This is a genomic window from Alkalicoccobacillus plakortidis (genome assembly GCF_023703085.1).
Lineage (GTDB): Bacteria > Bacillota > Bacilli > Bacillales > Bacillaceae_D > Alkalicoccobacillus > Alkalicoccobacillus plakortidis.
Genome location: NZ_JAMQJY010000001.1, coordinates 461,372 through 576,714 on the forward strand (window position 1 = coordinate 461,372; position 115,343 = coordinate 576,714).

The 115,343-nt window shown below is 38.2% G+C and carries 102 protein-coding genes, 1 tRNA gene, 21 pseudogenes and 3 riboswitches (2 of these 127 running past the window's edge); of the genes and pseudogenes, 38 read left to right on the forward strand and 86 right to left on the reverse strand.

Going from position 1 to position 115,343, the window contains the following annotated elements; genetic code table 11:
* Window positions 1-1,612, reverse strand: the 5' portion of a protein-coding gene (gene htpG, locus NDM98_RS02590) for a molecular chaperone HtpG (RefSeq protein ID WP_251604376.1). Its footprint begins 269 nt before the window's first position; only the first 1,612 of its 1,881 coding nucleotides appear in the window; its start codon is at window positions 1,610-1,612; its stop codon lies beyond the left edge, outside the window.
* 176 nt (window positions 1,613-1,788) lie between these two features.
* On the opposite strand from htpG, the gene NDM98_RS02595 reads away from it, so the two are divergent.
* From NDM98_RS02595 to yxiS, 4 genes and pseudogenes are all read left to right on the forward strand, one after another.
* Complete coding sequence (locus NDM98_RS02595; protein WP_251604378.1) at window positions 1,789-3,219, forward strand: spore germination protein; 1,431 nt, start codon at window positions 1,789-1,791, stop codon at window positions 3,217-3,219.
* Between the two features lie 13 nt (window positions 3,220-3,232).
* Window positions 3,233-4,324 (forward strand): GerAB/ArcD/ProY family transporter, encoded by a 1,092-nt coding sequence (locus tag NDM98_RS02600; RefSeq protein ID WP_251604379.1) that lies wholly within the window; start codon window positions 3,233-3,235, stop codon window positions 4,322-4,324.
* Window positions 4,325-4,341: 17 nt separating this feature from the next.
* Window positions 4,342-5,449 (forward strand): annotated as a pseudogene (locus tag NDM98_RS02610) (Ger(x)C family spore germination protein).
* Window positions 5,450-5,495: 46 nt separating this feature from the next.
* On the forward strand, window positions 5,496-5,798 hold the full coding sequence (gene yxiS / locus NDM98_RS02615) for a protein YxiS (protein ID WP_251604382.1): 303 nt from the start codon (window positions 5,496-5,498) through the stop codon (window positions 5,796-5,798).
* Here yxiS and NDM98_RS02620 read toward each other — a convergent pair.
* From NDM98_RS02620 to NDM98_RS02640, 5 genes and pseudogenes are all read right to left on the reverse strand, one after another.
* Window positions 5,795-6,793: an LLM class flavin-dependent oxidoreductase gene (locus NDM98_RS02620; RefSeq protein ID WP_251604383.1), complete on the reverse strand. Its 999-nt coding sequence runs from the start codon at window positions 6,791-6,793 to the stop codon at window positions 5,795-5,797. The genes yxiS and NDM98_RS02620 overlap by 4 nt on opposite strands.
* 66 nt (window positions 6,794-6,859) lie before the next feature.
* Window positions 6,860-7,891, reverse strand: coding sequence for an LLM class flavin-dependent oxidoreductase (locus tag NDM98_RS02625; protein ID WP_251604384.1), 1,032 nt, complete (start codon window positions 7,889-7,891; stop codon window positions 6,860-6,862).
* A 56-nt stretch (window positions 7,892-7,947) separates the two neighbouring features.
* On the reverse strand, window positions 7,948-8,538 hold the full coding sequence (locus NDM98_RS02630; protein WP_251604386.1) for a hypothetical protein: 591 nt from the start codon (window positions 8,536-8,538) through the stop codon (window positions 7,948-7,950).
* A gap of 1,075 nt (window positions 8,539-9,613) precedes the next feature.
* Window positions 9,614-9,686: transfer RNA gene (locus tag NDM98_RS02635), tRNA-Arg, on the reverse strand.
* 426 nt (window positions 9,687-10,112) lie between these two features.
* Window positions 10,113-10,869: pseudogene (locus tag NDM98_RS02640) on the reverse strand (exodeoxyribonuclease III).
* Between the two features lie 308 nt (window positions 10,870-11,177).
* Between NDM98_RS02640 and NDM98_RS02645 the strand changes: the two are divergent.
* Window positions 11,178-13,289: an ATP-dependent Clp protease ATP-binding subunit gene (locus tag NDM98_RS02645; protein WP_251604388.1), complete on the forward strand. Its 2,112-nt coding sequence runs from the start codon at window positions 11,178-11,180 to the stop codon at window positions 13,287-13,289.
* 62 nt (window positions 13,290-13,351) lie between these two features.
* Here the strand turns inward: NDM98_RS02645 and NDM98_RS02650 are convergent.
* Both NDM98_RS02650 and NDM98_RS02655 read right to left on the reverse strand, forming a co-directional pair.
* Window positions 13,352-14,133 (reverse strand): annotated as a pseudogene (locus NDM98_RS02650) (SDR family oxidoreductase).
* 22 nt (window positions 14,134-14,155) lie between these two features.
* Entirely contained in the window at window positions 14,156-15,562 is a 1,407-nt protein-coding gene (locus NDM98_RS02655; protein WP_251604390.1) for a methyl-accepting chemotaxis protein, read from the reverse strand.
* A gap of 369 nt (window positions 15,563-15,931) precedes the next feature.
* Between NDM98_RS02655 and NDM98_RS24820 the strand changes: the two are divergent.
* Window positions 15,932-16,216: pseudogene (locus tag NDM98_RS24820) on the forward strand (peptidoglycan-binding domain-containing protein); the annotation flags it as partial.
* A gap of 282 nt (window positions 16,217-16,498) precedes the next feature.
* Window positions 16,499-16,767: pseudogene (locus NDM98_RS24825) on the forward strand (C40 family peptidase).
* A gap of 61 nt (window positions 16,768-16,828) precedes the next feature.
* Here the strand turns inward: NDM98_RS24825 and NDM98_RS02665 are convergent.
* Window positions 16,829-17,812 (reverse strand): annotated as a pseudogene (locus tag NDM98_RS02665) (acrylyl-CoA reductase family protein).
* 278 nt (window positions 17,813-18,090) lie between these two features.
* Here NDM98_RS02665 and NDM98_RS02670 point away from each other — a divergent pair.
* A complete protein-coding gene (locus NDM98_RS02670) occupies window positions 18,091-18,903 on the forward strand; it encodes a diacylglycerol/lipid kinase family protein (RefSeq protein ID WP_251604392.1) in 813 nt (270 codons plus the stop codon).
* 47 nt (window positions 18,904-18,950) lie between these two features.
* Here the strand turns inward: NDM98_RS02670 and NDM98_RS02675 are convergent, their stop codons facing one another.
* The 21 genes and pseudogenes from NDM98_RS02675 to NDM98_RS02765 form a co-directional block, all read right to left on the reverse strand.
* Complete coding sequence (locus NDM98_RS02675; protein WP_251604393.1) at window positions 18,951-19,541, reverse strand: DNA-3-methyladenine glycosylase; 591 nt, start codon at window positions 19,539-19,541, stop codon at window positions 18,951-18,953.
* Window positions 19,541-20,147: pseudogene (locus tag NDM98_RS02680) on the reverse strand (ABC transporter permease). Before NDM98_RS02680 ends, NDM98_RS02675 begins: the two are co-directional and overlap by 1 nt.
* 45 nt (window positions 20,148-20,192) lie before the next feature.
* Window positions 20,193-21,093, reverse strand: a pseudogene (locus NDM98_RS24525) (glycine betaine ABC transporter substrate-binding protein).
* A 14-nt stretch (window positions 21,094-21,107) separates the two neighbouring features.
* Window positions 21,108-21,236, reverse strand: a complete 129-nt coding sequence (locus NDM98_RS23785) for a hypothetical protein (protein WP_307728615.1) — start codon at window positions 21,234-21,236, stop codon at window positions 21,108-21,110.
* Between the two features lie 38 nt (window positions 21,237-21,274).
* Window positions 21,275-21,754, reverse strand: a complete 480-nt coding sequence (locus NDM98_RS02695; protein WP_307728616.1) for an ABC transporter permease — start codon at window positions 21,752-21,754, stop codon at window positions 21,275-21,277.
* Window positions 21,755-22,927, reverse strand: coding sequence for an ABC transporter ATP-binding protein (locus NDM98_RS02700; protein WP_251604395.1), 1,173 nt, complete (start codon window positions 22,925-22,927; stop codon window positions 21,755-21,757).
* Between the two features lie 123 nt (window positions 22,928-23,050).
* Complete coding sequence (locus tag NDM98_RS02705) at window positions 23,051-23,554, reverse strand: hypothetical protein (RefSeq protein ID WP_251604396.1); 504 nt, start codon at window positions 23,552-23,554, stop codon at window positions 23,051-23,053.
* 121 nt (window positions 23,555-23,675) lie between these two features.
* Entirely contained in the window at window positions 23,676-24,746 is a 1,071-nt protein-coding gene (locus NDM98_RS24830) for a sulfate/molybdate ABC transporter ATP-binding protein (RefSeq protein ID WP_251604397.1), read from the reverse strand.
* 12 nt (window positions 24,747-24,758) lie between these two features.
* A complete protein-coding gene (gene cysW, locus NDM98_RS02715; RefSeq protein ID WP_251604400.1) occupies window positions 24,759-25,613 on the reverse strand; it encodes a sulfate ABC transporter permease subunit CysW in 855 nt (284 codons plus the stop codon).
* An 18-nt stretch (window positions 25,614-25,631) separates the two neighbouring features.
* Window positions 25,632-26,465, reverse strand: a complete 834-nt coding sequence (cysT, locus tag NDM98_RS02720) for a sulfate ABC transporter permease subunit CysT (RefSeq protein WP_251604403.1) — start codon at window positions 26,463-26,465, stop codon at window positions 25,632-25,634.
* Between the two features lie 19 nt (window positions 26,466-26,484).
* Window positions 26,485-27,496: pseudogene (locus tag NDM98_RS02725) on the reverse strand (sulfate ABC transporter substrate-binding protein).
* An 84-nt stretch (window positions 27,497-27,580) separates the two neighbouring features.
* The gene (locus NDM98_RS02730) at window positions 27,581-27,724 is read right to left on the reverse strand and encodes a YezD family protein (RefSeq protein WP_373370351.1); all 144 of its coding nucleotides are present in this window, start codon (window positions 27,722-27,724) and stop codon (window positions 27,581-27,583) included.
* Window positions 27,725-27,868: 144 nt separating this feature from the next.
* Complete coding sequence (tenA, locus tag NDM98_RS02735; protein WP_251604406.1) at window positions 27,869-28,576, reverse strand: thiaminase II; 708 nt, start codon at window positions 28,574-28,576, stop codon at window positions 27,869-27,871.
* Window positions 28,577-28,597: 21 nt separating this feature from the next.
* Window positions 28,598-29,404, reverse strand: coding sequence for an energy-coupling factor transporter transmembrane component T family protein (locus NDM98_RS02740; protein WP_251604409.1), 807 nt, complete (start codon window positions 29,402-29,404; stop codon window positions 28,598-28,600).
* A complete protein-coding gene (locus NDM98_RS23790) occupies window positions 29,404-29,985 on the reverse strand; it encodes an ABC transporter ATP-binding protein (RefSeq protein WP_307728617.1) in 582 nt (193 codons plus the stop codon). The genes NDM98_RS02740 and NDM98_RS23790 overlap by 1 nt, the downstream gene beginning before the upstream one ends.
* Window positions 29,934-30,425, reverse strand: coding sequence for a hypothetical protein (locus NDM98_RS23795; RefSeq protein ID WP_307728619.1), 492 nt, complete (start codon window positions 30,423-30,425; stop codon window positions 29,934-29,936). Before NDM98_RS23795 ends, NDM98_RS23790 begins: the two co-directional genes overlap by 52 nt.
* Window positions 30,382-30,858: an ABC transporter ATP-binding protein gene (locus NDM98_RS23800; protein WP_307728620.1), complete on the reverse strand. Its 477-nt coding sequence runs from the start codon at window positions 30,856-30,858 to the stop codon at window positions 30,382-30,384. The genes NDM98_RS23795 and NDM98_RS23800 overlap by 44 nt, the downstream gene beginning before the upstream one ends.
* Window positions 30,859-30,873: 15 nt before the next feature.
* Window positions 30,874-31,452 carry an ECF transporter S component gene (locus tag NDM98_RS02750; protein ID WP_251604411.1) on the reverse strand — a complete coding sequence of 193 codons (579 nt, stop codon included), beginning with the start codon at window positions 31,450-31,452 and terminating at the stop codon, window positions 30,874-30,876.
* 115 nt (window positions 31,453-31,567) lie between these two features.
* Window positions 31,568-31,664, reverse strand: a riboswitch (TPP riboswitch).
* Window positions 31,665-31,724: 60 nt separating this feature from the next.
* On the reverse strand, window positions 31,725-32,513 hold the full coding sequence (locus tag NDM98_RS02755; protein WP_251604413.1) for an HAD family hydrolase: 789 nt from the start codon (window positions 32,511-32,513) through the stop codon (window positions 31,725-31,727).
* A gap of 50 nt (window positions 32,514-32,563) precedes the next feature.
* A pseudogene (locus NDM98_RS02760) lies at window positions 32,564-33,638 on the reverse strand (branched-chain amino acid aminotransferase).
* Between the two features lie 82 nt (window positions 33,639-33,720).
* Entirely contained in the window at window positions 33,721-34,533 is an 813-nt protein-coding gene (locus tag NDM98_RS02765) for a uroporphyrinogen-III synthase (RefSeq protein ID WP_251604415.1), read from the reverse strand.
* Between the two features lie 271 nt (window positions 34,534-34,804).
* Here NDM98_RS02765 and NDM98_RS02770 point away from each other — a divergent pair, with 271 nt between their 5' ends.
* The gene (locus NDM98_RS02770; protein ID WP_251604418.1) at window positions 34,805-35,683 is read left to right on the forward strand and encodes a cation diffusion facilitator family transporter; all 879 of its coding nucleotides are present in this window, start codon (window positions 34,805-34,807) and stop codon (window positions 35,681-35,683) included.
* A gap of 971 nt (window positions 35,684-36,654) precedes the next feature.
* Here NDM98_RS02770 and NDM98_RS02775 read toward each other — a convergent pair.
* The 3 genes from NDM98_RS02775 to NDM98_RS02785 form a co-directional block, all read right to left on the reverse strand.
* On the reverse strand, window positions 36,655-36,903 hold the full coding sequence (locus NDM98_RS02775; RefSeq protein WP_251604421.1) for a 3D domain-containing protein: 249 nt from the start codon (window positions 36,901-36,903) through the stop codon (window positions 36,655-36,657).
* Entirely contained in the window at window positions 36,866-37,699 is an 834-nt protein-coding gene (locus NDM98_RS02780; RefSeq protein WP_251604424.1) for a peptidoglycan-binding domain-containing protein, read from the reverse strand. Before NDM98_RS02780 ends, NDM98_RS02775 begins: the two co-directional genes overlap by 38 nt.
* 356 nt (window positions 37,700-38,055) lie before the next feature.
* Entirely contained in the window at window positions 38,056-38,427 is a 372-nt protein-coding gene (locus NDM98_RS02785) for a gamma-glutamylcyclotransferase family protein (protein WP_251608894.1), read from the reverse strand.
* 92 nt (window positions 38,428-38,519) lie between these two features.
* Between NDM98_RS02785 and NDM98_RS02790 the strand changes: the two genes are divergently transcribed.
* Window positions 38,520-39,242, forward strand: a complete 723-nt coding sequence (locus NDM98_RS02790; protein WP_251604426.1) for a class I SAM-dependent methyltransferase — start codon at window positions 38,520-38,522, stop codon at window positions 39,240-39,242.
* 142 nt (window positions 39,243-39,384) lie between these two features.
* A pseudogene (gene gnd, locus NDM98_RS02795) lies at window positions 39,385-40,798 on the forward strand (NADP-dependent phosphogluconate dehydrogenase).
* A 142-nt stretch (window positions 40,799-40,940) separates the two neighbouring features.
* On the opposite strand, the pseudogene zwf reads toward gnd, so the two are convergent.
* From zwf to NDM98_RS02815, 4 genes and pseudogenes are all read right to left on the reverse strand, one after another.
* A pseudogene (zwf, locus tag NDM98_RS02800) lies at window positions 40,941-42,427 on the reverse strand (glucose-6-phosphate dehydrogenase).
* Between the two features lie 234 nt (window positions 42,428-42,661).
* The gene (locus NDM98_RS02805; protein WP_251604429.1) at window positions 42,662-43,573 is read right to left on the reverse strand and encodes an ABC transporter permease; all 912 of its coding nucleotides are present in this window, start codon (window positions 43,571-43,573) and stop codon (window positions 42,662-42,664) included.
* Entirely contained in the window at window positions 43,570-44,502 is a 933-nt protein-coding gene (locus NDM98_RS02810) for an ABC transporter ATP-binding protein (RefSeq protein WP_251604432.1), read from the reverse strand. Before NDM98_RS02810 ends, NDM98_RS02805 begins: the two co-directional genes overlap by 4 nt.
* On the reverse strand, window positions 44,495-46,864 hold the full coding sequence (locus NDM98_RS02815) for a DUF8725 domain-containing protein (RefSeq protein ID WP_251604435.1): 2,370 nt from the start codon (window positions 46,862-46,864) through the stop codon (window positions 44,495-44,497). The genes NDM98_RS02810 and NDM98_RS02815 overlap by 8 nt, the downstream gene beginning before the upstream one ends.
* Before the next feature lie 228 nt (window positions 46,865-47,092).
* Between NDM98_RS02815 and NDM98_RS02820 the strand changes: the two genes are divergently transcribed.
* Entirely contained in the window at window positions 47,093-47,371 is a 279-nt protein-coding gene (locus tag NDM98_RS02820) for a hypothetical protein (protein ID WP_251604438.1), read from the forward strand.
* 54 nt (window positions 47,372-47,425) lie between these two features.
* On the opposite strand, the gene NDM98_RS02825 is transcribed toward NDM98_RS02820, so the two are convergent.
* The 6 genes and pseudogenes from NDM98_RS02825 to NDM98_RS02850 all read right to left on the reverse strand — a co-directional run bounded on the left by NDM98_RS02825 (window position 47,426) and on the right by NDM98_RS02850 (window position 52,485).
* Window positions 47,426-48,250 carry a methyl-accepting chemotaxis protein gene (locus NDM98_RS02825; RefSeq protein WP_251604442.1) on the reverse strand — a complete coding sequence of 275 codons (825 nt, stop codon included), beginning with the start codon at window positions 48,248-48,250 and terminating at the stop codon, window positions 47,426-47,428.
* Window positions 48,251-48,374: 124 nt separating this feature from the next.
* Window positions 48,375-49,199: a methyl-accepting chemotaxis protein gene (locus NDM98_RS23395; RefSeq protein ID WP_285803872.1), complete on the reverse strand. Its 825-nt coding sequence runs from the start codon at window positions 49,197-49,199 to the stop codon at window positions 48,375-48,377.
* A gap of 141 nt (window positions 49,200-49,340) precedes the next feature.
* Window positions 49,341-50,331, reverse strand: a pseudogene (gene mgrA, locus NDM98_RS02835) (L-glyceraldehyde 3-phosphate reductase).
* A 97-nt stretch (window positions 50,332-50,428) separates the two neighbouring features.
* A complete protein-coding gene (locus tag NDM98_RS02840) occupies window positions 50,429-50,776 on the reverse strand; it encodes a hypothetical protein (RefSeq protein ID WP_251604443.1) in 348 nt (115 codons plus the stop codon).
* Window positions 50,777-50,849: 73 nt separating this feature from the next.
* Window positions 50,850-50,951, reverse strand: a riboswitch (SAM riboswitch).
* A 45-nt stretch (window positions 50,952-50,996) separates the two neighbouring features.
* Window positions 50,997-51,638, reverse strand: a complete 642-nt coding sequence (locus NDM98_RS02845; protein ID WP_251604444.1) for a hypothetical protein — start codon at window positions 51,636-51,638, stop codon at window positions 50,997-50,999.
* Window positions 51,639-51,837: 199 nt separating this feature from the next.
* On the reverse strand, window positions 51,838-52,485 hold the full coding sequence (locus NDM98_RS02850; RefSeq protein ID WP_251604445.1) for an MOSC domain-containing protein: 648 nt from the start codon (window positions 52,483-52,485) through the stop codon (window positions 51,838-51,840).
* A 192-nt stretch (window positions 52,486-52,677) separates the two neighbouring features.
* Here NDM98_RS02850 and NDM98_RS02855 point away from each other — a divergent pair.
* A pseudogene (locus NDM98_RS02855) lies at window positions 52,678-53,360 on the forward strand (restriction endonuclease).
* 74 nt (window positions 53,361-53,434) lie between these two features.
* Here NDM98_RS02855 and NDM98_RS02860 read toward each other — a convergent pair.
* The 3 genes from NDM98_RS02860 to NDM98_RS02870 all read right to left on the reverse strand — a co-directional run bounded on the left by NDM98_RS02860 (window position 53,435) and on the right by NDM98_RS02870 (window position 55,641).
* Complete coding sequence (locus tag NDM98_RS02860; protein WP_251608897.1) at window positions 53,435-54,157, reverse strand: amino acid ABC transporter ATP-binding protein; 723 nt, start codon at window positions 54,155-54,157, stop codon at window positions 53,435-53,437.
* A 5-nt stretch (window positions 54,158-54,162) separates the two neighbouring features.
* On the reverse strand, window positions 54,163-54,786 hold the full coding sequence (locus tag NDM98_RS02865) for an amino acid ABC transporter permease (protein ID WP_251608900.1): 624 nt from the start codon (window positions 54,784-54,786) through the stop codon (window positions 54,163-54,165).
* A 96-nt stretch (window positions 54,787-54,882) separates the two neighbouring features.
* A complete protein-coding gene (locus NDM98_RS02870; RefSeq protein WP_251604447.1) occupies window positions 54,883-55,641 on the reverse strand; it encodes a transporter substrate-binding domain-containing protein in 759 nt (252 codons plus the stop codon).
* 352 nt (window positions 55,642-55,993) lie between these two features.
* Here NDM98_RS02870 and NDM98_RS02875 point away from each other — a divergent pair, with 352 nt between their 5' ends.
* From NDM98_RS02875 to NDM98_RS02890, 4 genes and pseudogenes are all read left to right on the forward strand, one after another.
* Complete coding sequence (locus NDM98_RS02875) at window positions 55,994-57,205, forward strand: glycosyltransferase family 4 protein (protein ID WP_251604448.1); 1,212 nt, start codon at window positions 55,994-55,996, stop codon at window positions 57,203-57,205.
* Window positions 57,202-58,232, forward strand: a pseudogene (locus NDM98_RS02880) (glycosyltransferase family 4 protein). The gene NDM98_RS02875 and the pseudogene NDM98_RS02880 overlap by 4 nt, the downstream one beginning before the upstream one ends.
* Entirely contained in the window at window positions 58,229-59,236 is a 1,008-nt protein-coding gene (locus tag NDM98_RS02885; RefSeq protein ID WP_251604449.1) for a lysylphosphatidylglycerol synthase transmembrane domain-containing protein, read from the forward strand. Before NDM98_RS02880 ends, NDM98_RS02885 begins: the two are co-directional and overlap by 4 nt.
* Window positions 59,237-59,343: 107 nt before the next feature.
* A complete protein-coding gene (locus NDM98_RS02890; protein ID WP_251604452.1) occupies window positions 59,344-60,072 on the forward strand; it encodes a protein-glutamine gamma-glutamyltransferase in 729 nt (242 codons plus the stop codon).
* Window positions 60,073-60,132: 60 nt separating this feature from the next.
* On the opposite strand, the gene NDM98_RS02895 is transcribed toward NDM98_RS02890, so the two are convergent.
* On the reverse strand, window positions 60,133-60,615 hold the full coding sequence (locus NDM98_RS02895; RefSeq protein ID WP_251604454.1) for a hypothetical protein: 483 nt from the start codon (window positions 60,613-60,615) through the stop codon (window positions 60,133-60,135).
* Between the two features lie 145 nt (window positions 60,616-60,760).
* Here NDM98_RS02895 and NDM98_RS02900 point away from each other — a divergent pair, with 145 nt between their 5' ends.
* Complete coding sequence (locus NDM98_RS02900; RefSeq protein ID WP_251604456.1) at window positions 60,761-61,594, forward strand: DUF2785 domain-containing protein; 834 nt, start codon at window positions 60,761-60,763, stop codon at window positions 61,592-61,594.
* Between the two features lie 58 nt (window positions 61,595-61,652).
* Window positions 61,653-61,937 (forward strand): transposase, encoded by a 285-nt coding sequence (locus NDM98_RS02905; RefSeq protein WP_251604457.1) that lies wholly within the window; start codon window positions 61,653-61,655, stop codon window positions 61,935-61,937.
* A gap of 160 nt (window positions 61,938-62,097) precedes the next feature.
* Here the strand turns inward: NDM98_RS02905 and NDM98_RS02910 are convergent, their stop codons facing one another.
* Window positions 62,098-62,466, reverse strand: coding sequence for a hypothetical protein (locus tag NDM98_RS02910; RefSeq protein ID WP_251604459.1), 369 nt, complete (start codon window positions 62,464-62,466; stop codon window positions 62,098-62,100).
* Between the two features lie 106 nt (window positions 62,467-62,572).
* Between NDM98_RS02910 and NDM98_RS02915 the strand changes: the two genes are divergently transcribed.
* Window positions 62,573-63,757 carry an MFS transporter gene (locus NDM98_RS02915; protein WP_251604461.1) on the forward strand — a complete coding sequence of 395 codons (1,185 nt, stop codon included), beginning with the start codon at window positions 62,573-62,575 and terminating at the stop codon, window positions 63,755-63,757.
* Between the two features lie 163 nt (window positions 63,758-63,920).
* Complete coding sequence (locus tag NDM98_RS02920; RefSeq protein ID WP_251604463.1) at window positions 63,921-64,259, forward strand: hypothetical protein; 339 nt, start codon at window positions 63,921-63,923, stop codon at window positions 64,257-64,259.
* A 4-nt stretch (window positions 64,260-64,263) separates the two neighbouring features.
* Here NDM98_RS02920 and NDM98_RS02925 read toward each other — a convergent pair whose 3' ends face one another.
* The gene (locus tag NDM98_RS02925) at window positions 64,264-64,572 is read right to left on the reverse strand and encodes a hypothetical protein (RefSeq protein ID WP_251604466.1); all 309 of its coding nucleotides are present in this window, start codon (window positions 64,570-64,572) and stop codon (window positions 64,264-64,266) included.
* Window positions 64,573-64,840: 268 nt separating this feature from the next.
* On the opposite strand from NDM98_RS02925, the gene NDM98_RS02930 reads away from it, so the two are divergent.
* The gene (locus NDM98_RS02930) at window positions 64,841-65,512 is read left to right on the forward strand and encodes a hypothetical protein (RefSeq protein ID WP_251604469.1); all 672 of its coding nucleotides are present in this window, start codon (window positions 64,841-64,843) and stop codon (window positions 65,510-65,512) included.
* Between the two features lie 34 nt (window positions 65,513-65,546).
* Here the strand turns inward: NDM98_RS02930 and NDM98_RS02935 are convergent, their stop codons facing one another.
* The 4 genes from NDM98_RS02935 to NDM98_RS02950 all read right to left on the reverse strand — a co-directional run bounded on the left by NDM98_RS02935 (window position 65,547) and on the right by NDM98_RS02950 (window position 69,492).
* On the reverse strand, window positions 65,547-67,298 hold the full coding sequence (locus tag NDM98_RS02935) for a gluzincin family metallopeptidase (RefSeq protein ID WP_251604472.1): 1,752 nt from the start codon (window positions 67,296-67,298) through the stop codon (window positions 65,547-65,549).
* A gap of 104 nt (window positions 67,299-67,402) precedes the next feature.
* Entirely contained in the window at window positions 67,403-67,570 is a 168-nt protein-coding gene (locus tag NDM98_RS02940) for a DUF4177 domain-containing protein (RefSeq protein WP_251604474.1), read from the reverse strand.
* A 684-nt stretch (window positions 67,571-68,254) separates the two neighbouring features.
* Window positions 68,255-68,902: an MFS transporter gene (locus tag NDM98_RS02945; RefSeq protein WP_251604476.1), complete on the reverse strand. Its 648-nt coding sequence runs from the start codon at window positions 68,900-68,902 to the stop codon at window positions 68,255-68,257.
* Between the two features lie 17 nt (window positions 68,903-68,919).
* The gene (locus NDM98_RS02950) at window positions 68,920-69,492 is read right to left on the reverse strand and encodes an MFS transporter (protein ID WP_251604478.1); all 573 of its coding nucleotides are present in this window, start codon (window positions 69,490-69,492) and stop codon (window positions 68,920-68,922) included.
* Between the two features lie 522 nt (window positions 69,493-70,014).
* Between NDM98_RS02950 and NDM98_RS02955 the strand changes: the two genes are divergently transcribed.
* A complete protein-coding gene (locus tag NDM98_RS02955; protein WP_307728622.1) occupies window positions 70,015-71,178 on the forward strand; it encodes a hypothetical protein in 1,164 nt (387 codons plus the stop codon).
* On the forward strand, window positions 71,150-71,443 hold the full coding sequence (locus NDM98_RS23805) for a hypothetical protein (RefSeq protein ID WP_307728623.1): 294 nt from the start codon (window positions 71,150-71,152) through the stop codon (window positions 71,441-71,443). The genes NDM98_RS02955 and NDM98_RS23805 overlap by 29 nt, the downstream gene beginning before the upstream one ends.
* Here the strand turns inward: NDM98_RS23805 and NDM98_RS02960 are convergent.
* The 5 genes from NDM98_RS02960 to ytvA form a co-directional block, all read right to left on the reverse strand.
* Window positions 71,418-72,296, reverse strand: coding sequence for a metallophosphoesterase (locus NDM98_RS02960; RefSeq protein ID WP_251604481.1), 879 nt, complete (start codon window positions 72,294-72,296; stop codon window positions 71,418-71,420). The genes NDM98_RS23805 and NDM98_RS02960 overlap by 26 nt on opposite strands.
* Window positions 72,297-72,404: 108 nt before the next feature.
* Window positions 72,405-72,533: a hypothetical protein gene (locus tag NDM98_RS23400; protein WP_285803874.1), complete on the reverse strand. Its 129-nt coding sequence runs from the start codon at window positions 72,531-72,533 to the stop codon at window positions 72,405-72,407.
* Window positions 72,534-72,588: 55 nt separating this feature from the next.
* Window positions 72,589-73,374, reverse strand: coding sequence for a S1C family serine protease (locus NDM98_RS02965; protein ID WP_251604483.1), 786 nt, complete (start codon window positions 73,372-73,374; stop codon window positions 72,589-72,591).
* Window positions 73,375-73,411: 37 nt separating this feature from the next.
* Complete coding sequence (locus tag NDM98_RS02970) at window positions 73,412-73,567, reverse strand: YycC family protein (protein WP_251604485.1); 156 nt, start codon at window positions 73,565-73,567, stop codon at window positions 73,412-73,414.
* On the reverse strand, window positions 73,564-74,364 hold the full coding sequence (gene ytvA, locus NDM98_RS02975) for a YtvA family blue-light photoreceptor (RefSeq protein WP_251604487.1): 801 nt from the start codon (window positions 74,362-74,364) through the stop codon (window positions 73,564-73,566). The genes NDM98_RS02970 and ytvA overlap by 4 nt, the downstream gene beginning before the upstream one ends.
* Window positions 74,365-74,535: 171 nt before the next feature.
* Here ytvA and NDM98_RS02980 point away from each other — a divergent pair, with 171 nt between their 5' ends.
* From NDM98_RS02980 to NDM98_RS02990, 3 genes are read left to right on the forward strand one after another with little or no spacing between them, the layout of a single operon-like run.
* A complete protein-coding gene (locus NDM98_RS02980) occupies window positions 74,536-74,883 on the forward strand; it encodes a YojF family protein (RefSeq protein WP_251604490.1) in 348 nt (115 codons plus the stop codon).
* A 19-nt stretch (window positions 74,884-74,902) separates the two neighbouring features.
* The gene (bshB2, locus tag NDM98_RS02985; protein ID WP_251604492.1) at window positions 74,903-75,571 is read left to right on the forward strand and encodes a bacillithiol biosynthesis deacetylase BshB2; all 669 of its coding nucleotides are present in this window, start codon (window positions 74,903-74,905) and stop codon (window positions 75,569-75,571) included.
* Between the two features lie 18 nt (window positions 75,572-75,589).
* Window positions 75,590-76,489, forward strand: coding sequence for a 5'-3' exonuclease (locus NDM98_RS02990; protein ID WP_285803875.1), 900 nt, complete (start codon window positions 75,590-75,592; stop codon window positions 76,487-76,489).
* 12 nt (window positions 76,490-76,501) lie between these two features.
* Here NDM98_RS02990 and NDM98_RS02995 read toward each other — a convergent pair whose 3' ends face one another.
* Entirely contained in the window at window positions 76,502-76,792 is a 291-nt protein-coding gene (locus NDM98_RS02995; protein WP_251604496.1) for a hypothetical protein, read from the reverse strand.
* A 116-nt stretch (window positions 76,793-76,908) separates the two neighbouring features.
* On the opposite strand from NDM98_RS02995, the gene NDM98_RS03000 reads away from it, so the two are divergent.
* Window positions 76,909-77,418 carry a hypothetical protein gene (locus NDM98_RS03000; protein WP_251604499.1) on the forward strand — a complete coding sequence of 170 codons (510 nt, stop codon included), beginning with the start codon at window positions 76,909-76,911 and terminating at the stop codon, window positions 77,416-77,418.
* 359 nt (window positions 77,419-77,777) lie between these two features.
* Window positions 77,778-79,070: an IS110 family RNA-guided transposase gene (locus NDM98_RS03005; RefSeq protein ID WP_251604502.1), complete on the forward strand. Its 1,293-nt coding sequence runs from the start codon at window positions 77,778-77,780 to the stop codon at window positions 79,068-79,070.
* A gap of 582 nt (window positions 79,071-79,652) precedes the next feature.
* Here NDM98_RS03005 and NDM98_RS03010 read toward each other — a convergent pair.
* From NDM98_RS03010 to NDM98_RS03040, 7 genes and pseudogenes are all read right to left on the reverse strand, one after another.
* A complete protein-coding gene (locus NDM98_RS03010; protein WP_251604505.1) occupies window positions 79,653-81,125 on the reverse strand; it encodes an SNIPE associated domain-containing protein in 1,473 nt (490 codons plus the stop codon).
* A 283-nt stretch (window positions 81,126-81,408) separates the two neighbouring features.
* A pseudogene (locus NDM98_RS03015) lies at window positions 81,409-83,450 on the reverse strand (catalase).
* A gap of 425 nt (window positions 83,451-83,875) precedes the next feature.
* The gene (gene ytxJ / locus NDM98_RS03020; RefSeq protein WP_251604507.1) at window positions 83,876-84,223 is read right to left on the reverse strand and encodes a bacillithiol system redox-active protein YtxJ; all 348 of its coding nucleotides are present in this window, start codon (window positions 84,221-84,223) and stop codon (window positions 83,876-83,878) included.
* A 68-nt stretch (window positions 84,224-84,291) separates the two neighbouring features.
* Complete coding sequence (gene fakB / locus NDM98_RS03025; protein ID WP_251608902.1) at window positions 84,292-85,140, reverse strand: fatty acid kinase binding subunit FakB; 849 nt, start codon at window positions 85,138-85,140, stop codon at window positions 84,292-84,294.
* A 136-nt stretch (window positions 85,141-85,276) separates the two neighbouring features.
* The gene (recQ, locus tag NDM98_RS03030; RefSeq protein ID WP_251604508.1) at window positions 85,277-87,394 is read right to left on the reverse strand and encodes a DNA helicase RecQ; all 2,118 of its coding nucleotides are present in this window, start codon (window positions 87,392-87,394) and stop codon (window positions 85,277-85,279) included.
* A 60-nt stretch (window positions 87,395-87,454) separates the two neighbouring features.
* Window positions 87,455-88,105, reverse strand: coding sequence for a PQQ-dependent sugar dehydrogenase (locus tag NDM98_RS03035; protein WP_251604509.1), 651 nt, complete (start codon window positions 88,103-88,105; stop codon window positions 87,455-87,457).
* Window positions 88,056-88,481 (reverse strand): PQQ-dependent sugar dehydrogenase, encoded by a 426-nt coding sequence (locus tag NDM98_RS03040; RefSeq protein WP_251604510.1) that lies wholly within the window; start codon window positions 88,479-88,481, stop codon window positions 88,056-88,058. The genes NDM98_RS03035 and NDM98_RS03040 overlap by 50 nt, the downstream gene beginning before the upstream one ends.
* Before the next feature lie 244 nt (window positions 88,482-88,725).
* Between NDM98_RS03040 and NDM98_RS03045 the strand changes: the two are divergent.
* Window positions 88,726-90,316: pseudogene (locus NDM98_RS03045) on the forward strand (ABC-F family ATP-binding cassette domain-containing protein).
* 50 nt (window positions 90,317-90,366) lie between these two features.
* Here the strand turns inward: NDM98_RS03045 and NDM98_RS03050 are convergent.
* From NDM98_RS03050 to NDM98_RS03060, 3 genes and pseudogenes are all read right to left on the reverse strand, one after another.
* Window positions 90,367-91,198, reverse strand: a pseudogene (locus NDM98_RS03050) (carbohydrate ABC transporter permease).
* Window positions 91,199-91,225: 27 nt separating this feature from the next.
* Window positions 91,226-92,113, reverse strand: coding sequence for a carbohydrate ABC transporter permease (locus NDM98_RS03055; RefSeq protein WP_373370388.1), 888 nt, complete (start codon window positions 92,111-92,113; stop codon window positions 91,226-91,228).
* Between the two features lie 58 nt (window positions 92,114-92,171).
* Window positions 92,172-93,419: an ABC transporter substrate-binding protein gene (locus tag NDM98_RS03060; RefSeq protein ID WP_251604515.1), complete on the reverse strand. Its 1,248-nt coding sequence runs from the start codon at window positions 93,417-93,419 to the stop codon at window positions 92,172-92,174.
* 122 nt (window positions 93,420-93,541) lie between these two features.
* Between NDM98_RS03060 and NDM98_RS03065 the strand changes: the two genes are divergently transcribed.
* Window positions 93,542-94,471, forward strand: coding sequence for an aldo/keto reductase (locus NDM98_RS03065; protein WP_251604516.1), 930 nt, complete (start codon window positions 93,542-93,544; stop codon window positions 94,469-94,471).
* Between the two features lie 49 nt (window positions 94,472-94,520).
* On the opposite strand, the gene NDM98_RS03070 is transcribed toward NDM98_RS03065, so the two are convergent.
* From NDM98_RS03070 to NDM98_RS03090, 5 genes are all read right to left on the reverse strand, one after another.
* A complete protein-coding gene (locus NDM98_RS03070) occupies window positions 94,521-95,129 on the reverse strand; it encodes a DedA family protein (RefSeq protein WP_251604517.1) in 609 nt (202 codons plus the stop codon).
* Window positions 95,130-95,223: 94 nt separating this feature from the next.
* Window positions 95,224-95,424 (reverse strand): DUF6501 family protein, encoded by a 201-nt coding sequence (locus NDM98_RS03075; protein WP_251604518.1) that lies wholly within the window; start codon window positions 95,422-95,424, stop codon window positions 95,224-95,226.
* A 67-nt stretch (window positions 95,425-95,491) separates the two neighbouring features.
* Window positions 95,492-96,748, reverse strand: a complete 1,257-nt coding sequence (gene sucB / locus NDM98_RS03080) for a dihydrolipoyllysine-residue succinyltransferase (RefSeq protein ID WP_251604519.1) — start codon at window positions 96,746-96,748, stop codon at window positions 95,492-95,494.
* Window positions 96,749-96,763: 15 nt separating this feature from the next.
* Window positions 96,764-99,604 carry a 2-oxoglutarate dehydrogenase E1 component gene (locus NDM98_RS03085; RefSeq protein WP_251604520.1) on the reverse strand — a complete coding sequence of 947 codons (2,841 nt, stop codon included), beginning with the start codon at window positions 99,602-99,604 and terminating at the stop codon, window positions 96,764-96,766.
* 267 nt (window positions 99,605-99,871) lie between these two features.
* A complete protein-coding gene (locus NDM98_RS03090) occupies window positions 99,872-100,165 on the reverse strand; it encodes a hypothetical protein (protein ID WP_251604521.1) in 294 nt (97 codons plus the stop codon).
* Between the two features lie 198 nt (window positions 100,166-100,363).
* Here NDM98_RS03090 and NDM98_RS03095 point away from each other — a divergent pair, with 198 nt between their 5' ends.
* Window positions 100,364-100,594: a hypothetical protein gene (locus tag NDM98_RS03095; RefSeq protein WP_251604522.1), complete on the forward strand. Its 231-nt coding sequence runs from the start codon at window positions 100,364-100,366 to the stop codon at window positions 100,592-100,594.
* Here NDM98_RS03095 and NDM98_RS03100 read toward each other — a convergent pair.
* A complete protein-coding gene (locus NDM98_RS03100; protein WP_251604524.1) occupies window positions 100,581-101,594 on the reverse strand; it encodes a class I SAM-dependent methyltransferase in 1,014 nt (337 codons plus the stop codon). The genes NDM98_RS03095 and NDM98_RS03100 overlap by 14 nt on opposite strands.
* A 128-nt stretch (window positions 101,595-101,722) precedes the next feature.
* On the opposite strand from NDM98_RS03100, the gene NDM98_RS03105 reads away from it, so the two are divergent.
* Both NDM98_RS03105 and NDM98_RS03110 read left to right on the forward strand, forming a co-directional pair.
* Window positions 101,723-102,052 carry a lysozyme family protein gene (locus NDM98_RS03105; protein ID WP_251604526.1) on the forward strand — a complete coding sequence of 110 codons (330 nt, stop codon included), beginning with the start codon at window positions 101,723-101,725 and terminating at the stop codon, window positions 102,050-102,052.
* Window positions 102,018-102,338 (forward strand): lysozyme family protein, encoded by a 321-nt coding sequence (locus NDM98_RS03110; protein ID WP_251604527.1) that lies wholly within the window; start codon window positions 102,018-102,020, stop codon window positions 102,336-102,338. The genes NDM98_RS03105 and NDM98_RS03110 overlap by 35 nt, the downstream gene beginning before the upstream one ends.
* 270 nt (window positions 102,339-102,608) lie before the next feature.
* On the opposite strand, the gene NDM98_RS03115 is transcribed toward NDM98_RS03110, so the two are convergent.
* The 3 genes from NDM98_RS03115 to NDM98_RS03125 are packed head-to-tail and all read right to left on the reverse strand — an operon-like array spanning window position 102,609 to window position 104,313.
* Window positions 102,609-102,785 carry a putative periplasmic lipoprotein gene (locus NDM98_RS03115; protein WP_251604529.1) on the reverse strand — a complete coding sequence of 59 codons (177 nt, stop codon included), beginning with the start codon at window positions 102,783-102,785 and terminating at the stop codon, window positions 102,609-102,611.
* Between the two features lie 18 nt (window positions 102,786-102,803).
* Entirely contained in the window at window positions 102,804-104,138 is a 1,335-nt protein-coding gene (locus NDM98_RS03120) for a sensor domain-containing diguanylate cyclase (protein ID WP_251604531.1), read from the reverse strand.
* A complete protein-coding gene (locus tag NDM98_RS03125) occupies window positions 104,125-104,313 on the reverse strand; it encodes a hypothetical protein (RefSeq protein ID WP_251604534.1) in 189 nt (62 codons plus the stop codon). The genes NDM98_RS03120 and NDM98_RS03125 overlap by 14 nt, the downstream gene beginning before the upstream one ends.
* Window positions 104,314-104,471: 158 nt before the next feature.
* On the opposite strand from NDM98_RS03125, the gene NDM98_RS03130 reads away from it, so the two are divergent.
* A complete protein-coding gene (locus NDM98_RS03130) occupies window positions 104,472-105,296 on the forward strand; it encodes an aldo/keto reductase (protein ID WP_251604536.1) in 825 nt (274 codons plus the stop codon).
* A 129-nt stretch (window positions 105,297-105,425) separates the two neighbouring features.
* Window positions 105,426-106,391: an ABC transporter substrate-binding protein gene (locus NDM98_RS03135; RefSeq protein ID WP_251604538.1), complete on the forward strand. Its 966-nt coding sequence runs from the start codon at window positions 105,426-105,428 to the stop codon at window positions 106,389-106,391.
* A 37-nt stretch (window positions 106,392-106,428) separates the two neighbouring features.
* Here NDM98_RS03135 and NDM98_RS03140 read toward each other — a convergent pair whose 3' ends face one another.
* From NDM98_RS03140 to NDM98_RS03155, 4 genes are all read right to left on the reverse strand, one after another.
* The gene (locus tag NDM98_RS03140; protein WP_251604540.1) at window positions 106,429-106,731 is read right to left on the reverse strand and encodes an RNA polymerase sigma factor; all 303 of its coding nucleotides are present in this window, start codon (window positions 106,729-106,731) and stop codon (window positions 106,429-106,431) included.
* 116 nt (window positions 106,732-106,847) lie between these two features.
* On the reverse strand, window positions 106,848-107,021 hold the full coding sequence (locus tag NDM98_RS03145; protein WP_251604542.1) for a hypothetical protein: 174 nt from the start codon (window positions 107,019-107,021) through the stop codon (window positions 106,848-106,850).
* Between the two features lie 116 nt (window positions 107,022-107,137).
* Complete coding sequence (gene thyA, locus NDM98_RS03150; protein WP_251604544.1) at window positions 107,138-108,031, reverse strand: thymidylate synthase; 894 nt, start codon at window positions 108,029-108,031, stop codon at window positions 107,138-107,140.
* 79 nt (window positions 108,032-108,110) lie between these two features.
* Window positions 108,111-109,334 carry an RtcB family protein gene (locus tag NDM98_RS03155; protein ID WP_251604547.1) on the reverse strand — a complete coding sequence of 408 codons (1,224 nt, stop codon included), beginning with the start codon at window positions 109,332-109,334 and terminating at the stop codon, window positions 108,111-108,113.
* 465 nt (window positions 109,335-109,799) lie between these two features.
* Here NDM98_RS03155 and NDM98_RS03160 point away from each other — a divergent pair.
* Window positions 109,800-111,250, forward strand: a pseudogene (locus NDM98_RS03160) (IS1182 family transposase).
* A 649-nt stretch (window positions 111,251-111,899) separates the two neighbouring features.
* Here the strand turns inward: NDM98_RS03160 and queF are convergent.
* From queF to queC, 4 genes and pseudogenes are all read right to left on the reverse strand, one after another.
* On the reverse strand, window positions 111,900-112,397 hold the full coding sequence (queF, locus tag NDM98_RS03165) for a preQ(1) synthase (RefSeq protein WP_251604549.1): 498 nt from the start codon (window positions 112,395-112,397) through the stop codon (window positions 111,900-111,902).
* A gap of 12 nt (window positions 112,398-112,409) precedes the next feature.
* Window positions 112,410-113,120 carry a 7-carboxy-7-deazaguanine synthase QueE gene (gene queE, locus NDM98_RS03170; RefSeq protein WP_251604550.1) on the reverse strand — a complete coding sequence of 237 codons (711 nt, stop codon included), beginning with the start codon at window positions 113,118-113,120 and terminating at the stop codon, window positions 112,410-112,412.
* Window positions 113,117-113,543, reverse strand: a pseudogene (gene queD, locus NDM98_RS03175) (6-carboxytetrahydropterin synthase QueD). The gene queE and the pseudogene queD overlap by 4 nt, the downstream one beginning before the upstream one ends.
* On the reverse strand, window positions 113,543-114,208 hold the full coding sequence (gene queC / locus NDM98_RS03180; RefSeq protein WP_251604551.1) for a 7-cyano-7-deazaguanine synthase QueC: 666 nt from the start codon (window positions 114,206-114,208) through the stop codon (window positions 113,543-113,545). The pseudogene queD and the gene queC overlap by 1 nt, the downstream one beginning before the upstream one ends.
* 90 nt (window positions 114,209-114,298) lie before the next feature.
* Window positions 114,299-114,342, reverse strand: a riboswitch (PreQ1 riboswitch).
* 146 nt (window positions 114,343-114,488) lie between these two features.
* On the opposite strand from queC, the pseudogene NDM98_RS03185 reads away from it, so the two are divergent.
* Window positions 114,489-115,343, forward strand: a pseudogene (locus NDM98_RS03185) (aminopeptidase); it runs 376 nt beyond the window's last position.

A 115,343-nucleotide genomic window follows, 5' to 3' on the forward strand; every position in this document is an offset into this window, starting at 1 on the left:
CAGGGTGTGTCTTCAGACGCTTAGATAAACGAACATCTTTTACTTTTCCAGAGAGTACAGACTTCATTTCATCAAAAAGAGCTTTATTTGCATCCTTCTCTTCTTTTGTCTCTTCTGTCTCGTCCTCATCAATTTTCAGATCCGCACTAGAAACTGATTGGAATTCTTTTTCTTGATAGCTTTGAAGCATTTTAATAGCAAACTCATCCACGTCCTCCGTGAAATAAAGGATTTCATAGCCTTTATCAGCAACTAATTCAGTTTGTGGCAATTTCTCGATTCGTTCTACGGATTCACCCGTTGCATAATAAATATAGCTTTGATCTTCCTTCATACGCGATACATATTCAGAAAGTGAGACTAATCCTTTTTCAGTAGATGAATGGAACAATAATAAATCCTCAAGTACTTTTTTGTTTGCACCATAGTCGTTATATACGCCAAACTTCAGCTGACGACCAAACGATTTGTAGAATGTCTCATACGCTTCACGTTGATTTTTCAACAAGGTTTGTAGCTGAGATTTGATTTTAGACTGAATGTTTTTTGCGATTAACTTCAATTGACGGTCATGCTGAAGCATCTCTCTTGAAATGTTAAGTGAAAGGTCTTCAGAATCAACCATACCTTTGACAAAACTAAAGAAGTCAGGTAAAAGATCCGCGCATTTCTCCATAATAAGTACGCCATTGGCATATAGCTCTAGACCTTTTTCATAATCTTTTGAGTAAAAATCAAATGGTGTATTTTCTGGAATGAACAGGATCGAGTTATAACGAACAGCCCCATCCACGCTTAAATGGATATGCTCAAGTGGTTTATCAAAGCCGTAACGCTTATCTTGATAGAACTGTTCATAATCTTCTTTTGTCAGTTCGCTTTTGTTTTTGCGCCAGATTGGCACCATACTATTAACCGTTTGAACTTCCTGGACTTCTTCTGTTTCACCCTCTTCGCCACCTTCTTTTGGCTTATATGTGGTGACATCCATCTTAATTGGGTAACGGATAAAATCAGAGTACTTCTTAACAATTGCTTTCAGGCGATACTCTTCAAGAAACTCATCAAAGGATTCATCTTCTGTATTCTCTTTAATATGTAATGTGATTTCCGTTCCTGGTGTGTCCTTAACAGTCTCTTCAATTGTGTAGCCATCACTTCCATCTGACTTCCATTTGTAAGCCGTATCAGCGTCCACTGATTTACTGATAACCGTCACTGTATCAGCTACCATAAAAGCAGAATAAAATCCTACTCCAAACTGACCAATAATATCGTGCCCATCTTTAATTTCATTGGTTTTCTTAAAAGCTAACGAACCACTCTTAGCAATTGTTCCTAGATTATTCTCTAGCTCTTCTTTTGTCATGCCAATACCAGTATCCGTTAAGCTTAATGTACGAGCTTCTTTATCTGCAGTAATTTGAATGGCATAGCGGTCTTGTTCAAAACTAATTGATTCATCGGTTAGTGCACGGTAATACATTTTATCAATCGCATCACTTGAGTTAGAGATAAGCTCTCTTAAAAATATCTCTTTTTGAGTATAAATGGAATTAATCATCATTTCCAGAAGACGTTTGGATTCAGCTTGAAATTGCTTTTTTTCCATATGTGAACACCATCCCTTAATTAAACATTTTGATATTAGCACTCTCATATGCAGAGTGCTAATCTACTTATATTTTACACACTTGTGCAGTCACGTCAACACATTCGATAGCAAATGTATGATTTGTTTCTTCAGAGAACACACTATCCATAATTAGGGATGCAAGGGTGAGTGAGATGACAGAATCAATCCAGTTTACAACGAATACAGAATACAACAAACAGCTATTTACAACGTTTTTTGCTAATCAGTCTGATTTTAGTCATCGTGATGTACACATAACGGAATTAAATATGAATTGTACGCTTTTTTTTCTAAAGTCACGTACCGACTTCAACATACTTATGCAATTCATGCAGAAGCTTGAACGTCTTACTCCTTCTTTGTTTAAGGACAAATCAGAAAAAGAAGTGGCTTTAAAGACAATTGAAACCTTGTCGTATCAGTCTTCTTTTCTACTAGCCGATACTGTTTCTTTTATCTATGAAGGAAAATCTATTCTTCTTTTAGAGGATCACTCTGAATTATTTATTTTAGATACAGCAGCAAACATTAAACGAGGTATTGAAGATTCATCTAGTGAGAAAGTTATAAGAGGTCCTAAATTAGCTTTTATTGAAAGCATTAATGACAATATCGGTATCATAAGGCAACTCACAAGAGATCAAAACATCATAGCAAAAGAGCATCATATCAATGTACAAAACAACGAGAAATTGATCCAATATCTATACAATCAAAAGCAGGTAAATCAAGAGCTTATTAAGGAAATTGATAAACGACTATCGTCTATTAATACAAGCAATCTAGAAGATTCCGGAATGCTAGAAGAATTAATTGAAGATAATCCAATGTCTCCCTTCCCTCAAATTCAAAACACAGAGCGACCTGATCGAGTAATCGCTGCAATTAATGAAGGTCGGGTGGCTATGTTCATTGACGGGTCACCTTTTGCCCTTATCATGCCAACCACATTTGATATGTTACTTCAATCACCAGATGACTATTACGAAAGATGGCTTGCGGGTAGTTTTTTGCGTGTTTTACGATATTTGTCGATTATGATTACATTATTTCTTTCAGCCTTTTATATCTCCTTGGTTTCTTTTAGCCAAGGTCTTTTACCAACTGAGCTTGCGATCACGATAGCAAGTACACGTCAAAATGTACCTTTTCCTCCTTTTATAGAAGCAATTATTATGGAGATTACGATTGAATTACTTAGAGAAGCAGGCATTCGCTTACCAACACCACTTGGACAAACGATTGGACTAGTTGGAGGGGTTATCATTGGACAAGCAGCTGTTGAAGCTAATTTAGTTAGTTCATTAATGGTTATTATCATTGCCTTAACAACCATTACTTCATTTACCGTTCCTCAATATAGCTTTGGGCTATCCTTTCGAATGCTTCGATTTGGGGCAATGATATCTGCTGCGATATTTGGTTTATTTGGTACAGTCTGTTTCTTTATCTGGTTAAGCATTCATTTAGCCAACTTAAAAAGTTTTGGAACCAGTTATTTCTCACTTCAATTTTCATTCTCAAGAAAGAAATTCCTTGATCTATTTATTCGTTTACCAAAAAGAGTTAAGTCCGCTCAATAAGGAGGAACAACAGGTGAAACAAGAATTTGACTCTATTTCAACGTATCAGCTAACAATCTTGATCATTAATTGCATGCTTGGTGTTGGATTTCTTGTTTTACCGAGGCGTATTACGGTAACGCTTGACTCGCCTGATGGATGGATCTCTCTGTTAATATCAGGATTGATCATTCTGTTTGCTGTGCTCCTCCTCTTTTATTTTTTCTCAAAACATAAAGTCAAGGACATTGTTGAATATACCGAATTAGCTTTTGGAAAGTGGATGTCTAAGTTTATCTGCATTTTATTAGTTCTTTATTTTATCTCACTAACAGGTTATGAAGCCGTTGCGATGAGTGAGATGGTTCGATTTTTCCTTCTTGAGACGACACCGCAAATGCTTGTAGTCAGCATTATATTAGTGTTGGCCGCTTATCTCGGAAGTAGTCCAATTAATACCCTTGTAAGAGTGTGCATGTTTTTTCTTCCCTTTTGTTTAGTAGTGGTGTTCTTTATATTTTTATCTGGATTAAAAGAAGTAAATATTAATAATCTGCGGCCTGTTCTTGAGTCTGGATTCAATCCTTTTGTTAAAGGTTTTTTTAGTACAAGTCTTTCCTACTTAGGACTGGAATCTTTATTAATCTTCACTGCTTTTACTTCTGCGAAAACGAAAAAAGTGAAAGCAGCTGTCATAGGGATTGGAAGCACCTCTGTACTTTATGCTCTAACGTATATCATCGTTGTTGGAGCATTAAGTTACCAAGAAGTTAAAACGTTAACCTGGCCAACCATTTCATTTATTCAAACGTTCAGTATTCATGGCATTTTTTTAGAGCGTCTCGATTCATTTTTATTATCTACATGGATTTTGCAATTCTTTACAATCTGTGCGATCAATACATTTAATATTTGCTACATATTGGAGAAAACTTTCTCCCTTAAACCTCTCACAAGCTGTTTTATAATCGTACCTCTCGCATTTCTTGTTGCTTATATACCCAGCGATTCTACAGAGATTTTCCTGTTGGCTAATTTTGTCGATCGAGGTGGATTGATTTGTTTAATCGTTTTGCCATTAATTTGTTTTATCACAGTTAGTATAAAAAAGAAGGTGATTTCATGAAAAAAACAATTAAATTGATGATCTTATTCAGTACACTTATCCTTTCTGCTTGCTGGGACAGTAGAAGTATTGAGGATATTTCGCTGGTTATTGGAGTTGGAGTAGATGTAAGCGAAAGTGGTGAGTATATTTCACTTGGTCATCAAATTATTGTGCCTCCTAGTAATAGCGGAGATAGTTCACAGAGTGCGCCTTTTAAAAACATTTATACAACAGGGAAAACAGTCCATGGAGCGATTCGAAATGTAGCGCTTCGCGACAATTCAGTCATTAGTGATCATCAGCGAATATTAGTTATCCGCAAAGAGGTATTACGAAAATGGACATTGGATGAAGTCATTAACCAAATGCAAAGATGACAGAACACGTCGTAGTTTATATGTATTTATTACTGATGAACCAATTAAACAAATCCTAGGTCTGTCTGATTCCGATGAAATCCCTTCTAATCAGTTATACGATTTACTTGATAATCGATGGCGGTCCACCAAAATCCTTCCTGAGGTTTCATTAGGTAAGCTCTCGTCAAATTTACAAAAAAACGTTAGCTTTGTCCTTCAAGACGTACAAATTATTGGTGGACGATTAGCTTTATCAGGCGGTGGCGTTATTAAAAATGGAAAGATCCTTGATGCAGAGCTATCAATTGATGATATAGGCACATTAAATTACTTAACAGGTGAGATTCAAGGTGGTGTCCTTTCAACTCAATTAGATTCTATGCCTCTTGCATTTGAAATCCTTGAAGATATGTCGATTAAAGTTAAAACAAATGTAGTTAATAATCATGTTTCAATTGATATAGATGCTGAAACATCAGGACGTATTTCTGAGGATTGGAACGAACAGGAAGATTCGTTTACGGATAAGTACAATGACCAAAGGCTAAAAGCAATTGAAGCTGAAATTCAAAAACGTGTGAATCACCTTATAAAAAAACTCCAAACCGATGTACAAGCAGATGCAGCTGGATTTGCAGAATATATGCGTGTTCAACAGCCAGACTTTTGGGATCAGTACGGCGGTCAGTGGGATCAGTATTTTACTGAAGCAGACATTACCTATTCCATTACTGTAATTGTTGAAGACTTTGGCACCAAGGGTTCCACCAAAAAAATGCAATAAATGTATGGTATGATAAAGGTTACATTGCACGAGGAGTTGAAACACAATGGACCAAACTGAACGCGAAGCCTTTATCATCCAAAAGTATAAACAGGAAGAAGAACTAATGATTCTTTTGTTTGCACAATGGTGTATAAATCATGATCTCGAACCTGAAGGCATCTATCAAAAAGCATTTCCTAGCCAATCTAAAAATGCTCAGCTTACACACGCAGTAGAACAAACAATCCCAAAATCAGAAGCAGATGAGATCCCACTCGTCTCCCTTTTAGAAGTGTTATCTTGGTTTGAACAGGATGAATTAGCTTTTATTGTGTCAGAAGAAGCCAGTCGTTTAGATAAAAGTTAATCAAGGATGACGTCAGCAAGTAATTTGTAGGACTTGAGACGATCTTCAAATGAATGAACATTTGTCAGTACCATACATTCGTCTGAGCCATATTCCTTTGATAGCTTTAACAGCTGTTCTTTCACATTTTCGGGTTCTCCAAAGACTTGCCGCTGCTGAAGTTCCTTTCTTTTTTCTGCTTCATCTGGTGTGAGTGAATAGTGATTTGCAAAGTCTTGATTCGGAATCCCATCAAGACCTTCTGCTTTCGCCCGCTCAATCGACCAGATATGAGCACTTCCCGCAATCTCTTCTGCCAATTGATTCGTTTCTGCACAAACAACTGAAACGGCTAGAATTAATGTCGGCTCTTGGTTATACTTCGTTGGTTTAAAGTGTTTTTTATACGCTTCAGCTGCTTTTTTGCTCGATTCGTCGTTCATAAAATGACCGACGGCATAAGGTAGTCCATGTTTTGCCGCAAGTTTTGCACTTTTTATACTTGTACCAAGAATCCAAGGTACAGGAGGATCATTAGGTACGGGGGCTGCTTTTAGTGAACGATAGGAATGACCTTCTGGAAAATCATTTCGGATAAAGTGTAAAAGTTCTTCAACTTTTTCAGGCATGCTATAAATGGCCTGAAGCATGTTTGTATTAAGTGCTAAAGACGCCTCTGCTGATCCACCTGGAGATCGACCTAAACCAAGATCTATTCGTCCAGGATACATTGTTGCAAGTAAATGATATCGCTCCGCTACTAAGTACGGTTGGTAATTAGGTAAAAGTACCGCGCCAGCACCAATCCGAATCGTTGTTGTTTGTGACCCAATTATCCCCAACAATACATCCGGAGCAGGACAGGCTAACCCTGGAAGATCATGGTGCTCAGCGATCCAATAACGTGAATAGCCCAACTCGTCAGCATATATCGCAAGTTGCTCGGTCTCATTGATCGCATCGGCGACAGAACGGCCACGAGAGACAACCACCTGATCTAAGATACTTAATTTCATTTGAATATTCCTTTCACTAAAAAAGCCATGACTACTCAGCCATGGCTTTTATTTTTTAATTGACGTTTATGATAACAACTCTGCTACGATCTCATGTGAACGAACACGTGCATCATGATCAAACGCATCAGATGAAATGATCACTTCATCTGCTTTTGTTTCATCAATAAAGTCAGCCAACTTTTGTTTAATTGTGTCTTGAGATCCTGTCATATAAGAGCTTGCACCTCGATTACGTTCTAGAGCTGCAATCTCACCTGGCGCATAATGATCAGATAGGTTCTTAACAGGTGGCTTAAATTGACCTGGTTTGCCTCGCATTAAATCAAGCATTTGTTGCTTACGTGATGTTGACAAATATTCTGCTTCCTCATCTGTATCTGCAGCTACTAAACTAACGCCAAGCATAATATGTGGTTTCGATAGCGTTTCAGACGGCTCAAAGCGACTGCGATACAAATCAATCGCTTGATGCATATAATCAGGAGCAAAATGCGATGCAAACGAGAATGGAAGACCCCTTTGAGCCGCAAGTCTAGCACTAAAGCCACTTGAACCTAGCAACCAAATCGGTACATCCTGCCCTACACCAGGATACGCTTTGACCCCAGTAGCCGCATCCTCACTCATGTAAGCCTCAAGCTCTTCAACTAAATCAGGGAAGTCATCGCCATTACTAAACAACGTCCGACGCAGTGCACGAGCAGTCAGTTGATCACTACCTGGTGCACGACCAAGGCCTAGATCAATTCGACCTGGATGAAGCGCATCAAGTGTGCCAAACTGTTCTGCAATCATAAGTGGTGCATGGTTTGGAAGCATAATCCCACCTGATCCAACACGAATATGTTTTGTCCCTTGAGCAATATGATTAATAATAATTGACGTGGCCGATGATCCGATACCTGGCATATTATGGTGCTCAGCTAACCAATAGCGATTAAATCCCCACTCGTCTGCTTTTTGAGCAAGATCTAAGCTTCGTTTAAAGGTCTCTGACGCATTTGACCCTTGTGTGATAGGAGCCAAATCCAGAACAGATAGCGGTGTATCCTTAAAACGTTTTGTTTGTTTATGTGTTAATTCCATATTTGTCATCTACCTTTCTCATTCCAATACATGCACCTATTGTAAAGAGTAAGGAAGCACGGTGTCTATTTTTCTGCCTGAGGACTGAAACCATTCCTGCTAGACAAATATTGATGAATATCCTTATCTGTATAAGATAACTCAGCAATACCCTTTGCAATCGTTTGAGCATATGGCTCTGCTGGTGCTGTAAAAGAATCTGTTCCCATGTCTAAAGGATTTGTAAATGTCAGCTTAGGATACCCATTTTCCATACCAAGATATACAACCCGACCATACCAACCATCATCTAATGTAACGTAGCCATTCTCCATCAAGTCTTCAAATTGCAAACCCGACGCATCCGCTTGATTTTCCTGCTCTACCACATCAACAAACTGCTCAAACGTAATCAAATATTGACGTGCAATCGTTTGCTCACGCGCGTCCTCTTTGTGACCAATAAAAGCCACGCCGCCTTTCCCCCACTTACTCTCATCCTTTGCAAAATACAAAGGGTATGGCAGAACACAGCCACGATTATCACGAGGAAGTGTCGCATCACGACAGCCTCTCTCCGCTTCACTTGATCCCGTTGGCACTCCACCTCTTATATAACAATGGAAACGATCCTCCATAAGATTTGATCCGTAACTAACATACCAGACTAAATTCATTTTACCGCCTCTTTCTTTTTGATACACATTCATGATCTACGTTGATTAGTATACTATTGGTTGTTGAGAGGTGTAAAACGTACCATCTTGAAGAGCCAGATCATACACGATAATATTGTAGGTAAAATGGTTAGGAGGTTAAATATTATGAAAGAAGCGCGTTACTTATTGTATATCATTTTATTAGGAATTTTGACGGCATTTGTTGTGACTTTTGTTTTTTAGGAGGAAGTAAATGACGAAGAAACAACTGATGAAATTAGCGAGGGTGACTTTGTTAAAGATATAAATGATGTTGTGGCTGATAACGTAATTTTAAAGCTACCTTAGTAAGTATCGAAAAGGTGTATGATAAAACACTACATGGAAATATGAACCACAATAACATCTAATATCAGTTTTGTTAAACCAAAAGTCTAAATTCAATGTAGTCATACTTGATTTAAGGATTTTCGCTTGGAAGGCCTTTTTCTGAGTTTCTATACAAGATTTTAGAAAAACGTTAGATTTTATTTATTTGATTAAGTATTTAGCTATAATAAAAAGTAGACTTCATAAAAAAATAAATAAAAGGCGGCATTTTGTGAATAAAAAAACCTATAGAATAATCTCTTTATGTTGTGTTTTATTGTCAATAATAGTTTGGATACCTAATATCATTTTAAATATCGCAAGTTCTCTCTGGCTTCTTACTTTTGTGTTCGGAACAGTAGGCTTAGTTTTTGGTATGTTAGGCAGAAGTATTTGGTTATCCTTTGTAAATTCATTAATGACAATTAGCTTTTTTATTTTAATGTACATAGGGTATACTTGGATTTCTCTTGATTGGTAAAGTAACAAATTAGCCTTGAGCGCTCAGCCTGTTTTTTATAGTTAACTTCAAAGAGTTTCATTTCCTATAATTTTTTGTAGGTTCATTTTTACTCTCAGGTCCATCTCAAGTAATATATCTTTTGTATTCAAATCACTATTAAATATTACAGTAACGCGATATGGACTATTTCCACCCGTATTTGCAGCATACTTTACATATATATCAGCAATATCATCTTTTAGATAAATTTTAAACTAGTTATGCCCTAGGAGAGACTCGAACTCCCGACCTATGGTTTAGGAAACCAGTGCACTATCCGCTGTGCTACTAGGGCTGAATTTTATTGCAAGTTCTATCTTATTGAAAGATTGTGGATTTAGCAAGATTTGTGTCTTTTTTGATGTTAGCAAGATAAAGCATCCATTTACTAAGACGGTTAAGGAGTTGGCAAGAGCATGGAGCACTTACAAAGAGAGATGAACTAGTTAATAAGATAGGTCAGCTTATAATCAAGAAGTAGACCTCTTCACCAAGAACTACCTGAACTTAATCAAGAAGTAGACCTCTTCACCAAGAACTACCTGAACTTAATCAAGAAGTAGACCTCTTCATCAAGAACTTCCTCAACTTAACCAAGAAGTAGACCTCTTCACCAAGAACTATCTATACTTAATCAAGAAAGAGTTCCCTTCATCAAGAGCATTCGACACATAGCAAGAGGAATGACCATTTACCAAGCCCCTCCTCCCCACTCCCAGTGTTAAACCTCAAGATCTAGCTTCACCGGACAATGATCACTGCCGTAGATATGTGAGTCAATACCTGCATCCTTTATCTTATCTTCCAATTGCTTAGAGACAATAAAGTAGTCAATACGCCAACCGATATTTCGCTCACGAACCTTGGACATATACGACCACCATGTAAAGGCATCATCACGCTCAGGATAAAAAAGTCGGAAGGAATCTAAGTAACCAGCTTCTAATAAACGGTTAAACTTGCCTCTTTCTTGATCTGTAAATCCAGCGTTACCGATATTAGCACGGTCATTTTTTACATCGTTAGGCTGGTGTGCAACGTTTAGGTCGCCGCATAAGATAACGGGTTTGTTCTCTTCAAGCTGACTGATATAACGGCGAGCTGCCTCTTCCCAGAGCATACGATAGCCTAGGCGCGTGAGATCTCGTTTTGCATTCGGTGTGTACATGGTTATAAGATAAAACTCTTCATATTCTAATGTAATGACACGACCTTCAAGATCTTCTATTTCTTCACCTAGTCCGTAGGTAACTGACAGAGGTTCTTTTTTGGTGAATATCGCTGTGCCGGAGTATCCTTTTTTCTCGGCATAGTTCCAGTATTGCTTGGTAGCCTTTAAGATCTAGCTCGATTTGTCCTGCTTGTAACTTTGTTTCTTGTAAGCAGAAAAAGTCTGCATTCTCCTCATGAAAATAATCTAAAAAGCCTTTTTTGACACAGGCACGGATGCCGTTTACGTTCCAAGATATAAATTTCATACATTCCCCCATAAAGCGTTAAGCTAATTGTTTGACGTTCGACAACTACTCCATCATAATGGACAAAACCTAACCGGTCTACCTTTAGTCTCATCAAAAAAGATCAAGCAAAAATCTTGAAAGGTCAGAAATGGTCAGGTATAATACAACTATAATCAAAAAACACACAAGCAGTTCATTTGACGATGAGTTGCTAACGTTTTAAGATTAAGGTCAGACTTAGTCAAAACCTTTGATCTTTATTTTTTCTCGCAAAGGTCAAAGTTAATCAAAGTCTAATTTCACTCTTACTTAGGAGGAATGTAAACATGAAATGTCAACATTGTCAGCAACGTGATGCTTCAGTCGATGTTAAATTAATGATCAATAACCAAGCAAGGAATATACAGCTCTGCGCGGAATGTTTTCAAATGATGCAACAACCTCTAAATAATCAAGGTGGATCATTTGATGATCTGTTTAAACAATACTTTGCCAATCAAGGCTCAAACTCATCTCAAGGTGTTCGTCAAAAGGTAAAAGAGGATAAAGGTGCTGGTAATGGTTTCCTTGATCAATATGGTCGCAATCTAACTGCTAGCGCAAAAAATGGTCAGATTGATCCTGTTATTGGTCGTGAAGAGGAAGTTGAACGTGTTATTCAAGTGCTTAGTCGTCGCACCAAAAATAATCCGGTTTTAATCGGTGAAGCTGGTGTTGGTAAAACTGCGATTGCAGAAGGTCTAGCTCGCCGTATTGCCGAAGGATCTGTTCCTTTTAAAATGAAAGATAAGCAAATTTATAGCTTAGATCTTACATCTCTTGTTGCAGGAACTAGCTACCGAGGTCAGTTTGAAGAAAATATTCAAAAGTTGATTCAAGAGGTTGAAGAAAGACAAGATGTCATCCTCTTTATGGATGAGATTCATATGATGGTTGGTGCAGGTGCTTCCAATGATGGTAGTATGGACGCTTCAAACATTCTAAAACCGGCTCTAGCTCGTGGGAAATTCCAATTGATTGGAGCAACAACATTAAAAGAGTTCCGTCAAATTGAAAAAGATGCCGCTTTAGAACGTCGTTTTCAGCCGGTAAATGTTAAGGAGCCAACACTTGAGCAAACATATGAAATTCTTCAAGGCTTGCGTCCTATCTATGAATCGTATCACCATGTAGCTTATTCAGATGAAGTTTTACGTGCAAGTGTAGCGTTATCTGATCGCTATATTCAGGATCGCTTCCTACCAGATAAGGCGATTGACTTGTTAGACGAAGTTGGTTCAAGACTCTCTCTATCGGATGAAAATCAGGATAAAGAGCAAATTGAGGAACGCTTAACGAAAATCCGTGCTGAGAAACAACAGGCTTCAGAGGTAGAGGATTATGAAAAAGCAGCGTTGCTTCGTCAGGAAGAGCTTGTTTTACTTGAGCAAAAAGAAAAAACTACTGGTGCTGCCGTAGAAGTGACTGTTGATTTAATTCAAGATGTCATAGAAAAACGTACAGGTATTCCAGTTAAGAAATTGCAAAAAGCGGAACAGCAAAAAATGAAAGATCTTGCTTCCCGTCTTCAAGGTCAGGTGATTGGTCAGGAAGAAGCTGTTGAGAAAGTAGCTAAGGCTGTAAAACGTAGTCGAGCTGGTTTGAAAGCAGCCAACCGCCCAATTAGCTTCATGTTTATTGGCCCAACTGGGGTTGGTAAAACAGAGTTAAGTAAAACACTTGCAGCTGAGGTCTTTGGTAGCCGAGATGCTATGATTCGTCTTGATATGAGTGAGTTTATGGAGAAACACTCTGTCTCTAAACTAATTGGTTCTCCTCCAGGCTATGTTGGTCATGATGAAGGTGGACAGTTAACAGAACAGGTTCGTCGTAAGCCATACAGCATTATTTTGCTTGATGAGATTGAAAAAGCCCATCCTGATGTGCAGCATAGCTTCCTGCAAATTTTAGAGGATGGTCGCCTAACAGACAGCCAAGGTCGAGTGGTTTCCTTCCAAGACACTATCATAATCATGACTTCTAACGCAGGTGCTGGTGTTCAAAAAGCTTCGGTTGGATTTAACAACAGCCAAAGCAAAACGCTTGGTATGCTTGAAGCACTGAATGATTATTTCAAACCTGAGTTTTTAAACCGGTTTGATAGCATCATTGAATTTAACCAGCTTGCGCAAGATCATTTAGTTGCGATTGTTGATGTAATGCTTAACGAGCTTCAAGAACGTCTTGATGCACAAAGCATTAGCATGTCTGTAACGGATGAAGCCAAGAGAAAATTATCAGAGCTTGGCTATCACCCTGCATTTGGGGCACGTCCACTTCGTCGTGTCATTCAAGAAACGATTGAAGATGAGATCACTGAGTTAATCATTGATGAAGAAACACTAGGAGCTGTTCACGTTACAGTTGAAGATGAAAAATTAGTTGTGCAAAAAGTGTAAGATGATAACATGCTTAAAAAGAAGTGAGCCTTTATTGGTTCACTTCTTTTTTGCATTTCTCCCTATAACAAAGACTGCGCCCCGTCTACGTACATTTCTACACCTGATACATGGCTCGCCTTATCAGAGCATAAAAAGCCAACAACTTCAGCTACTTGCTCTGGCTTGCCATGCCCACCAAGTGGTATATTCCCTTGTGGGTATTCAATAGGAATACGAATTTCCTCTACATTATCGCGAATATGCGTGTTTTCTCCGATATTTGTTTCAATGGCTCCAGGACAGATTGCGTTCACACGGATTCTAAATCGGCCAAGTTCAACGGCAGCCATCTTCATAAATGCCACTTGTCCCGCTTTCGATACACTGTACGCACTCATTCCAAGCGCCAAGCGAACGTACGATTGCCATTAACTGAGCTCGTAATGACAATGCTACCTCCTGCTTTTTTCATGTATGGGATTGCATGCTTTGTGGTAATAAAGGTACTTCTTAAATTTGTATGTTGGGTTTGATCCCAATCAGCTACATCCATATGTTCAATGGCTGAAAATACGCCATTTACACCTGCATTTGCAACAACCGCTTTGATTGGCCCTTCCCACTTCTTAGATACTAATTCAAATGCTTGTTGGATATCCTCTTCACTTTGCACATCTACTTGCACAAATAACGCTTCCTGCCCCATTAAACGAATTTCTTCTACTGTTTGTTTGCCTTTATCTTCATCCCTATCAAAAACAGCAACATGGTAGCCTTGTTTGGCTAGTTGCAGAGCTGATTGCTTTCCAATACCAGAGGCGCTTCCTGTTACTATAGCTATTGAGATACCGTGGTTTGTCATCTTTCATTGCCCCCTAATCGAATTAGTTACTATCCTTAGTATCGATGGTAATATCTACCCCTACCACACCAATAATCAAACCATCTCTTTTAATTGGTGCGGAGAACGTAACACATGTTCCTTTTGTAATTGCCGATATATATGGTTCAGAATGATAATATACTCCTTCCATCGCTTCTTTCCACCATTTTCGTTGATTGGCATTTAGTAATCCTGCCTTTGGATAGGAGAAGATAAAGGATCCGTTATCTTGATTAGACCAAATGGCTTCTATATTTTCAACCTGATGATAGTAACGTAGTAATATGGCTTCATGATCCTTCTTTTCACTCGTTTTTAAAACTGATTCTGCAGCTATTTCTTTTACTAATTGAGTCATTTTATGTATGTCGTCAGCTGACATTGTGGTTGTCGTTTGACTGTTCAAATCTAACTTTCCTACAGAAGTTGCTAAGTTCGCAGAAGTGCGAGTTAGATCCTGACCTATAAGATTCAAATGGCTAATTTCTGAATGTTGATTTTCTATAAAAATGACGGTTTGATCAACTGATTGGATCGTTTGTTCAACTCGATTAACAACACGTTCTAATTGTATAGCAGCTTCTTTTGTTTTTTCGCTTTGACGTTCACTATCTTCACGGGTTTGATTGATTAGTCCTGTGGTTTGATTCATTAGTGAATGGATACTGCCTAATTGGTTTGTTATTTCTTTTATTTCATGTATTAATGAGTCTACTGAATCCTTTTCTTCCTTAACAGATTGAACCACTTCGTTTATCGCTTGCTCTAACCCTTCTAAAATAATGGATGAATGCTTGCTTGCCTCTGCATTTTGATCAGCAAGTTTTTTAATCTCTTTAGCAACAACTGCGAAACCATTTCCATGTTCTCCTGCTCTAGCTGCCTCAATCGATGCGTTAAACGATAGTAACGATGTTTGTCTAGAAACAGATTGAATCATCTGATTCATGCGAGTAATTTCCTGTGATTGTGAGATCAATGCCTCAATTCTAGATCTAGCAAATGTATTAAAGGTTACTAGTTGTTTAGCCTCTTCATTTGTTTTCTCCAGAGATTGATTAATCATTGTGATCGAATCACTTGTTGCTTCTGCTTGCTCCTCCATGCTTCTACACGATTGATTCATCTCTGAAGCGGTTTTAGCTGTATCATATAAAATTGAAGAAGTTTGCTGAATTTCAACAAGTGCTTGTTGACCATTTGATTGAAGGTCTACACCAGCTGAAGTTGACTGATCAGCTATTTTAGTTAATTGAAAAACGGATTGATCAACTTCATGCACAGCTGCAATCATTTGGTCTGATGCAACCTGTGACTCGTTTATCACCTCTAGTAAACGTTGATTTTCTAATTTTAACATTAATTCCGTGTCGTTATGTTCACTAGATTTAGTCCAAATTTTCAGCATCGACAACTACTCCTTTTATCCTATATCTTATTTATCATATTATACGAAATTATTTGTTAATTTGGAAATTAAATTTGAGCTACTTTCTATATCCACCTTTTTTCGAAAATAAACGACAAATTTTAAATTGTAATCAAATTGTAATCTCATTAAAATCTCTCTGTTATTTAAGTGCGTTAAATTTGTAGATGTTAAAGAAAACTTTATAAAACACCTACATAATTATTTAAAAACAATCATTCGGAGGTACATAATATGTTTAAAACTAAAAGAAATGTAAAAGGGCTTGTTATTAAAACAAGTTTTGTAGTAGGACTAGCTTCAGCAGCAACATTCGTTGCAGATTCAAGTGCGTATGCCAATGTTGATATGAGTAAAGTCGTAGAAGAAGACAAAGCAGCTGAGGTACAACAAGCTGATCAGTCAGCTAGTGAAAATGCAGTCGCTCAAGAAGAAACTCAAGCAGTATCTAGTTCAACTCTTAAGCAAGGTCAAACTGGACAAGCTGTAAAAGATCTTCAGTCTAAATTAGTTGATCACGGCTACAGCACAAATGGCGTAGATGGAATCTTTGGTGCTGGTACTGAATCAGCTGTTCGTAGTTTCCAAGCTGACAACGGTCTTGCAGTTGATGGACTTGCTGGTCGTCAAACAATCTCAGCACTTGGTGGAGAAGTTACTGCATCAGCTCCAGCAAGCTCAAACACAGCTTCAGCGTCTTCATCAAATGAGAGTGTAACAACTGCAGCTTCTGAGTCTACTACTACTGAAACAGCTTCTGCTTCTGAAGATAATAGTGTACCTGTTGAAACACAAGTAGCAGGAACACAAGTTTCATCTAGCTATGGTTCTGTCATTGCAGCAGCTGAAAGTCAAATTGGTGCTCCTTACCTATGGGGTGGAACAACTCCAGTTGGATTTGATTGCAGTGGATTCATTAACTATGCATTTAAACAAGAAGGGATCAGTCTTCCTCGTACAGCTCAAGGAATTCATGATTCATCTGCTAAAAAATCAAAATCAGACTTACAAGCTGGTGATCTAGTATTCTTTACGAATACATACAGTGGTGCACCAACAGTATCTCACGCTGGTATTTATGTTGGCGGCAATTTGTTCATGCTAGCAGCAGCGGCGTTCAAAAAAGCAACTTGAATAGCGGATACTGGAGCAACCATTATTATGGAGCAGGTTCTGTAAACTAATATAACGATCTATGAAAAAAAGCTAGGAGAGAATGATTCTCTCCTAGCTTTTTTATGTCTTTTAAAGTTTTACAATCGTTCTGCCTCTTACTTTACCCGCCAAGATATCAGTGAAAACCGTATTTAACTCATCTAGTCCAACTTCTAAAACTAATTCTTCTTCAAGACACGTCGGTTTTAAATCTGTGGCTAAGCGTTCCCATACGTGAGCTCTAATATCCATTGGGCAGCGGACAGAGTCAATTCCTAACCAATTTACACCTCTAGATATGAATGGTATTACATCTGTTGACACACCTACGCCACCAGCTAATCCACTTGTAGCAACGGATGCGCCATACGCTAGAGTCGACAAAATATATTGAGTCGTTTGGCCACCAACTGGATCTATTGCGCCAGCCAAACAGATCTTCGTATAGATTTCCCCTTATGATCAACTAATTCATCACGATGAATGATTTCCTTTGCACCTAATTTTTTTAGATAATCATGTTCATTAGTTTTTCCTGTCCAAGCTGCAACATCATAACCAAGGTTTGCTAACATATTAACGGCAAGGCTTCCAACCCCACCACTTGCTCCGGCTACAAGCACCTGACCTTGCCCCGGCTTAAGTCCATTCCTCTCCAACTGTTGAATGGATAAAGCAGCAGTAAAACCAGCTGTACCAAGAATCATAGCTTCACGTAAACTTAATCCATCTGGCTTAGGTACTACCCAGTCAGCTTGGAACCCTTGCAATCTCACTATAGCCACCGTGATGCCCTGTTCCTAATCGGTAGCTTGTTGTAATGACCTCGTCACCTTCTTTAAAACGTTCATCCGATGACTCAATAACCGTACCGGCTAAATCAATACCCGGTACTAAAGGGGTAAACTCTGCTAAATTGCCAACATTCACTACCAATGCGTCTTTGTAATTAACACTTGAGTAGGTAACTTTTATAAGTACGTCTCCTTCATTAAGTTGATCCGTAGACCATTCTTCAATCTCTGATTTAATTGGGTCTGTAGATTTTAGTACAAATGCTTTAAAAGTTGTCATATGTAATCACTCCTATGTTTCTTACTTTACTCTTTCCTTTTTAAAACCATTTTAAACATTACTTTGTTTACATAATAATATTATTGTTTCCTTGAAATATCGTTCACTACATTTTAGCTTGAAAATACGAATTTAGGGTAAAGATACATAGTACCGTATGTAGGAACTAAAGGGGATGTTAGGCGTGTATAATCGAGCTATACTACTATACAACAATAAAGCTGGACAAGACAAAATAAGTGATCAATTAGGTTATATCGCTGAGGAACTTTTATCGCTTGGTTCATGAATTTACGTTTATTCAAACCCTTGAAAAAGGCGAAGCAGAAAAGGTTTGTGCGCAGAAAGGTGCAGAGATTGATCTGCTCCTTATCTTAGGTGGAGATGGCACGGTGCACGAATGTATAAATGGCATTATGAAGGTAAATGAAAAAAATCGTCCTAAGGTCGCTATTCTTCCTGGTGGTACATGTAATGATTTTGCAAGGTCATTACATATTCGCTCTATAAAAGAGGCCATTACAGCGATTCAATCAGATAATAGCCAATTACTTGATATTGGAGCAGCCAATGATCGCTACTTCTCGAATTTTATTGGTATTGGTTTAATTACAGAAGCTTCACAAGCAAAAGAAGGACATCTAAAAGAAAAATGGGGAAAGTTAGGTTACATTATGAGTGCCGTTCAATCTCTCAAAGATCCTTCTTCTTTCTCATATTCCATTAAAACAGATACAGATACCCTTGAAGGGGAAGCCGTCATGATTTTAGCTATGAATGGGCATTATCTTGGTACAGCAGGATTGTTTGTTGAAGATAATGTGATGGACGATGGAATGATCGACCTTTATATTTTAAAGGAAGCAGGGTTTTCCTTACTGAAGAATGTGTATAATAAATCACGCTCGGATACAGCAAAAGAATGGCTTTCAAATGCTGAGGATATTCACATGGTTCGAACTAGTTCCTTTAGTTTAAGTACAGACGAGCCACAACTGGCTGATTCCGATGGTGAATTATATTTAGAGCCTCCATTAGATGTGACCATCCACAAACAGGCGATAGAATGGATCTATTTAAAAGAAGAATAGAAAAGCACTCTAGTAGCTGATTCATTAGCTGCTAGAGTGCTTTTTCTTTATCTCGATCTTGATACATACTTGTTACCTGTGATCCAGAATCGATATGGATAATCTCGTGCTTCTCCACTATTGTCAATGCCAACTCGTTTGCCTATTGAGATATTACTTGGCTCTGGTCCGTCAATGATATACGTTGGACTCTCCGTTGCATAATGGCCGTAGTCATCCAAGGTGATCCCCATTGCTTTTGTAAGCTTACCTGGCCCATTAGTTAAAGTAACTCCTCGTCTTGCGGGTCCTCTTCTTTTTACCATTAACGATTCACCTTCTATTGGCTCAATCGCTCGAATTAAAACAGCTTCTGGAACATCGATTTTGTTTGTTACAATGTTAAACAAACAGTGTGTGTGCATCACATAGGTATAGATCACACCTGGTGGACCAAACATAATTTCTGTGCGTTTTGTTCGTCTACCATTAAAGCTATGTGCCGCTTGGTCCATAACACCAAGATATGCCTCAGTCTCAACAATGCGACCAATCGTATGCCCTTCATTACTTTCATGTACTAACTGCTTGCCTAATAAATTCCTTGCAAGCGAAAGTGTTGACTGTTCATAAAATGAGTAAGAAAGTATATGTCTCATTAGCTGACTTTCATTCTTTTTTCAAGTCGTCCCAATATATAGTCAGCTAGAATAGCAATGAAACACGCAGGAATTGCACCGACATAAATTCGTACATCGTTACGTGAGTTGATACCTGCAAAGATTTCACGACCCAAGCCATCTCCACCTACAAAAGGAGCGAGACTGGCTACACCAATGGCGATAACCGCGGCAATCCGTAATCCTGCCATGATAAAAGGCATAGCAAGTGGTAACTGGACCTTCATAAGCATTTGCCAATAAGTCATTCCAATACCCACTCCAAGCCTCTTGAATAGCTGGGTCGACCTGCTGTAAACCGACGTGAGTATGCCGAATAATTGGTAATAAAGAATATAGAAACAAACCGACTACAACGGTATAGAATCCAAGTCCAAAATAGAGCATCAAAACAGCTAGAAGAGCTAAGCTTGGTATAACCTGCAGAATGTTAGCAACAGCTAATATAACTGGTGCCAAACGTTTGTAGCGATGGGCTACAATACCGAGCAATGTTCCAACAATTAGAGCGGCGGCAATTCCACACACAACCATTAATAAATGCTGACCGGTATATAGTAGAAGTAAATCGATATTATTCACCATATAATTTACGATGTCTTTCAATAATTCCAATGATCTCACCTCCACTTATTCCGATAATAGGTCACGACTTTGTAGAAATTCAATCGCAACATCTCTTTCACTCCGGTTATTAATATCCACCTCATAGTTCAATCTTGTCACAAGCTCTTCATCCATTGAACCGATTAATTCCTTCATAATCTCATCAATTTCTGGGTACTTTTCTAATGTTTCATTACGAACAAGCATAGACGCATCATATGGAGGGAAAAAGCTCTTGTCATCCTCCAACGTCTTCAGATCAAACTCATATAACCGTGGATCCGTCGAATACGCTAATACAACTTCCACTTCTTCTTGTGCAACAGCTTCATACACTAAGTTGATATCCATTGCATATGTATTCTGGAAGGTGAAATCATAGTGTTCAACAAAAGCTTGGATAGCCGTCCTGCTGACGTTCCATCCAAGAGGAGTCTACTCCAAATCTCATTTGATCTTGATGTTCTCCTAAATCACTTATGGTCTCAAGTCCGAGTTCATCTGCATATTCACCTCTTACCGTTAAGGCATAGGCATTTTCCCAGCCTAGTGGATCATACCAGGTGAAATCGTAATATTCCTGAAAACCCTCTTGAGCTTGTTTTAGAACCTCATCACGGTCTGTTGTTTCTTTTACATCAAAAAAGTTATTAAAAATAACTCCTGTATACATCAAAGCCATATCTAAGTCTGCACGATCCATCGATTTAATAATCATTGGATTGGACAATAAATCAGGTGTTACATCAACGTGAATATCTGTACGGTCTTCAATTAGTGCTTTATACACTTCAGCCATAATTTTTGTCTCCGTATAGGTGGCAGCGCCTATCTTTATCGTTTCTCCTGAACTACAGGAGCCAAGTAACACAATTGAAGACAATGCAGGTATCATTGACCACTTCATTAACCGTTTCATACACATCCCCACTTCCTTCACTACTGCGTACTTCCTTGCCTCTGTTTGCTAAATAAACCAAGTATTAAATCAACAGCTAACGCTAAAATAATCGCCGTAATCGCTCCGGTAAAAATCAAGAAGTTATCATTATTAGACATGCCCGCCATGATTAAATCTCCGAGTCCACCTGCCCCAATTAACGCCGCTAAGGTTGTCCACTAATAATATAGACTGTAGTTAACCTTACCCCTGATAGAATATAAGGGAAAGCTAGAGGTAATTCTATTTTCCAAAGTCGCTGCATAGAACTGTATCCCATTCCTTTTGCAGACTCTACTACACCTTCATCCACCTCCATGATGCCCGAGTAGGTATTGCGTAACAAAGGCAATAGTGAATACAGAAACAAAGCAATAACAGCTGGAGTCATACCAATTCCGAGAATGGGGATAAAAATTGCGAGAAGAGCAATGGTTGGAACCGTTTGAAAGATATTAGCGATTGTAAAAACAACACTGTTTATTATGCCTGCTTTCATTCTCGTCAAAACAATGGCTGTACTCATTGCTACCACACAACCAAGTAATACGGCTAAGGCTACTATCGATAGATGCTGCCATAAACTTGCGAGAATATCCGGATATCGATTAGATAAAAACGTCATATAATCTTGAACGAGACCCATCTACCCAACTCCATTCTCTGAATCAGATGGAAATACATCCGCCATTAAACGAACCATACTTCCTCTAGTAATAACACCTAAGAAACGGCCTTCTTTTGAGACAACTGGCACATAAGGAGTATTATGTTCTCCCATATATTCAAGGGCATCTGTAAAAGGTTGATCCGGTTCAACGGTAAATGTCACAGGATTCATGACATCTTTTAATACCTTTGTTTCATCTTGATAGTGCTTTAATACATTTAAAACAGGTGCATAGCCTATTAATTTTCGCTCACGGTCAACAACAAGGAGCGAATCAACCTTTCGCTGTTCCATTAATTTAATCGCTGCAGCTAGTCCTCGCTCTGGATAAGCAGTAGCGGGATTGTCCACCATCACTTCTTGTACGGTTGGGATATCATCCGATTCTATAAAGATCCCACTATCAGAAGACTGATGCTCTTGTAATCGCTTTTTACCTATAAATGTTTTCACAAACTCATTGGCAGGATGACGAATAATATCATCTGGAGAGCCGGTTTGTATAACTTCTCCGTCCTTCATCAATATGATGTTATCTGCAATTTTGATCGCTTCATCCATATCGTGTGTAACAAATACAATCGTTTTTTGCACACTCTCTTGAACCTGGATGAGCTCTGCTTGTAATTGCTCGCGACTAATTGGATCAAGCGCACTGAACGGCTCATCCATTAAGATAATGTCGGGTTCAGCAGCAAGGGCACGAATGACCCCTATTCTCTGTTGCTGCCCTCCGCTCAATTCTTTCGGCTTACGGTTGCGATATGTATCAGGTGCTAAATGAACCATGTTTAATAATTCATCCACTTTAGTTTGCGTCTTCTTTTCTTCCCACTTTAACAGCCTAGGAACAACGGCTACATTATCTGCAATCGTCATATGTGGAAAGAGCCCAATATTCTGAATAACATAGCCGATTTTTCTTCTAAGTGTAACGGCATTTACAGAACTAATGTCATCTCCATTTATGAGAACCTTGCCTTCACTTGGTTCAATGAGACGATTGATTAATTTCATGGTTGTAGACTTACCACAACCACTTGGTCCAATAATGACATGTATCTGCCCATCCTCTAATTGAAGATTAATGTTTTTTAACGCTTTAAAACCATCTGGATACTGTTTGGTAATCCCCTTTAGCTCAATCATCCTTTTCCTCCAACCTTTTAAACAGATTTATATAAAGTATATGATTACCCTTTTTTCACACACTATAACCTTTATAAAGTTTTTACCCAATAAAAAAACAGAGCAAAAATCGCTCTGAGTTTACTAGTTTTCATATTCTACACCGTGTTCATCCATCAAACGGTCTAATTCATCATAGAATTCTTGCTCCATTCGGTCGTATTCATCGAATAGATCATCCGCTTCTTGAAGAAGTTCCGTGTCTTCTTGATAATGACCTTCTACTTCTTTTTCACCGGCTTCCCAAAAAACCTCATTGTTTTCTAGATACATATCGTGTAGATTCTTTACCTCTTCTGTTTCTGGCTGAAGTGATTGGATTTCATCGTAATATCCGTCAAGTTCAGGTTTTAAATCGGATTGATAAGCATCATAAAACTCTTCGTTTGATAAGTCTGCTGTTTCATCATAAAAATCCCACCATGCATCATCCACATCGGTCTGAATGGGTATAATGTGATCGTTATAATACGCTTCCAGGTCATCTCCAACCTCGTTCACATTTCCATTTCCGAACATCCCACAACCACTTAGAACGAATATCGAACTAATGCCTGTAAATACAATCTTCATTTTCCATTTTGTCATGTACAGATCTCCTATTCTATTCATTTATCTACTTCAAAAAGTCTACCATGAGTCTACAAATTTTTGCAAAGATCACCAAAAAAAAGACGCAAGCTTGATTTGCTTACGTCGTGTAACCTACTTATATACTAAATTCTTCTGGTGAAAAGACATGAACATGTTTAGGTTTGCTATAAACCACATCACCGAGTTTTAGACCTAATTCTGTAAATTCATTTTTAGGAAGCTCGATATCAATTGTCTCATCCTCATCTAATTTCTCTGCTTCAATAAAAACAATCGGTCCAACAGGCTGGATATGAGATATTTTTATTGGAAACGAACCTTCTATATTGCTTTGATGTAGTTGCATCTGATGGGGACGGATATAACCAACAACATCTTTATCTTCATGCTTTGTGCTACCAGATGTTCTTAATGTGATTGTACCTGATTTTAGATTTCCTTCTTTTACTCTTCCTTTAAATAAATTCACATTACCTAAGAAGTCGAATACAAACGGACTATTCGGGTTCTCATACACTTCATCAGGCGTACCAATTTGTTCAATACGTCCTTGGTTCATAACCACAATTCGATCGGCGACATCCATAGCCTCTTCTTGATCATGAGTCACAAATATACTTGTCACATCAAATTGATTATGAAGGTTTCGAAGCCATCTTCTTAGTTCCTTCCTTACCTTTGCATCTAATGCGCCAAAAGGTTCATCAAGTAAAAGAACTTCTGGTTGAACAGCCAAAGCTCTGGCCAATGCAACCCGTTGCCTTTGACCTCCTGATAGCTGGGAAGGATAACGCTTTTGAAGACCATCTAACTTTACTAAGCCTAACAACTCATCTACTTTTTGTTTTATTTCATTTTTTGATGGTCTTTTTTTTCGTGGACGAACTCTAAGTCCATACGAGATGTTATCCGCTACTGTCATATGTGAAAATAAGGCATAATGCTGGAATACAAAACCAACTTGTCTTGAAACAGCGTTCACGTTTGTCATGTCATTTCCATTAAAATGAATCGAGCCTTTTGTTGCACTTTCAAGACCCGCAATGATTCGTAGTAATGAGGTTTTTCCCGATCCAGATGGTCCTAATAACGCAACGAGTTCTCCTTTTTTAATCGAAAGTCGAATCTCTTCTAATGCTTTAAAGTCACCAAAGTTTTTTGATACATCCTGAATATCAATTGACACCTAAAACACTCCTTACTGCACTGGACTTTTCTTCTCAACGAAATTTTTGATAACTAAGGTAATAATAGCAAGGATGGACATAAGTGATGCAACCGCAAATGCTGCTGTAAACATATATTCGTTGTACAGAATTTCAACATGGAGTGGCATCGTGTTTGTTAAGCCTCTGATTTTTCCTGAAACAACGGAAACTGCTCCAAATTCACCGATAACTCGTGCATTACACAGAATAACCCCATATAATAGTCCCCATTTAATATTTGGAAGGGTTACATGCCAAAAGGTGCGAAAACCATTTGCCCCAAGAGATAATGATGCTTCTTCCTCTGTTGTTCCTTGCGCCTGCATAAGAGGAATCAACTGTCTGGCTACAAATGGTACGGTCACAAACATCGTTGCTAACACAATACCTGGTACAGCAAATATGATTTGTATATTATTAGCTAATAACCATTCCCCTAATAAGCCGTGTACCCCAAATAAAAGGACAAACACAAGACCTGCTATTACAGGTGATACAGCAAAAGGTAAATCAATTAAGGTAATTATGAAACTTCTACCTTTAAATTGAAATTTAGATAATGCCCATGCTGCCGTGACACCAAATATCGTATTCAGTGGTACAACAATGGCAACAGTTAGTAGCGTCAGTTTGATTGCAGATAAGGCAGCGGGTTCGGTAATTGACTGAAGATATACGCCCCAACCTCCTGCAAACGCCCTTACAAAAATCGCAACAAGCGGTAGAATTAAAACTAACGCAAGAAATATAAAAGATATCGACAGCAAAAACCATTTCAACCATGATTTTTGCTTACGGGTTTGATTGATAGGTATCTGATTTGCTGTTTGAATTTCTGTACTCATTCTGTTGGATTCCTCCTTTTATGTATGACGTTTAGATGCCCACCATTGAATGAGATTCATAACAAACAGTAGGAAAAATGAAAATAACAGCATGACAGAAGCAATGGCTGTTGCTCCTTGATAGTTAAACTGTTCAAGCTGATTCATGATTAATAAAGGTGTAATTTCGGTTTTCATAGGCATATTACCTGAAATAAATACAACGGACCCATACTCACCTAGTGCTCTAGCAAAAGCAAGTGAGATTCCTGAAAGTAACGCCGGAAACAGCACTGGCAAAATGACTTTAGTAAAGGTATGAAAACCGTTGGCTCCTAAACTAGATGAAGCTTCTTCAAGTTCCTTATTTAAGTCTCTCAGTACTGGTTCAACCATTCGAACAACAAATGGAAGCCCAATAAAAATAAGTGCAGTCATTACTCCAAGTGGTGTAAAGGCTACCTTGATGCCTAATACATCCAGGTATTTTCCAACCCATCCATCTGATGTATAAATGGTTGTTAATGCGATACCAGCAACAGCTGTAGGTAATGCAAACGGCAAATCAATTAAACCGTCTATTATTCTCTTACCTGGAAAGGTGTATCTCACTAATACCCACGCTAAGATAAGTCCAAAAACTCCATTAATAAGAGCTGCTGCAAGAGCAGCTCCAATACTTAACTTATATGAGGCGACCACTCGAGGGGAAGTCACCGTCTGCCAATAATCTGAAAAACTCATCGAAGCGGTATTTAGGAAAATCATCGAAATGGGAATAAGTACGATTAAGCCCAAATACATCATAGTCATTCCCAGAGTTAACGAAAAACCCGGGATTATACTTTCTTCTTTTAAGCGTAATGATCTCATACGGTCCTCCAGCACACTTTTACTGCTCATATATTTGGTCGAAAATGCCCCCATCACTAAAGTGTTTCTCTTGCGCTTCTTGCCAACCTCCAAATACCTCATCGATTGTAAATAAATTAATCTCCGGGAAGTATTCGCTGTACTCTTCAAGAATCTCTTCGTTTCTTGGACGATAATAATGCTCAGCAGCAATTCTTTGCCCTTCGTCCGTATAAAGGTATTCAAGGTAAGCTTCTGCTACTTCTCTTGTGCCTTTTTGATCAACATTTTGATCAACTACCGTTACTGGCGGTTCTGTTAAAATACTAATTGACGGTGCAACTATATCAAACTCATCTTCTCCAAGTTCTTCAGTTGAAAGGATCGCTTCGTTCTCCCATGCTAAAAGTACGTCCCCAATGCCACGTTCAACAAATGAAGTTGTTGCCCCTCTAGCTCCTGAATCTAAGACAGATACATTCTGATATAAGTCACCAATGTATTGTTGTGCGGCTTCTTCTGATCCGTATTCTTCTTCTGCCCAAGCCCATCCAGCTAAATAGTTCCAAGCGAGCTCCACCTGATGTTTTTGGATTAGGTGTGACGACTTCAACATCATCACGAATTAAATCATCCCAGTCATTGATATTTTTAGGATTACCTTCTCGAACCAAAAATGTAATCGTTGATGTATATGGCGTTGAATTATCCGGAAGTCTCGATTGCCAATCCTCAGGTATAAGATCACGTGACTCATTTAATACATCAATATCATAAGCTAATGCAAGGGTCACAACATCAGCTTGCAATCCGTCAATGACCGATCTCGCTTGGCTACCTGAGCCACCATGTGATTGATTAAAGGTTACGGTTTGACCGGTCTCCTCTTTCCAATGTTCTGCAAACACCTTATTATAATCATCATATAATTCTCTAGTTGGATCATAGGAAACATTCAAAATTTCTACAGCATCGCCTTCACCCGCAGTTTCATCACCTGAACCGCACGCACTTAGCACTCCTAAAGATGCTGCAATTGATGTTAAACCAATAAGCGTTTTTTTCTTTCTATTATGATTTTTCAATGTTTTCTCTCCCTTTAAACCATATTTAAATAAATAATTGCTGTGTAAAAATTAGCGAGTGAACCTTGTCTTTTCGGTGGCATCAATTTGTGTGATTTGATCGTTATGAATTGTAATTAAAACAGTGCCATATTTGATACTATTAATTTTCTTCTCGATCTCATCGATCTTAATTGGATCCGTTTGTGCCATCATTCAGTTCCTCCTTTTAATATATTATTAAGTATAGTGGTTTAGTAGGCTTTAAGAACAAAAATAAAAGGCCTCCACTAATAACCACGTTACTAGTAAAGGCCTTCGGTTGTCCGATCAGCACATATAATGTTTTATAGTCATATATTATCCATGCTTTTCCGATGTGTCAAGTGTATTTTGTGAATCATTTAAATCATTCCACTTTTCGAGGGTATAGGCCATCTCCCAAAAATTAAGTTCATATTGACTGCTAATTAAAAAATGCTCCTTCATTTGATCCCTTTGAGTTTGAGTTGATTGCTCGGCAATTCGGTCTAATCGATTAATTTGTTCATACGTTAATTCTTTAAAGTCATCTCCCCCATATGTGTGAATCCAATCCTGGTAGATCGGTTCAGCAGGTGAACATCCCTGTAGCAGCTCTCCTATTTCATGATAAAGCCAATAACAAGGAAGTAACGCAGCAATCGCATCTCCTATCTGACCTGTGTAGGCAGCCCTATAAAGATGCGATGTATATGCATAGGCTGTTGGGGATGGTTTAAATGCCCTCTGATCATCAAGAGTAATACCTAATCTTCCTGAAAACTCTTGATGAAGGGCCATTTCTGCCTCGTAAGAGCCCTGAGCATGAATAGCTAGCCTATTTGTCGTTTCAGGGTCATGAGATTTCGCCGCAGCTAGCGATTGAACACGAGCAAAGTGAGATAGATAATAAGAATCCTGCATCACATAATACTTAAAAGCTCTAAGTGGCAACGTTCCATTTGCTATTCCTTTAATAAATGGATGCTCAAAGCTTTTTCTCCAAATGGGGTCTGCCTCATTGCGAATGTGTGCTGTAAATGTCATGTGAAAACGCTCCTTTTCTAATTAAGAATTGGTATAGCGAACATCCGTATTATCAAATAACGGAAACAGATCGGCTAGCATATACGTCGCCAAAGGTGCCGATACTAATACAATTAAAAAGATCAAATCATAGTAGGTAATACGAGTTTGATAATAGTAGGTTCGTTGTTTTACTTGCATAAACCGCTTCGCTTCCATTGCTACGGCAATACGCTGAGCCCTGCGAATACTTTGTGCAAGCAGAGGGACAGAAAAAAATTGAAGCTTTTTATAGACTCCTTTTAGCCCTTTTTCAGGAACCGCTTGTCTAATCACCATTGCATGGCGTAACGTTTGGAACTCTTCAATCATAATTGGAATAATACGAATGGAAGCCAAAAAACTATAAGCGTATTTTGACGGAACCTTCAACTGTTGCATCAACGAATAAAATAAAAGAACTGGCTTGGTTGTTAATGCAAAGATCATTCCTAAGATAGCAAAGGCCAAAGCACGAAACCCTAGGTGAACACCACGATAAAAACTCTCCTCTGTCACATGAAAAATACCCCATTTAAACCACGTTGTATCACCACGACCAAAAAAAATCATGGAGCTGGCAGACGAGAAAAAAACAAGGATAAACGGTGCTGAAAAGAGAAGCAAATAGCGTAATGGATGTCCTGAGAAGACAAACAATAACAAGCAAAATACAGCAGTTAAATAAACCAGATGTGTGGGGTTATGAATAAAGATCATATAAGCAAACAAAAGAATAGACAAAATCAATTTTATACTTGGGTTTACATGAGTGATCCATGTATCCTTTGTTGCATATAAAGCTGTCACTAGCTGTTCACCTTCTTTTGATCCACGATCGCTTCTTCCTCAAACAACACCCCATGCTCTACAGTCCAAACCCTTGTCGCAAAATGTGTTAGAACGTCCATGTCATGCGTCACCATGATAATGGTGATGCCTTGCTCTCTGCACGATTCAATCATCTCTAAAAGAGCAAACGTATTTTTGGCATCTTGTCCAAAAGTCGGTTCATCTAATAATAAGACGGATTGATCCTTCACAATGGCTGTAGCCACACTTAGTCTTCTTTTTTGTCCTACAGAAAGTTGATAGGGGTGTTGTTCCTGCTGCTTACTCAATGAGAATGAGTCTAGACAATTTTGTACAATGTGTTGAATTTGTTCAGCTGGCTTTTGCTCTTGTTTTAATGTAAAGGCAATTTCATCAAAAACTCGATTCGTTACAAATTGATATTCAGGATTTTGAAAAACAAAGCCGACAGTGTCACTAATTAGGTTCTTCTTCTTCACTTGTGTTCCATGTAGAAAATATTTGCCGTCATGGTTTAGGACATTCATCAAACCAAGTAGCAATGTACTTTTCCAGCACCATTTTTGCCTGTCACACAAATCCACTCTCCAGGATAAACCTTAGCATCCTGTACGTTTAACTTCGCTTCTTTTCTGCGCAGAACTTGGAATGTATCTAACTTAATAACAGGTTCATTATGTTGTTGAACTAGTAATTGCTTTGACCAATCCCTTGAAGCAACATACTCCTGCCAAACGCCTGGAAACCAGATACCATAGTCTCTTAATGTTTCTTTATACGTAGAAAAAATGTGCTCAGTTGTACCATCAGCTATAATCTGACCCTCTGTATCTAAAACAATAACTCGGTCCACAAAATCGAGCACATGATCAATTTTATGTTCAACAATAATCACCGTACGATCTGCTGCAACAGATTGTATCGTCTGCCAAATCTGCTCTGTACCTTCTGGGTCAAGCATGGCCGTTGGTTCATCAAAGATTAATGTAGATGGTTGAAGGGCCAGGCACAGATGCAATAGCTAAGCGTTGTTTCATACCTTGGGAAAGCTGAGATATTGGCGTGTGTACATTTGTAAGTTCCAAACCCACTTGCTTAAGATAGGCTACAATCTGACTGTGCATCTCTTCTCGCTTCACACCTAGGTTCTCCAAAACAAAAGCGATTTCCTCATCAACATAAGGCATGCAAAACTGACTATCCGGATCCTGAAAGACATATCCCCAAGAATCCGGTTGGGTTAGCTCATCGTATTTAAGTGGAAGTTGAATAGCTCCTGGTACTAAACCGGTTAAAACTTGAAGAAGCGTAGATTTCCCGCTTCCACTTGGTCCAAGGATTAACACTTTTTCACCTTCTATGATTTGAACACTTAAATCTTTAAATAACAGATTACCGCTTCCAGGAAATGTTAAGCGTAGGTTTTTCACTCCCGAAATCACTGATGTCATCTGACCACTCCATTTCTATTTCTCAAGAGTTTCCAGATCTGCTTTTGAGGATGGTCTGAGCAGATCCGTCACACCAGTTTTCTCTAATGCTTTGACAAGATAATAAGCAAAAACACCGGCAATTAAAATACCACTTAATGTCCTTAGTACTAACACAAGAGTTAAATTCCAACCAACAAGATCAAACATATACCCTCTGTTCCAATCCATAATAAAAGATCCCCCTGCAGATGCCGCTCCAGCTAGTGACGTAGTCATTAATGAGAAACTTTTGTAGAAGAAGAATGCAAATACAAGTTCTGCTCCAAGTCCTTGCATCACTCCATAGATGAGGACTTCTAATCCATACTGTGAACCCACGATAAACTCACCGGAGGCCGCTGCAGTTTCTGCAATTAGAGCCACTCCTGGTTTACGAATAATTAAAAATGCAACGGTTGCCGCGATAAACCACATTCCATACATAAGCTCGTTGATCTGCAATGGAAACAGCTTTAAACTATCATTTACTGGCCCCCATAGTCTGTAAACAACGGCAAAAACGACTGCGATAATAACCGTTACCAAAATGTCTGTTAATGTCAATCTCTTCATCAAGTCATCCCTCTCGTTCATCATTTCCCCAGTGACTCAAAAAAAGAAGCCACTCCAAAATTGGAGTGGCTTCTTCGTTATTGTACACACTTGCCCCAAAAGCAAATCGTAAATAGAAGAGTCGACTCCACTTTCCTACGCTAGTATTATCTAGATCAGGTCAAGGGTTAAGGCAAAAGCCTCTCTCAGCGTACGCGCCCCTAGTGGAAATAACGTTATATTGTTTGTACGGTTTTATTTAAACATAATTTTCAAGCTGCGACAATACTTTTTTAGGATAGTTTGTCTAAAACGGCTTCAACTTCAGTGAGCGATTTAATTTCAAATGTTGGTTCAACATCTTCAGTCGTTTGATTCCGTCGATTCACCCAAATAGATGAGATTCCCGCTCGCTTCGCACCAAGAATATCTGTCATTAGATTATCGCCAACCATAACAACTTCTTCATTATTTAGCTCCATTAATGATAAGGCATGCTCAAATATACCTTTATCCGGCTTGCCTTTACCGTAAGCACCGGAGATTACAATGTGGTCAAAATACGGAACCAATTCAGGCGTAAGCTCTAACTTAATATTTTGTAAGTCAGGAGATCCATTTGTTAATAATAAAAGCTGATAGTTTTCTTTGAGTGCGTCGAGCACCTCAAATGTCTCTTCATAAACAATTGGATTCTTCCGACGTTCCAATGGAAAACGTTCAGAAAGTTCTTTAGCTAGCTCCTTATTGTCTACCCCACATTTTTGCAGTCCTAGATCCCATGACGCATAACGATAGCCAGGAGCTAACTCTTTTAATTTCTGAAACTCTTCTTCTCTATCTTGAAAATTAGCCCAGAGACCTTCAAATGGATTAATACCAATTAATTGAGTAAATGAAAATGTTTCATAAGAAGCGTACAACTTTTTTGCTTCTTCTCTTACTGCATGTTCTAGTTCTTCAACTTCAATACGATTATCGTGTTCATGGGCATATTCACAAGTTGCTGTGAAAGCCTTTTGAACACTTTTTTGATCCCATAAAAGAGTATCATCTAAATCAAAAAAAACAGCTTTAATCATCAAGGATTCCCTTTCTGTATTACATTATATAGTTCTTCTCATTTTTTCTGTTATTTTACTTCGTGTGTCCAATTAAATGGATCCTCAATTCTTCCTTTTTGGATTCCAGTTAACGTTTCATACAATTTTGTAGCAAGTGCACCTGTTTCACGATTATTAATCAGAGTTTGTTGACCTTTCAAGCTAAGCTCTCCAATTGGTGAAATCACTGCTGCAGTACCTGTTCCAAATGCTTCTTCTAAACGATTTTCTTCAATAGCTAAAAGAACTTCATCAATTGAGATTTTCCGCTCTGTAACTTGTACATCCAAGCTTTTTAATAATTCTATGATCGATTTACGTGTTACACCTTCAAGAATACTACCACTTAATGCTTGGAGTGATTACTTCTCCATCAATTTTAAAGAATACATTCATGCTTCCTACTTCTTCAATGTATTTCTTTTCAGCACTATCTAACCACAGTACTTGTGCTTGTCCATGCGCAGTTGCTTTATCTTGGGCTTTATAAGCAGCAGAGTAATTTCCCGCTGTTTTCGCCATACCTGTACCACCTAATGCGGCTCTTGTATATTCATCTTCAACATAAATACCAACTGGTGCAATTCCTTCTTTATAATAAGAGCCTACTGGTGATAGGATAATCATAAATTTATACGTAGCTGATGGAGCCACACTCAAGTTAGGTTCAGTTGCAATAATAAATGGGCGAATGTATAACGAAGTTCCTTCATATGTAGGAATCCATTCTCTATCTAATTTTAATAACTCTGATAAGTAATCAATAACAAGCTCTGGATCAATATCAGGAATACTTAAACGATCGCTTGAACGATTAAGTCTTTTAAAGTTTTGTTCAGGCCTAAATAAAAGAATTCGTTCATCGTCCGTACGGTAAGCCTTAAGCCCTTCAAATACAGTTTGTCCGTAGTGATAAATCATCGCTGCTGGATCTAGTGTTAGGGGTTGATAAGGTATAATTCGTGGACTGTGCCAGCCATTTTCAGTTGAATAATCCATAATAAACATATGATCAGTAAATGTTTTACCAAACTCAAGAGTTTCAGGATCTGGCTTTGTTTTATGGTGCGTTGCGGTCATAATTTCTAATGTTTGATCAGACATATTAAGAAACTCCCCTTTTATCCACAATTATTACATTGTTATGAATCTATTATAACATGTTCGCTCACTTTTTGAATGAGCCTTATCCCTTACTCTCTTTCATATAATTTCCAAGCTCCATAATCATCGCTCCCATTCGCTCGATTTGTGGAGCCACAATTCTTTTTACACCTTGATTGGATAATTCTTCTGACGTTACTTTCCCAACAGACACAGCCACAACATTATTCTCAAATAACTTTAACAGATTCTCTTTTTTATGATGCTTGATTGCTACCTTAAATAACTCCCTAGCTTGAATACCTGTTGTGAAACAAATCGCGTCATAACAACCACTTTCAAGTTCGTCTAATAAAAGTAACACATCTTCTTCTTTTACAGAGACATGCTGATAAGGCAAGATTTCTTTTGATATTGCCCCATTGGTTTCAAGAAATGTACGTAATAATGGCGCATCCATTCCATGAAGTTGGACCATAACTAACTTATCATTCAAATCCAAGTCTCTCATAACTTCAATAAGACCAGCAGTTGTGCCGTCTTCATCTCTGAGATCGGGCACAAACCCGTATTTTTTTAACACGGCATGTGTTTTATACCCTCTTGCAGCAATTGTAGCTCCTTGTAATGCTTCATAAAGCTGCTTATCAAATTTTTCTTTCTCTGCAAGTCTAAACAGAGTTTCCGTGCCAATTCCTGTAGTGAAAACAAACACATCTGGTTTTTTCATGATGGTCGCTTGAAATTCTTCTGCTACATCTAGCTCGGCTAAAAACACAGTTCCTTGTAAAGATCTTACCTCACTTGTTCCGCCTTGTTTTCTAATAATAGTCTGCATCTCATCTGTCTTTCTCGAAGCAGCTAAAGCTGTGTGGCAATTGATTAGACTTTTCATATAAGTACATCCTTCCCCAACCAAAAATACTCGAAATAGATATTTACACAGTTAGAATAAACTGAATATATCATGTTTTTGTTTATTCGTTAAGTTAATTACCTTTTTGTGTTATCAATACGGTACGTGAAATTTTATAAGTTTACCTAGGTCAACATACTTTTCTTATAGCTAGATAACTGACTTAGGCTAATCATCTTGCTGTAGACCCACTCAATCATGCTCTGTTAAGATACTTACGTGAACAGAATGTCGAAAGTGAGGATTACCTATGGAGCGTTATAGCCAACTTAAAAAAGGTGAAAAGGGCGCATGGCTCAGCATCATCACATATATTATTTTAGCCGCAGTAAAGCTGACCATTGGCACACTGTTTTTTTCAGATGCATTACGCGCAGATGGTTTAAATAATGCTACAGACATTGTAGCTTCAATAGCTGTGTTAGTAGGCTTGCGAATTTCACAAAAGCCACCTGATGCCAATCATCCCTATGGTCATTTTCGCGCTGAAAATATTGCCTCACTCATTGCTGCGTTTATTATGGCAGCAGTTGGACTCCAAGTCTTGGTGGAGGCTGGCCGAAAATTATTTACTGAACCAGAAGCACCAGATCTGACAGCCGGTTGGGTAAGTTTTATTTGTGCCTTAATTATGTTTGTTGTTTATCGTTATAATAAAAAACTCGCTAAAGACGTAAACAGCCAGGCATTAGTTGCTGTTGCGGCAGATAATCGTTCAGACGCCTTAGTAAGTATTGGTGTAACGATTGGAATCCTTGCTTCTCAGTGGAATATCGCATGGCTTGACACATTAACAGCCTTCATTATTGGACTGTTAATCTGCTATACAGCATTTGATATCTTTCAAAAAGCAACACATTCACTAACTGACGGTTTTCACGAGCGTGACCTGAATCAATATAAAGCCTCCATCGAGGTTCTTGAGCACGTAGAGGCCTTAAAAGTTGTTAAAGCACGACAGGTTGGCTCATCAATCTATGCAGATGTAGTGATTGAAGTATCTCCTGATTTAAATGTAAGGGATAGCCACAGAATTGCCGATCAAGTAGAAGAAGTGATGCGTGACGAACACCAAATCTCAAACACTCATGTGCATGTTGAACCATCTGAGGAAACGAAGCAAAGTTAAGAGCGACTCATCATGATAAACGATCCTTCGATTAGGATCGTTTTTTTAGTTTTTAGTTGCTTATTTTGAGTGTGAGGTAGAGCGGGATCCTGGTGCGGCGTGCGAGGTCTTACTGTCGAGTGTAGTCTCTTGGTGCGGCGTAAGCACTTCTTGCTAACGTGGGCCTTTCTCTTGCTAAGGTAGAGTAGCTCTTGGTTTTACTGCTGCTTTTCTTGGTGTAGGTGCACTGAGCTTAGTAATTGTTTGGTTTCGCTTGACGTTTCATCAAATTCTCTTGCTATCGTAGTTAGTCTCTTGATGAATCAAAGATTTATCTTAGTTACAATTACATGTTTCTTGGTATTGAGCTTGGTTTACTCTTGCTTTGGGTTTTCCTTCTAATCGGTCTAAACCTGAATAGGTTTACTCCTTTTAGTCATTTTGAGGGTTGAGAAATGGGTTGCTCTTTTTATTTGAAGATGGCTCTTGGTGTGATGCAGGAGATTCTTGCCATAGTTGCTATTTCTCTTGTTAACGTAAAGTAGCTCTTACTCCCACCACTGTTTTTCTTAGAGTAGGTGCACTGAGCTTAGTAATTGTTTGGTTTCTCTTGACGTTTCGTCATTTACTCTGGCTATCCCTACTCGTCTCTTGATGGTTTAACTATCTTGCTTGGTCTCAATCATGTGTTTCTTGGTATTGCTTTTAGTCCTTTTCCTCTCCTGTTTTAAGTTCTTGTTTTTCTAGAAAAATGCTTGGCATCACATGTTGGAAGATCTTGAGTGGTAGTTTTTAACTTTGAAAATAAGACCGCTTTTGCACAAAACCTCCACACTCTCATCCCCGATTTCTCCCTTTCATCCTCGATTCCACCCCTCATCCTCACTCACTTATGTTGAATTTTCTGAAAAATATGGTTTATCTCCATTCAAATCGGGTACATAATAAATAGAAAAAGACGAGACCAATGGCCTCGTCTTCGTTTTCTATTATTAATCTAGGATTGTTACGCTAATTGTTTTACGACCGAATGCTATTGCATCATCGTGAGATTGCATGTATAGATCTACTTTGTTACCGTTAATGGCACCACCAGTATCTCCAGCAATAGCCTCTCCATAACCTTCAACATGTACACGTGAACCTAGTGGAATAACACTTGGATCAACTGCGATCACCTTTTGGTTAGGGTTAGCATTTAAGTCAATTCCAGTCGCTGTTACACCTGAGCAACCAGGCACAGTTCGCTGTATAGGCAGTAGCCTCTACTTGGATAGTTTGACCGCTCTCTTGTTGACTGCTTGATTCTGTTTCTTCAGCTTGAACAGACGCCTCTTCAGTGGCAGGTTCTGTTTCTTCAGCTTGAGCAGACGCCTCTTCAGTGGCTGGTTCTGTTTCTTCAACAGGTTCAGCTGACTCTGCTTGTTCAGATTGTTGCGGCTGTTCCTGCTCAGTAGTGGTTTCCTGAGCTTTAGGTTCAGCTGTTACTTCTTCTGCTTTTGTTTCTGTTTTTTGCTGAATTACTTTCTCGGCTGTTGTGTAATATAGCTCTTTGAAAGTTTTTGGTCCAGCAATTCCATCAACAGAAAGCTTATGATCCGCTTGGAAAGAACTTACTGCTTTCTTCGTAAGTGGGCCGAAGATTCCATCTTGGCCACCATCTAGGAAACCAAGATCGATTAATTGAGATTGTAATTCTTCAACAATGTCACCTTCATCGCCTTCTGACAATACATGAAGAGCGCCTACTGTTTGAGCTCCTGCAATCCCATCTGATTCTAGATCATATTTCTTTTGGAATGATTTTACTGCTTCTGAAGTTTCGATTGTATATGTGCCATTTATCTCATCGTTAAAGAATCCTTTTTCGGATAACAACTCTTGTAGTTGTTCAACATGTTTCCCTTCATCACCCTTATGTAGGGTATCAAAACTGCTTGCCTCTGAGATGCTTGGTGAAGCAAATAAGACAAATCCAGCCGTTGCAACTGGTAACGTTACATAACGAAGTGTTTTAAATGGAATTTTAGCATTCATGGTGCCAACCTCCTTTGATTTCAACCACTGCTCCATACAGTACCAGTGACTGTAGAATCTATCAATCCTTTAGCGGCCTACTTAAACGAATTGAAATCTTAATGTAACAAAAGTCAAAGGAGGGACATCTTCATTCCATATATTAGGTTTTTAAAGTGACTTAGTTTTGAGATTTACACATAATTAGCGTCATTTTTTCCGTGTTTTACTGATTAATGGTTAAACTAACCAAAAGTATCTCCCATTTTGACCTAAAATCCACGAATTCAACAGAATTCGTCTTGATTTACCCCATTTTATTTGTCACACCTGTAACCATGTTGTTATAAACTCACCATTCGACAATTCGTATTTGCTTATCTCTCTCTCCAATTACCTGACTCAATAAGTGATAAATGTGCGGTTTTTATAGAGGGAAAGACATACACCAATGCCTGACTTACCCCGTTCTTTCGATATATGTTTAATAAAAGTCGATTGTAATCATTCTTCAACTCATCCCCGATATAGCCTTCAAGTGCGTCAATTTTATGTAGAACCTCATCAGTTACTTCATATAATTCTCCCCATACTGTATGACTTGTCTCATCTACACACACGGTTGGATAACCTAAGCTTGTATCGTATAGTTCTCCATAAATAAAACAATTTGAGTCAATACATTCAGCTCCTGCTAATAAATGGCTGTTTGATTCATTCTTTAATAGGGTTCCATACACAAAAACCATTGGCACATGTCATCATCCTTCAATTATCTTGTTTTTATTACGGTATCAGATTTTCTGAATATTGCATAGGCTGTATAAAAAAGAGGTGGGTTATGAAGTATAGTTATATGGATCTATTAGCTGAATTTGGAATTGGTAGTGCTCATCCCGGCGGATATACACTTACAAAGGAACTGTTGACGCAGCTATCCATTCAAAAAGAAGATGATATCCTAGATTGCGGCTGCGGCACAGGGCAAACAGCTTCATATATTTACACGACTTTCCAATGTAACGTAACAGCCGTTGACTTCCATCCATTAATGATTGAAAAAGCAAGGAATCGATTTAATATGGAAGATCAAATGATTCATTTAGTAGAAGCAAACATCGAATCTATGCCCTTTTCATCCAAAAGCTTTGATTTTGTGCTTTCAGAATCTGTCGCTGCATTCACACATGTAGATCACACCTTAAAAGAATATGCTCGCGTACTAAAAACCGGTGGTAAGCTTTTTTTGAATGAAATGGTTTTATTAGAGGATCCACAGGAAGAGGAAGCTAAAGAAATAAAAGAGATGTATCAAATAAAACAACTGCTTTCTACAAATCAATGGGTTAATAAATTGAACGAAAATGGATTTCAATCGATTCAACTATGTATCGCAAGTCCAATTTCTGCACTATTAAACCAAGAAGAAGACCGAGAGAATGATTTTTTCCCATCAGAAGTCCTGGATCCTACTTTACACGATTTATGGAACGAACATCAGACACTTAGTAAGCGGTATTCAACTAAGCTTGGATTTCTGTTAATTATTGCCGACAAATCGTAACCAACAGATCGAGACAGTTGCCCTTCTCTTCTGTCTTGATTGATTTTGAATCGAATATAATCAAGATTACTTGAGCGGTTACATGCGTTGTGGTATGTTCTTTAGGACAGACATTTTGGATGTGGGAAGGAAGTCTTGATTCATGGAAAAACAAAACATTGGCATAATTGGTGTTGGTGTAATGGGTAAAAGCTTAGCACTTAATCTTGAGAGTCATGGATATTCTGTTTCCATGTATGACGTTTCAAAAGAACGTGTGAAACGCATTATTAATCTTGAGAAAAAAGAACGCCTAGTAGGCACATACAGTTTAGAGGAATTTGTTTCTTCATTAGAAAGTCCAAAAAAGATTTTATTAATGGTGCAAGCAGGAGCTGTAACAGATTCTGTTATTGATGAGTTAACTCCTCTGTTAAGCCCTAAAGATATCATCATGGATGGTGGGAATACATACTACACAGATACCATCCGTCGAAATGAAGCACTATCACAATCAGGCATCCACTTTATTGGAACGGGTGTTTCTGGTGGTGAAGAAGGTGCATTAAAGGGACCTTCTATAATGCCAGGTGGACAAAAAGAAGCCTATGAGTTGGTCCGTCCAATGTTTGAGAAAATTGCTGCCAAAGTAAATGGAGAGCCTTGCACAACCTATATTGGACCAAATGGTGCTGGACACTATGTAAAAATGGTTCATAACGGTATTGAGTATGGTGATATGCAATTGATCTGTGAGGCCTACTGGTTAATGAAAGAGCATCTTGGCTTATCTGCTGAAGAGCTACATCAGACCTTTAAGGTATGGAACCAAGGTGAACTTGATAGCTACCTCATTGAAATTACAGCTGACATTTTCACTAAAATAGATGAAAAAACCGGGAAACCACTAGTAGATGTGATTCTTGATACAGCTGCTCAAAAAGGAACTGGGAAATGGACAAGCCAAAGTTCCCTTGACCTAGGTGTGCCGCTTCCTATCATTACAGAATCAGTATTTGCTCGTTTTATTTCAGCAATGAAAGATGAACGTACAAAGGCTAGCTCTATATTACCTAAGCCAAGCTGGAAAACCGTCAGAAGCAACTCGAGAGCAATGGCTTGAAGCGATTCGTCAAGCTCTATTCTTCAGTAAAGTGATCTCGTATGCTCAAGGTTTTTCTCAGCTACGTATTGCCTCCAACGAATTTAATTGGGATCTACAGTACGGACAAATTGCGAGTATCTTTAGAGGTGGGTGTATCATCCGTGCCGGCTTCTTACAAAACATTATGGATGCTTATGAAAAAAATCCAGAGCTTGATAACTTATTACTTGATTCTTACTTCATTAACATTGCTGAAAAGTATCAACAATCGTTACGAGATATTGTTTCGTTATCCGCACAAACAGGCTTACCAACTCCAGGTTTTGCTAGCGCGTTATCTTACTATGACAGCTATCGTTCTGCAAAACTACCTGCTAACTTATTACAAGCGCAAAGGGACTACTTCGGTGCACATACGTATAAACGCGTTGATGAAGAAGGCGTATTCCACACAAATTGGCTAGAATCGTAAAAGCAAAAAAGCTTGTTGACGAATGTGTCGACAAGCTTTTTTTGAGGACTTGCAAACTGGATAAGAGCTATCATGTGTTGTTATTCAACAACACAAAATGCCTCTGAGTATTGTATCTCAGAGGCATTTTAATTTATAAGTCTTACATCTTTTCGATCGGCCACCATTGGAAATTGTCTTTTTCTAATAGTTCATCCGACTCTTTTGGTCCCATAGATCCAGATGGGTACGATGGTAAACTCGTTGGGTCATCTCCCCAAGCTTCGCTAATGGCATCAATATAGGCCCATGACAAATTCACTTCATCCCAATGCGCAAAGTTTGTTGCATCACCAATCATGCAATCGTACAATAAGCGCTCATACGCTTCAGGTGTATTAATTCCATCTATTCCGTGCTGTGAATAAATTAAATTAACTGGACTTGTATCACCAGTTGTCCCAATTTTTTTGCCATTTAACATTAAAGTCATTCCCTCGTCGGGTTGAATGTGAATAACAAGTAAATTGGCACCATTATTCTCCATATTCTCTTCATATAAGTTGTGTGGCTGCGGCTTAAACTCAATGACAATTTTTGTTGATTTGGCAGCCATACGTTTACCTGTTCGAATATAAAACGGCACTCCAACCAACGATAGTTATCAATTAATAATTTACCTGCAACAAATGTTTCAGTTTGGGACTCAGGTGAAACATTGTTTTCTTTCAGGTACCCTTTCACTTGCTCACCATCAAATAGCCCTTGACCATATTGAGCACGTACAAATGATTCTTTTACTTTTTGATTCTTAATTGAACGTAAGGCTCGTAAGACTTTAATCTTTTCACTTCTTATTTCTTCTGTGTTCAGTCGTAATGGTGGCTCCATTGCTAACAAGGTTACCATTTGCATTAAATGGTTCTGAACCATGTCACGTAACGCACCAGAATTTTCATAATAACCGCCTCGATCTTCAACACCTAATCGTTCACTGGATGTCACTTGAACGTTTGCAATATGTTGATTATTCCATAAAGGTTCAAATACAGCATTTGCAAAACGAATGACTTGAATATTCTGCACCATTTCCTTACCTAAATAGTGATCAATTCGATAGATTTCATCCTCATTAAACGCTTCTCGAATTTCATCATTCAGTTTTTTTGCTGACGCAAGATCATGACCAAATGGCTTTTCAATAACAAGCCTTGTCCAGCCTTCTGTATCTGTTACACCTTCTGATTTTAAATACTGAGCAATTGTTCCAAAAAATTCTGGTGCCATTGCCATATAAAAGATACGATTGCCACCAATTTGATGACGTTTATCCAAAGAATCTAACATCTCTTTTAGATCTGTATACGATTCTTGACTTGTCACATTAAACGGTTTGTAATAAAACTGATTACAAAACTCATCTAAGCTTGAATGATCCCCTTTAATTTCGGACTGAATAGACTCTCTCACTTGATTACGTAATGTCTCATCCGACCATTCTCTTCTCCCTATACCTACAACAGCAAACTGCTCTTTGGTATTTCCCTTTTGAAATAATCGAAAAAGCGACGGATACAGCTTTCTCTTAGCCAGATCTCCAGTTGCTCCAAATATAACTATGATTGATTTAGGCTGTACATTATTCTGCATGAGGTACCCTCTTTTCTGACTTAATTAATGGGATTATTACCATAACCATGTATGTAGTTAAGTAAAGTTACTACCAAACTTCAATTAGTATACAGCAAAATGGCTTTTATAGATAATTCTCTGCCTACTTATTTTCATAAAAATGAAAAATCAGCCTTATAATGATTAATTCAGGCTGATTTTTTACGTTATGAAGCAATCTACTGTTATAGTTGTAACTCCGTTGAATCATTTTTATTCGTTGGTTCGAGCTAAGTTTGTGATGATGTGTGTGATTATTGGGCTTGGTTCTTCAATGGCTAGTGTTCGTTTCCGTTTGACCCTTGGCCGCAACTTACGAATGGCTATCGTTAAGAGTAACGTAATTAAACTTACATAGAATGCAACAAAGAACCACCAAGGACTTATTGTCCACCCTGCAAATTCCTGCAGTGCTTGCAAAGCAGATGGATCAAACATAAAAAATAGCATAATCGGAATATTAATTGAAGCTAACAGAAGTGGCCATGGGTAATTTGAGCCATCCACAGTATAGGTATCACCAAACATCGTCAGCATCAACGTAATGATTGCAAAACCTCCTGTTATAAAAAACGCAATACCATAGGTAGTTACAATAGAGACATTCGTTTTTCGGAAGATTGTAGAAGCCCAAACTCCAATACTTGCAATAACGATCATGGTAAAAACAAACAGACAAAAAGCCATAAAAACTAATGAAGGTGAAATTCCTCCATATAAGAAGACAATGGCATACAACGGTAGAGACAAAATAACAAATAGGAGTAAAAATGCAAGCGACGCAATCATTTTGCTAATAATAATCGTTGCCGAAGATTGATCCGTTGTTAATAAAATGGGCAGAGTTTGTCTCTCCCTCTCAGAACTTATGACACCGGCAGTAAGACCTGGTGTCACAAATATTAACAAGGCTAGTTGGAATAGACATAGCATCATAAAGATGTCCCTGCTTTGAGTTGGCTGAAATGCATGGTTCACTTCGAAGCTCATGTACGCAGCCATATAACCTAAAACCAGCAACCCTAATACGGTTAAATAGGCACTCATACCGATATAACTCTTCACAGAGCGAAACCGTAGTTTGATTTCTTTTGTTAGAACCGGGTTGTTTAACCATCTTTTCATTTGTTCTCCACCTCTTTTGTGATATCCATAAAGATATCCTCTAAATCAGTCTCGACTTGATTAAATCCAAGTAAAGGTAGATCAGCTTGAATGGCTCGTTTTAATAGATCTTGTTGCTGATAATCAGATCCCTTATATTCAAATTCAATTCCGCCATCTTCGTGTAATTGAATATCGAGTACATCGTGTTCATTCTTAAAAAAGGCAAACACATCTTCATGTCGATTAAAGGTACGAACCTGAATTACCTTTTGTTGTTGGAGTTTATCATGAATTTCAATAACACTTCCGTTTGCAACCAATTTTCCGTGGTCCACTACACCAATCTGATCACACATTTCTGCTAGCTCCGGCAATATGTGTGAAGAAATGATAATCGTTTTATTCATGGACTTTAAGTTTTTTAGCGTTTCCCTCATTTCTATTCTAGCTCTCGGATCAAGCCCAGAAGCTGGCTCATCTAATATTAAAACCTGGGGGTCGTGTATTAGACATCTCGCTAAACATAGTCGTTGTTTCATTCCTCTTGAGAGAACGTCCACATATTCATTTCTCTTATTTGATAAGTTCACAAGCTCAAGCAGCTTGGGAATAACCTTTTTACGTTCCATAAGTGTTAGACCATAGCTTGCACCATAAAAATCGAGATATTCTGTTACGCGAAACTGATCATATACTCCAAAGAAGTCAGGCATATAACCAATTCGTCTTCGCACTTCTGCAGGGTTTTCAACTACATCTATTCCATCAACAATAGCTGTGCCTGACGTTGGAGTCATAAGAGTTGAAAGTATTTGAAAGGTTGTCGACTTTCCTGCTCCATTTTGACCAACCAATCCATAAACTGTCCCTTTTTTCACCTCTATATTTAATTGATTAAGTGCAGTGAAGGATCCATAACTTTTAGTTAAATTTATTGTTTCAATCATGTTTAAACTCACCCTCCACCTTAATTTGAGGCATATCCAACATCTCTTTTGTATCGTTTTTTTGCACTTTTAGCTGGATATTCCCCCACTCATCAATGTATATATCTGGATCTTCAGTCTCTATTCGTCCATCTAACACTTCGTATGCCTCGGATTCATTATTATATATTTCATACACAGTTTCTTCTTCATTAAACGCTGAAATTGTGATGTTCGTAAATTGAAATGAACCGTCCAACAAATCATTTGGAACAGAAAAAGCAAGCTCATACGATCCATTTCCAACAAAGACTTTTTGTTCCCCTTGAGAAACTTCTTCTTCAAAGTACGTATCTCCATCATAGCTATATCCTGTAGGTGATAAGTCTCTATTTTCTAAGGTTAACGAACCCTGCTGTTCAGAACTTACACTTGCTGTTTGTAGGACTAAATTTTGCACATGTTGAATTCCTGATTGACCATTTAATGTGGCATGTAAGATCGAATCTTTTGTTATACCAGCAAATGCGGGATGTCCTTTTTCATAATATTCTTCTGAGAACGAAGCTTGAAACAATCCGCTCTCGATCATTTCTTCTAAAGTATCCTCGGTTGAATACTCGTTCCCATTTGATGGAGAAAATAAGGTTTTTCCTGCTAATGCAAACGATATGTCTCTTTTCTCTCCTTTTTCAAATGAGCCCAGATCAACCTTCTCATTTCCTGCTAAAAAATAGAGATTCTCAAAAGAAAAATTTGTATTGTTTATGACCGTACCTCTTACCTCATTATTGGCATACGTAAGGTCTGTATCAATTAGCCCTGTGTCAATGTTGTGAATTGGACCAACGGCATTGCTAATCGACCAAAATTCTCGATTTTTATACGTAACGATTTGTTGTTCGTAATCGTGCATAACACTTGCATCGATATTTCCTCGAGATTGTCCGATAGATGTATCCTCTATTATTGGAAACGGATTAAATTGATTTCCGGTAAATTCAAGTTTATAGGCCCCGCTTTTACTATTTAAAAAGGAAGCGCTCCCTACTCCGTAACCTTTTCCTGTATCATCAATACGTACCACTGCATTTTCATTTATTTGGTTATCCTTGATTCGATCCTTACCTCCGATTAAGAAAATAAGTACACAAAGCAAAATTGATATGCTAGGTAGAAGCCACCATGCATGCTCTCGCTTATCTGATTTTTTAAGAACCAAATACAAGATTGGGCAAAGAATAAAGATGTACCCCGCAAAAACGGCAACTAGCCAACTTAGAGGTATTAAAGAAGATGGAAACAGGTTTGAAATATATGAAAAGGAATATTGATACGTTTCATAATCGGACATCCCATAATTCATACTAAGGTTTGTCATTAAAGGATTAATGACAAGCTCCCATGTTTTTGTGGCATCTTCCCACTCAGTAAATGAAGATGTGGAAGCAGAAGTTAATAATTGTGCGAGCTCACCATTTCCTATTTTTCTACTTGCCAAAACAGGTCTATCATCTGACGTTTTCACATGAATGATCGAATTCTCGGTTTGATCTCCTTCAAAAAGAGTAAACGTATCCCCTGGAAATTGACGCCCTGTTAGGTCATTTAAAAAACGTGAATCTACATTATTTAATTCTTCAACGTCCTGAATTGGCATGTTTGGATAAAAAATAGAATCTTTGTCTACTTCATTAACTTGGCCTGTAACGAGCATTGTACCACCATCATGGACCCATGAATCAATGACTCGTTGTTGGTGTTCGGTTAAGGAAGTTAAATCAAAATCAGAGACGATCAGGATAGACAACATATTGAGACCGGTTCCAATTTCAGGTATTTGATTAGGTTGAACCTCGACAACATCGTATCTAACATCGGCGGCGAGCTGCATGCTTTTTATTGGAGATAGGGCTTCTGGGTCATTTGATAACAGCCCGATGATTGTATCCTCTTCATTTACGCCTCTAGCTGTCAAAAGAGTTTTCCCCTCAAACTCTAGCTCTTTCCCCTCTTCCCAACCACCTTCAAAAAAGCGAATCGATTTTGATTTAATATTAGACATAGATGAATAATCATAGCCCGGAATACTAATTGTGAAGCTTATCTCAGAATCAGCTGGAATCTCAATTGATTTTAATATATCTGCGGCACCGATAGAATAAGATGGACTAACTGTAAAAGCTACATCTCCTGAGATACTTCGTTGGCTATTGTTTTGAACGGTTACAATGACAGGAAAACCATGATAAGGGTTTGCTTTATTTTCGAATCCAATTTCCGTCAAGATGGTCAGCTCTTTTTCTTCTGCATTAACTGTCATTGGAAAGATAAAAAGGGCTATTAAACCAATAATGATACAGATCAGACTTTTTTTACTCATCTATTCTCCTGCTTTCTAGTTAACTTGTATGAACATAACGATTTCTTTTAAGATAGCACATTTTTCTGTTGATCTTTCTCAAGTTTTTCTAAATTTTTTGATGCACTTGTAGGAATATGTCGAATGAAACGCGAGATTACAAGAGAAGTGTCGCAAGAAATATAAAGGGAATGAAAGCAATTTATAGAATAACTGTTAACGAGGACATTATATATGGAGGAAGTATTTATGAGTTATATAGGAGAGAAAAAAGACTGGTTAAAGAAATACATACATACAAACAGTTTAGAAGGACAAATGACTGCTCTAAACGAGCTACGGGTAAAGAATTCATTTGAACGAAACGAGTTATATGAATTGTTAGATGAATTAGTAGAAGATGAAGTGGTTCAATGGACGAATGAAGAACAGCTTATCTCATTACCCTTACCCAATTGGTATAAAAATCATCTAGAAAACATTAAGATTTGTCGTCAATCGATTTTAACAAGGCGATTTAGTCTTTGAATACAAAAACTATCCAATTAGAGAAAATCTAATGGATAGTTTTTTGTTTAACGATTAATAGTCATTTAATGATTCTACGAAATTTTCAAATCGTTTGTTCTGTTCATTTAATAATTCAATATTTTCCATAAATGTTGCAACTAGCTGAGCCTGATCGGTAGAAGCGCCAGAGATATCGCTTATTTCCTCTTGCATTCTTTTAACAGATTTTTGCACACTAGATAAATTTTCATCAATTTGATTGGCGGCTTTTTTGGTTTCATCAGATAATTTACGTACCTCAGTCGCAACAACTCCAAAACCAGCACCTGCTTGACCCACACGTGCAGCTTCAATAGCTGCATTTAGACCGATTAAGTTAGTTTGTCTTGAGATATCTCCAATAAAATTTGTAATCTCTGACACACTGCCTGACTCATCTACGGTTTTTATGGCGTTTTTCAATAATTGATCGGATGTAGCTGACAGTTGCTCGGAATGAGCAGCAACTTGTTGAATTCCACTTAGAAGATTATCGGAAATAGCTGCCGTTTCGCTCATCAATTCTTGTAGTCGTTTTTTGTTTTTGTGACTGAAGTTTGCAGTTAATATGGCAACAATTGCTCCAGTTTCATCTTTTACCGGAATAAACACGACATCAAATGATACACCAAACATCTCTTCTGGAATCGTTCCGTATGTAATTTCATTATTTTTAATATCTTTAAAATTAGTATGTGGCTCAACAAGTGGATCCCCAGGTTGTTGACCAATTTTTAAGGAATCACTATCATTCCAATGGAGAATTTTTTCATGATCATATACTGATAGGGCTACATCACCTTTAAATAATTGCTTCACAAAAGGCATACTAGCCACTAATCCCTCTACTATCGACATGTCTGGATGTCCCCTCTCTCATCTTCTACTACCGTTATATCGGTTAGCTATCATCTTCTTTTAACAACTTCTTACAAACCACAAAAAAACCTTCCTAGGTTATTGTCTAAGAAGGTGAATCCAATTATAGTTCATTTAAAGAATGAACATATTGTTTAAACTCTTGATTTTGGGTATTTAGTGTTTCTATATTCTTCATAAAATCTGTGACTAACTGAGCTTGGTCGGTTGATGCATCTGTTATATCGCTAATTTCTTGTTGCATTTGTTTAATTGATGTTTGAATTCTTTTCAAGGTTTCATCAATTTGGTTAGCCGCTTTTTTTGTCTCATCAGATAATTTGCGTACTTCTGTTGCGACAACGCCAAATCCAGCTCCTGCCTGACCTACACGTGCGGCTTCGATTGCTGCATTTAGTCCAATTAAATTGGTTTGTCTTGAGATATCTCCAATAAAGTTGGTAATATTCGTTACTTCATTTGATTCATCTACCGTTTTTACTGCGTTTTGTAATAATTGGTCGGATGTTGCTGATAGTTGCTCAGAGTGAGCCGCCACTTGTTGAATGCCACTTAGCAGTTGATCTGAGATTTCCGATGTTTCACTCATCAACTCTTCAATTCGATCTAGCTCTTTACGGCTAATATTTACACTCATTAATGCAACGATCTTATCATGTTCGTCTTTAAATGGAATATTTACGACATCGAAAGCAAATCCATAAACTTCTTTAGGAACTAGTGTATATGTTACATCGTTGTTTACGATATTACTAAAATTCTCAAAGCCTTTTTGAAGTGGATCGCCAACTTTTATATCTAATTTTATCGATTCACTGTCGCTCCAGAACAACGTTTGGTTTGCGTCAAACAAACCAAGTGCTACGTCTCCTTTAAAAGCTTTTTTTAAGAATGGCATATTTTTTTGTAAGCCTTCTACTAAATCCATTACTCCAACTTCCTCTCTATTTAAATAAGCGTATGAAGCATATATCGGAAGACGCAGCTGAAATTTGTAGAAAAAACTCGAATAATATTTAGGTAAATCATGTAAAAACCTCAAAGAAATGATCTCTTTGAGGTTTGTTTTTTAGAGCAACGATTCAATTGCATTAAGCTCATCAGTAGTGAACGATTGATTTTGAAGCGCCACTACATTTTCTTCAATTTGACTCACACGACTAGCACCTATTAATGCAGATGTTAGATGTCCTTCTCTTAAAACCCATGCTAGCGACATTTGTGCTAGTGTTTGACCACGATTTTGCGCGATTTCATTTAACCCAATTAGTCGTTTTACTAACTGTTCATCAACGTTACTTTCAGAAAGAAATTGACTACTGCTAGCAGCGCGAGAATCAGCTGGAACGGACCCGCCTATATATTTGTTTGTCAGTAATCCTTGTGCTAGAGGACAAAATGCAATCGATCCAACTCCAAGGTCGTTTAGTACACCTAATAATTCATCTTCAATGCCACGGTTTAGCATGGAATAACTTGGTTGATGTATCAATAGAGGTGTGCCTAGATCCTTTAAGATACGAGCTGCCTCTTTTGTTTGTTTGGCATCGTAACTAGAGATCCCTACATATAGTGCTTTCCCTTGGCGAACAATTTGATCTAATGCACCCATCGTTTCTTCCAGTGGTGTATTTGGATCAGGACGGTGAGAATAAAAGATATCAACATAATCAAGGTTCATACGTTTTAAACTTTGATCTAGACTTGAAATTAGATTTTTCTTTGAACCCCATTCTCCATAAGGTCCCGGCCACATGTAGTAGCCTGCTTTTGAAGAAATAATCAGTTCATCTCGATATGAGGCAAAATCAGTCTGCATCATTTTGCCAAACATTTGCTCAGCAGAACCAAGCTGGAGGACCATAATTATTAGCGAGATCAAAATGAGTAATACCTAAGTCAAACGCTTTTCTCAACATAGCTCGACCATTTTCATATGGGTCAACCCCACCAAAATTATGCCAAAGACCAAGTGATAATGCTGGAAGCTTTAACCCCGATTGACCACAACGATTATATTTCATCTCTTCGTATCTTTTTTCTTCTGCTATATAACTCAATGTATTTCCCCTCTCTTAGAAAGCGCATTCATAGTTACTGGATTTATCATATCCTATCTACTGCTATAAATCCATTAAGAGTAATGATGGGTTCGATTTATTTTTTTGAAAGATAAATTGAGTGATATGCGTCTTCCAAAGTTGTTAAAAACACTTGCTCACTTAAATATCCTGAATTCAGTGTGAGGGCCATTCCTCGAAGATCAATCTTTTTTACTTGTAGCTGCACACCGTTTGTTCCCGTGACTAGTGTAAAAATAGTGGTCCTTCCCCCTTTAAGCACAAACTGGCAAGTCTCTTCTTTTAATAATTGAAAGAATGCGTCCCATGCCGCATGGATATCTTCTATGTAGTCATCCTTTGACATCAACGTCATAGCACCAATCGTTACTTCTATTGTTCCACCTATATTATCCTCAGATACATTTGAGTCGATCGTAATCATGTCAGCACCTCTTTGTCTTTTTCACAACAAAAAAACCTCTATTCCGAAGAAAAGAGGTTTTTGCTTATATTCTCTCTTATCTCCCAGGCTTACACCTGCTGGAATTAGCACCTTCCACCGTAGTGGGGTTGCTGAAGCTTCATTGGGCCAGTCCCTCTGCTTCTCTTAATAAGTATGTAATTTTAAAATAGTGTACCAAAGAAGAACGGAATGATCAATACTATAAATCTCGTGTTTTATTATGCTCTCTAATGTGTAGGTTCTGGATGTTAAAACTACTGTTGCTATAACCTGAGAAACCATCATAATACTTTGTTATTGTTTTGTTTATTTCGATCTGATGAGTGGCTCTACTCATTAAAGTGATTGCTTCTTCATCCTCCAACTCAAAAAGAAGGCTCACCTCATCTTGCATAAATAGAGGTTCATAGATATTTAACATCAATTCGACATCTTTTGAAGAGTGGTTTTTTAAAACTAGATTACAGTTTACTTCAAGATTATCTTCATCAATTGTGTCAATCTCACAGCTACTTTCGTCTGGATCAAATGATACAGCATCAATTCCATTTGCAAATGTATATTGGTACCCTTTCACTACATTGTGAGGAATCACTGCCATTAATATAATGACAACAATTGAAAGAATCACTTTTCGCTTTGAAAGGGAACGAGCGAATAAATAAATCGTTATCATAAAAAACAGTAAATAGAGTACGTCACTAACAAAATATAGCCTAAACAATAAAATACCATCACCACTTGTGCCTAGACGATATACGTTTGGAAAAGGGATCCTCATAAATATAAAAATAATGAATAGAACAATAGAAATGAAAAATAACCATTTATTTCGGATCATGCATCCACCTCCAATATTTTCATTCTTACCAAGAATATCACAGATGACATTTAGAAGTGACGTAACATTCCAAAAAAACTGCAAAACCAATTAGATTTTACAGTCTTATCAAGTACTTAGTTTATCAAACGAACACTTGTAGCTTTTCTTCCACAGAATTTTCTCTTGGGGTGTTTCTGTAAACATTCAACACATTATCTTATAGCTTTTCCTTTATTCGGTTAAAATGAATTCGCCATTTCTCTGCCAGAGCTTCTACTTTTAAAAGTTGTTCTATGTCAGCCTTATTTTTAATTTGTTGAAAGAAAAGCTTATTTGCATGAAGCACAGATATTTGCTCAGTATCCCTAGATACCAATGTAATAAGCGAATCATGTTCGATTACACCTTCTTTTAATACCTTTGCAAAATAACCCGTATATCCTGTTTCCATTACTCGTTTAAACAAACCTTTTACACTTGTATGACGATCAATTGTGTTACAAGGTACCCTTCCCTGCGTTATTGTGACAACTGCCTCGCCAATTTGATATACATCACCAATACATACATGCTCCTCCAAAAGGCCGCTAACAGTGATATTTTCACCAAATGCAGCGGTAGTGAGTTCCGTGCTAAATTCATGATTCCAAAACGAATAATGTTCGGTTGGATAAAAACAGACGGCACGCTCCGCTCCACCATGATTTTTTAAATCAGCTACTGCATCTCCTTCAAAACCTTCTTCTCGTAACAAAACCTTTTCGATTTTCTTTTTTGTGATTGCCGTATTCATTTGTTTACCCGACGCATAACTCATGATCTCTGGTTCAGCAACAGCTAGATTGGATATAGAAAGATGTCTCATACAAACTCCTTTACACATTGTTTTATTAAGTTTATCAAACTTTTCACTCTAATTGCATCTTAAAATCAAGAAACTATAGACAGATATTGTAATAATGACTAAGATAAAAGTAACATAAAATTCCCATAAGGAGTATGATTAATGAGTAAAAAGAACTCAAAATTGACTGATGAATTCATCCGATCACTTGCCATTTTATTAATAGCTGTTATTGTTTTTTCTGAATCTTACCGAATTCTTGCAATCATCGCTCTTGTTCTAACTTTAGTAGTGCCTACTGCCTATCACTCCATTCGAGATGTATTGGAAACAAAACGCCTACAGAAAAGCGGAATGCCACAGATCGATCAAATGAATGGCTTTCAATTTGAATATTATTTGCAAGCGCTCTTTTTTGGATTAGGTTATAAACCATCCGTAACAAAAAGAAGCTATGATTTTGGTGCAGACTTAATCTTAGATGGTAAAAACCGTATTGTCATTCAAGCAAAGTGTTATGGCGAGAAAAACAAAGTAGGCATTGATGCCGTCCAACAAATTTATGCAGCCAAAACCTATTATAAAGCACAGGAAGCCTGGGTTCTCACCAATCGTAGTTTTTCACCCAGTGCGATAAAATTGGCGGAATGCTGCAACGTAAAACTACTCGATCGAATGGAATTGCAACATTTCATTTTAAAGATTCATCCTGATGGGGCTATAGCTAATTCGCAGGTAGTTCATCATCCTCTTACTCCTGCTCCCTTAACTTCTAGTAAGACTTGTGAAAAATGTGGCTATGCCATGCAAAGACGGATTGGGAAACGTGGCGAATTTTTGGGTGCTCCACTTATCCAAAGTGTCGACATACTGAGTCGATTTTAAAAGCAGAATAATCTTTGTTTACATAATAAAATCATTGAAAACTATTTAAAAAAGGATCGCACGTTTAACGTTGCGATCCTTTCACTTAAAGTACCTTACTTAAAAATGTCTGTGTTCTTTCGTTTTGAGGATGATCAAATATCTCATTTGGACTTCCCTCTTCTACAATGATTCCATCATCCATAAAAAAGACTCGGTCTCCTACTTCTTTAGCAAAACCCATTTCATGAGTCACAACAACCATTGTCATACCTTCCTTCGCCAAATCCTTCATGACTTCTAACACATCACCAACTAGCTCCGGATCTAGTGCAGAAGTTGGTTCATCAAATAACATTATTTTTGGATTCATTGCTAAAGCTCTTGCAATGGCCACGCGCTGCTTTTGCCCACCTGAAAGGCTTGATGGATACTCAGATTCTTTATCAGAAAGACCTACTTTTGCTAGAAGCTGCCTCGCTTTTTCCTGTGCTTCATTTTTGGCTGTTTTACGAATAATATGTGGAGCCATCATGATGTTTTCAAGTACGGTCTTATGAGGAAACAAATTAAAATGTTGAAAGACCATTCCGACATTGGTACGAAGTTCGTTAATATTTGTTGTCGGATCCGTTAAATTTATTCCTTCTATATAAACCTCACCCTCAGTAATATCCTCCAATACATTTAAACATCGTAGAAATGTGCTTTTGCCAGATCCAGAGGGTCCAATGACACACACCACTTCCTTCTCAGCGATAGAAGTAGTAATACCTTTTAACACCTCATTTGCACCAAATGATTTATGTAAATCCTTTATCTCTATCATTGTTGTCATGATCGCTCTAGTCTCCTTTCCACTCTACGCAATAAGAGCGAGATTGGGATGGTTATCATCAAATACATCACACATACGATAAAATAGACATCAAAGTAGTTGACATATGAACTTGCAACCTGTCGTCCCTGGTACATTAATTCCCCAACCGCAATAGCTGAAAGTAATGACGTATCCTTTAAACTAATGACAAACTGATTTCCAAATGGGGGAATCATTAATTTTAATGCTTGTGGCCAGATAATATATCTCATCGTTTGACCAGAATTAAAACCGAGTGAACGGCCGGCTTCCATTTGCCCCTTGTCTACAGATTGAATTCCACCCCTAACAATCTCAGCGATATAAGCACCTGAATTTATGGCAATAATGATGTTAGCCGTTAACATTTTATCAAGATTAAGTCCTAATAGTTGGGGTAGACCAAAATGAAGAAAGAAAATCTGTGCAAGCATCGGTGTTCCTCGTACTAATTCTATGTAGATGGATGCAATGGCATAGATTATTTTGTTTTTAGATGTTCGCATCAGACCAAAAATCGTTCCAATGACACAACCAAGTGATATACCAACTATAGTTATAATGAGTGTATATTTTAAGCCTTCAAGTAGATAAGGCATGGCAACCTGAATGGATTCTAACAATGAACATGTCTCCTTCCTCTAGCAATGACGACTTTTCATATCTTTAAAAAGATAGAAAAGCCGTCTACTTTTTTATTCTGCTTCACCAAACCATTTTTCATATAGCTCATCAAATCTTCCATCTTCTTTTAATGTCGTCATAGCTTCATCAACAACATCTCGAAGCTCTGAATCCTTTGGAAATGCAATACCATAATCTTCCCCTGTTAATCGTTCCCCAACACGGGTAATTTCGCCGTTGGCATCTGATTGACTATAATATTCAACATTTGGAATATCATAAAGAACGGCTTCCACATGCCCTTGAAGCAATGCTTGATAGGCTTCTGTTATTTCTGGATAAGCCTCAATGTCAGCAACTGTATTATCCTCGAGATAGTCTTGACTGGTAGAAGAGGAACGTGTTGAAACCTTAGTTGATTCTGTTAAATCATCAATTGACTCGATCTCATTATTCCCTTCTAATACGGCAAGTGTTAATCCAGCTTCATAATAAGGTTGCGAGAAATCAATATTCTCTGCTCGATCTTCTGTAATCGTAATTCCAGCAATACCCATATCATAACGACTTGTTTCCATACCTGCTAGAATCCCTGAGAACTCCATTTGTTCAAATTCCACTTCAAAATTCGCTTCTTCAGCTATCAGTTCAACTAGCTCAATATCAAAACCAACTAATTCTCCATCTTCAATAAACTCAAACGGCACGTAGCTATTATCCGTTGCAACTGTGTATGTATCTCCTTCATTAAAGGAGCCTGTTGAACTACATCCAACCATTAACCCAAATGATGCTGTAACAACTGTGCCAATCTTCCATTTCGTTTTCATCAAATTCCCCCAAGTCTTATTTTTTTATTTTTTCTAAAAATACAAAGTACATATTGTTCATACCTTAATTCTTCATTATTTAAACATCTTTTTTCTTTTTATTTCATAGTGTCTGAGTATTTCTTCATGCCATATTGACTAAAACTTTAGAAAAGCTTGAGAAATTCCACCCATTTTTTGTGCTATCTTATTAATCATAAAGGAAATATTCGCATATAAATCTTACAAGCTTGTAAGCTAGTTGAAAGAAAAATGAATCCTATTTATTTGAAAAACAAGGTATATTATCAGTACATTCGCATACGATTTGTACACATCAACCATTTGCCTGTCCTTAAAAGGAGTTTATACGATGAAAATTGCACTATTCACTGATACCTATCATCCACAAATTAACGGGGTTGCTACGTCAATTATGATATTAGAAAAATATCTTGTTAAACGAGGCCACGAAGTTTATATTTTTACTTCTTCTGACAGTCATGCTGATTTGCTTCAGGAGAGTGGCAAGGTTTATCGTTTTCGAAGCTTAGGAGCTGTGTTTGTTCCAGAGCGTCGATTAGCCATTGCTGGATTATTACGCGCTTCTCATTTAATGGAAGAGCTAGGGATTGAGCTAATCCATACTCATACTGAATTTTCAATGGGTTTAATGGGGAAACTGTTAGCTAAGAAGTATCATCTACCTTGTATTCATACGTATCACACGATGTATAAGGATTATCTTCATTACATTGCAAAAGGCAAACTAATTCCGCCATCTATGGTCGGAACGTTCTCGCGCTTGTTTTGCAAACGAACATTTGCTGTGATAGCACCTACCGAGAAGGTTAAAAATCAACTTGAGAACTATAATGTAAATGAACAAATACGTACAATCCCTACTGGTATAGATTTTGCCGCATTCAAAAGACGGTTTGATCAAACAGAACGAATCCAACAGATCAAGAAACAACTTGGTCTGCTTGCATCGGATAGAGTGTTACTTAGTGTTGGAAGAATTGCGGCAGAAAAAAATATGCAAGCGTTAATTCTTGCTATGCCTGATCTTCTCAAACAACATCCCAAAACCAAACTTGTTATGGTAGGTGATGGGCCAGCAAAAAAAGAGCTTGTTCAATTAACGAAACAAAATGGGTTATCCGCTCATGTTCTTTTTGTTGGAGCCGTGAAATGGTGCGACATTCCTTTGTATTATCATATGGCCGATTTATTTGTGAGCGCCTCTACCTCAGAAACACAAGGACTTACCTATATTGAAGCGATGGCATCCGGACTTCCAGTTGTTGCGAAGAATGATCCTAGTATTCAAGACTTAGTTATTCATCACAAGACAGGGTTTCTTTTTCAGAAAGATGAAGACCTAAGTCATCGATTAATTCAAACCCTCTTGCATCCAGAGAGTCTGCCTGTTATCAAGCAACAGGCAAAACGTCATATAAACAATTTGTCTGCTGAACATTTTGCTGATCAAATCGAGCGATTGTATGAAGAAGCCATTCATGTTTACAGCACTGATCACCACACACTTAGGTCATTGAATAAGAAAGAGAGACTGTCATGATACGATTAACCATGTTATCTTCTGCAGAAAAAGTCAAAGGTCAAGGTGTTGCTTCAGCTTATCGAGAATTAATTAATTTACTGGCTGTTCAGACTGAAACGTATACAATAGAGATTAATAAATGGGCGGCTGCAGATATTACCCATTATCACACCGTAGATCTACCCTTTTATTTATCCACCTTTTCAAAAAAAGAGGTATTAAGGTTGGGTACGTTCATTTTCTCCCTGAAACGGTAGATGACAGCTTAGATCTGCCAAAATGGGCTCGTGCCTTTTTTTATCGCTATCTCATTTCCTTTTATAAACGAATGGACAAGCTTGTAGTAGTGAATCCTGCTTTTATGCCAAAGCTTGCGGCATATGGGATCCCGTTAGAAAAAATTGAATATATCCCAAACTTTGTTTCAAGCAAAACCTTCTTCCCAATGGATGAAGTATTGAGAAAACAATTAAAGCATCAGCATATGAAAAAGCAGAGTTTTACTGTACTTGGAGCCGGACAGATTCAGCACCGAAAAGGAGTATTAGATTTTATCGAAGTAGCCAAACAGCTTCCCGACGTTCAGTTTGTTTGGGTAGGTGGATTTTCATTTGGTAAATTAACATCTGGTTATAAGGAGTTAAAGCAAATTGTTGATCACCCACCTGATAATGTTTTGTTTACAGGCATCGTAGATCGTGAAAAGATGAACATGTATTTTAATATGGCGGATGTAATGTTCCTGCCTTCTTTCCATGAACTTTTCCCAATGACAATACTCGAAGGCATGAGTAGTGGAAGGCCTATTTTACTCAGAGATCTTGATCTATATGAAGATATCCTTTTTGATTACTACATAAAAGAAACATCCGTAGCTTGTTTTGCCGAACAGATACTGAGGCTAAAAGAGGACACTGCCTACTATCAAATGGCCAAAAAACAAGCTGAACGTGGTGCCTTTCATTATTCAGAGGAACGATTAACAGAGATTTGGCATACGTTTTATCATCAACTTACGCTCAATGGTGAAGGTTTACCTCAATGAAAAAATCTACTCGTAATCACTTGATTAATATCGTGCTCATCATTCTGATAAGCACGGGTTTTATTTTTATTGCCTTTCGTGATGTCGATTGGAATTCCTTTAAATCAGGCCTTATCGGCGTTCAAATTCACTGGATCGTGGCCGGGGCTTGTGCAATGATTGTGTATTGGTTACTAGAGGCACTTGTTTTGCATAGCATGATACGTTCACAATCAAATCATTTCCATTTTGGATCTTCCTTTAAAATATCGATGGTTGGACAACTTTTTAATATCATTACCCCTTCATCAACTGGTGGTCAACCCGCACAACTGTTTATGTTATATAAACGCGGCATGGATATCGGTACGGCCAGTTCTATCTTACTTATCAAATTTATACTATTTCAAACGATACTCGTTCTATTGTTTATCGGTATGTTTGTCTATGGTTATCAAGATCTTGCCATGATTGTTCCAAACATGAAGTATTTTGTTATGATTGGTTTTGCGGTCAATACAGCTGTGATCACCGGTTTACTCTTAATCTGTTTTAGTAAACGAACGGTATTCACCTTGATCCACCTATTATTAGCGCCAATTTCTTTATTCAAAAAAGAGAAAGCCATTCAATGGAAGGCTATACTGAATGACAAAGTCATTAGCTTCCATGCCGAAAGTAGAAAGTTAATACATCACAAAAAATTGTTAGTAACCTGCTCTCTCTATACGGTGATTCAACTACTCGTGTTTTTTTCAATCCCATTCATTGTCTTTTTAAGCCTCGGATACGAAAATATACACCTTGTAACTGGTATGGCTTTTCATGCGTTCATCATGATGTTCTCTTCGGTGATTCCGACACCTGGTGGAAGTGGCGCCGGAGAATATAGTTTCACTCTTTTATTTGGCTCGATGACAAGCCAATCAGACTTATTAGTTGGCTTGTTGCTATGGCGAATCCTTACTGCATACAGCTGTATCATCGTTGGATCGGTTGTTATGCTTTTCAAACAGCTAAAGTGAAAGAACTCCACTCAGAAGGATCCTAAAACGGGATGCTTCTTTTTCTTTGGTCTATCATAGCTCCATTATTCATAGGTATGGAGGAAGTCTGTTTAAAGGAGGCTGCTATGATTCGGATCAACGGCCAGTTCATTCAAGATAGTCAATTGAATGGAATACAAGTTACAGCTAAACAACGACCAGTATTAAATAATATTGCGAGTAACCAAACGGTCTATGACTTCTATACGTTGGATGAATTAGTTTTCGAAGTAACAGTTCGTGCAAATACAACACAGGCTTCTTATGACTTACTTCAAAGTGGCGTTGGATTTGCAGATTTTGAACACTCTACTTGTAATCAAGCATTGTGGACATTAACAAGAGAAGGAGGTTTCCTGCTTAAACCCTCAGTTAGTCCGCAACGAGGAATCGATGATATTTTTAAAAATGGATCGATGTACTCATTTGAATGTGCTGTCGCGATCATCATTATCTTTTACAAAGCTACGCTAGATTCTATTGGAGCTGCCTCTTTTAATCAACTATTTAGAGGACTCTACTTATTCTCGTGGCGTTACGATGAAGATTTACATTTAATTAGTCACTCTGGTTCCGAGTTTTTACCTGGTGACTGTGTCTACTTTAACAATCCCGATTTTAATCCCCTAACTCCTGAATGGCGTGGTGAAAATACGATAGTCATGGATTATGATCTATATTTCGGTCATGGCATTGGAATTGCTCCAGGTGCTGAGATTATTAAGTCACTAAACGAGCAGCGAAGACCAAGAGCCGTACTTTCCGCATATTTAGAGAATAGGATTACCCATCCTGAATATAGGTACCTCCGATGATCATGAAAAAAGGAATCATTCTCCCTTGATATTGGAAGAATGATTCCTCTATTTATTGCTTTACAACTTTATAAGTTCAATAAGATAAACTCGATCATCATCAAGCCAAAACCGGATCTCAGCCTGCCGATCTTGATAGCTTATATATAAATGATTATCGTCGTTTATTTCATCGTGATAATTCGCACCATATTGTTTAACAATCTTGTCTTTATGATCGCCAACTGAAATACCTTGACTTGTTTGTACATCTTTATTTTTTGTCGAGATATAATTGATTTGATTGGTTTCATTTAAGGCGATGACTAACTCGTAATAGGAAAAGGAATTCTTATACTCATTTGTATCAACTGGCAATGGATATAAACTTGAAGGATCAAGCTCGTCTATATCGCTATTCAAATAAACATCCTCTAGATGCTCATTTGTCATATCTCGATTAATCTCCTTAGACTCAACAACAATAGAATGAAGAATGCCCACACCAAGTAGACAGATCATTAAGATACCTAAAACAAACATCCATTTTCTCAATCGTTTCACTCAGCGATTTGTCCTTATTACTAGCATGAAGCAAGAATCTAAAGAAACTCTAAAATCCTTATCAAGATTTTGTGAACAAATAATTGATTGATTGTTTTGATTGGAAGTGTAAACAAATGAAAAATGATATGATTAATATACATAGATGAATAAATGGATGCAGGTGAATCGTATGATTGATTTAAAGACTCAGTTAAAGAAAAAACCAAACCCATCAAGTGAATTAATAGATAAAATGCTTAAACAGGTCGGTTCTACAGACCCAGAATTAAGAGACCAATTAATCTATACTCAATTTTCTAATTGGATAGGTAATCAGCAATTAAATAATGAACAAATAAAACGGCTACTTAATACTTGCTTACAGAATATTAGCTTTCACTTAGGAGAAAAAGAAAACGATTCCATTTTCAAACGATCATTTTCTATATTGCTTTGCACAGAGTGTATTCAACATTATAATGAGTTAAATAAAGTGGAATATGATTACGCATTACAAATGGCGCATATGTATTTAAATGAAGAATTAGATCTTAGAGGGTATGTAGAAGCGAAGGGTTGGGCGCACGGTATTGCTCACTGCGCTGACTTTTTAGTAGCTTTACTATCTAATAGTTATTACCATCAAACAAACATAATCGAAACGCTACATTCAATACAAACATCCCTATTCACTGAAATGGCTTTTGTAGATGATGAGACGGATAGATTAGCTGCACCAGTGAAATTACTTTGCGATAAATTTCCACATCAACAACCTTTAATTAAAACCTGGATCAATTCTCTTCCAGCATTAATAGCTGATTTGCAATCTAAAGACATCTCCAATCAAAATCTCTACTTTTATCGAACACGAACAAATGTTGTTCATTTTTTAAGTAGCCTTTACTTCGAATTATTACAGGCAGAGCATAGAGAAAATGAGGAAATCATACACTCAACTTATGGAGTTATTCAACGTTTAAGAAAAATGTCTTGATCTCCAACTATTAGGGTACATTAATAACTAGTTGAATTTACCATTGGGGGTCTTTAACATGTTTTTAGTGAGCTTTCTCTTTAGTATCCTGGTTCCAACAATAATGCTTCTCATTCAAAAGAAATGGACTATTTTTAAATCTGTTTTTGATATCATTGCTTTGTTGTGCCTTTTGATCTTTATAAGCATTACGGCAAGTGCAATCTATGAGATCCTTGCAGATAACACCGTCTTTATGACAAATATTCACGCTCTCTTTTTGAATGGTTTTTTTCTTGTCTCTGGTGGGTATGTGGTTCTTTACGCGATTTATAAAATTATGTACGGCATTGTAAAAACATGAGATTTTTTGCGCGTAATCGATGGATTTCCGCGCATTTTTCACATTTTTACGCACAGGGTATAATTTTTTGAGCATGACATATTCATTTTTGAGCACCTGAGGAATTTTTGAGCACTGCCCTAGTTTTTTTGAGCAGACTCACACATTTTTCGCGCATGTTTTATTCCTCGTCTTCACTCTCTATATTTTTCTGAAGAGTAAACAACTCAAGTTCGCCATTCTCCAAGTTATCCGCAAGTAAAAATTCTTTATTCTCTACCGTCAAATATATGACGGTTCCTTTTTCTACATAATTTGAGACAAGATGCTTGTTTGGCAAATTATCGGGACTTATTTTTCTTTTCACTTCACCAATTTTTTCACCAACTGTAAACTGTTCATCATATTGATGTTCCTCTGCAGTACCTACATAATAAAACTCACTCTCATTCACATAAAGAATAGATTGATAGGATCCTCCACCAGTTGTTGATTGATTACATCCCATAAGTAAAAGACCAAAGAGCATGATGACCAATAACCATTTCAACTGATTACCCTCCTCTCAATCAAGTCGAGTGTCTTTTATTGTTGTCTACGCTTACACTTGCTATGCTTTTACTATAGACTTTTTCCAACAAGAAAGAAGTGACCGCATGGAATCGTTTAAACTATGGAAAAAATACGGATGGCGCGCGACATTACTGATTATCACTGAATTTTTTCTCACATTTAGTTTCTTTTTATTTGTACCATTTATCTCATTATATGTAACTGGTGAACTTGGTTATTCTCTTGCTTTTGCAGGAATTTTACTTGCCTTAAGACTAGTTGGCCAACAAGGCTTTATGATGTTTGGTGGTTATTTTGGAGACAAATTCGGATACAAACAAATGATGTTTATTGGATTTTTATGCCGAGGCATTGGATTTGCAGGCATTGGACTTGTTGAATCTCACGCACTCCTACTCGTTATGGGTATGATTGGTGGGCTTGGTGGTGCCTTATTTAGTCCAGCACTAAAATCATTGCTAATCTATAATCAACCTAAGAGCTACCATCGTGAATTATTTTCTTACATAAATATGACCGGAAATGCCGGGACCATTCTTGGCCCTTTGTTTGGCCTACTCTTTTCAGTTCAACAATTTCCGACTCTAAGCTTAATATCCGGACTCATGTTTGCGATGATCGGCACAATCTTATTGTTTCTTCCCATTAAACAAGCTGCGGCAGATGAGAATATTTCTTTTCGTTCTGGAATCAAACAGATTATTTTAAACAAACAACTGATCTCAATCATTATCCTAATGATCCCTTTCCACTTTATCCATCAGCAGTTGTTCCTGACCTATCCACTTATCGCAACAAAACTGACAGGGAGCTCAGGCTGGTTATTCACATTAATCACTATCTTAGTTATTATCGGTCAGCTATCCATTACAAAACACACTAAAAAAAGATCTACTACATTTTTATTAACCACAGGATATCTTGTCTTACTGTTAACCTTTGTCCCATTAATTATTTTTGAACACACATCTACACTTATCCTATCGTTAGTAGGGATCGCTCTCTCGATTATGCTGATGCAGCCAACCTTTCATTCCTACATTGTTGGCCAAGCAACTTCTAGTACTCTAGGCATATTCTTAGGATTTTCAAATCTTGCGATGGCGATTGGCGGTGCTTTTGGGAACATATTTGGTGGGAGTTTGTATGAATCGTTTACTGAGCAAAGTCAAGGTAGCTTTTATTGGGTTCTGTTAGCGATGGTTTGTGGCTTAGCTTTCCTATACGGGAGAATAACGATGACCCGCCACAAAACAAAGTTGAGATGACACTTCGGGAAATGCGTCAGAAAAAACGATTAGCGTATTGATTAATCATAGGGAGGCACACTACATGTAAAAAGGGTGTGCCTTTTTTGAAATTATTGCAGGTATCTTGCTTCACTTTGTTACTATTGCTTACACCTTGTGCGGTCGGGAAGCAGAAACATAAGTGATCAATCAATTTGAACAGCCATCCATTTTAGAACGAGCCTTTCTTCGTTCGCTTGGTGAAAGTGTCATTTTAAAAGTGATGGTCTCTCATGGGGACATCCAACTTTATTTTGCTCCAAGAATTGAAAAAATTGTACACAATGACACAGAGGATTTTTATGATATTTCATTACGAGTTATTGGATTTGAAGGTCCACATAACCCTCCATATACGTTGATAAAAATGACAGTTCGCATTCCAGGTAATAACTTTGAAAAGTATAGTGTCTTACATTATAGCCACAGAGTGATCTCCAACGAAGAGCTAGACGAACTAGCAAAATTTGCACCGGATTAAAGAATTATTCCCCTTCCACATGTATAATCTTTTCTCCACCATCGTCATCATAAATCGTTAGTGTGAAACTTTTCATCTTCTCAAGTAATTCTTCAGGAAAGTCTTCTGCAAATGTAACACCATATGTTTGCTCACTTCCAGAGTCAATACTAACAGGTATGAACTCTTTCATGGCGTCTTGGCTAAGATCAAAGTCCCTTCCCTGATACGCTTGGACATCCGGGTCTGAAAAGATCACCTCAAACGAGATTTCAGTTGAAGACCTACCTTGATTTTCAAGAACCAAGTTAAAGTTTTTCACAGGTTCACTCATTGTATAACTCCTGATAAACTCGATATTTTGTGCGTTAGAATTGCAACCTATTAATAGGATAGATAACAGTATGGTTGAAAATAAAAGAGCTACTAAGCTTCTCATTATAACCTCCAAAATATTCCTTATACCTAAATTAGTATTAATGATATGTTCGCAAAATGTTCATAATCATTTTTGTCTAATTATGTCGAATGAGTATGACTATAGTCCAGTTCCATTTATAATGTGTAATTGAAATACATTAGAAAATTAAGGGGATTGAATATTGAATAAAAAATATCTTTTACTATCACTTGGTCTAGTTAGTGTAATGGCGCTTGCCGCTTGTGGCACTGAGGACAATGCTCCAGAAACTTCAAACGCCGAAGAAACATCACAAGAATCTAAAGAGACTGTGGATACTACACAAGCAAACGTAACTGAAGATGATGATGCAGACGATGAAGTATCAGTAGATAATGATTGGGAACACCAAATTGGTGATACAAATGATGATGGCACGATTAAACTTTTGATGAGAAATGATACAACAGATGTGCTTGAAACCGGAACCATGTCCCTCAACCTTCCACAAGTAACGGTAAGCGAAATTATGGAATGGTCTGCTGATTTGGCTGAATACTACGATTTTGAGCCCACAGGTGTCATTCAAATTGATATGGAGGTTTCAAATTCATCAGATGACACCATAAACTATTATATGGATCAAGCAACCATCACAACAAACACCGGAGAGCAACTAGAACCTGACTTACTTTCAAGTGATCATATTGGTGGCGAGTTTATTGGAGCCGTGAACAAAAGCGGATCCGTTCGATACTTGCTAAAAGATTCTAACCCTAACGACGTTGAATGGGTACGCATTATAATTGACGGCCCATATGACGAAAACTTGGATGCAGTTGGAGAAGACATTGACGTTCAAATTGATTTTTAATTTAGAGCCTTCATTGGCTCTTTTTCTATTAATCTTATGTCTTATATTTTTTATACGATTCTATATCTATTTTCAATTGAGCTAAGGAATTTTGCCAAAAGGTTGGTTGTGTTAGATCTATATGAAAGTGTTTTTTGATTAGAAGCTCAAGTGGAATTGTTCCGGTATCACTTAGAAACGATTGAAACTTCAAAGGGAATCTTTCATCTGTTTTTGCCATTTCTAGAAGTCCAGTGCTTAACAAAAAGCCAAATGTATATGGATAATTATAAAAAGGAGTGCTTGCTTGATAGAATTGGACATATTTCATCCACATAAAAGGTTCATACTCCCTTAACGCATAACTATAAGCCTTCTCTTGACTTACTAAAGATAGTTTTTCTATTTTCTCTAGATTAAGAGATCCTATTTTTCTACATTCATAAAAATCATTTTCAAATAAGAATGCTGCTCTGATAGACGTCAAATAGTTTAGACTACGCTTTAGTTTCGACTCCAGTATTGCTGTTTTTAGTGTAATGTCTTTAGTGTGATGAATGAGATGATTGATAAACAAAGTTTCAAAAAATATAGATGAAGTTTCAGCCATTGTCATTTCAAATGTTTCATCTGAAAAAAGTAGCGACGGCTTATTCTTCATTTGACGAAAATGCCAAGCATGACCTAATTCATGTGCAAGTCTTCTAGCACTATCGATACTATTATCATAACTTAATGAGATTCTTGATTCTCTCTTTGATATAAATGGTGCACAAAATCCCCCAGGAGATTTTGACTGTCGTTGTTCAGCATCCACCCACTTTTTTGATATGGCTTCCTTTACGAATTCCACCATATTGCTATCAATATTTTCAAGAGCATCACTCAGTAAGTCAACTGCTTCTTTAAATGTAATCTTGTATGTCACTTCCTCGGAAGAGCTGGTGTATTCATGCCATGAAAGACGTTGTTTATCTAATTCTTTCGCTCTAATAGTTAAATATGTAGTAAAATCCTCTCTGTAATTATCTACTGTTCCCCACATCATGTCTAATGCCTCTTTAGAAATACCATTTACCTTTAATGTTTCATCAAGGTAATCGATTGATTTCATTTTGTAGAGAGTAAGTCTTAAACCAACCATCTGATTATAGATTGAGGCAAATATGTTAGCTTGTAATGCCACACTTTCATTTAATTCCTTAAATATGTTTTCCTTTTCAGGTAATTCTGTATGAGACATAGCTAAACGACTAGCTTCAGCGAAAGATAATTCGGTATGCAAATGATTAAAATAAGCCTTTACCTTTATTTGATCTCGAAGCTGTATGTACATATCTTCAAAACTACTTAATGTTTCTTTTGAAAAACTTGAAATTTCTCTTTCCGCATTGCTTTCATTTATCCCTCCTTTTACTAATTCGGATACAAAACGATTGTTAGTAATATGAGACCAGTTTTCATATTGTTCCTCACTTAAGTTTCTAAGAGACTTTCGTACATCTAATAGAATTTGACGAACTTTAGTCTTAACGGTTGAAATATTTGTATCTAATGAACGTAAACTGGAGGCTTCTACTTCTTCAGTCGTTAAACAATAATAAAAAGATTCTATTGATTCAATTTCTGTGATTATTTCTGATATGATCATCAATTCATGTGATCCAAGTATTTTTGAGTAGCTATCGAACTCAATGGCAACCAATCTTTCTAAAAGATCTTTTATATGTTTCTCTAATCTATTGATGTCCAATCCATAGTAAAGGCTATCCAAATCCCAGCGTATTGGCACATTAATTGTATCCAAAGCCTTCCCCCTCCTTGACTTAGTTTAAACTAGTTTTCCTAGATAAATAAAAGTCTGTTCCTCCTAATCAAATTAACGGTTGGACTATGCTCAGTTCGAAACAATCATCGCTTGAATACTGCTAGATTAGAGTCTGTTCCTCCTAATGTTGCTTGCGGGGTTAGACTATGCAGTTCCCAGCCTTCCTTTGCTTGTTCATTTAATACATCCTGAATGCTTGCTAGCTGCTTCTTAGTAATAACGTTAGTAAGTAAAAGAGTTTTGTATTCCAATAAGTTCACACTCCATCCTATCATTTTATGGGGCAAAATCAGTAACACCAGTCATTAATAAAACAATCCATACAATATATAATAGTGGAAATGATAACGAAAGTAGTAACGATAAAATAGGGACCAATCTCTTTTTTGTTTTGACTATAGAAAATATGGACAGCATTACTCCAATGAATGTAAAGGCAAACATAGAATAGTCACCAGACATATATCCAATCATAACAATTCAAAAAATGTAAAAGTGAAAACGAAACACAAGATACTCATTGCTAAAGCTGTATAGACTAAGAGATTTTCTCTTTTTTTAGTATTCATCCTTCCTCCTTCCTTATTATGGGATTGTCATTAGTCTAACATATATGTTCATATTTTTTAAACACGCATAAAACTTAAATCATCTCCAATATATTGTTATGGATTTCTAAATGATTTCTAAATTATTTATATAATTGAACCAACTTACCTAATTTAACTGTATGATTACGATCGATACAGGTTTTATGCCCGGTAACCCTGAATCTTCAAATTTGGATGACTCCAGTATATATTTTAGTATTAACTGCATTGACATTAATGACCATAATAAAAACAAAAAACAAAGGTTGAGATTAACCTTTGTTTTTTCTTGTTTAATTTGACGTTGCTAGTCATTCGTTCAACTATATTTTTAGTGCGTAATTATTACTTCACAGTTTTATGGAAAGTCGTGCGTAATAATGCGATCAAAATGACAGCTGATAACACGATGTTAATGACAAATAATACACGTATATTTAAAAACTCTGCCCATAAGCCTCCAACGATAATTCCTAGTGGCATCGTCATTTGTGCGAGTGTTGCTACAGATCCTGAAACACGTCCCAACATATGATTAGGCGTATTCTCTTGGCGAACAGCAAGATATATCACATTTGAAACGCTTGTTGAGAAAGTAAACAATGCCATAGCAATGGCAATCATCCACCAAGAGGTAGCAAAAGCAAGAATGCTAAATGCAATCACATCAAAAATGTTTGTATATGTATAGATTTTCCCTCTAGGAAAAAGTGTTGTTAGCTTTTTAACAATAAGCGCTCCAATAAGACCGCCCGCGGAACCAATGCTTATATAAAAACCCACTTGTGCTTCTGTTGCTTGGAGCTCATCCAAAGCAAAAAAGTGTAAAACACCCATCATCAAACTAAAGCCAAAGTTCTGAAAAAAGATTACATACGTTGTAACTCTGAGAAGCGGATTATTAAAGAGTTCATGGAACCCTTCTTTGGCCTCTTTCCAAAATGAGCCATTCTCGCTATTTTCTAGTCCCTCTACTTTTAGCGACGGCAGCAAAATCGCGCATAAAAGGGCTAGTGTGATAAAAACAAGCTGTACAGCCGTAGTTCAGCAAAACTAAAAGCAGCCAGTGTTAAACCAGCAAACATAGGTCCGATAAGACGCACCATGTTTGTAACGATACCAAGTCTTGCATTAGCCTCTGTTAACTGGTCTTTTTGCACAGTTTGTGGCAATGCAGCATGGGTTGCACTAGTATGTATGAGACCGGAAGTAGCAAAGAAAAAACCAACAAAATATAAGCTCCAAAGCTGTACGCTTTCAGAAAATAGTAGAACGGTTAAAATTGCGATTGTTATCCATTGCAGCGCCGCAGCAGAAACGAGCAATTTTTTACGATTGATTCGATCTACAAAAATACCTGCAGCAATTCCTAAAAGACCACTTACTAAAAACTCCATTAAGCGCATGGTACTTATTAGAAAGGCACTTTGTGTTAATTCATACATTAATAAAGGCATCATCACAATGTACATGTAAAGACCTAAATTGCTAGTTGTATCACTACCTAATAAAAATAAAAAAGGTCGATTCCTCCATAGTGAACGCGCTGGATCTTTTGAAAACGTAGGTTTCGGATTCTCCAAACAGACTCCTCCTATAATATAAAAATCAGAAAATATTTGAACCAATTAAAACTTTCAAATAATCATGCTTTCGTATCTTACCATACTTTTATTGAATAATTTGGAATTATCATATTTTTTTATTTGGATTTTTGAGACCGTTTTTTACATGCAAGACCTCCTCTCCACACGTGAGAGACCGTTTTCTACATGCAAGATCCGCTTTCCACATGCAAGACCTCCTCTCTACACGCGAGAGCTCGTTTTCTACATGCAAGATCCTCTTTCCACATGCAAGGCCTCCTCTCTACACGCGAGGGCTCGTTTTCTACATGTAAGATCCTCTTTCCACACGCAAGGCCTTTTCTCTACACGCAAGAACCCTCTTTCTACATGCGAGATCCACTTTTCACACACACCGCCTCTTCGCAACATCACTTCTTCAGGCAACTCTTTTATTCATATTAGCCGATCCCTCCTTGTCACCCCCATCCCCTCTCCAACATAGGCTATTGTACTAAGTTCACGGAGGAGAGGTTCATCATGGTTGAGCTGACGCTGGCGCATTGGGTGTATTTGGCGGGTACGGTTTTGATTATATTAACGATGCTGGTTCGGCAGAATGTGTTGGTTCCGTCGCTGTTGATGACGTTTTTGGTGGGTTGGCTGTATATGGGCTCTTTTGCGGAGGGGCTACAGACGATTTTTAATGCGAGTTTGGTGGCGGCTGCGGAGTTGTTTAATATCTTCTTGATTATTACGGTGATGACGGCCCTTTTGCATGCGCTTAAGTCACTTCAGGCGGATGAGCGGATGGTGCGTCCGTTTGGTTATGTGATGAAGACGGGGCATTCGTCGTTTTGGGTATTGGCCTTTATTACGTATGGGATTTCGTTATTTTTCTGGCCGACGCCTGCCATTCCTCTAGTTGGAGCTATCTTGATTCCGGTTGCAATCAAGGCAGGACTACCTCCGATGGCAACTGGAGTAGCGATCGCCATTGCAGGTCAAGGTATGGCATTGTCGTCTGATTATATGATCAAAATTGCTCCAATGCTAAGTGCAACGGCGGTTGGAGTTGAGGTTTCGTCCGTTGCTGATAAGGCGTTGGTGCTGTCCCTTATCACGGGCATTACGGCATTGGTGTTGGCTTACTTTCGTTTACGGAAAACGATTCAAAAGCCTTCGATTCAGCATTTGCAGCGATGGAACAAAGTGAATGGGACGGAGAAAGTTTATGCTTCACGCATTCAAACCAAAAAAGAAGCGAAGGTTGGTCTCTTTTTTGCGATTGCCGTTCCTCTCGCTTTTTTAGCGATTGTTGTGTACATGGTTTATGCCACATTTACAGAAGGCGCGTCTCTTGAGGGTGGAGCTGGTGCTGCTTTAATAGGTGGCGTAGCGGTGTTACTGATGATTTCAGCGAGTGCGGTATATAATTGGAGGCAGTCTTTAAATCAGGTTAGTGATCATTTAATTGAAGGCTTTACGTTTGCGTTTCGTGCGATGGGTCCTGTGATCCCGATTGCTGGGTTTTTCTTTTTAGGAAGTGGCGAGATTTCGGCGAAGATTTTTGCCTTAGAGCAAGGTGTGCAGGCACCATCGTTTCTATTTGAATTGGTTGAAGCTTGGGCAGCATTACATTCCGGAAAATCCGTTTTTTGTTGGATTTGGTTTGTTGATAGTTGGTATGGTAACAGGTCTTGATGGTTCTGGATTCTCTGGTTTACCTTTAGTTGGCGCCTTATCAGGAGCTTTGGCACCAACTGTTGGTGTTGATGCCGCCACTTTAGCTGCCATCGGTCAAATGGGCGCGGTATGGGTTGGTGGTGGCACGCTCATTGCATGGTCGTCGATTGTCGCAGTAGCCGGTTTTGCAAAAGTATCAGTCATTGAGCTTGTCCGGCAATGTTTTATCCCTGTTATAACAGGTTTGATACTTTCAACTATTGTGGCGATCCTTTTGTTTTAGATAATGTGACAACTGTGATTTCAGGGCGATTAAATAGTCTCACTGGAATAACGCTGTTTCCTAGTCCACGATTAACAATCATGGTTGTTTCATTGCTAGTATAGGTGCCTGATGTGTAGTTAGGAAAGAACCCTTGGCCAGGTGCGATCACACCACCAAGTAAAGGAAAACGAAACTGTCCTCCGTGCGCATGTCCGGTGAACACAACGTCAATTGGCTTGGCCGCATAGACCTCCAACCATTCTGGACGATGTGATAATAACATGGTAAAAGCCTCATCATCGGGAATGTCTTCAAAGGCCGTTTCGATTGATGCTTCAAGCGCTTGATCTTCAGCCATTCCTTCTGAAAAATTTGGATCGGATACACCTAATAAATTTATAGCTGCACCATTGGATTCAATTGTGACTGCTGCATTATGTAAGACAGTAGCTCCAGCGTCTATTAATTGTGGTTCTAACTGATCATAGTTTCCAGAGTGCCACTCGTGATTTCCGGTAACATAGTATACCGGGGCAATGGTTGATAGCTTTTCAATTAGTGTTATAGCTTGTTTTTCCTGATATCTTCTGCTATCAATAATATCACCTGTAAAAACGATGATCTCTGGTTCTGCATCTTCTACTTTATCCACTAGTTTTTGTTGCTCTTGTCCAAAGCTCTTATTATGTAAATCAGATAACTGAACCATTTTATACCCTTCAAATTCATCAGGAATGCTGTCGCTCTCAAACGTGAGGTTAGTCACTTCAAGTGCATTATTTTGATAATAGAAAAATCCGGCTAATAAAAGAATTACTGCGAAAAATAGGACGATGATTCTGCCTCGATATTGGTATATTTTTGTGATCATAACAACTGTTCCTTCCACATGTCTTTCTTAAATTGTATGGTATTTAACAGACACAGTAAACAAATAAAATGCCTCCTACTCCGCATATGCGAAATAGGAGGCATTCACTTATTCTTTATCTTTTTTATCTTTATTCTCTTTCTCTTGATCAACCGTTCCATCCTCAAGGCTTTTGTCAAAAAGATCCTTTGTTTCTTCTTCACCTGATTTGTTTTGGTCTTTCTCTTTTTCGCTCATGATTACACTTCCTTTCTCTCTATAATCTACTATACCCATCTGAGAAAAAAGTTAATCATTCACTTTCGGCCAAAAACTCATGAACCAAATCAATTGGAACGGCAAGTCCTACTGAATCTTCTTCACTTCGAAAACCAGGAATGGATTTGGCATACACAACACCAACTACCTCACCCGCTTCAGATAAAACAGGGCTGCCACTATGTCCTTGAAAGATACTTGCATCAATACGCACCGCATCGTAATGCTGTTGATTGTCAATGATCTCACCGCTGATTGCAATTTGATTATGGGTGAGTGGATTCCCGATAATATAAACAGATTGCTCACCATCAGTTCCTGCGCCGCTTAAAGGCAAAGCAGGATGATCACCTTCAGAGTCTATTCTAATCTTAGCAAGGTCCACTTCCGCGTCTTCATGAACAATCTCCGCTTGGTATCGCTCGCCATTTGCCGTTGTGACAATTAATGGACCATGTCCCTCTGCTACATGATGATTGGTTAAAATCAGGCCATCTTGATCATAAAAAAATCCTGTACCTCTTGATTGATCACGCTGGATGGTCACAACACTTTCTTTATACCCTTCAATTTCTGGCTGGCTTGATAGCTGTTCAGACTGATTCATGAGGTCCCTTCCATCCTGACTAAAGTGCTGTAGCAAAAAAGCTCCGGCATTGCCAATCAAGATGAGCGAAATGATAACAGCCCCAAACTTAACCCACCATTTTGGTTTTTTACGTTGTGCGTCTGGTTCTGTTAAAAAATCCTCGGGTTCAGGCTCTCCCTCCATGATTTCGTCCTCGCGTCGGTCATCTGTTTCTTTATCATGGTCCATCATAAGTTCTCACCTCATGCTAAAAGAGGCCTGATCGTAATCAGGCCTCCTCTTCCTTTTCACTCTCTTTTTTAGAGAGGTTTGTTAGTTCTGCTAACAGAATGTGCTGTGGCATATGAACCAGGTGTTCGATTGGTACATTTAAATGCTCCGCCAGCTTTTGTGCCGTTTCAGGTGATAATTGTAGTGGTCTCATTTTTCACTGTCCCCTTTCGTTGAGAAATCTAGTTCACTTAGCAAGTGTTTCACTGAACTAGCTGTTTTAATTGAGCGTAATCCTGCTCGATCTAGTTGAATGGATTTCATGGCTAGGTCTGGTCTCATACCACAGACGATAAGATCAGTTCCAATTAGCGTAAGCACGTCACGCAGACTATAAATACCATCTACTACTTCATCGTCAAACGTCTGTAAACCCGAGACATCAAGCACAAGTGTTTCAATCTTTTTATTTACCGTTTCCGATGTAATTTGACTAAACATCTCCGTGAATCGTTCTCCATCTAGCTGACCTATCAGTGGTAATACAGCTAAACCATCTAATAATGGTACAATAGGTGTAGAGATGGACCGAAGCCGCTCAAGTGATTGTTTGTATTCATTCTCTGTCAATTTCTGATCGGTAATATCTTTTTGAATGCCGACAAAATAATGCTTCTTTTCTTTCTTAAGATAAACAGGGTCAATCGTCAGTTCATTCCAAAATGGTTGTCCGTTTTTTTTATAATTTAAAATTTCAATGGTAATCGATTGTCTATTTGAAATCGCCTCTCTTAACAATTGCACAGATTCTGGATCCGTGTCTTTCCCTTGTAAAAAACGACAATTCGTTTTTAGGGTCTCTTCAACCGTATAACCAGTCATGGAAGTAAAACCTTTACTTACATATATAATTTCATTATCAGGTAAATCCGGATCCGTTACGAGAATTCCTACCCGCGTGTAATCAAGAATTTCAACCAATAATTCTGCTTGTTCAATGATTGCCTTCAACTAACAACCCTCCAATTGGTAAAAATAGTCTCCTGTAAGTAAGAAGATTAAAAGTCTCGTTCGTTGCCTGTATCATCTGTTTGAAATATAATAAGATACATTCTATTGTAACTTTTTTTTATAAGTAGGGTCAATTTATTTACACAACAGAGCTTGGAGGTCTTAGAACGTATGAAACCAGTAATTGTAGAAGAAGTTCAAAAACGAATAAATGACTTTAATGATCAAACAGTATACATTCATTTAGAAACAACAAATGGTGCTTATGCTACCCATAATGACGCTGATTTCTTTTCAGCAAGCGCGTATATTCGTAACGCTAAAGTTCATGTTGAACATGGGAAAGTTCTTGGAGATGGTCCATTTCGAGTTGGACTAAAAATAGACATCGGCTGGGTGTATGCAGAAGGTATTACTCATTACGAGGATGACCAAGATGGACGTCTGTTACTAGCGGGACATGGTGCAGAAGGAAAACTTGCTGTAGCCTTACAAATCAGCCGAACACCTTTTGAATAAGAGTTAGGAGAGATTATACATGAAACAAGAAAAACACGTGCTCGTTATTTTTCCACATCCCGACGATGAAGCATTTGGTGTTTCTGGAACGATCTCTGCACATCGTGCAGCCGGAACACCGGTAACATATGCCTGCTTAACACTTGGAGAGATGGGACGTAATTTAGGAAACCCACCGTTTGCGACAAGAGAATCACTTCCAGGCATTCGCAAAAATGAATTATTACAAGCTGCAAAAGCGATGGATATTCAAGATTTGCGCATGATGGGTTTTCGAGACAAAACAATCGAGTTTGAAGACGATACAAAAATGAAACAAGTTGTATTAGATTTAATCGATGAGTTGCAGCCAACACTTGTTATTACCTTTTATCCTGGCTATTCGGTTCACCCCGATCATGAGGCGACTGGTCGTGCCGTAGTTGCTGCACTCTCAGAGCTATCACCAGAAGAACGTCCAACTCTTCACTGCCTTGCTTTTTCAAATGGACATGAGGATGAGGTTGGTGCTCCTGATGTGATCCACGATGTCAGTGCCTTCGCTGAGCAAAAAAAAGACGCCATGCGTGCTCACCTCTCGCAAACAGTATGGATGCTTGCAGATATGGAGCCAAAATGGGAAGTTGGTGTTCCCGAAGCCTTAGCATGGTTACATCGCGAGCGATTTTGGACCTATAAATTTGATTGATAAACTGAGGTGAACAAGATGGAACAAGAACGTTCGTTACTGCTAATAGATGGATTTAATTTGTTAAGCCGAGGATATTTTGCGACGGCTTACGGAAAAGAAGAATCCGAACTTCCTAAAAATGAGGATGGATTATACACAAATGGCTTACGTGTCTTTTGGCAAAAGCTTTTTCAATTGGTAACTAAACATCAGATTACGCACTTAGCGATTGCTTGGGACGTAAAACGTGAAGATTCCATTCGTAGACAGGAATTTCCTGATTATAAAGCTACTCGTGGCGAGTTACCAAGGGCGCTTATTCAACAGTATGAAACTTGCTTAACCTTAATTGAAGCTTTAGGCATCAAGGAACTAACGACTCCTCCTTATGAAGCAGATGACGCGATTGGTGCAATTGCTGGCATTTGGGAGCTTGAAGAAACTGGACCTTGTTATATCTACAGCAACGATAAGGATTTGCTACAGCTACTTAGCCCACAAACCTCTCAGATTATTGCGAGCAAAAAGGGAGAAGAAACGTATACCATTGACCACTTTAGAGATGAATATGGCATTGAACCTTATCAATGGCCAGATGTAAAAGCATTACTAGGTGATAAAAGCGATAATATCCCTGGTTGTGCTGGCATAGGACCCAAAACAGGCTTACCCCTAATTCAGCGCTATGGCACAATTGAGGGCATCTATGAAAATATTGAAAGCCTAGATCCAGAATTCACTCGCTGTTTAAAAAAGCTTCATGCAGGTAAAGAAGCTACTCACGTTAGTAAGCAGCTAGCCACAATTATATGTGAAATTGATAGTTTAGTTGGGACCCAATTTTCAGAGTATGAGTTGAATGTTGATGCAGATACCGTCGCCACGACGCTTAAACCATTCTCCATAAGAACAAGTTTTCAGCAGCCCCTTTTTTAATTGGGCTGCTTTTTAACGTTCAGGCACGAGTTTTTTAAATGGTTCATAAAGAAAGCAACTAAGTAAGATAAGGATTATGAAAGGAAAAAGCACCGGTTGCTTAAAGAAGTTCGTATTTAATATCGACAAAATGATTCCTCCTACAAGTGTGAAATATTGATATAGCAATGTAGGAAGAGCAACAAACTGTTCTTTTTCACAAGTCGGGCAGACTACTCTTCGGTTTAAAAGGGATTTAAAAAATAGCTTTATGGATGGAACTTCCTCCTGACAATGCACGCATGTTCGATTAGATGTACTCATTAGGTCTACCTCCAATATATGGTTCTTCTTCTATTATATCAAATCACTTGATTTCTAAGCTATAGCATTTTATAATACTAAACTTGTGAGTGTTATTTTCAGGAGGGAGTGATTGGGTGCCTGCACTGGAACACCCGATAAAAGAAGTAGCTTATGATTGGCCAGAGCAAACAATCAGTGATGTAGAATATGAACTGATTCGTATGCAACAGAATCTAAAAGAAATTGCCAAAGATCATAAGGTGCTTGGGATAGAGCAGACAAAAGAAGAAAAATGGGTGATTGTGTCTCAATTAGATGATGGTCACACCTGTCAGATTATGATTAATACCTGTACATCTTCCTATCAAGGTCATTGGGAATTTGCGATTCAAGCTGAATATTATGATTCCTATTCTCTTCATATAGATGATATAAAAGGGGAAGAAAATCGAGGCTTTGGCAGTATCTGCATGCACTATCTAAAAGAACATGCCAACCGTCAAAACATTCAGCAAATCACAGGAGACCTTGCCAAACGAGATTGGCAACATCTGGACAGACTCATCCATTTTTATAGAAAACATGATTTTGAAGTAGAGATAGACGAAAAAAACACGAATGGATTAGTAGTTACATCGCTATAAATTTAGATGATAATACTTCGCTCCTTTGATGACGAAGCCTTAAAAATTAATTCATTTTGCAGAAGTTGGAAAGAAGTGTATAGCAAAAATAAAAACCAACCAATATGTGAGTTATGCAACATATTGAGTCGGTTTTTTGTTAGTTAAAAATAAGAGAGAATGGCTACCGCTCCGAACATACACTCCGCTTTCCGTGGGCGGTTGGTGAGCCTTCTTGTGCTAACGCACTACGAAGTCTCACCCTGGCCTCTGCTCCCACTGGAGCATTCCTGTGGGATTTCTTTTCGTCCTATTTACACAAAAAAAGCCCTCCGTTAAGATGCAATTGTACCCAAACAACACATCGAGGAGGACTTACTATGAATCATACGCGCAATGATCGATTAGATCAAGTTCAAGAGGATACATTGGTGATTGGCATTGATATCGCCAAATTCAAGCACTACGCATGTGCTGTGAATGATCGCAGCCGTGAACTTAGTGATGCCTTTCCGTTTCATCAATCAAGAAATGGGTTTCACCACCTCTATGACGAGCTTGAACAACTAAAGAAGGCTCATCAAAAAACAAACATCCTCATTGGCTTTGAACCAACCGGTCATTACTGGATGAATCTTGCGCAATTTTTAAACCATCATGGCATTCCTTTTGTCTTGGTAAGCCCGCTGCACGTCAATCGAGCCAAAGAGTTTGATGATAACCTACAAACGAAGAATGACCGTAAAGACGCTCGTGTGATTGCGAAAATGGTCACTCAGGGATATTTTAGCTATCCGCGTTTCTTGACGGGCGTAGATGCAGAACTGCGTAATGGCGCAACCCTTCGAGACCGGTTAAAAAAAGATAGGGCGCGTGTGACCAACCAGATCATCCGTTGGATGGATCGGTATTTCCCAGAATTACATGGAGCCTTTAAAGCCATGGGGAAAACCCTTGTCTGCATCTTAAAGTACCGTCCCTTACCTGAGGAGTGGCATGATCTTGAGGTAGAGTCTTTTCTATCCGAGATCAAAGAAAAAGAAGCGATCAGGAACCCCTCTAGAAAGAGATTGCACAACGTTCAAGTATTAGCGTCTCAATCCATTGGGTTAACCGAAGGGAACGAGTTTGCGAGACAAGATATTCGTTCGCTCATTGAGCAATATGAACGAACTTGTGCGGAGTTAGAAGAAACGAAAGAGACGATGCGAGAGCTCGCTCGACAAGTAGACGCCTATGAGAGTTTAATCTCTATCCCTGGTATTAGTGAAGAGACCGTTTGTGAATTACTCGCTGAAACGGGACCACTCACCAACTACAGTCATCCACGCCAACTGACAAAATTAGCGGGATTGACGCTACGTGAGAATTCTTCCGGCCAACATCAAGGACGAAAGAGGCTCTCTAAACGAGGAAGACGCCGCTTGCGTTCTCTGCTCTTTCGAGCGGTTCTCCCGCTCATCCGGAATAACCAAGCTTTCTTAGATCTCTATACGTACTACATTTCAAGAAGTCAAAATCCGCTTCAAAAGAAGGAAGCCTTGGTGGTTCTCTGTAGTAAGCTATTGAAGATCTTTTGGGGGTTAAGCCATCACCAGATGGCGTTTGATGCTGAAAAGATGAGGAGTGATAGCCCTCCTCTTCAAAAAGCACGATCCTCGCTCGCTTCATAAGGAAGCCTAAAGGAATATGAAAAATGGTGACTTGGAGAATCGGTAATAAAGACGACTTTTGACCTCGAGTCCATACAGGAGCATAAATCCGACTCTGCCTTATGAAGAGACCCAACGAAGGAATGTGAGCGCACGACGCTAAGAGACATGGGAGGGTATGTCCACATAAGTTGAGCAGAGCTCATTGAAGCACCCATATCGTTATAATTGGATGAGATTCCCTACATCTATTAGCGTAGCGTACGCTCATATTCCTTTAATAAACATTATTGGAATGAATAACTTAGCGTAATCATAAAAAATATTTTTTAACCTGTTAATATAGCCTTTAAAACACTGATACATTAGGTTTTTCGGAGGGAGTCTACGTGTATGTCCTACGCTAGTTTGTGGTGCTTCTTAAGAAGACTTGAGTAACTTAGAGATTAATAAAGTTCTAAAATACTCTGGTAATAATTCATATTGCTCTTCTTATTCTATCATCCGTTTGATTATGTCCCGATTTCTTAAAGTCATAGTATTTTATACATTTCTTCAACTAATTAAATAAGGATTTATTTTTCTTACCCTGCTACTTAAGCCTTAAGCTATTTCTATTTTTTCTAATTCTTCTTGTTCTAATTGTAACGATTTTCTGTAGTCTTCAGCTTCGGCCAATTTAGTGAACTCTATGGTTTTATTATGATTTTGTCTAACAACTTTAGCAATTTCATTAATGTCTACTCTAAAAAATTCTTTACGTGAGTTAATTTTATTAACTTGATAGTTTTCGAATGCTTTGTGCAAAGCTCTTTCTAATTTCGGTGCGTCATCAGAGAACACCATTGCGTGTACATCAAAGTTAAATGGAACGGAAGCACTTCCTAATTCATTGACTCGATCCATAGGCTCTAATCGTCTAGTCATTCCAATCTTAAATACATCTGAACCAAATGAACCGATATTAGAAATGATATATACATAGCCAGCTTTAGCGTTCTGTTCTCTAAAGTCCACTTGTGCTTTTTCAACTTGTAGCTCTGTTACTTTCTCGTGTATCTCATCTATCTTAGTTTGAATCTCAAACTTCATTTCTTCGCTTGCAGTTTCCATTTGCTTGTCATATTTTTCAAGAGCCTGTTGGAAGTGCTTCTCATCTTTTTCGAGTTTCTTTCGTTCTCGCTCAATTTCAGCTTGTACTCGTTTTTCTTCACGCATTTGTTCCTTAAGTATACGCTGCTCTTCTTTCTCTTCTTCCTTCTTTACATGATATTCATAAACTAGATAGAGCTCTTCAATTTTAAGTGTGAGATACTCATTTCTAATTTCGATACCATTGCGTGTGTTCAGCTTATTAATTTGCTCTCTTGCCTTAGTTAATTGTTTTTCAATTGTATCAATGTTATTGAATTTAGCTTTTGCGATCGCAGTATCACACTCTTGATTAAAAGCTCTTACGGCTAATTTAACATTACTCTTTCTCATAGCCTCACCTTTTTTCTCACTACCATCAACTTGCCACTTTCTAGAAATAGTAGCTTCATCTACATTCGCCATTATCTTCTGCTTGGTACGAATCTCAATTAACTGTTTTTTGTATTCTTCGCTATTTTCAAATCCATATTTAGGCTCATAAAAGCCAAACGTTTGATAAAGGTACTCCTCCTCATATGACACAAGTTCCTTTTTAATACTATTCAATTTCTCTTCTTCTTTTACAATATCCATCTTAATTAAATCTTTGTCTTTAGAAAGTTTGACTTCTTCTTTTGCTACTTTAGCTTTAACTCGTTCGATCTCTTTTTCTAAGTTCTCTGTTTCTTTAACTATATCCTCTAGTAATGTTTCTTTTTGCTTTTCGAGTTTCTCAGATTCTTTAATCAGCTTATCAGTAGTGTGTTTAATTTTTTCTAAGTCATCAAGTCCATTTTCTTTCCAGTAAATCTGACGCTTCTTCTCAGCAGAGTTTTTCATTATTAAGAGTATAATCCCCACAATCGTTGGAACAGCTAATAGCCATAATGCAAAACACAGTGCAATAAACCAAGTAGATAAGTACCATCTTCTTTCTATCATATATCAAATTGACCTCCTGTAAATTTGTTAATTATTAGTATATACTAAATAATAGAAGGTTAGAAGAAATTCATCTACAATAGATATTCAATATCCAAATTCATCGTAATTAAAAAAGTAATAGCTATTAGATTGCACATTAATTAAATACGAATTAATCGATGCGACCATAAAATAACAGCAAGGAAATAACTTGTATTGTATCTCCTTGCTATTATTATTTATAAGAATTATAGAGGTTTACATGTTGTAAAGTCTTTTCAATAAGTACAGCTTCTTTTTCTCAATTCGCCCGCTCCCAAAACCGTCTCTCTGTCATTGCTTGGATAAAGTCGGATGCGAAGTTGGTTGATGTGTTCGCTGTGATCACACCTGGTTGGTCTTCTATTTCAAGTGGTTGAATAATTGACTCTGCCTCGGTGGATATGCCGATTGGTTTGTAGTGCATATATTGTTCTCTGACAAAGCTTTGGATTCGTTCGATTTCGTATCGGTTGAGGTCTGTGCCTGCTGCGACATACACTCCGTCATATAAAAGTGGTGAAGACGTTAGATAACTTTCTTGAACGGTCCACTCTGCTCCATTTTCTGCTCGTACCGTTCCTTGATGTTCACTGATCAAAACTGGTTTTAATCCAGCCTCTTGAAACGCCTCTAGTATGGGCGCGACCGTATTTTCGTTGAAGCCGTCATTGATTAGGACACCCACTGTTAGAGATTGTGGGGTGTTAATCGGATGCGCCATACTTAGTGCGTCCGATTTTTTGGTGACGGTTGATTCGGTTGTATCTGGGCCACCCACTCCTACTTGCACTGCTACTACTTCGGCAAGTTCTGTACTAATCGAACCTATCATGTTAATCACACGTTGACGAATGGACGTATCTTTTACTTTTCCTAACTCAAAGCTAAAGGCCTCTGCTACATGATCGCGTTCCCAGCTACTAAGGCTGTTCCAAAACAGCCTTGCCTGTGAGAAGTGGTCGTTAAAGCTTTCTGCTGTTTTCCGTGTTTTTCTGCCTTCTACTGTAGATGGATACGTTGAAAATCCTCCTTGTGAGGCTGGTACGGTGTAGGGTGTGTTATTCGCTAATGCATTTTTGTGGTACGCAACCTTCCCAGTATCAATAATATATCGTGACTTACCATCTCTTTGGTTATTATGAAAAGGACAGACTGGTAGATTAATGGGTAGCTGTTGAAAGTTCACGCCTAATCTGCCCATTTGCGTGTCTAAATAAGAAAACAAGCGACCTTGTAACAAGGGATCATTTGAAAAATCGATACCAGGAACGATGTTTCCAGGATGTAACGCAATTTGCTCTGTTTCAGCAAATACATTTTCTACATTCCGATTTAAGGTCATTTTTCCAATACGTCTGACAGGAATATCTTCTTCTGGCCAAAGCTTTGTCGCATCTAAAATGTCAAAGCCAAGTGAGAACTCATCCTGCTCATTAAGTACCTGAATACCTAGCTCGTATTCAACGACACCGCCATCGTTGATTGTATTCCATAAATCTCTGCGGTGAAAATCAGGATCAATGCCTCCTAATTTATGAGACTCATCCCACACAAATGAATGCACGCCAAGTAGTGGCTTCCAGTGAAATTTCACAAATGAGGATTTGCCTTCTTTATTTACTAAACGAAATGTATGAACACCAAAGCCTTCCATCATACGAAAGCTTCGTGGGATTGTTCGATCAGACATGATCCACATCATCATTGCTGCAGATTCCTGATTACTTGAGATAAAATCCCAAAACGTATCATGAGCAGTTGCTCCTTGAGGAATCTCGTTATGTGGCTCTGGCTTTACGGCATGAATGAGGTCGGGAAATTTCATACTATCTTGAATAAAGAAGATCGGAATATTATTTCCTACTAAATCAAAGTTACCTTCGTCCGTATAGAATTTTGTTGCAAATCCTCTCACATCGCGATTGGTATCATTTGCTCCTTTTGAACAGCTACTTCAGAAAATCGAACAAATACGGGGGTTTCAACAGAAGGGTCCTGTAAAAATTGTGCGCGTGTTAAAGCAGCCTGCGATTCATATACCTTAAAAATACCGTGTGCGCCATAACCCCTCGCATGCACAACTCGTTCTGGAATCCGTTCATGATCAAAGTGCATTAACTTCTCACGAAACCAAAAATCCTCGATTAATGTTGGGCCACGCTCACCTGCTTTTAATGACTCTTCATCATTTGAAACGTTTACCCCTTCATTTGTTGTCATCTCTTTACCTTCATTTTCACGTTCAAACGCTTGTAGCTGCTCCACTTTTTTGTTCTCATCTTGCCTATCGTTTTTCCCCATCACATGTACACCTCCAGTACATATCTATTAGATAAATGCCTGGAGTATGAAAATGTATGCTTAAAATGCAAAAGCTGTAGCAAACATTCCTATAACAACTAAAAACCCTGCAAGTGTCAGCCACTTTTCTTCCTTTGTTGTGTTCATTTTAACTACCCCTTGTCCCATTGTTTTTACCAAGGTACGTCAAGGAAACAAAAAGTAGAACTAAAATAGGATAAAATTAAACGTGATGGTAAAAATAATAGCAGACACTACATAACTATTGGAGGGTGCCATGGATTGGTTTCGGATGCTGCAGCATGCTTGTTCGATAATGGCTTTTGTTTGTTTGATTTTGATTTATGTGAAGATGGCACGGGAATCAAGAAAAAAAGTGCACACAAAAAAGGTAGCTAGATTAGCTACCTTTTTTGTGTGGTTTCTTATGATTGTAATGCTTTTTCAATGCTTTCTTGAGTAATATTCCAGTGTGATTCTGTCCACTTTACTTCGCCATTTTGAAGCAAGAAAATTTGCGGTGATTTGTGTACAACATCCAAATCCTCAGCAATTTGATTTGAAACGGGACGTGATTCAATTACTTTTACGTAAGCAGTAGTCAGCTCCTGCCCTTGGTCCGTTTCGATGAATGCATTAAACTGTTTATAAGCATCTGCACTGATTGGGCAAGACGTGCTGTGTTTAAACACTAAAACGGGTTTATCTGATGATGCTTGTTCCTGTACTTTTTTCCAATCTTGTTCAGTAGTTAGTTCGTGTAGGTTTGTCATTAAAATCGCCTCCTAGTTCATGTATGGTGACTATATCGCTTTTTGCTCTAAGAATCAAAGAATTGATATCAGTCAGTATAATACATTAAAGCAATTGCGCCAGGACCCGTATGTGTACTAATGATTGGAGATGTAATATTTATCGCATATGGGAAGTTTCCTGCAATCGCTTTTAAAGAGTCTAGTAATCGATTGGCTAATCCCTCGGCTTCAATATGACTAATACTTACTTTTTTAATTACTTTTCCTTTTGTTGCATGTGCAAAACCTTCCGTTAGATAATCGATGACCTGTTTATGAGTACGCATATTTTTTATAGGTGTATATTCGCCATTATCAAGAGAAGCAAGCGGCTTCACTTTTAGCAACGAACCAAGTAATGCTTTTCCTTTGCCAATTCGTCCACCTTTAACAAGGTACTCAAGTGTGTCCACCATAATATATAAATGAGATTGATCTCGTACATTCTGTAATTGTGTAAGAATAGCCCCCATTGGTTTTTCCTCAATCGCCATCTGCGCAGCCTCTTCTACTTGAAAGGCAAGAGCTCCAGAGATAAAAGCGGAATCAATAACCATCACATTAGCCTTTGATTGCTCAGCTGCAAGTTCTGCCGAGCGATAGGTTCCACTCATTTTTTCAGTCATATGAATGGATAAGATTTCAACTCCAGGATAGTCCGATTCAATTTGATCATAAACATCTAAAAAAGAACCGACAGACGGTTGAGAGCTCTTAGGTAGATCGTTTGAAATAGCTAAAAGATCAACAAATTCCTTTGGACTTAGATCGACTCCATCTAAATAGCTTTCACCATTTGCTTGAATCGTTAAAGGTACAACGTATATATCTAGCTTTTTCAAGATTTCCTTTGGTAAATCGCACGTTGAATCGGTTACAATTTTGATCATCAATATTCTCCCTTGGATTAAAAAAGACATTCAAAAGCCTGAATATCAGGCAGATCATACTGCAAGGCTGACACTCAGGCTTTAATAAGTATAACATCTCATTACCTAGTACTAAAGTAAAACAATTGACAAAACAATGAATTTATTTTCCGATGACAAAACGGATTTCATCATATGAGTACTCTTCTGGTAACTCTTCTTTAATAGGTCGGAGAAATTCAGACCCAACACGTTCAGCTGTTTTTAAGATCGTTTCTCGTTTTTCAGGTGAGACCAGTTCAGCCAATTTTAATTCAGTTCCTTCTGACTCCGCACGAATCAAATGATTAATAATCGTACGCTCTGACAATTGACGCTCTTGTGCAAGGTCTTGAATCGTTGCACCATTTAAAAACAGTTGGGCTGTTTCTAGATGATTTCCTTTTGATGTTGTAGGTTTTGAGCTTGGTGGTTTTATCGAAATATCAATGTCTGGTTTCTTCTCCTTAAATTGTTCCAGTACTTCAATAAAGGCAGCACCATATTTCGTTTTCTTTTGTTCACCAACTCCACTGATCGCTCCGAATTCATCCTCAGTTACAGGTATATATTTGCTCATTTCCTTCAGTGTCTTATCCGAGAATACCAAATATGGCGGAACACCAGCCTCTGTAGAAAGTTCCTTACGCAATTCTCGCAGCTTAGAAAAAACTTCATCCTGTTCTTCTGGTTCCTCTACCTCTGGTGCCATACGCCTCATAACTTGCTCTTGTCCCATTAAGACTCGGATCGCTGATTCTGTCAGCTCCAAAGTAGGAAATTCCGTGTTTGTTCGTTGCAAGTACTCTTCTGCCACCAAATAATCTATAAAGGCTTGAACAGATTTTAATGTTTGTTTACTCATTAAGCCATATGTAGGCAGCTGATCAAGACCAAATTGCTTAATTTTTTGATTGTTTGAACCTGTTAAGATTTGAGCAATCATCATTTTTCCAAAGCGTTCCCGTGTACGTTTAACACACGAAAACACCATTTGTGCGTCCTTTGAATAATCTTGTTTTTCTCCTTCTTGCAAACAATTGCTACATCGGCCACAGGACTCACTGGATTCTTCTCCAAAATAACGCAGGATCGTCAACTGTAAACAACTCTCTGTGTGGCAATAGGAGATCATTTTTTGTAGCTTAAAAAATTCATTCTGTTTGTACTCTTCATTCGCTTCTGACTGCTCAATGAAAAATTGCTGCGTCCTGATATCTTGTCCACCAAACAGCAATATACATTCGCCCTTCTCTCCATCACGACCAGCACGACCTGCTTCCTGATAATAAGCTTCTATATTTTTGGGGAGATTATAATGCAAGACATAACGAACGTTTGATTTGTTAATGCCCATTCCAAATGCATTTGTTGCAATCATAATTTCAATACGGTCGTATAAAAAATCCTCCTGGTTGGATGCTCGTTCTATATCACTCATTCCGCCATGATAGATTCCTGATTTATAGTTTTTCTTTTGTAAATATGTGGATAGTTGCTCTGCTTCTTTTCGTGTTGATACGTAAATAATGCCCGCCTGCCCTTGGTGTCGCTCAACATAACGTGACACATAAGCTCGCTTATCCACACCTTTTACCACTTGGAAATGTAGATTTGGGCGCGCAAATCCAGTCACAACCGTTTGATCATCATGAATGGATAGATGCTGCTGTAAATCCTTTTGTACTTCTTTAGTTGCCGTTGCTGTTAGTGCTAACACAACAGGACGATTAGAAAGACCACTTAACCACGACGGTATCTTCATATAGCTTGGTCTAAAATCATGTCCCCACTGTGACATACAGTGTGCTTCATCAATTGCTACCATTGAAATGTCGATGGATGCAAGCAACCTTTGAAACAACGGGTTTTCTAATCGCTCTGGAGCCACATAAACAAGCTTGTATTGTCCATTCCGAGTCCCATGTAGTCTCTCTTGCTCCTCTTGATTAGAAAGGGTGCTATTAATATAGGTTGAGTGAATGCCAACCTCCGTTAAAGCATCTACTTGATCCTTCATCAAAGAAATTAATGGGGAAATAACCACGGCTGTCCCTTCTAGCATCATAGCTGGAATTTGGTAGCAGATCGATTTCCCCCCACCAGTAGGCATAATGGCGAGCGAGTCATACCCTATGAGAACTTGATTAATAACTTTTTGCTGCCCTGGTCGAAATGTATCGTAACCAAACGTTTGCTCAAGCAATCTACGGGCACCTTCTTCGGTATATGGTGATGACAAAAGTAGAAGCCCCCTTTTCTTTATTTTCATATTAGAACAAACGTTCGCAAAAATCAAACATTATTCTAACTCAACTTCTAACAGTTTATCATCTGTGTCATCCGGATTTCCACGGCCATCTGTATTATTCGTTAAAATATATAGCTTATTATCATCTGCTAATACATCTCGGATGCGACCATAGTCTTCTACAAAAGCCTCCAATTGCTCCGAATCAGGATCAAAATGATAGACCGCCTCTCCTCGAAGGCCTGCCATATACAGCACATCCTCATGTGCCGTTAATCCTGAAGGTGCCCACGTATTATCACCAGAGTGAATAACTGGTGCAACTGTATCATCTGAGGTTTCATCACCTTCGTAATCCGGCCAACCGTAATTCTCTCCTGGTTCAATTAAATTAATTTCATCTAATGCCGTTTGACCATGTTCTGAACTATACATCGTACCATCTTCTAGCCATGCAAGTCCCTGTGGGTTACGGTGTCCATACGACCATACATACGAATCTTCCATTGGCATATCATCTGCAAATGTGCCATCTAGATTCATTTTTAAGATCTTACCTGCTAAATTTTCAACGTCTTGAGACGACTGCGGCTCCTCAGCATCACCGGTTGTCACATACAATTCATCTTCAAATATTGCTAACCTTCCCCCATTATGTGTTGGAGCACCAGGGATTCCAAGCAAGAAGTTCTTCTTCTTCAATCCAACTATCTCCTTCTCTGACTACCTGGATGACTCGATTTAAAAGTCCTTCGCTTGTTTCATAAGTATGATAGATAAATGCCTGTTGGTTATTCTCAAAATCAGGATGAAGTATAAACCCTAATAAACCAGATTCACCTTGTTGCACAGTAGTTTCATTCATTTCTAAAGTCTGATCCGTGACTTCTCCGTCTTCAATGGCTAGTATTCCACCATCCCGTTCTGTAATTAACCATTCATTGTTATTTCGTTGCATGGACCACGGTGACTGTAAGGATTCTGCAATTATATTGATCTCGCCTTCTACTTCTTCTCCGTTCGTTGTACCATTTTCTCCATTATCTACTGAACCATTGTTTTCTTCAGTTGATTCCATTCCGCAAGCTGAGAGCAATCCAAGCCGTTAGTCCAAACATCATTATTCTCTTCATAAAGATCCCCTCCTGTTCTGCCTATTACCTTCAAACGTTCGTTATAAACCGAATTCTTTTTAATTCACTTGACTTAAAAGCTCTTTTGCCGTTTACATCAGACTTTTTAGATTGTAGAATGGACAAGATGGGCGCAATTCGCATAATAAGCGTAACTTCGCTTGTAACGATAGATTGGAGGCTGTAAACATGATTACTGTTCATAATGTAGGATTACAGTATGGAGACCGCAAATTGTTTGATGAAGTAAATATTAAATTTACACCAGGAAACTGCTACGGCTTAATTGGAGCTAATGGAGCTTGGGAAATCAACGTTCTTGAAGATTTTATCTGGAGAAATAGAACCACAATCTGGTGACGTCAGCTTAAAACCAGGACAACGTCTAGCTGTATTAAAGCAGAACCACTTTGAATACGAAGAGGAAGAAGTTTTAAACACAGTAATGATGGGTCACCCACGCCTGTACCAAGTGATGCAAGAGAAAAATGCGATCTACATGAAAGAGGAATTCTCAGATGAGGATGGCATGAAGGCTGCTGAACTTGAAGGGGAATTTGCTGAGCTAAACGGTTGGGAAGCTGAATCAGAGGCTGCTGTTCTTTTAAAGGGATTAGGTATTGATGATTCCATTCATTATAAAAAACTAGCTGATCTAACTGGTTCTGAGCGTGTGAAAGTATTACTGGCACAAGCACTATTCGGTGAACCTGATGTGCTACTTCTAGATGAGCCTACCAACCATTTGGATCTTCAAGCCATTCAGTGGTTAGAGGACTTCTTAATTAATTTTGAGAATACGGTAGTGGTTGTATCCCATGACCGTCATTTCTTAAACAATGTCTGTACGCACATTGCCGATCTTGATTTCAGTAAGATCCAAGTGTACGTAGGTAACTATGACTTCTGGTATGAGTCTAGTCAGCTTGCTCTAAAAATGGCACAAGACAATAACAAGAAAAAAGAAGAAAAGATCAAGGAATTACAAGGCTTCGTTGCTCGATTTAGTGCAAACGCCTCTAAATCAAAGCAAGCAACTTCAAGAAAAAAATTGCTTGATAAGATCGAATTAGATGATATTAAACCATCTTCACGTAAATATCCGTATGTTCACTTTACACCAGAACGTGAAGTCGGTAACGATTTACTACGTGTAGAGAATCTTTCTAAAACCATTGATGGCGTAAAAGTATTAAACAACGTCAGCTTCACGATGAATAAAGATGATAAGATTGCCCTTGTTGGTACACATGAAACAGCAAAAACAACGTTATTTAAGATTCTTACTGGCGAGATGGAACCGGATTCTGGTAGTTACAAATGGGGAATTACGACATCTCAGTCATATTTCCCGAAAGATAACTCTAGCTTCTTTGAAGGCAATCAAGATTCTATCCTTGATTGGTTACGACAGTACTCTCCTCAGGATGATAGCGACACATTCCTTCGCGGTTTCCTTGGACGTATGTTGTTCTCTGGTGAGGAAGTTCACAAAAAAGCGAATGTGCTTTCAGGTGGAGAGAAAGTTCGTTGTATGCTTTCTAAAATGATGCTAAGTGGTGCCAATGTTCTCTTACTTGATGAACCAACCAACCACTTGGACCTTGAGTCGATTACAGCTGTCAATAATGGCTTAATTAACTATAAAGGATCAATGATTTTTGCATCACATGACCAACAGTTCATCCGTACCATTTCTAACCGTATTATTGAATTTACAGATGACGGTTTGATCGATAAAGAGCTTTCTTATGAAGAGTACCTTAAAGATAAAGCTTAATCTATTTATGAGAACAGCAGACCCTATTGAATAGGATCTGCTGTTCTTTTTTATTCCTTCACTGCCCCTTCTGCTACTCCCGCCATAAACTGACGACTGAAGATAATAAAGAGAATGATAAGTGGTATTGTGGCCATCAAGGTTCCAGCCATGATCATCGCATAATCTGTGTCGTATACTCCATTTAGCTGAGCAAGCATGACCTGTAACGTATACTTCTCAGGGCTATTAATAGCAACTAATGGCCAGAGGTAATCGTTCCAGACATTGATGAAAGTAAAAATACCTAAAAAGGTCAGTGCCGGTCTTAATGTTGGCAGGGCAACATTCCAATACAACCGGAACATACCGCACCCGTCTAATCGACCAGCATCCAATAAGTCATTAGGAACAGATTCCTGACAGAATTGCCTGATCCAGAAGATCCCAAAAGCACTTGCCAAGCTAGGAATAATTAGCGCCTTATACGAATCCACCCAAGCCGAACTCGGCAATAAGTAAAAAGGATGGAACAAAACTCATTTGCGCTGGGATCATCATTGTTAAGAGTAAAGCTATAAACAACAAGTTTTTTCCCGGGAATTCAAACTTAGCAAATGTAAATCCTGCTAATGAACAAAAGAACAATACACCAACAGAGGTTACAACGGATACAAAAACAGTGTTACCTAAAGCTTGGAAAAAATTTATGGTCGTTAATACATCTGTTATATTGGTCCAAAGCTCTGCTCCAAAGGTAAGTCGAGGTGGGAATTTGAGAATTTCACTCGTTGTGTTAGTTGCCATAACTATCAACCAATAAAATGGAAAGATAGAGATAAACACACCTACTAAAAGAATGAAGTGAACAAATAGCTTCATATACCATCTGTCATTTGTCATTTTAAAAACCCTCCTTTTTATCAGACCTTAAGCTCGTTGTACAATCTTCCAATTAATCAAAGAAAATATACCTATAATCAAAAACATCATCCAAGAAACAGCAGAAGCATATCCAAAATTACTATTTATAAACCCTTCATTATACATATACAAGGTCATTGTCATCCCTGCACCGCCTACTCCACCAGAGACACCTAGTAGCACTTCAGGTTCAGTGAAGATCTGCATAGAACCAATGGTTGTCATTATCACAGTGAACAGGATGATAGGTCGTAGCAATGGAATTGTAATCCGAAAAAATATCTGCATTTTATTTGCTCCATCTATAACAGCAGCCTCATATAATGACTTTGGTATACTCTGTAAGCCCGCAAGATAGATGATCGCATTATACCCAACAAATCTCCAAACAACCATTGACGCAATAACCACCTTGATTAAGAAAGAGGAGTTCATCCATTCTAGAGAGCTTATTCCTACCAAAGAAAGAACATAGTTTAGCAATCCGTATTGATTACTGAATATCGTCTCGAAGATAATCGCAACGGCAACAATGGATGTGACGTTTGTAATAAAGAACATCGTGCGATAGCTACCACGCATTCGTAAATTCGGTAAATTCAACAAAAATGCGATTACTAATGCAAAGAATAACATGGGAACACTAGAGAGAAACCATATAGCAAATGTATTACCAACTGATTTCCAAAATACAGGTTCTGTCAGAAGATATTGAAATTGAGAAAGCCCAACGAAGGTCATCTCTCCTAGACCAGACCAACTATGAAAGGAAAGATAGAGCGAGAATAAAATCGGAAATAATCCAAATATCAAAAACAAAATGAAAAATGGTGAAATAAATAAATATAGTATTTTATTCTTCCAAATTTCACTCCATAATGATGGCTTACTCATGATTTCGACTGATTGATTTTTAGTGTTTGGAATCGTTTTACTCATCTTCTATTCCCCCCTATTCATTTGATTGTCTAGAAAGCTCTCTACTTATTTTGGTTTGGACATCATTCCAAGCTGCTTCAGGATCTTTGTTCCCTCTCTCAACTAAAGTTAATTCATCTTCAAAGAACGTTCTAATTGGTCCGTACAAATTACCGTAGTAAGTAATCGGGACGTTTTTTGCGGCTTCTGCATACACATCCATAACTACTTGATCTCCAAAGAAGGGATCTGACTGAGCTAAATCTTCAGATTCAATCGTTTCGATGGTAGAAGGAAAAAGCTCAACACCTAAATAATTATCTTTTTGAGCTTCTTTCGATACAAGCGCCTTTGTAATCTCAACCGCGACATCCTTATGTTCAGAAGAATCCAGCACACCTAAGAACGATCCCCCATTATTTCCAGCACCACCTGGAGCTGCTGTGATCCGCCATTCTCCTGCTGTATCAGGTGCTGCATCCTTCAAGACGTTGGCTTCCCATACTGCTCCTATAAAAGAAGCAATAGAGCCATTATTAAGTGCAGCATTTCTTTCTCCATCAGCAATCCGTGGAGTCAAATGCAATTCATTAACCTGCATTGCGGAGTCCCATGCATCTCGCACCGCTCCGCCATCACCAATATATTCTTCCTCTGTCGTAAAGTACTTATCTGCTTGTTGTTCTATATTTTGTAAATACGTTCGTTGTAAATTATCGAACATATATACATCAGTTTGTTCTTTCATCTGAATACCAGCTTCAATATATTCATCCCACGTGCTAATCTGCTCAGCTACTTCTTCTGGTTCGGATGGAAGACCAGCAGCTTCAAACAAATCGGCTCGATAATAAAGAACGGTTGGTCCCGTATCAATAGGAAGAGCAATCATGGTATCTGTTACTGGATCGATAGCCAAATTCCACTTCCAGTCTAGGTAGTCGTCTTTAATATCACTCATATCATAATCATTTAAATTTACAAATTTCTCCCCATATTGTAGATACTCAGATGCCCAATCATTCATCGCAACAATATCAGGTCCATTGCCTGCGATTAAAGCTGTATGAAGCTTCGTCTTATATTCTCCGCCTACTTTTTGTGCATTGATTTTATATCCCGGAAACTCATTCTCTACGTCTTTAATCATTTGATCATCCAACGCTCGATGCCAATACCATAGTGTAATCGTTGACTCGTCATCAGAACCAGTTGAAGTAGCACAACTAGATAAAAATAACCCAGCTGCAGTTAAAGATAATAGAATGCTAGACCGTTTCATCTTGATACCCCCTCGGTTTTTGATAGCGCTTTCAATTAAGGTTTAAGTAAAAAGGTTGGACGTACAACTTATAATATATTAAAATGAAATCGATTACAACAACTTGCGTAGGAGGCTTATTCATGAAGCATATTAAGATTAATAACGTTGAAAAGTCAATTAGTTCACTTATAATGGGGTCCGATTACTTTTCCCCTGACAATCAAGAGAAAGTAGATGGTGTAATCGATTCATTCCTAGAAATTGGTGGTAATACAATTGATACCGCATTCATCTATGCTGGTGGCCAGAGCGAAAAAGCGATTGGAAATTGGCTCGAGCAAGGTTCTAACCGAGACAAAATTAATATCTGGACAAAAGGCGGTCACCCCAATCAAAATGGTCATACAATTAATCAAAAAGAGTTGTACGATCAATTACAAACAAGCTTAGAACGCTTAAAATCAGATCATGTACAATTATATGCACTACATCGCGATGACTTAACTGTTCGCGTTGAAGATATTCTTGAATGGTTAAACGAACATGTCCAGGCAAAACGAATTCAGACTTTTGGAGCTTCAAATTGGAGTGTAGAAAGACTAGAAGAAGCGAATAATTATGCAGCAAAACATGGAATGGAAGGATTCTCTTTCTCGAGTCCGAACTTAAGTCTTGCTAAAGCCAAAGAGCCTTACTGGCCTGGGTGTGTGAGTGTAGATCAGAATATGATCGATTGGCATGAGCATTCTCAACTTCCTTTGTTTTCATGGTCATCACAAGCACGAGGCTTTTTCACTGGTCGCTTCACACGTGATAACCTCGAGAATGAAGATTTGGTCCGTGTTTTTTATAACAATGAGAACTGGGAACGATACGATCGTGCAGAAGGTCTCGCAAAGGAAAAAGGTTGCAGTTTAATTGAGATTGCATTAGCTTATGTATTAAATCAGCAATTTCCAACCGGAGCTATTATTGGCCCGCAAAATCGTGATGAATTAATTTCGTGCGGTGAAGGAGCAAAAATTTCTCTAACAGTTGATGAAGTAGCTTATATTAATTTAAACCGTTAATATTTACGTAGACCAAACCCCTACCAGTATAATCTAGTAGGGGTTTTGATTAATTTATAACTTTTTCAGGCGATATTTTTTTCCATTTTCGAATTCCGTAGAAGCCAATAAGCAGAAGCATTACGATGACAACATAACTAAATTGTTCAATATATGTTTGGATCTGTCCTATTAACTGACCAAAGAAATAACCTAATGAGAAGTATATAGTTACCCATATTGCAGCTGAAGTAAATGCATACGAAGCAAATTTATAATATGAAATCGATGATGCTCCCACTCCAAGTGGAACGGCATGTCGAATAAAAGGAATAAAATAGCTTACTAATAACGCTTTTTTACCGTAACGATTTACGATTTCACTACTTTCACCAAGCCTCTGCTTCCACTTTTGCGGAATTTTTTTACTTTGATCTGAGAATTTCTCTATCTTTGTACCTAACACATACCATACAGACCCGTGACATAAAACTGCCGTATAGATTAATAGAAATGCTGGAATTGGTTCGAGATAAGTGGCTGTGACTAGCCAACCGCCAGTCATTAAAAGGACTTCGTTGGGTACTGGAAAAATGAACAGTCCTATTGCACAACATATAAACAAAGCCCAGTAACCATATTCAGATACTCCATCTATAAAAGCAATTGTCCAATCCATCTCAGTTCATCTCCTCAGGAAATGATTACCCTTATTTCCTGATTTGAAACCAAAACAAAAAAAGAACGACTTTTGTAGTCGCTCCCTCATCTACTTACCCTTTAAAATACTCCTTATAATACCCGCCAACTTTGCCTGTATTATCAATGACAAAATAAAACTCTTCTGTTTCATTTTTTAGGGGGTATGTCTTTCCTGCAGTTAGAGCTTGATTAACCATATATTTTTTTGCATCAGTGTGAACACATGTAAGCTCACGTATCGTTTCGGATGTTTCCCAGTTCTGATGAATCATTTTCATTACCTGCCTTTTATCATAAAATAGAGAAGCTGAAAAATCAGCTTCTCTTAGAGTACAACACTTATCCTTCTAACAACAAGTTTTCTGGATCCTCAAGCATTTCTTTCACTTTTACTAGGAAGCTAACCGCTTCTTTGCCGTCTACAATTCTGTGGTCATATGAAAGGGCAATATACATCATTGGACGGTTTTCAAATGTGTTCTCATCAATGGCAACTGGTCTCCATTGTACTTTGTGCATACCTAGGATACCAACTTGAGGTGCATTAAGAATTGGAGTTGACCATAATGAACCGAATACTCCACCATTTGTGATAGTGAAGCTTCCGCCTTGTAAGTCTGATAAGGCAAGCTTGTTATCACGGGCTTTTAATCCAAGATTACGAATCTCACTTTCTATTCCTGCAAATCCTAGACGATCAGCGTCACGAACAACTGGTACAACTAAACCATCATCTGTAGATACTGCAATTCCGATATCATAGTATTTCTTCAACAAAATTTCGTCGCCTTGAATTTCTGCATTCAGTAATGGGAACTGTTTAAGTGCTCCAATGACTGCTTTTGTAAAGAAAGACATAAATCCTAGCTTCACGCCTGTTTTTTCTTGGAAAGCGTCCTTGCGTCTTTTACGCAGATCCATAACGTTTGTCATGTCAATTTCATTAAATGTTGTTAGCATAGCTGCTGTTTGTTGTGATTCAACCAAACGTTTAGCGATTGTTTGACGACGTCTAGACATTTTAATACGCTCTACAGGTTTTCCAGGATCCTGAGCTGGTGCTTTTGTTTCTTTTTTCTGCTCTTGTTTTGGTTCGTCTTTTTTAGGTGAGTAAGAATCTACATCCTGCTTACGAATCGTTCCACCAGAGGAAATCTCTTTAAGAGAAACCCCTTTTTCTCTAGCGCGTTTACGGGCAGATGGTGTAGCTAACCTACGCTCATCTTCTGTAAGCTCTTCAGAAGATGAAGCTGCAGGAGTCTCTTCTTTCTTCTCTTCTTTTTGTGGCTCTGATTTCGCTTCAGATTTTTCTTCTTTTTTATCTTGTTTTTCGTCAGCTGAGCTATCACTTGATCCATCAGCACTCTCATCAATGACAGCAATCACTTCTCCTACTTCAACTGTATCACCTGGCTCACGCTTTAATTCCTTCAACACTCCTGAAAATTCGGAAGTGATTTCAATATTGACCTTATCTGTTTCCAGTTCTGCAATGTATTCTCCTTGGTTCACATGATCGCCCACTTCTTTTAACCATTGGGCAATTGTTCCTTCGGTAATCGATTCAGCTAGTTCTGGTACTTTAATTTCAGTCATGTTGGAATGGCCTCCTTAGTTTTTACGAGTAAAAGTCTCGTTTACGATGCGTGATTGTTCTGTTTTGTGTGCAGATGATACGCCCTCAGCAGGACTAGAACGATACGTGCGTCCTATATAGCTTAACTCTACCTCTTCTGGCAAAATTTCTAGAATACGTGATTCCATAAACGTCCAAGCACCCATGTTCTTCGGCTCTTCTTGAACCCATTTAACCTCTTGTAGATTAGGGAAACGTTGAAGAAGTTCTCTAATAGTACGACGAGGGAATGGATACAATTCTTCCACTCTAGCAATGTGAAGCCAACTCGTATCTTCGTCTTTATTTTTCGATAGATAATCGTTCATTTCTACTCCAATTTTGCCGCTACATAAGGCAACACGCTGCACTTTTTCAGCATCTGCTCCAGTTGTTGTGTGCTCAAGAACAGGGTTAAACTCTCCGTCTGTAAACTCAACTGGCTTAGATGAAGCAGCCTTATTACGTAACAAGCTTTTTGGCGTCATAATCACTAATGGCCGAACTGCATTTTTCTGTAGAATCGCAGCTTGACGACGAAGAATATGGAAATATTGAGCGGCAGTTGTGCAGTTCGCAATTGTCCAGTTATTCTCAGCAGCCATTAACAAGAAACGCTCAAGTCTGGCACTTGAATGCTCTGGTCCCATTCCTTCATAACCATGAGGAAGCAATAATACTAGTCCAGATTTTTGACCCCATTTTGCACGAGCTGCAGAAACCCACTGATCAAGCATCACCTGTGCACCATTACTAAAGTCTCCAAATTGAGCTTCCCAAAGGACAAGTGTTTCAGGTGAAAAGACATTATAGCCATATTCATACCCTACAGCTGCTTGCTCTGATAATGGTGAATTATAGATAGAGAAAGAAGCCGCTCCATCTTCAAATTCATGAAGTGGTGTAATCGTGTCATTTGTTTCACGATCATGCAGAACCGCATGTCTATGAGCAAATGTTCCTCGTTCAGTATCTTGACCAGTTAGTCGAATTGGTGTCCCGTCTGCAATGATTGTAGCAAAAGCAAGGTACTCACCTAAGCCCCAATCTAATGATCCGTTTTCAGAGAACGCATCCAAACGACGATGTAAGATTTTCTCCAATTTCTGATTGGGTTTAAATCCTTCTGGCCAATTTAACAATTGTTCATTGATTGATTTTAAGCGGTCAAACTCAACCTGTGTTTTTACTTTTGGTAACCCATTAACAATAAAATCAGGTGGAGATAACTCTTGTTTGTTCTCCGATTTTTTGTTGGACACTTGATCGTACTCTTCTTGTAAGAGTTTTGCTTGCTCTTGATCAAGTTGGTTACCGTAATCCGCTTTTACTGTTTGTGACCCTTCAAGCTGACGAGCATAAATCTCACGTACAGTTGGATGTTTGCGGATTTCGTTATATAATACCGGCTGCGTAACAGCAGGCTCATCTCCCTCATTGTGTCCATAGCGCCGATAACCAATAAGATCAATTAGGAAGTCTTTTTTGAATCTTTTTCTGTATTCAATGGCAAGCTTTGTTACCTTCACACAGGCTTCTGCATCATCTGCATTGACATGGACGATCGGGATCTCAAATCCTTTTGCAGGATCACTTGCATATGTAGTTGACCTAGAATCAAAGATTTCCGTTGTATAGCCAATGTTGTTATTTGCAATAATGTGCAGGCTTCCACCAATTTGGTAGCCATTAAGACGGCTTAAATTTAGTGTTTCCGTTACAACACCTTGACCTGGAAATGCTGCATCTCCATGGATAAGAATGGCAAGTGCTTTCGTCACATCTTGTTTCGGTTCACCTTTTTCAGAACGATCTTCCTGTGCTGCACGGGCAAAACCTTCCACAATTGGACTCACAAATTCAAGATGACTTGGATTATTTGCAAGTGTAACAGTAGCCGAATGTTGATCTTTTTCAACTGAACGATTTGCACCTAAATGATACTTCACATCACCCGTCCATCCGTAGTTCAATTCTTCAGATCCTTCAGTTGGCGCTGTGTTTTCTTTAGGCGCTTGCAAAAATTCAGAGAATATCATATTGTAAGGCTTTCCAAGAGTATGTGCCAAAACATTTAGGCGTCCTCTATGAGCCATCCCAATTAGTATATTTTCAGTTCCTTTTGAGATTGATTGATCAATTGATTCATCAAGTATTGGAACAAGTGTGTCAAGACCTTCGATTGAAAAACGCTTTTGGCCAACAAATGTGCGATGAATAAATTTTTCAAAGCCTTCTACCTCTGTTAAACGTTTAAGAAGCTCTTTCTTTTTGTCTGTTGACAAATCTTCAGAAAGCTCACCAGACTCTACAGCATGTCGTAACCAAATTCGTTCCTCTTCGTCTTGAACATGTTCAAATTCAAATGCTGTTGTTTTTGTATATTGATTCTTCAGGTGCTCAATCACTTCGTATCCATTTCGTAAATGAGCAGGTGCATGATTCATTAATAATGGGACTGGAATTCTCAACAAATCTTCTTTAGTTAAATCAAAACGTTCCAAACTTATAAATTCATCACTTAATTCTGAACGTAGAATAGGATTAATTGCAGAAACCAAATGGCCTTTTGCTCGAATCATATCAGCTAATTTTACTGCGCTTACTACCTTTGTCATCATGTCCGGATCTAGCGCATTTCCTGACTGATTCTGTGAACCTTTGGCCGAATCTATTTGCGTGGGAGGCGGACCCCATAATTCAAATTTCTCACGTAGATCTGGATCAACAGAATTGGCATCTTTTAAAAATTCATCATACAGTTCAATCACAACGCCAAGATTGGGACCATGAAATCCTTGCCACGGCGCTTCCTGGTTATTCTCCTTGCTGGACATGTGATAATAACCTCCTAAGAAACTTTTCTTCTATCAACAGTTACCGATAAATTTTGCAACGCTTACACAAATAGTTTACCACGATTCCTGTTTGCACTCAAAGAAAACACGAAATTTGTTGTAAAATAGCTCAGCGCTCGCAACAACCCCTAAAATTGTACGACTTTTTGTTTAGAAAATCTAGCATTTCTTTAAAGTTTTTCTGAAAATTAGGCTTTCTACAATCAACGCATTTGTCAAAAAGTGTCGAACGTATAAAATTGTCACTCAATAAGGTATACGTTGTGTTTGGAACCAATTCATTATTTGATCTTTTTCAGTTTGGGTAAACTGAAATAATGAACTAGTAGTGCCCTCTTCTAATAGAACAATTTGAAGTGGCTCATTCTCCATATTTACGATTAATAAGACTGTTATATCAAGACGCGAGATCTGTTCATTGTCTGTTTTATAATCCACAGCTAACTCATAATGCGTCCATTGACCAACCCGTAGTCGTTTTATTTCTTTAATAGAATCAAACGTTATCTCAGAATACCGTTCAAACAACAAATCAATCATGTATCTCTCCCTTTCCATAAAAACAGGGTCCAAGTCAGGACCCAAGGCTTGAAGTTACTAATAGTTCTTTCTAGACTCCTTTTTATCTGTACACTATTATACGTTAAAGGAACAATCCAAGTAAAACAATAGCTATAATATGTGCATAATAAATCGACATCTGGTGAAACTATTTGGATGAAAAAGGAGGGGCTATAGTTGGAACAATATTTACTTATGCAAGACTCCAATAGTCCATGTTTGGTGATCGTCGATACGGTAAATGGACGTTATGCAGTTAGAAATGCAGATACTACTGGTCTGACTTTTTCAAACGGTGAAGAAGCGTTAGCCTGGATTCAACAGAATTGGCACTCGAATCTGTTTGTTAACCCAGAGGAATACAGCCACCTAATACAAGCAATCCAACAAGAACTTATTTCTTCTTAAAAACAAGTACGTACCATCCGCCTTCCCGAATGACTGGTATGCATGATAGTTGGATAAAGCCTGTCTGTTTTGCGTATGATAGCAGTTCTTTTTCCGTCGGGACCGGATACATCTCTTCATGTGCAGACATAAAACTATTAAACCCTGAAGCAAATCGCTGTCCATGCTTAGAGCTGACAAGTGGTGACATGATTAAAAGATAGCCTTTTTTAACAAGCAATTGTTTTGCTCTCTTGAATAATTGTAAGCGATCTTCAAATGAAAAATAATAGAAGAGATTATTCATCATTAATAGATCATATTGATCCTGATCTACATAATTCATAAAATCAGCTTGGATAATTGATATATCGGTTCCCTTCGCTTTTTCAAGCGCCTTTTTTTGCACGTCTGGATCTGCTTCAATTCCAGTCAGATTTATGTCAGGAAATTTTTTATGGAGTCGATGCAAATATCCTCCGTGCCCGCATCCAACATCTAAAATCCTTTTCACCTTTTGTTTTTTTACAACGCCAACGATTTTGGGGAACATTACAGATTCAAGTAAACCAGAAGTTTCGGCAACCGTGTGCCCAATATCTTCTTCTAAGATTTTAATTTCATCACCTTGGAGTAAGTTACGGTAAGTTAGAAGAGTTGGGATATGTAATTCCATCATTTCTTTTAGCAAAATTCCGACTGATTGATTACTAGTTTTTGAAAAATAGACAACCATCGTTTTTTTTGATTGTATTTTTTTTCCACGTTTTTCTTTTAAATGACCTATTGCGAGTCCTACCTCAACCCAACGCTTAAGTAAATCTTCTTTATAAAGGTACCGATTTGCAATCGTATGAATATCATTTGGTTTCTCAAATGCTTTAAATAGGTCTAGGCTGTATCCTAAGTGTGCATGCCATACTTGCAAAAAAGGTTCATTTTTTTTCATCCATTTTCTAGCCTGCCATAATCTTTTGTATTCAGCTATCACACTTTTCTCTCCCATCAATTGATGCATCATTATTAGTTATCCATTCCCAAACCTCACTAAATCGAAACCGACGCTAGATTGTCGCTTTTCTTCTATTACCTGACGAGATATAATGAAGATTCAAATTGACTATGTATAACTTAAAGGATGACTGTATTATGAAAAGACTCGTATTTTTTGTATTAGCAGGCATGATTGCGTTAATTGCGCTGTTTATCTATTTATTTGACTCAAATAATCAAGTCAGACAAATAACATATAAAACGGTTATTGGTCAGCATCAAATCCCAGAAAAGTTTGTGCCAGTTTATGAGGAAGCTGCTGAAGAATACGATATTCCATGGCAACTACTTGCGGCAGTCCATCGTGTTGAAACGATATTCTCGACAATGAATCCAATGGAAAGTCCTGTTGGCGCACTTGGTCCTTTTCAGTTTATGCCTAGAACGTGGGTTGGCTTGGTCTCATCCAGGTGGAGATGTTGGTGAGTTGGATGATGATGTAGATATTACTGACCCTGAGCTCATTAGTGAACATAATGGGTATGGTATGGATGTGTCGGGAAATGGTGTAGCCGATCCTTTTGATATTTGGGATTCAGCCTATGCTGCAGCTTCCTTTCTTGCGGACCACGGTGCTGAAGAAGGCGACTTGGAGGGAGCGTTATTTTCCTATAACAGAAGTGATGACTATGTAAATGAAGTGATGAGTTATTACAACGCCTATATTGAAAACTATGAATTGATTACCATTCCACTGGATAAAGAAGAGTAATATCTAAAAGTTGGAAATTGTTAAAAAGAGGCCGGGAAAGAAATATACGTGTAAACGATAAAGACGAATCAACCATTTAAAATTTTCAGGTTGATTCGTCTTTTTATTTTTAATTTAAGTAGCAGGTGATGATCGGCGGGGTATCTCCGCTCCCGGGACGGCTCCAAGCCTAATCTGGATAACGCAACCTCATTTCAACAGCTCAATCCAGCAAAGTGGTGAGATGGATCATTATCGTTTTCTACTCATTTGTTGTCCCCTACTTACACCTTATTGATTTGTATAAACAGGATCTTCGTCTTGCTCTTCTACTTCTACGGGTGGAATATATGATGGTTCATTTTTAATTTGAATTTGTTTTTCATTTGAACCTTTTTGACCAATGTCCGGAAGAGAACAGCCTGTTAATAAAACTGAAACAATTAATCCAATTATAAATCGCTTCAATAGAACCCTCTCTTTTCATTAAGCCTTAACCCTAAAAGGTTTTTCTCGTTTTTTATTTGAATACATAGATTGGTCTGCACGATGTATTAATTCATCAATTGTATCATGCATACCTTTCTCAAAAAAGGAAAATCCGCAGCTTACAGAAACTGAAAAAGAAAAATCCACAGTTTGATTTATTTGCTCAATCTCAGCTTGCATGTCACTCCATTTTTCTTTCCCTTGCTCCAATTTACAATTAGTGAATACTAAAACAAACTCATCCCCACCATAACGAAAAAACAAATCCTCAGGAGACTTATTAAGCTCGATCACATACGCAATGGTCTGAATTAATAAATCTCCATCTGCGTGACCAAATTGATCATTCACATACTTAAGATTGTTCACATCTAAGAAACAAATAACAACCCCTGCATGAGCTGCATTCTCCAAAATAGTTTGCAAATAAACCATTCCACTCCTTCGATTTAAACAACCAGTTAAACCATCTTTAGAAGCATGTTGAATTAAATCCTGTTCTGATTCTTTCATAATTGAAATATCTGAGAAGCCAATCATGAAACAAGTTTCATTATGAAAAGAAACTACTTCTCCATTCATTAATAACCATCGTTTATGCCCATTCATCAATTGCTCTACAAATATATAATCTTTACAACTGCCTTCTTCTTTTACTCTACTTAAAAAAATAGTCATTTCATCATTCACAGAAAATATCGTATGAATAGTGTAACTAGAACGATGATCCTCTTCAAAAAATCTATGAGCTTTTTGATTCATTAATAGAACTCTTTTATCTTCAGCTCTAAGCATCAGCAACGGGTAAGGGTTGACTTCAAATAAACTACGAAAGCTCTCTTCACTTTGTTGTAGATCCTTCTCTTTTAGGAAGGTGTTTTTCCGATAAAAATAATAGATGAAAGCAATTAAAATAGAAATACCCATCGCAGCCGTTGTATTTATGACTTTAATTAATATAGCAGAATCTGATACATTCGTATGGTATAACAGTAGAATAAATAGACTTTGAATTGGTACGATAATCATACCTAAATAAAGAGGATGTAAAACAAATAGTGTTGCTATGCCCATCATAATCACAATATAGGAATCTACATTGCCTGATAAACCCTCACTGTTTATAGAACCTAACATCCCGATTAGTAAATAGAAGCCTACAAAGCCATATAAAATATATGAGCTAAACCTGCTTTGATAAAAACATGTATTTCTATATCGTTTAAATTGATAAGTACTTATAAACCACAAGGATGTGAAAAGACATAGCATGTGAATACCTATTAATCGCCAAAATGCTTCTGTCCCTCCTACTTCATCATATAAACGCATATCCATAAATACATAGAGTGGCGAAACCAAAACGAGTACCCAACAAAATATGTAAGCGAACATAGGCTAATTTCATTTCTTCTACTTTAAAAAGAGCTAGCGAGGAAGAATGAGTCCGATGATGTGTAGTAAAGTGAAGTAGACGACCAATAAACAGTGATAAAAATTGTGTCATCTGCTAATCCTCCTAAATTGATGTGTACATATATTTTACTATACTATCGGCTTTGTTTAGCGTATTTTTTAGACTGTGCATCCATATCACTCGAAATCGTTCTAGTAACCATGGTATAGTGTTCAAGTATTTAAAATTTTGTTTAGGGGTTGAATTCAATGGAGTTTGTAACGTTAAATAATGGACTTAAAATGCCTCAATTAGGGTTTGGTGTATGGCAGGTTCCAGATGAAGAAGCAACACCTGCAGTGAAAAATGCCCTTGAAGTTGGGTATCGTTCAATTGACACAGCGATGATCTATCGAAATGAAAAAGGCGTTGGCGAAGCGTTAAAGGAAGCAAACGTAGATCGCTCAGACCTATTTATTACAACAAAAGTATGGAACAGTGATCAAGGATATGATGCAACAATCAAGGCTTTTGATGAAAGCTTGGAGCGTCTTGGTTTAGATTATGTTGATCTTTACCTAATCCACTGGCCTACTCCAATGTATGATACGTATGTAGATACATACAAAGCGATGGAAACGCTTTACAAAGAAGGTCGAGTTAAAGCCATTGGTGTATGTAACTTTGAAATTGAGCATTTACAACGTTTACTTGATGAATGTGAAATCGTACCTGTATTGAATCAAATTGAGTGTCATCCTTACCTAGCGCAAAATGAATTAAAGGATTTCTGTGCGAAACATAACATATTTGTAGAAGCTTGGAGCCCTCTCATGCAAGGTGGCGATGTGTTAACCGATTCCACTGTCGTTGAAATCGCAAAAGCACACGAAAAAACACCTGCACAAGTCGTATTACGTTGGCACTTACAGAATGACTCTATCGTTATACCTAAGTCGGTTACACCTTCTCGTATCGAAGAAAATTTTGATGTATTTGATTTTAGTTTAACGGATGAAGAACAACAAAAATTAAATGCACTTGATAATGGAACAAGACGTGGTGCACATCCGAATGATATGGATAAACGTTAATTGCAACAAAAAAAGAACCGAAGCACATTGATGCCTCGGTTCTTTTTTATGAATAAATCATTGCATTTGATAATGAATATCATTATTATATAAGAGTGCTTTCTAAACATCTATATTGGGGGATTTAACTTGAAAACATTATTCACATATAAGAAATCGCTGACGTTAGCCTTATCAATGACTACTGTTTTTGCTTTGGCAGCTTGTGGCGGTAATGAAGATAACGATCCATCGGCAAACGATTCCACATCTGACTCTGGTCCACGTGTGATGACTGATGCCTTAGGTAATGAGGTTGAGATTCCAGAAAACCCGGAACGAATACTCGGTTCATACTTAGAAGATTACTTAGTCACTTTAGGTGAGACACCTGTTGCCCAGTGGTCTGTCGCAAACGGAACGCAAGTCTATCTTGAAGGTCAACTTGAAGGTGTACCTACTATTTCGTCTGAACTTCCACCTGAGGAAGTGGCCAGTTTTGACCCTGATCTCATTCTAATTGGTGAAGAAACCCAAGTTGAATCTGGATTATATGATCAATATGATCAAATTGCACCAACTTTTGTTTTAGGTGATGAGGTTACAAATGATTGGCGTAAGGCTTTAGCAAAAACAGGTGAAATTCTTGGTAAAACAGAAGAAGCTGATCAGGCATTGGCTGATTACGAGGCATTAGTGGATGATACAAAAGAGGATATCCAAGCAGCCATTGGAGAGGATAAAGTAGCTGCATTATGGTATGTAGCAGATACCTATTATGCGGTTTCTCCTACCCAATCAAGTGGTGCAACATTGTTTGAAGACCTTGAATTAAACCCTGCTAATGTCAACGCTAACCTTCCTGAGGATAATGTGGCACAATGGAACCCGGTCACACTTGAATCATTAGCTGAACTTGACGCAGATCACCTAATTTTAGTTAACAGTACAGAAAGCTCGATTGAAGACATTTTAAATGATCCTGTTTGGGCTAACGTACCTGCTGTAATAAAAAATCAAGTGCATGGTGTTTCGAGAGAATCCACTTGGCTATATACAGGCATTCAAGCTCATACTCAAACGGTTCAACAAGCAAAAGAACTTCTAACGCAATGATAAAAAAACAATCGTCCTTAGCGGATGATTGTTTTTTTCAAGAAAGCATTTGGTGGTTAGTGTGCATTACTTGTAACTTTGTTTCTTTTAGATGACTAATAACTTGTCTACGTGCAGATATATATAGCCATTGACGATAGGTCTGGTCTTTTAACTTTGGTCTTTCCTGCCATAGGCGTTTAAATAATTGCTGAATCATTTCTTCCGTCTTGACTTTATCCTTTACTCCTCGGTAAATAAACGCATAAAGTGCACGTTCATTTTCGACATACAACTGCTCTAGTGCTTCGGGTTCTTTGTTTCGTATACGTTTACAAATTGGTTGTTTACTTTCTCTCATAAATGGATTACCCCTCTTGGCCATCTCACAGACTAAGGATGACACAGATGATGCTTGATATCATCTAGGTACCCGTTTCCACAAGAAAGTAAGCCTAAATAACAAAATAAATAACCTTATCTTAAAAGGGCAATAATCGGAATGGAGAGAGCCATTATAGGTACAAGGATCCAATACCAGCCACTTGATGTTTCCTCAACATAACTTCCAGCTTTTAATTCCTCTACTTCTTTTTTTAAATCGTCAATTTCCTTTTGCATTTTCTCAAGCTTCAATTCTGTTTCAGTCATTTTAGATCTCCTTTCATATTCATTCTTATCACAAGTATAACTTACATCCATTTCCATCATCAATTGTTTCATCAAAAAAAGCCTGTTCCCTTAGTAGAGAAACAGACTTATCTTCATTAAATAGCAATTTCCATTTGTACCTTGTCACCATGTTGATAATCACTCAGGTTAAAATCTTCAATGGTAAAATCATAAAAAGATTTAATAGCTGGATTAATAAAGAGCTCGGGTGCAGAGTGTGATTCCCGACTTACTTGCTCTTTTAACGGCTCAATATGACGCTCATAAATATGCGCATCTCCAATATGAAAGATATATTCGCCAAGTTCATACCCCGTTACTTGAGCAATCATTCTTTGCAAAACATTATACTGGAATACGTTAAAAGGATTCCCTAAACCCATATCGTTAGAGCGACAACGAACCTCAAGATGAAGTTTACCAGCTTTTACATGCCATTGTGTCTCATATACACATGGAGTTAATGACATTTCATCAAGCTCATCTGGATTCCATAGCATCGTAATATGTCGACGCGAGGAAGGATTAGCGATTAATTCTTGAATTAAGTAGTCAACTTGATCAAGTTCAATCGTCTCACCAGAAATAGCTGTATTTCTCGGATCGAGCAGATCCGTTTTGAGTTTTTCCACTGGGTATCGTCGATTTCTTTTAGCTAATTGATAGCCGTATGCTTTGCCTATCGTTCCGTCCTCCTGCTCCCATTCATTCCAGATCTTTACGTTCATTTGTCGGAGTTCTTCTACTTGATTTGATTTTTTTTGCCAAATCCAAAGCAACTCGCGAATGGCTGTTTTCCAGGCGACTTTTTTTGTTGTTAAAATCGGCAATTGGTTGTTTGAAAAACGCATGGACTCTGCCAAGATCGACTTTGTAAATGCAGGTTCCCCATCCTTCCAAACGGTACGTACTTCTTCACCTTGATTGCTATATCCTTCGTTAATTATTTTATCTATTATTTGTTTGTACTGACGATCTGCTTCATTCAATGTTCTTCACTCCTAAAAAAATCTCTCCTCAGTATATCGCAAATGGAGAGATTCTTATAGAGTGAATACATATAAGTCCTTAATCTTTGTAAGGGTCAAACTCATTGGCACCTGCCATACAAACACCAATCGGGCGAAGAACATGTTTGATATCAAGTGTTTCATTATGTGCCTTCAGCACGGTTTTAAGTTTCTTATACACAAATGGACTTTCGTCCGTCCCACCGCCACGTAGTTCCACACCATAAGACTTTAAGGCGTCATTCATTCGCTTAGGTGAAATCTCCCCACCTTTTCGTTGCTTTGTTTTCCAGTTCATTTTTCCTGCTGCCTGAGTTCGGCTCATGATTCGCCCCGCACCATGTACAGTGCTATAAAAGGCTGCCTTATTTTCCTCAGTATCTTTTCCTTGTACAATGACTGACTCATCAGCCATACTGCCCCCAATAAACCCCCACTGACCTGGAGCATTTGGTGTGGCACCTTTTCGTACAACAACGACTTCTTTACCATTATGTGTTTCCTTCCAGGCGAAGTTGTGGTGGTTGTGAACAGAAAATGTAACATCAGCTTTTAAGATATCAAGGACTTTATCAATGACATAATCACGCCCCGCATACGCGTATTGGCCTGCTAATGTCATCGCCTGAAAATACATTTCTCCTACATCTGAATCAAGCTCAAATAACGTCGGGACATCTTCCATTTTTTCGCCACCGACCTTATCATGAAAGGCTTTGCCTTTCGCTAGATTTAGAAAACCGCTTGCTGTTTTATGTCCAAATCCTCGACTACCAAAATGATTTGCAATCCAAATTTGATTCGTTGCTTCTTCAACAAACAAATCAACAAAGTGATTGCCACTACCTACAGTACCCAGTTGCCTTTGAGCTAGCTGCTTAAATGTCTCTCTTGTTGTACCATCAATCTCATCAAACACGTGCCAAGCTGGATCATCAAATAATTTGTGATCCACCAATTCTTGATTCTGTCTCCCTATGCCAAACGAGATCGTTCGCGCGATCTCATCCATGATTTTAGGCAGCTTACGTTTAATATCTTTTAATGTTAAATCCGTGCGAACCGCTTTGTTGCCACAGCCAATATCATAACCAACACCAGAAGGAGAAATCTGACGATCATACACCATGACTCCACCAACTGGCTGACTATAGCCTTTATGATGATCTGCCATTAATAAGCTTTGAATCACACGCCCATGACTTGCACACGTCACAGCCTGATCCACTGCATTATCAAGTGGACTTCCCCACACTCGCACAGAACGAATGTCTTGATACATCTAATCACCTCAAACAATTTGTTTTTAATGATCATACCATAATAATGTATTTAAATATTTAAAATTACAATTACATAGAAGCATAGTTACCTACCTGTTCAAACAATGTATGCCCCTCCGGCTCCGCTACCAGGATGGAGGGCACGCTTTCCGCAGGCGGGCGTGGAACTAACCGGCTATGCCGGTGGATTTCCACCTGCCCTCTCCTCGAGGCCACTGAAAAAGTCAGTTAGAAAAAAGCTCACGGGCACCGCTCCAGGAGAAACCTTCGCTTTCCGCGGGAACGGCCTCAGCCCTTGAAGTGGAAGGACACCCCTTCAATGTCTTCAGACTCGTTCTGTTCCGCAGGAGTCTTCGGTTTCTCCTTCCGCTATTCTTCTGATCAACTAAATGGCAACGTTCTTTTTTAGGTATAGTCGTCATTTTAGTCTGCCTCTCTATCTAACATGAAAGTGGTGGCTGACTATGATTCAAAAACAACAATCTTTCCAACTCAGTGCGTATGCTGATCTATATGATCTCATCGTTCCTAAAGATCATACATTACGGAAACTGAATGATCTTATTGATTTTTCCTTTATTTATGATGAGTTGGTACAGAATTATAACGTGGATCACGGTCGCTCAGCCATAGACCCTATTCGAATGTTTAAATATTTATTGTTAAAAAGCATGTTTCCATTATCAGATGTGGATCTGGTGGAGCGTTCTAGATATGATATGTCGTATAAATACTTCTTAGGCATGGCACCTGAGGAAGAGGTCATTGATTCAAGCTCCTTAACGAAGTTCCGTAAATTGCGTCTGAATGTACTTGATTTATTAATCGGAAAGACAGTCGAACTAGCGGTTGAACAAGGCGTCATTAAAAGTAAAACGATCATCGTTGATTCTACTCATACCCAGGCACGTTATAACCAGAAAAAGCCGATCGATATTTTGCGAGAACGATCAAAAAACTTGAGGAAAGCAGTCTATTCTGTCGATGAGTCCATCAAGTCAAACTTCCAGCTAAGCCAACTCAGAATGATTTAGATGAAGAACTCGTGTACACGCAAACCCTCTTGAGTGTGATCAAACAACATCCGACCCTGCATGCCTCCTATCCAAAGGTGACGGAGCCGTTGAATCTAGTAGAAGAAACCGTCAACGATGATATCGAACGCCTCCAATCCATGAAAGATCAAGACGCCCGAAGGGGTCACAAAAGTGCCGATACGTCTTTCTTTGGCTATAAAACTCATCTAGCGATGAGTGATGAACGCGTGATTACCGCAGCGGTCATCACAACAGGAGAAAAATCGGACGCAAAGCAACTTCGAACACTCATTGAAAAAAGTGTAGACGCTGGGATGACAGTGGAATCCGTCATCGGAGATGCGGCGTATTCAGGAAAAGATCATCTCCTGTACGCGAAAGCAAATCAGATTGAATTAATTTCTAAAACCAATCCATCCATTGCCCATGGGACACGGTCAAAGGAAGAAGAGTTTGAGTTTAATAAAGATGCGGGGATGTATGTATGTAAAGCGGGCCATTTAGCTATTTTGACACACAGACAAGGAACGACGAAGCAAGGCAAAAACCAAAGACAGAAGTATTATTTTGATATCGAGAAATGCAAGACGTGTCCCTTCCAAGAAGGGTGTTATAAACAGGGAGCCAAAAGCAAAACATATTCTGTCACCATCCATTCTCCTGAACATGAAGAACATCTCGCTTTTGAGCAAAGTGAAACGTTTAAAGAAAAAGCCAAAACGCGATACAAAATTGAAGCGAAAAATAGTGAACTAAAGCATAGACACGGGTATAAAACGGCGAATTCCTCGGGTCTATTAGCGATGGAAATTCAAGGAGCGATGGCCATCTTCTCAGCCAATCTCAAACGAATACTGAAAGTCATGGAGCAAAAATAACCCCAAAAGGGTCGGTATGATAAATAAAAACAGCTTGCCATTTCCAAAATAAAGGGAATGGTAGGCTGTTTTTATATTTTTAAAGGAACCCTTAACTACATATCAACCCTTTTTCAGTGGCCTCCCTCTCCTCCTGCAGGAGTCGGCCCTTCCATCCTGTTCGCTTTTTAAAGAGGAAATTGTGTGTAAAATTTAATAGTTGATCTTTTAAGTAATAAAAAGACGAAATGCCTCAATTCACTTCGCTTTTATAATAAAACTTTCAGCTTCATAATTAAAAGATGTGGTTTTCTTAAGATCATTGAAACCATCTGTTAAATATAAATGTTGTTCCACATAATAAACGTCTGAAAGATATTCATTTATCATTTTCGTACTAGTAAAGGCCACTACTCAAGCGGACGAAATTGGAGGGCCGACACCTGCGGGAAGTACAGACAAGGTGAAATGAACTGGCAAAGCCAGTTTAGTTCAGCGTCTGCCCGCGGTAAGCGTGCCCCCAATTTCGGGAGCGGAATCGTAGAGTCCAAATTTAGAGGACGCTCGAAATCACCCTGATTTTTTTAATCTTATAAACAAAAAATCCGACCATTGGCATTATTCATGTCATTGGTCGGATTAAACTTAATTTTCAATACCTACATGCTAATTAACGATTATCGATTTTCTCCGGATATAGATCGTGGTTCATCAATCGATGATCTGCAATTTGCTCAAACTTTGTACCAGATTTTCCGTAGTTGCAGTATGGGTCAATGCTGATGCCGCCACGTGGAGTGAACTTACCCCATACTTCAATGTAACGAGGGTCCATTAGCTCAATTAAATCGTTCATGATCTTATTCATGCAGTCTTCATGAAAATCTCCATGATTTCTAAAGCTAAATAGATAAAGCTTCAACGACTTACTCTCAACCATTTTCACATCTGGAATGTAACTGATATAGATAGCCGCAAAGTCTGGTTGACCCGTAATTGGGCACAGTGACGTGAATTCAGGACAATTGAATTTCACAAAATAGTCCCGGTTTGGGTGTTGGTTCTCGAATACTTCTAAAATGCCTGGGTTGTATTCAACCTCATATTTTGTTCCTTGGTTGCCGAGTAACGTTACTCCCTCAAGCTCATCCTTTTGTCTTCCACTCATTATGCTCTCTCCTTAAACACCACGTTTATTACCCCAAACCAATGTGTGAAGTTGTGGCAATACTCGGGCCTTGTTCATTGTTTTTGAAGCAACAGTCTTATCAATCAGCCATTCATATTTTTCTAATAGATCAGAAACAAGTGCTTGATCATTCGTTGTTGTCGCATCCTCATTTCCAACCTGTAAATAAAACGGAAATTCCGGATATCGTGAATGAATGTCTTCTGCATAAGCAAAATCGACGTCATCAAATACAACCACTTTTAAACTCGTTTGTTCTTTTGAAAGTCGCTCATAGAACACATCTAGTTTTGCAAAGTCAGTTGTCATACCTGAACTAGGTGGCTTAGGTGAAATGGTTACATCCGTTATGTCTGTTAACCAATCCTTCCAAAAGGTCCCCTGTGTTTCTACTGCTGTTTCAATCCCAAGTTGTGAAAGATGATCTACTAACTCACCTATTCCCTTATGCAAAGCAGGGTTTCCACCTGAAATTGTTACATGAGAAAATTGATCGCCACCTATTTTTTGCAAGTCGGATAGAATTTCCTCTGCTGTCATCGATGTACTTGAGCCTGTGCCATCCCAAGTAAAGCTTGAATCACACCATGAGCATTTATAATCACAGCCACCAGTACGAACAAACATTGTTTTTTTGCCGATGACCATGCCTTCTCCTTGAATCGTTGGACCGAATATCTCCATTACAGGGATCTTACTCATGAGCTTTCACCTTGCTTTGGACGATACACGACATAGCTTGTCGGTGTTTCGCGAACAAGCACCTGCAAACATACGGGCTTGTTATCCATTGAGTCTAATTCAGCCTGAACAGCTAGTCCAATTTGACGAGCGACCTCTTCTGTAGTTGGCGGCCGACTGGCAAACTCCTGATGATCATTTAATAAGGTGTGATCGTAGCGTTTGTGAACGATGGTTTTGAGTCTTTTAAAATCAACTAAAAAACCAAGCTCATCCAGCTCGTCTCCGGCAATTGTCAGGTTAATAAAATACGTATGACCGTGCATATGCTGGCAATCTCCAAGCTCGTTCATCGTCAATGTAATGAGCGGCAGCCAGATGCATATCTTTATTTAGTTCAAATGTATAAGAATGTGGAACCTGTGGGTAAAACTGCTGAAGCATTATGCTTGTACCTCCTTCCGACGAAGATAAGCATCTAAGCCATTTCTTCTTAGGATACAAGAAGGACATTCGCCACAGCCATCACCACGGATTCCGTGATAGCAGGTTAATGTTTTTTCTTGAACAAAGGAAAGCGCGTCTAGTTGATCAGCCAACTCCCACGTTTGCTCTTTGTTCAACCACATAAGTGGTGTATGAATGACAAACTGTTCATCCATAGCTAGATTTAAAGTTACATTCAGCGACTTAATAAACACATCACGACAATCTGGGTATCCACTAAAGTCCGTCTCGCATACACCCGTGATCAGGTGACGAGCTCCCATTTCACGTGCATAAACAGCAGCAAATGAAAGAAATAGATGGTTGCGACCGGCTACGAATGTAGATGGCAGTTCCCCTTCTTCTCCAACACCCACTTCAATGTCAGAGCGTGTTAACGCGTTCGCGGATAATTGATTAATTAAGCTCATATCAAGTACGTGAAATGATACACCAAGTTCTGCGGCTATCTCTCGTGCACATTCAATTTCCTCAGAATGACGCTGACCATAATCAAAGGTCACTGTATGGACCTCTTTAAATTCTTTTAATGCCCAAAATAAACACGTTGTACTATCTTGTCCGCCGCTAAATACAACAACGGCTTTTTCTTCTTTTATCATGCACTCATTTCTCCTTTGCTTAAGGGAAAAGAGCATTCGTAACCCCATACACAGGAAAAAAACTGGCTCGGTTAAAGAACTGAACACAGTTTACCGTTAGTTTTTTATAGAGGGAGTTCGCGAACCTCTTATGCCTATGAAGACGGCATCCTTTATCTTTTTTATTCATCCAATAGTGTACCATATCGTACGGCGATCAGCTATTCTTTTCACTTTGCGTAAAACTTGGTAATATAGGAGAGAATATAAATTCAGTTTGCCCAAAATGAGGAGGCTTTTTATGTCTTTTGTAAATCAAGTAGAAAAATATGCAGAACTTGCTGTTAAAGTCGGCGTGAACATTCAGCCAGGTCAAACCTTAGTGGTTCGTACCCCATTATTTGCAGCAGATTTTGTTCGAATTGTTGCCAAGAAAGCATATGAAGCAGGAGCTTGGACATGTTGAAGTTGAATGGTCTGATGAAGAGATCACTAAGCTTAAATATAACCTCGCACCAGATGAGTCCTTCCATACATACCCTGAGTGGCGTGCAAAAGGATTAGAAGAAGAAGCTGAAAAAGGTTCTGCTTTCCTAAGTATTACGGGTAGCGATCCCGATCTTCTAAAAGGAGTTGACCCTTCACGTATCGCTAATGCAAACAAAGCTGCTGGTGCCGCACTAAACGGCTTCAGACGTTATATCACCTCTGATAAGGTTAGCTGGTCGATTGTTGCGATACCATCAGTCGGTTGGGCAGAAACCGTATTCCCTGAAGAAAAAGGTGAAGCAGCAGTTGAAAAGCTATGGAATGCTATTTTTGCTGCCACACGTATCGATCAAGCTGATCCAGTAGCCGCATGGAAAGATCATCTCGCAACTCTTGATGAGAAAATGGAGATTTTAAATAAACATCACTTCCAAGCCCTTCATTATACAGCGGAAGGTACAGACTTAACGATTGAGTTACCAGAAACACATCTTTGGGTATCAGGTGGAAGCATTAGTAAGGGTGGCGTTGATTTCGTCGCAAATATGCCGACAGAGGAAGTCTTTACGGCAGCGAAGAAAACAGGTGTAAACGGACATGTAACAAGTACAAAACCACTTAGTTACGGTGGTTCTTTGATTGAAGATTTTAAGTTAACCTTTAAAGA

Excerpts from the sequence above, each read along its gene's own strand:
- NDM98_RS02595 (WP_251604378.1), top strand. The coding sequence starts at position 1,789 with ATGACAGAATCAATCCAGTTTACAACGAATACAGAATACAACAAACAG.
- yxiS (WP_251604382.1), top strand. The coding sequence starts at position 5,496 with ATGGACCAAACTGAACGCGAAGCCTTTATCATCCAAAAGTATAAACAG.
- NDM98_RS02620 (WP_251604383.1), bottom strand. The coding sequence starts at position 6,793 with ATGAAATTAAGTATCTTAGATCAGGTGGTTGTCTCTCGTGGCCGTTCT.
- NDM98_RS02625 (WP_251604384.1), bottom strand. The coding sequence starts at position 7,891 with ATGACAAATATGGAATTAACACATAAACAAACAAAACGTTTTAAGGAT.
- NDM98_RS02630 (WP_251604386.1), bottom strand. The coding sequence starts at position 8,538 with ATGAATTTAGTCTGGTATGTTAGTTACGGATCAAATCTTATGGAGGAT.
- NDM98_RS02645 (WP_251604388.1), top strand. The coding sequence starts at position 11,178 with ATGAAATGTCAACATTGTCAGCAACGTGATGCTTCAGTCGATGTTAAA.
- NDM98_RS02655 (WP_251604390.1), bottom strand. The coding sequence starts at position 15,562 with ATGCTGAAAATTTGGACTAAATCTAGTGAACATAACGACACGGAATTA.
- NDM98_RS02675 (WP_251604393.1), bottom strand. The coding sequence starts at position 19,541 with ATGAGACATATACTTTCTTACTCATTTTATGAACAGTCAACACTTTCG.
- NDM98_RS23785 (WP_307728615.1), bottom strand. The coding sequence starts at position 21,236 with ATGGCGGGCATGTCTAATAATGATAACTTCTTGATTTTTACCGGAGCG.
- NDM98_RS02695 (WP_307728616.1), bottom strand. The coding sequence starts at position 21,754 with ATGGGTCTCGTTCAAGATTATATGACGTTTTTATCTAATCGATATCCG.
- NDM98_RS02700 (WP_251604395.1), bottom strand. The coding sequence starts at position 22,927 with ATGATTGAGCTAAAGGGGATTACCAAACAGTATCCAGATGGTTTTAAA.
- NDM98_RS02705 (WP_251604396.1), bottom strand. The coding sequence starts at position 23,554 with ATGACAAAATGGAAAATGAAGATTGTATTTACAGGCATTAGTTCGATA.
- cysW (WP_251604400.1), bottom strand. The coding sequence starts at position 25,613 with ATGAGTACAGAAATTCAAACAGCAAATCAGATACCTATCAATCAAACC.
- cysT (WP_251604403.1), bottom strand. The coding sequence starts at position 26,465 with ATGAGATCATTACGCTTAAAAGAAGAAAGTATAATCCCGGGTTTTTCG.
- NDM98_RS02730 (WP_373370351.1), bottom strand. The coding sequence starts at position 27,724 with ATGATGGCACAAACGGATCCAATTAAGATCGATGAGATCGAGAAGAAA.
- tenA (WP_251604406.1), bottom strand. The coding sequence starts at position 28,576 with ATGACATTTACAGCACACATTCGCAATGAGGCAGACCCCATTTGGAGA.
- NDM98_RS23800 (WP_307728620.1), bottom strand. The coding sequence starts at position 30,858 with ATGACATCAGTGATTTCGGGAGTGAAAAACCTACGCTTAACATTTCCT.
- NDM98_RS02750 (WP_251604411.1), bottom strand. The coding sequence starts at position 31,452 with ATGAAGAGATTGACATTAACAGACATTTTGGTAACGGTTATTATCGCA.
- NDM98_RS02755 (WP_251604413.1), bottom strand. The coding sequence starts at position 32,513 with ATGATTAAAGCTGTTTTTTTTGATTTAGATGATACTCTTTTATGGGAT.
- NDM98_RS02765 (WP_251604415.1), bottom strand. The coding sequence starts at position 34,533 with ATGAAAAGTCTAATCAATTGCCACACAGCTTTAGCTGCTTCGAGAAAG.
- NDM98_RS02770 (WP_251604418.1), top strand. The coding sequence starts at position 34,805 with ATGGAGCGTTATAGCCAACTTAAAAAAGGTGAAAAGGGCGCATGGCTC.
- NDM98_RS02780 (WP_251604424.1), bottom strand. The coding sequence starts at position 37,699 with ATGAATGCTAAAATTCCATTTAAAACACTTCGTTATGTAACGTTACCA.
- NDM98_RS02785 (WP_251608894.1), bottom strand. The coding sequence starts at position 38,427 with ATGGTTTTTGTGTATGGAACCCTATTAAAGAATGAATCAAACAGCCAT.
- NDM98_RS02790 (WP_251604426.1), top strand. The coding sequence starts at position 38,520 with ATGAAGTATAGTTATATGGATCTATTAGCTGAATTTGGAATTGGTAGT.
- NDM98_RS02805 (WP_251604429.1), bottom strand. The coding sequence starts at position 43,573 with ATGAAAAGATGGTTAAACAACCCGGTTCTAACAAAAGAAATCAAACTA.
- NDM98_RS02810 (WP_251604432.1), bottom strand. The coding sequence starts at position 44,502 with ATGATTGAAACAATAAATTTAACTAAAAGTTATGGATCCTTCACTGCA.
- NDM98_RS02815 (WP_251604435.1), bottom strand. The coding sequence starts at position 46,864 with ATGAGTAAAAAAAGTCTGATCTGTATCATTATTGGTTTAATAGCCCTT.
- NDM98_RS02820 (WP_251604438.1), top strand. The coding sequence starts at position 47,093 with ATGAGTTATATAGGAGAGAAAAAAGACTGGTTAAAGAAATACATACAT.
- NDM98_RS02825 (WP_251604442.1), bottom strand. The coding sequence starts at position 48,250 with ATGTCGATAGTAGAGGGATTAGTGGCTAGTATGCCTTTTGTGAAGCAA.
- NDM98_RS23395 (WP_285803872.1), bottom strand. The coding sequence starts at position 49,199 with ATGGATTTAGTAGAAGGCTTACAAAAAAATATGCCATTCTTAAAAAAA.
- NDM98_RS02840 (WP_251604443.1), bottom strand. The coding sequence starts at position 50,776 with ATGATTACGATCGACTCAAATGTATCTGAGGATAATATAGGTGGAACA.
- NDM98_RS02845 (WP_251604444.1), bottom strand. The coding sequence starts at position 51,638 with ATGATCCGAAATAAATGGTTATTTTTCATTTCTATTGTTCTATTCATT.
- NDM98_RS02850 (WP_251604445.1), bottom strand. The coding sequence starts at position 52,485 with ATGAGACATCTTTCTATATCCAATCTAGCTGTTGCTGAACCAGAGATC.
- NDM98_RS02860 (WP_251608897.1), bottom strand. The coding sequence starts at position 54,157 with ATGATAGAGATAAAGGATTTACATAAATCATTTGGTGCAAATGAGGTG.
- NDM98_RS02865 (WP_251608900.1), bottom strand. The coding sequence starts at position 54,786 with ATGCCTTATCTACTTGAAGGCTTAAAATATACACTCATTATAACTATA.
- NDM98_RS02870 (WP_251604447.1), bottom strand. The coding sequence starts at position 55,641 with ATGAAAACGAAATGGAAGATTGGCACAGTTGTTACAGCATCATTTGGG.
- NDM98_RS02875 (WP_251604448.1), top strand. The coding sequence starts at position 55,994 with ATGAAAATTGCACTATTCACTGATACCTATCATCCACAAATTAACGGG.
- NDM98_RS02885 (WP_251604449.1), top strand. The coding sequence starts at position 58,229 with ATGAAAAAATCTACTCGTAATCACTTGATTAATATCGTGCTCATCATT.
- NDM98_RS02890 (WP_251604452.1), top strand. The coding sequence starts at position 59,344 with ATGATTCGGATCAACGGCCAGTTCATTCAAGATAGTCAATTGAATGGA.
- NDM98_RS02900 (WP_251604456.1), top strand. The coding sequence starts at position 60,761 with ATGAATAAATGGATGCAGGTGAATCGTATGATTGATTTAAAGACTCAG.
- NDM98_RS02905 (WP_251604457.1), top strand. The coding sequence starts at position 61,653 with ATGTTTTTAGTGAGCTTTCTCTTTAGTATCCTGGTTCCAACAATAATG.
- NDM98_RS02915 (WP_251604461.1), top strand. The coding sequence starts at position 62,573 with ATGGAATCGTTTAAACTATGGAAAAAATACGGATGGCGCGCGACATTA.
- NDM98_RS02925 (WP_251604466.1), bottom strand. The coding sequence starts at position 64,572 with ATGAGTGAACCTGTGAAAAACTTTAACTTGGTTCTTGAAAATCAAGGT.
- NDM98_RS02955 (WP_307728622.1), top strand. The coding sequence starts at position 70,015 with ATGGTTGAGCTGACGCTGGCGCATTGGGTGTATTTGGCGGGTACGGTT.
- NDM98_RS02960 (WP_251604481.1), bottom strand. The coding sequence starts at position 72,296 with ATGATCACAAAAATATACCAATATCGAGGCAGAATCATCGTCCTATTT.
- NDM98_RS23400 (WP_285803874.1), bottom strand. The coding sequence starts at position 72,533 with ATGAGCGAAAAAGAGAAAGACCAAAACAAATCAGGTGAAGAAGAAACA.
- NDM98_RS02965 (WP_251604483.1), bottom strand. The coding sequence starts at position 73,374 with ATGATGGACCATGATAAAGAAACAGATGACCGACGCGAGGACGAAATC.
- NDM98_RS02970 (WP_251604485.1), bottom strand. The coding sequence starts at position 73,567 with ATGAGACCACTACAATTATCACCTGAAACGGCACAAAAGCTGGCGGAG.
- NDM98_RS02980 (WP_251604490.1), top strand. The coding sequence starts at position 74,536 with ATGAAACCAGTAATTGTAGAAGAAGTTCAAAAACGAATAAATGACTTT.
- bshB2 (WP_251604492.1), top strand. The coding sequence starts at position 74,903 with ATGAAACAAGAAAAACACGTGCTCGTTATTTTTCCACATCCCGACGAT.
- NDM98_RS02990 (WP_285803875.1), top strand. The coding sequence starts at position 75,590 with ATGGAACAAGAACGTTCGTTACTGCTAATAGATGGATTTAATTTGTTA.
- NDM98_RS02995 (WP_251604496.1), bottom strand. The coding sequence starts at position 76,792 with ATGAGTACATCTAATCGAACATGCGTGCATTGTCAGGAGGAAGTTCCA.
- NDM98_RS03005 (WP_251604502.1), top strand. The coding sequence starts at position 77,778 with ATGAATCATACGCGCAATGATCGATTAGATCAAGTTCAAGAGGATACA.
- NDM98_RS03010 (WP_251604505.1), bottom strand. The coding sequence starts at position 81,125 with ATGATAGAAAGAAGATGGTACTTATCTACTTGGTTTATTGCACTGTGT.
- ytxJ (WP_251604507.1), bottom strand. The coding sequence starts at position 84,223 with ATGACAAACCTACACGAACTAACTACTGAACAAGATTGGAAAAAAGTA.
- NDM98_RS03040 (WP_251604510.1), bottom strand. The coding sequence starts at position 88,481 with ATGGAATCAACTGAAGAAAACAATGGTTCAGTAGATAATGGAGAAAAT.
- NDM98_RS03055 (WP_373370388.1), bottom strand. The coding sequence starts at position 92,113 with ATGAGTAAGCCATCATTATGGAGTGAAATTTGGAAGAATAAAATACTA.
- NDM98_RS03060 (WP_251604515.1), bottom strand. The coding sequence starts at position 93,419 with ATGAAACGGTCTAGCATTCTATTATCTTTAACTGCAGCTGGGTTATTT.
- NDM98_RS03065 (WP_251604516.1), top strand. The coding sequence starts at position 93,542 with ATGAAGCATATTAAGATTAATAACGTTGAAAAGTCAATTAGTTCACTT.
- NDM98_RS03070 (WP_251604517.1), bottom strand. The coding sequence starts at position 95,129 with ATGGATTGGACAATTGCTTTTATAGATGGAGTATCTGAATATGGTTAC.
- NDM98_RS03075 (WP_251604518.1), bottom strand. The coding sequence starts at position 95,424 with ATGATTCATCAGAACTGGGAAACATCCGAAACGATACGTGAGCTTACA.
- sucB (WP_251604519.1), bottom strand. The coding sequence starts at position 96,748 with ATGACTGAAATTAAAGTACCAGAACTAGCTGAATCGATTACCGAAGGA.
- NDM98_RS03085 (WP_251604520.1), bottom strand. The coding sequence starts at position 99,604 with ATGTCCAGCAAGGAGAATAACCAGGAAGCGCCGTGGCAAGGATTTCAT.
- NDM98_RS03090 (WP_251604521.1), bottom strand. The coding sequence starts at position 100,165 with ATGATTGATTTGTTGTTTGAACGGTATTCTGAGATAACGTTTGATTCT.
- NDM98_RS03100 (WP_251604524.1), bottom strand. The coding sequence starts at position 101,594 with ATGATGCATCAATTGATGGGAGAGAAAAGTGTGATAGCTGAATACAAA.
- NDM98_RS03105 (WP_251604526.1), top strand. The coding sequence starts at position 101,723 with ATGAAAAGACTCGTATTTTTTGTATTAGCAGGCATGATTGCGTTAATT.
- NDM98_RS03120 (WP_251604531.1), bottom strand. The coding sequence starts at position 104,138 with ATGCGTTTATATGATGAAGTAGGAGGGACAGAAGCATTTTGGCGATTA.
- NDM98_RS03125 (WP_251604534.1), bottom strand. The coding sequence starts at position 104,313 with ATGACACAATTTTTATCACTGTTTATTGGTCGTCTACTTCACTTTACT.
- NDM98_RS03130 (WP_251604536.1), top strand. The coding sequence starts at position 104,472 with ATGGAGTTTGTAACGTTAAATAATGGACTTAAAATGCCTCAATTAGGG.
- NDM98_RS03140 (WP_251604540.1), bottom strand. The coding sequence starts at position 106,731 with ATGAGAGAAAGTAAACAACCAATTTGTAAACGTATACGAAACAAAGAA.
- NDM98_RS03145 (WP_251604542.1), bottom strand. The coding sequence starts at position 107,021 with ATGACTGAAACAGAATTGAAGCTTGAGAAAATGCAAAAGGAAATTGAC.
- NDM98_RS03155 (WP_251604547.1), bottom strand. The coding sequence starts at position 109,334 with ATGTATCAAGACATTCGTTCTGTGCGAGTGTGGGGAAGTCCACTTGAT.
- queF (WP_251604549.1), bottom strand. The coding sequence starts at position 112,397 with ATGAGTGGAAGACAAAAGGATGAGCTTGAGGGAGTAACGTTACTCGGC.
- queE (WP_251604550.1), bottom strand. The coding sequence starts at position 113,120 with ATGAGTAAGATCCCTGTAATGGAGATATTCGGTCCAACGATTCAAGGA.
- queC (WP_251604551.1), bottom strand. The coding sequence starts at position 114,208 with ATGATAAAAGAAGAAAAAGCCGTTGTTGTATTTAGCGGCGGACAAGAT.